General features: G+C 61.1%; 97 protein-coding genes. 86 read left to right on the plus strand and 11 right to left on the minus strand.

The annotated features are described in order from the left end of the window. The 17 genes from CAG46_RS24815 to CAG46_RS24890 form a co-directional block, all read left to right on the plus strand. Nucleotides 1-1714 (plus strand): hypothetical protein (locus CAG46_RS24815; protein WP_218192013.1); only part of this gene is annotated, 1714 nt, incomplete at its 5' end. A gap of 12 nt (nucleotides 1715-1726) precedes the next feature. Then, nucleotides 1727-2278: a hypothetical protein gene (locus CAG46_RS24820; RefSeq protein ID WP_085618738.1), complete on the plus strand. Its 552-nt coding sequence runs from the start codon at nucleotides 1727-1729 to the stop codon at nucleotides 2276-2278. Continuing rightward, nucleotides 2262-2813, plus strand: a complete 552-nt coding sequence (locus CAG46_RS24825; RefSeq protein WP_085618740.1) for a hypothetical protein — start codon at nucleotides 2262-2264, stop codon at nucleotides 2811-2813. The genes CAG46_RS24820 and CAG46_RS24825 overlap by 17 nt, the downstream gene beginning before the upstream one ends. Before the next feature lie 9 nt (nucleotides 2814-2822). Next, nucleotides 2823-4463 carry a hypothetical protein gene (locus CAG46_RS24830; protein ID WP_085618742.1) on the plus strand — a complete coding sequence of 547 codons (1641 nt, stop codon included), beginning with the start codon at nucleotides 2823-2825 and terminating at the stop codon, nucleotides 4461-4463. Between the two features lie 12 nt (nucleotides 4464-4475). Next, on the plus strand, nucleotides 4476-5183 hold the full coding sequence (locus CAG46_RS24835) for a hypothetical protein (RefSeq protein ID WP_085618744.1): 708 nt from the start codon (nucleotides 4476-4478) through the stop codon (nucleotides 5181-5183). Nucleotides 5184-5186: 3 nt separating this feature from the next. Continuing rightward, nucleotides 5187-6344 carry a hypothetical protein gene (locus CAG46_RS24840; RefSeq protein ID WP_143493510.1) on the plus strand — a complete coding sequence of 386 codons (1158 nt, stop codon included), beginning with the start codon at nucleotides 5187-5189 and terminating at the stop codon, nucleotides 6342-6344. 86 nt (nucleotides 6345-6430) lie between these two features. Continuing rightward, nucleotides 6431-6901 carry a hypothetical protein gene (locus CAG46_RS24845; protein ID WP_085618748.1) on the plus strand — a complete coding sequence of 157 codons (471 nt, stop codon included), beginning with the start codon at nucleotides 6431-6433 and terminating at the stop codon, nucleotides 6899-6901. Nucleotides 6902-6910: 9 nt separating this feature from the next. Beyond that, nucleotides 6911-7297, plus strand: a complete 387-nt coding sequence (locus tag CAG46_RS24850) for a hypothetical protein (protein WP_085618750.1) — start codon at nucleotides 6911-6913, stop codon at nucleotides 7295-7297. Then, nucleotides 7297-8007: a hypothetical protein gene (locus CAG46_RS24855; RefSeq protein WP_085618752.1), complete on the plus strand. Its 711-nt coding sequence runs from the start codon at nucleotides 7297-7299 to the stop codon at nucleotides 8005-8007. Before CAG46_RS24850 ends, CAG46_RS24855 begins: the two co-directional genes overlap by 1 nt. Beyond that, the gene (locus CAG46_RS24860) at nucleotides 8004-8792 is read left to right on the plus strand and encodes a hypothetical protein (RefSeq protein WP_085618754.1); all 789 of its coding nucleotides are present in this window, start codon (nucleotides 8004-8006) and stop codon (nucleotides 8790-8792) included. Before CAG46_RS24855 ends, CAG46_RS24860 begins: the two co-directional genes overlap by 4 nt. Then, nucleotides 8755-9003 (plus strand): hypothetical protein, encoded by a 249-nt coding sequence (locus CAG46_RS24865; RefSeq protein ID WP_085618756.1) that lies wholly within the window; start codon nucleotides 8755-8757, stop codon nucleotides 9001-9003. The genes CAG46_RS24860 and CAG46_RS24865 overlap by 38 nt, the downstream gene beginning before the upstream one ends. Nucleotides 9004-9082: 79 nt before the next feature. Then, complete coding sequence (locus tag CAG46_RS24870; protein ID WP_085618758.1) at nucleotides 9083-9406, plus strand: hypothetical protein; 324 nt, start codon at nucleotides 9083-9085, stop codon at nucleotides 9404-9406. Continuing rightward, nucleotides 9396-10064: a glycoside hydrolase family 19 protein gene (locus CAG46_RS24875; RefSeq protein WP_085618760.1), complete on the plus strand. Its 669-nt coding sequence runs from the start codon at nucleotides 9396-9398 to the stop codon at nucleotides 10062-10064. Before CAG46_RS24870 ends, CAG46_RS24875 begins: the two co-directional genes overlap by 11 nt. After that, nucleotides 10061-10384, plus strand: coding sequence for a hypothetical protein (locus tag CAG46_RS24880; RefSeq protein WP_085618762.1), 324 nt, complete (start codon nucleotides 10061-10063; stop codon nucleotides 10382-10384). The genes CAG46_RS24875 and CAG46_RS24880 overlap by 4 nt, the downstream gene beginning before the upstream one ends. Beyond that, nucleotides 10381-10872 (plus strand): hypothetical protein, encoded by a 492-nt coding sequence (locus CAG46_RS29210; protein ID WP_085618764.1) that lies wholly within the window; start codon nucleotides 10381-10383, stop codon nucleotides 10870-10872. Before CAG46_RS24880 ends, CAG46_RS29210 begins: the two co-directional genes overlap by 4 nt. Further along, complete coding sequence (locus CAG46_RS29410) at nucleotides 10757-11038, plus strand: hypothetical protein (RefSeq protein ID WP_371917563.1); 282 nt, start codon at nucleotides 10757-10759, stop codon at nucleotides 11036-11038. The genes CAG46_RS29210 and CAG46_RS29410 overlap by 116 nt, the downstream gene beginning before the upstream one ends. Before the next feature lie 86 nt (nucleotides 11039-11124). Further along, a complete protein-coding gene (locus tag CAG46_RS24890; RefSeq protein WP_085618766.1) occupies nucleotides 11125-11478 on the plus strand; it encodes a hypothetical protein in 354 nt (117 codons plus the stop codon). Nucleotides 11479-11577: 99 nt separating this feature from the next. Here the strand turns inward: CAG46_RS24890 and CAG46_RS24895 are convergent, their stop codons facing one another. The 5 genes from CAG46_RS24895 to rdgC form a co-directional block, all read right to left on the minus strand. Further along, nucleotides 11578-12783, minus strand: a complete 1206-nt coding sequence (locus tag CAG46_RS24895; RefSeq protein ID WP_085618769.1) for a site-specific integrase — start codon at nucleotides 12781-12783, stop codon at nucleotides 11578-11580. A 345-nt stretch (nucleotides 12784-13128) separates the two neighbouring features. Continuing rightward, nucleotides 13129-13356: a hypothetical protein gene (locus CAG46_RS24900; protein WP_085618771.1), complete on the minus strand. Its 228-nt coding sequence runs from the start codon at nucleotides 13354-13356 to the stop codon at nucleotides 13129-13131. Nucleotides 13357-13358: 2 nt separating this feature from the next. Next, a complete protein-coding gene (locus CAG46_RS24905; protein ID WP_143493511.1) occupies nucleotides 13359-13787 on the minus strand; it encodes a hypothetical protein in 429 nt (142 codons plus the stop codon). A gap of 32 nt (nucleotides 13788-13819) precedes the next feature. Further along, entirely contained in the window at nucleotides 13820-14083 is a 264-nt protein-coding gene (locus CAG46_RS24910; RefSeq protein ID WP_085618775.1) for a hypothetical protein, read from the minus strand. Between the two features lie 50 nt (nucleotides 14084-14133). Next, a complete protein-coding gene (rdgC, locus tag CAG46_RS24915) occupies nucleotides 14134-15054 on the minus strand; it encodes a recombination-associated protein RdgC (protein ID WP_085618777.1) in 921 nt (306 codons plus the stop codon). Nucleotides 15055-15239: 185 nt separating this feature from the next. Here rdgC and CAG46_RS24920 point away from each other — a divergent pair, with 185 nt between their 5' ends. The 16 genes from CAG46_RS24920 to CAG46_RS24995 all read left to right on the plus strand — a co-directional run bounded on the left by CAG46_RS24920 (nucleotide 15240) and on the right by CAG46_RS24995 (nucleotide 26917). Further along, nucleotides 15240-15725, plus strand: coding sequence for a hypothetical protein (locus tag CAG46_RS24920; RefSeq protein WP_085618779.1), 486 nt, complete (start codon nucleotides 15240-15242; stop codon nucleotides 15723-15725). 247 nt (nucleotides 15726-15972) lie between these two features. Further along, entirely contained in the window at nucleotides 15973-16431 is a 459-nt protein-coding gene (locus CAG46_RS28625; protein ID WP_143493512.1) for a hypothetical protein, read from the plus strand. 186 nt (nucleotides 16432-16617) lie between these two features. Further along, nucleotides 16618-17943 (plus strand): replication initiation protein, encoded by a 1326-nt coding sequence (locus CAG46_RS24930; RefSeq protein ID WP_085618911.1) that lies wholly within the window; start codon nucleotides 16618-16620, stop codon nucleotides 17941-17943. Between the two features lies 1 nt (nucleotide 17944). Continuing rightward, the gene (locus CAG46_RS24935; protein ID WP_256575140.1) at nucleotides 17945-18328 is read left to right on the plus strand and encodes a Ref family recombination enhancement nuclease; all 384 of its coding nucleotides are present in this window, start codon (nucleotides 17945-17947) and stop codon (nucleotides 18326-18328) included. A gap of 113 nt (nucleotides 18329-18441) precedes the next feature. Next, nucleotides 18442-19206 carry a hypothetical protein gene (locus CAG46_RS24940; protein WP_085618786.1) on the plus strand — a complete coding sequence of 255 codons (765 nt, stop codon included), beginning with the start codon at nucleotides 18442-18444 and terminating at the stop codon, nucleotides 19204-19206. Between the two features lie 51 nt (nucleotides 19207-19257). After that, complete coding sequence (gene yejK / locus CAG46_RS24945; RefSeq protein ID WP_085618788.1) at nucleotides 19258-20265, plus strand: nucleoid-associated protein YejK; 1008 nt, start codon at nucleotides 19258-19260, stop codon at nucleotides 20263-20265. An 11-nt stretch (nucleotides 20266-20276) separates the two neighbouring features. Further along, a complete protein-coding gene (locus CAG46_RS24950; protein WP_085618790.1) occupies nucleotides 20277-20873 on the plus strand; it encodes a hypothetical protein in 597 nt (198 codons plus the stop codon). A gap of 71 nt (nucleotides 20874-20944) precedes the next feature. Beyond that, nucleotides 20945-22690, plus strand: coding sequence for a DNA cytosine methyltransferase (locus CAG46_RS24955; RefSeq protein ID WP_085618792.1), 1746 nt, complete (start codon nucleotides 20945-20947; stop codon nucleotides 22688-22690). Beyond that, entirely contained in the window at nucleotides 22687-23085 is a 399-nt protein-coding gene (locus tag CAG46_RS24960; protein WP_085618794.1) for a hypothetical protein, read from the plus strand. The genes CAG46_RS24955 and CAG46_RS24960 overlap by 4 nt, the downstream gene beginning before the upstream one ends. After that, nucleotides 23082-23978, plus strand: coding sequence for a DUF349 domain-containing protein (locus CAG46_RS24965; protein WP_085618797.1), 897 nt, complete (start codon nucleotides 23082-23084; stop codon nucleotides 23976-23978). The genes CAG46_RS24960 and CAG46_RS24965 overlap by 4 nt, the downstream gene beginning before the upstream one ends. Before the next feature lie 2 nt (nucleotides 23979-23980). After that, the gene (locus CAG46_RS24970; RefSeq protein ID WP_143493513.1) at nucleotides 23981-24403 is read left to right on the plus strand and encodes a hypothetical protein; all 423 of its coding nucleotides are present in this window, start codon (nucleotides 23981-23983) and stop codon (nucleotides 24401-24403) included. Beyond that, on the plus strand, nucleotides 24403-25158 hold the full coding sequence (locus CAG46_RS28980; protein WP_178080729.1) for a hypothetical protein: 756 nt from the start codon (nucleotides 24403-24405) through the stop codon (nucleotides 25156-25158). Before CAG46_RS24970 ends, CAG46_RS28980 begins: the two co-directional genes overlap by 1 nt. A 98-nt stretch (nucleotides 25159-25256) precedes the next feature. After that, nucleotides 25257-25571, plus strand: a complete 315-nt coding sequence (locus tag CAG46_RS24980; protein ID WP_143493514.1) for a hypothetical protein — start codon at nucleotides 25257-25259, stop codon at nucleotides 25569-25571. Next, nucleotides 25561-25719 carry a hypothetical protein gene (locus CAG46_RS28805; RefSeq protein WP_158090810.1) on the plus strand — a complete coding sequence of 53 codons (159 nt, stop codon included), beginning with the start codon at nucleotides 25561-25563 and terminating at the stop codon, nucleotides 25717-25719. Before CAG46_RS24980 ends, CAG46_RS28805 begins: the two co-directional genes overlap by 11 nt. Nucleotides 25720-26358: 639 nt before the next feature. Beyond that, nucleotides 26359-26643, plus strand: coding sequence for a type II toxin-antitoxin system Phd/YefM family antitoxin (locus tag CAG46_RS24990; protein WP_085618803.1), 285 nt, complete (start codon nucleotides 26359-26361; stop codon nucleotides 26641-26643). Then, complete coding sequence (locus tag CAG46_RS24995) at nucleotides 26609-26917, plus strand: Txe/YoeB family addiction module toxin (protein WP_085618805.1); 309 nt, start codon at nucleotides 26609-26611, stop codon at nucleotides 26915-26917. Before CAG46_RS24990 ends, CAG46_RS24995 begins: the two co-directional genes overlap by 35 nt. 379 nt (nucleotides 26918-27296) lie before the next feature. Here CAG46_RS24995 and CAG46_RS28810 read toward each other — a convergent pair whose 3' ends face one another. Continuing rightward, nucleotides 27297-27464: a hypothetical protein gene (locus CAG46_RS28810; RefSeq protein WP_158090811.1), complete on the minus strand. Its 168-nt coding sequence runs from the start codon at nucleotides 27462-27464 to the stop codon at nucleotides 27297-27299. Between the two features lie 82 nt (nucleotides 27465-27546). Between CAG46_RS28810 and CAG46_RS25000 the strand changes: the two genes are divergently transcribed. The 41 genes from CAG46_RS25000 to CAG46_RS25210 all read left to right on the plus strand — a co-directional run bounded on the left by CAG46_RS25000 (nucleotide 27547) and on the right by CAG46_RS25210 (nucleotide 64544). Beyond that, nucleotides 27547-27789 (plus strand): hypothetical protein, encoded by a 243-nt coding sequence (locus tag CAG46_RS25000; RefSeq protein ID WP_085618807.1) that lies wholly within the window; start codon nucleotides 27547-27549, stop codon nucleotides 27787-27789. Then, nucleotides 27776-28033: a hypothetical protein gene (locus CAG46_RS25005; RefSeq protein ID WP_085618809.1), complete on the plus strand. Its 258-nt coding sequence runs from the start codon at nucleotides 27776-27778 to the stop codon at nucleotides 28031-28033. The genes CAG46_RS25000 and CAG46_RS25005 overlap by 14 nt, the downstream gene beginning before the upstream one ends. Beyond that, nucleotides 28030-28245, plus strand: coding sequence for a hypothetical protein (locus CAG46_RS25010; RefSeq protein WP_085618811.1), 216 nt, complete (start codon nucleotides 28030-28032; stop codon nucleotides 28243-28245). Before CAG46_RS25005 ends, CAG46_RS25010 begins: the two co-directional genes overlap by 4 nt. A 683-nt stretch (nucleotides 28246-28928) precedes the next feature. Further along, on the plus strand, nucleotides 28929-29723 hold the full coding sequence (locus CAG46_RS25015; RefSeq protein WP_085618813.1) for a hypothetical protein: 795 nt from the start codon (nucleotides 28929-28931) through the stop codon (nucleotides 29721-29723). Nucleotides 29724-29806: 83 nt separating this feature from the next. Further along, nucleotides 29807-30007, plus strand: coding sequence for a hypothetical protein (locus tag CAG46_RS25020; protein WP_085618815.1), 201 nt, complete (start codon nucleotides 29807-29809; stop codon nucleotides 30005-30007). Continuing rightward, entirely contained in the window at nucleotides 30004-30528 is a 525-nt protein-coding gene (locus CAG46_RS25025; RefSeq protein ID WP_256575141.1) for a DUF1064 domain-containing protein, read from the plus strand. Before CAG46_RS25020 ends, CAG46_RS25025 begins: the two co-directional genes overlap by 4 nt. Further along, nucleotides 30528-30797 (plus strand): hypothetical protein, encoded by a 270-nt coding sequence (locus CAG46_RS25030; protein ID WP_085618817.1) that lies wholly within the window; start codon nucleotides 30528-30530, stop codon nucleotides 30795-30797. Before CAG46_RS25025 ends, CAG46_RS25030 begins: the two co-directional genes overlap by 1 nt. Before the next feature lie 79 nt (nucleotides 30798-30876). Then, the gene (locus CAG46_RS25035) at nucleotides 30877-31677 is read left to right on the plus strand and encodes a helix-turn-helix domain-containing protein (RefSeq protein ID WP_085618819.1); all 801 of its coding nucleotides are present in this window, start codon (nucleotides 30877-30879) and stop codon (nucleotides 31675-31677) included. A 343-nt stretch (nucleotides 31678-32020) separates the two neighbouring features. After that, complete coding sequence (locus CAG46_RS25040) at nucleotides 32021-33145, plus strand: terminase small subunit (protein ID WP_158090812.1); 1125 nt, start codon at nucleotides 32021-32023, stop codon at nucleotides 33143-33145. Next, nucleotides 33142-33435 carry a hypothetical protein gene (locus CAG46_RS25045; protein ID WP_085618823.1) on the plus strand — a complete coding sequence of 98 codons (294 nt, stop codon included), beginning with the start codon at nucleotides 33142-33144 and terminating at the stop codon, nucleotides 33433-33435. The genes CAG46_RS25040 and CAG46_RS25045 overlap by 4 nt, the downstream gene beginning before the upstream one ends. After that, complete coding sequence (locus CAG46_RS25050) at nucleotides 33435-34643, plus strand: hypothetical protein (protein WP_085618825.1); 1209 nt, start codon at nucleotides 33435-33437, stop codon at nucleotides 34641-34643. The genes CAG46_RS25045 and CAG46_RS25050 overlap by 1 nt, the downstream gene beginning before the upstream one ends. Before the next feature lie 207 nt (nucleotides 34644-34850). Then, nucleotides 34851-35321, plus strand: a complete 471-nt coding sequence (locus CAG46_RS25055) for a hypothetical protein (RefSeq protein WP_085618827.1) — start codon at nucleotides 34851-34853, stop codon at nucleotides 35319-35321. Next, complete coding sequence (locus CAG46_RS25060; protein WP_085618829.1) at nucleotides 35318-35548, plus strand: hypothetical protein; 231 nt, start codon at nucleotides 35318-35320, stop codon at nucleotides 35546-35548. Before CAG46_RS25055 ends, CAG46_RS25060 begins: the two co-directional genes overlap by 4 nt. Further along, nucleotides 35545-36144: a hypothetical protein gene (locus tag CAG46_RS25065; RefSeq protein WP_085618831.1), complete on the plus strand. Its 600-nt coding sequence runs from the start codon at nucleotides 35545-35547 to the stop codon at nucleotides 36142-36144. Before CAG46_RS25060 ends, CAG46_RS25065 begins: the two co-directional genes overlap by 4 nt. After that, a complete protein-coding gene (locus CAG46_RS25070) occupies nucleotides 36141-36824 on the plus strand; it encodes a hypothetical protein (protein ID WP_085618833.1) in 684 nt (227 codons plus the stop codon). The genes CAG46_RS25065 and CAG46_RS25070 overlap by 4 nt, the downstream gene beginning before the upstream one ends. 54 nt (nucleotides 36825-36878) lie before the next feature. Then, nucleotides 36879-38429, plus strand: a complete 1551-nt coding sequence (locus CAG46_RS25075; RefSeq protein ID WP_085618835.1) for a hypothetical protein — start codon at nucleotides 36879-36881, stop codon at nucleotides 38427-38429. Nucleotides 38430-38560: 131 nt separating this feature from the next. Beyond that, nucleotides 38561-38944: a hypothetical protein gene (locus CAG46_RS25080; RefSeq protein ID WP_085618837.1), complete on the plus strand. Its 384-nt coding sequence runs from the start codon at nucleotides 38561-38563 to the stop codon at nucleotides 38942-38944. Beyond that, entirely contained in the window at nucleotides 38941-39741 is an 801-nt protein-coding gene (locus CAG46_RS25085; protein WP_085618839.1) for a hypothetical protein, read from the plus strand. Before CAG46_RS25080 ends, CAG46_RS25085 begins: the two co-directional genes overlap by 4 nt. Nucleotides 39742-40153: 412 nt before the next feature. Then, the gene (locus CAG46_RS25090) at nucleotides 40154-40453 is read left to right on the plus strand and encodes a hypothetical protein (RefSeq protein WP_085618841.1); all 300 of its coding nucleotides are present in this window, start codon (nucleotides 40154-40156) and stop codon (nucleotides 40451-40453) included. Further along, a complete protein-coding gene (locus tag CAG46_RS25095) occupies nucleotides 40453-41583 on the plus strand; it encodes a hypothetical protein (protein WP_085618843.1) in 1131 nt (376 codons plus the stop codon). Before CAG46_RS25090 ends, CAG46_RS25095 begins: the two co-directional genes overlap by 1 nt. 3 nt (nucleotides 41584-41586) lie before the next feature. Further along, entirely contained in the window at nucleotides 41587-42096 is a 510-nt protein-coding gene (locus CAG46_RS25100; RefSeq protein ID WP_085618845.1) for a hypothetical protein, read from the plus strand. 181 nt (nucleotides 42097-42277) lie between these two features. Continuing rightward, complete coding sequence (locus CAG46_RS25105; protein WP_085618847.1) at nucleotides 42278-43822, plus strand: hypothetical protein; 1545 nt, start codon at nucleotides 42278-42280, stop codon at nucleotides 43820-43822. Then, nucleotides 43822-44742: a hypothetical protein gene (locus tag CAG46_RS25110; protein WP_085618848.1), complete on the plus strand. Its 921-nt coding sequence runs from the start codon at nucleotides 43822-43824 to the stop codon at nucleotides 44740-44742. The genes CAG46_RS25105 and CAG46_RS25110 overlap by 1 nt, the downstream gene beginning before the upstream one ends. A 3-nt stretch (nucleotides 44743-44745) precedes the next feature. Further along, nucleotides 44746-47634 carry a glycoside hydrolase family 19 protein gene (locus CAG46_RS25115; RefSeq protein ID WP_085618850.1) on the plus strand — a complete coding sequence of 963 codons (2889 nt, stop codon included), beginning with the start codon at nucleotides 44746-44748 and terminating at the stop codon, nucleotides 47632-47634. Between the two features lie 72 nt (nucleotides 47635-47706). Then, the gene (locus CAG46_RS25120; protein ID WP_085618852.1) at nucleotides 47707-48024 is read left to right on the plus strand and encodes a hypothetical protein; all 318 of its coding nucleotides are present in this window, start codon (nucleotides 47707-47709) and stop codon (nucleotides 48022-48024) included. Then, a complete protein-coding gene (locus CAG46_RS25125) occupies nucleotides 48011-49393 on the plus strand; it encodes a hypothetical protein (RefSeq protein WP_085618854.1) in 1383 nt (460 codons plus the stop codon). Before CAG46_RS25120 ends, CAG46_RS25125 begins: the two co-directional genes overlap by 14 nt. After that, complete coding sequence (locus tag CAG46_RS25130; RefSeq protein ID WP_143493516.1) at nucleotides 49390-50013, plus strand: hypothetical protein; 624 nt, start codon at nucleotides 49390-49392, stop codon at nucleotides 50011-50013. The genes CAG46_RS25125 and CAG46_RS25130 overlap by 4 nt, the downstream gene beginning before the upstream one ends. Nucleotides 50014-50071: 58 nt before the next feature. Beyond that, nucleotides 50072-53377: a hypothetical protein gene (locus CAG46_RS25135; protein ID WP_143493517.1), complete on the plus strand. Its 3306-nt coding sequence runs from the start codon at nucleotides 50072-50074 to the stop codon at nucleotides 53375-53377. Next, nucleotides 53378-53824: a hypothetical protein gene (locus CAG46_RS25140; protein ID WP_085618860.1), complete on the plus strand. Its 447-nt coding sequence runs from the start codon at nucleotides 53378-53380 to the stop codon at nucleotides 53822-53824. Nucleotides 53825-53835: 11 nt separating this feature from the next. Next, nucleotides 53836-54387: a hypothetical protein gene (locus tag CAG46_RS25145; protein WP_085618862.1), complete on the plus strand. Its 552-nt coding sequence runs from the start codon at nucleotides 53836-53838 to the stop codon at nucleotides 54385-54387. An 85-nt stretch (nucleotides 54388-54472) separates the two neighbouring features. Beyond that, on the plus strand, nucleotides 54473-55234 hold the full coding sequence (locus CAG46_RS25150) for a hypothetical protein (RefSeq protein ID WP_085618864.1): 762 nt from the start codon (nucleotides 54473-54475) through the stop codon (nucleotides 55232-55234). Further along, nucleotides 55215-56114, plus strand: coding sequence for a hypothetical protein (locus tag CAG46_RS25155; protein WP_085618866.1), 900 nt, complete (start codon nucleotides 55215-55217; stop codon nucleotides 56112-56114). Before CAG46_RS25150 ends, CAG46_RS25155 begins: the two co-directional genes overlap by 20 nt. Beyond that, nucleotides 56104-56646, plus strand: coding sequence for a hypothetical protein (locus tag CAG46_RS25160; RefSeq protein ID WP_143493518.1), 543 nt, complete (start codon nucleotides 56104-56106; stop codon nucleotides 56644-56646). The genes CAG46_RS25155 and CAG46_RS25160 overlap by 11 nt, the downstream gene beginning before the upstream one ends. Nucleotides 56647-56724: 78 nt before the next feature. Continuing rightward, complete coding sequence (locus CAG46_RS25165; RefSeq protein WP_085618870.1) at nucleotides 56725-57957, plus strand: hypothetical protein; 1233 nt, start codon at nucleotides 56725-56727, stop codon at nucleotides 57955-57957. 329 nt (nucleotides 57958-58286) lie between these two features. Then, nucleotides 58287-58652 (plus strand): hypothetical protein, encoded by a 366-nt coding sequence (locus CAG46_RS25175; RefSeq protein WP_085618874.1) that lies wholly within the window; start codon nucleotides 58287-58289, stop codon nucleotides 58650-58652. Next, a complete protein-coding gene (locus CAG46_RS25180; protein WP_085618876.1) occupies nucleotides 58645-58890 on the plus strand; it encodes a hypothetical protein in 246 nt (81 codons plus the stop codon). Before CAG46_RS25175 ends, CAG46_RS25180 begins: the two co-directional genes overlap by 8 nt. Beyond that, entirely contained in the window at nucleotides 58887-59420 is a 534-nt protein-coding gene (locus CAG46_RS25185; RefSeq protein WP_085618878.1) for a hypothetical protein, read from the plus strand. The genes CAG46_RS25180 and CAG46_RS25185 overlap by 4 nt, the downstream gene beginning before the upstream one ends. A gap of 821 nt (nucleotides 59421-60241) precedes the next feature. Then, a complete protein-coding gene (locus CAG46_RS25195; protein WP_085618883.1) occupies nucleotides 60242-60619 on the plus strand; it encodes a hypothetical protein in 378 nt (125 codons plus the stop codon). After that, nucleotides 60616-62364, plus strand: coding sequence for a DEAD/DEAH box helicase (locus CAG46_RS25200; protein WP_085618885.1), 1749 nt, complete (start codon nucleotides 60616-60618; stop codon nucleotides 62362-62364). The genes CAG46_RS25195 and CAG46_RS25200 overlap by 4 nt, the downstream gene beginning before the upstream one ends. Then, a complete protein-coding gene (locus CAG46_RS25205; RefSeq protein ID WP_085618887.1) occupies nucleotides 62361-62804 on the plus strand; it encodes a hypothetical protein in 444 nt (147 codons plus the stop codon). Before CAG46_RS25200 ends, CAG46_RS25205 begins: the two co-directional genes overlap by 4 nt. Before the next feature lie 558 nt (nucleotides 62805-63362). Beyond that, nucleotides 63363-64544, plus strand: a complete 1182-nt coding sequence (locus CAG46_RS25210; protein ID WP_256575142.1) for a replication initiator protein A — start codon at nucleotides 63363-63365, stop codon at nucleotides 64542-64544. On the opposite strand, the gene CAG46_RS25215 is transcribed toward CAG46_RS25210, so the two are convergent. Then, entirely contained in the window at nucleotides 64534-64980 is a 447-nt protein-coding gene (locus CAG46_RS25215; RefSeq protein ID WP_085618889.1) for a hypothetical protein, read from the minus strand. The two genes, CAG46_RS25210 and CAG46_RS25215, sit on opposite strands and share 11 nt — an antisense overlap. Before the next feature lie 109 nt (nucleotides 64981-65089). Here CAG46_RS25215 and CAG46_RS25220 point away from each other — a divergent pair, with 109 nt between their 5' ends. From CAG46_RS25220 to CAG46_RS25230, 3 genes are all read left to right on the plus strand, one after another. Beyond that, on the plus strand, nucleotides 65090-65314 hold the full coding sequence (locus CAG46_RS25220) for a hypothetical protein (RefSeq protein ID WP_085618892.1): 225 nt from the start codon (nucleotides 65090-65092) through the stop codon (nucleotides 65312-65314). Between the two features lie 151 nt (nucleotides 65315-65465). Continuing rightward, on the plus strand, nucleotides 65466-65645 hold the full coding sequence (locus CAG46_RS25225; protein WP_085618894.1) for a hypothetical protein: 180 nt from the start codon (nucleotides 65466-65468) through the stop codon (nucleotides 65643-65645). Between the two features lie 128 nt (nucleotides 65646-65773). After that, nucleotides 65774-69688: a hypothetical protein gene (locus CAG46_RS25230; RefSeq protein ID WP_085618896.1), complete on the plus strand. Its 3915-nt coding sequence runs from the start codon at nucleotides 65774-65776 to the stop codon at nucleotides 69686-69688. A gap of 166 nt (nucleotides 69689-69854) precedes the next feature. Here the strand turns inward: CAG46_RS25230 and CAG46_RS25235 are convergent, their stop codons facing one another. Beyond that, complete coding sequence (locus CAG46_RS25235) at nucleotides 69855-70226, minus strand: hypothetical protein (protein WP_085618898.1); 372 nt, start codon at nucleotides 70224-70226, stop codon at nucleotides 69855-69857. Beyond that, nucleotides 70214-70879 (minus strand): AAA family ATPase, encoded by a 666-nt coding sequence (locus CAG46_RS25240; protein ID WP_085618900.1) that lies wholly within the window; start codon nucleotides 70877-70879, stop codon nucleotides 70214-70216. The genes CAG46_RS25235 and CAG46_RS25240 overlap by 13 nt, the downstream gene beginning before the upstream one ends. A 269-nt stretch (nucleotides 70880-71148) precedes the next feature. Between CAG46_RS25240 and CAG46_RS29215 the strand changes: the two genes are divergently transcribed. The 7 genes from CAG46_RS29215 to CAG46_RS25275 all read left to right on the plus strand — a co-directional run bounded on the left by CAG46_RS29215 (nucleotide 71149) and on the right by CAG46_RS25275 (nucleotide 73602). Next, entirely contained in the window at nucleotides 71149-71694 is a 546-nt protein-coding gene (locus CAG46_RS29215) for a hypothetical protein (RefSeq protein ID WP_256575143.1), read from the plus strand. Between the two features lie 46 nt (nucleotides 71695-71740). Further along, on the plus strand, nucleotides 71741-72022 hold the full coding sequence (locus CAG46_RS25250) for a hypothetical protein (RefSeq protein ID WP_085618902.1): 282 nt from the start codon (nucleotides 71741-71743) through the stop codon (nucleotides 72020-72022). Between the two features lie 55 nt (nucleotides 72023-72077). Beyond that, nucleotides 72078-72317 (plus strand): hypothetical protein, encoded by a 240-nt coding sequence (locus CAG46_RS25255; protein WP_085618904.1) that lies wholly within the window; start codon nucleotides 72078-72080, stop codon nucleotides 72315-72317. A 177-nt stretch (nucleotides 72318-72494) separates the two neighbouring features. After that, on the plus strand, nucleotides 72495-72788 hold the full coding sequence (locus CAG46_RS25260; RefSeq protein WP_085618906.1) for a hypothetical protein: 294 nt from the start codon (nucleotides 72495-72497) through the stop codon (nucleotides 72786-72788). Then, nucleotides 72781-73098, plus strand: coding sequence for a hypothetical protein (locus CAG46_RS25265; RefSeq protein ID WP_143493519.1), 318 nt, complete (start codon nucleotides 72781-72783; stop codon nucleotides 73096-73098). Before CAG46_RS25260 ends, CAG46_RS25265 begins: the two co-directional genes overlap by 8 nt. Then, complete coding sequence (locus CAG46_RS25270) at nucleotides 73091-73348, plus strand: hypothetical protein (RefSeq protein WP_085618724.1); 258 nt, start codon at nucleotides 73091-73093, stop codon at nucleotides 73346-73348. The genes CAG46_RS25265 and CAG46_RS25270 overlap by 8 nt, the downstream gene beginning before the upstream one ends. Then, nucleotides 73345-73602, plus strand: coding sequence for a hypothetical protein (locus tag CAG46_RS25275; protein WP_085618726.1), 258 nt, complete (start codon nucleotides 73345-73347; stop codon nucleotides 73600-73602). Before CAG46_RS25270 ends, CAG46_RS25275 begins: the two co-directional genes overlap by 4 nt. A 1062-nt stretch (nucleotides 73603-74664) precedes the next feature. Here CAG46_RS25275 and CAG46_RS25280 read toward each other — a convergent pair. Both CAG46_RS25280 and ligD read right to left on the minus strand, forming a co-directional pair. Further along, complete coding sequence (locus CAG46_RS25280; RefSeq protein ID WP_085618728.1) at nucleotides 74665-74943, minus strand: hypothetical protein; 279 nt, start codon at nucleotides 74941-74943, stop codon at nucleotides 74665-74667. Nucleotides 74944-74959: 16 nt separating this feature from the next. Then, the gene (gene ligD / locus CAG46_RS25285) at nucleotides 74960-75919 is read right to left on the minus strand and encodes a non-homologous end-joining DNA ligase (RefSeq protein WP_158090809.1); all 960 of its coding nucleotides are present in this window, start codon (nucleotides 75917-75919) and stop codon (nucleotides 74960-74962) included. Between the two features lie 163 nt (nucleotides 75920-76082). On the opposite strand from ligD, the gene CAG46_RS25290 reads away from it, so the two are divergent. Together CAG46_RS25290 and CAG46_RS25295 are read left to right on the plus strand one after the other, a co-directional pair. Further along, nucleotides 76083-78407: an LPD1 domain-containing protein gene (locus CAG46_RS25290; protein ID WP_143493509.1), complete on the plus strand. Its 2325-nt coding sequence runs from the start codon at nucleotides 76083-76085 to the stop codon at nucleotides 78405-78407. Beyond that, entirely contained in the window at nucleotides 78400-81078 is a 2679-nt protein-coding gene (locus CAG46_RS25295) for a hypothetical protein (RefSeq protein ID WP_085618734.1), read from the plus strand. The genes CAG46_RS25290 and CAG46_RS25295 overlap by 8 nt, the downstream gene beginning before the upstream one ends. The last annotated feature ends 182 nt before the right edge of the window (nucleotides 81079-81260 follow it).

An 81260-nucleotide genomic window follows, 5' to 3' on the forward strand; every position in this document is an offset into this window, starting at 1 on the left:
GCTGCCCACCATCAGGAACGAGGTAACAACGATGCCCTATATTTATGCGCCCAACACCACTTTGGCGGAAGACGAACAGAAGGTTGGCCAGCTGGCCAAGATGGTCCGCAACGACGGTGGCATGCTCGATAGCGTGTCCTCGAGCGGTGTAGGCGCCATCGGTGAAGCGATCAAGAACCCTGGCGACCTGCTGCCGACTCGTATGGTGTCGGTGCTGGAAATGATGGACAAAGACGACAAGCCGAAGGTAGTTGCGGCCATGCTCGACGGCATCCGCCGCTTCGAGTACGAGCACGGTTACACCCCTTCCGCCGATATCATCGACGCAGCTCTGTACCAGGCCGGGATTGCCGCTGATGGCTCGCTTCCGATCCTGCCGAACGGCGCCACCCTCGACAGCGTTAGCAGCTCGCTCCAGTCTTCGCCGTTGTCCCACCAGCCAAACCGTACCTCGGTGGCTCTGTGCGGTTCGATTGCCGAAGCGTTCCCCGCTGGCGCCTACCTGCCATCCGACATCGGCTCGAACGAATCCCGCCTGTCCATCGTCAACAGCCAGGCCGGCAACGATTTCGGTGCGTACAAGGATGGTTCGATCCTGGACGGTGTGGGCGGCGGTCTCCGCTATATCAGCCCCGAGCGCACCGTTATCGCGGCCCTGGCTGCCGACCGTGCTTCGGCCACTTTCGCGTTCAAGACCCTGCTGGCAGGTGGCGGCGCCGCTGTTCCTCTGCTGCCGACTCGCACCTATGTGAAACTCGGTGGCTTCAAAGTGGCCGGTGAACTCGACGCGAACGATAACGCGGCTCAGCGCCAGATCGCCGGCCAAGCTGATATCAGCGGTTCCAAGTACGCTATCAGCGGCTCGGTAGACTTCGCCGCCGGTACTGGCGCCCTGGCGTTCAACCCACCGCTGCCAGAAGGTACCGAGGTCAAGGTGGTCGGCTTCATCGACTACGAGGCGAAGCCAGCCCTGACTCCGTCGATCAAGACCGAAGCCAAAACCTTCTCGCTGTACTGCGCTGAATACCGTGTGCTGATGCAGACCACTCCGGGCGCCCGCAGCCAGGGCCAGGCCGAACTGGGTACTGACTTCCTGAGCGTGGCGGTGAACTCAGCGCGCGCCCAGCTGGCCAACGAGCGCTACTACACCGCGCTGGAAAAACTGATCGAAGTTGCGTACCTGACCCATCGCGTATTCGACTACGACGCAGCCAACCAGCTGCTGGAAAAGTCCCGTGCTCAACGCTGGCGCGACTTCGCGGCCTTCTTCGGTGAAGTCGACCAGGAAGTAGCGAACAACACCGGTGAATTCGGTCTCGGCATCATGTGGGTAGGCCAGAAAGGTGCTGCCAACTACCGCTCCATGGGTAGCGACGACTTCGTGCCGTCCGGCGTAACGGCTCGCCCGGGCATCTATCGCGTGGGCCGCTACAAGAACCAGTACGACGTTTACTACACCCCACGCGGCCTGAAAGAGACCGAAACCGACATCCAGATGCTGGCGGTTGGTCGCGCGGCACAGGTGGCTCGTAACCCGATCGTGTTCTCCGATGCAGTGGCGCCGACCATGGTACCGCTTGCCCTGGTTAGCGACCTGAAGTCGGGCGCCGCGCTGTATGGCCGCAACCTGACCGAGGTGAACCCGCACAAGGCATCGGCCATGGGCTGCGCGCTGATCACCGTCAAGAACGTCGACACCCTGGTTCAGCCCTAATAGGAGAAGAGCATGGCAAAGGCTCCAGCTTCGACTGCCGCGGACAAGGCGTCAAAAACGCCGCGTAAACCGCGCCAGTCGACTGGCAGCGCCGCCGCCGACCAGGACAAGGAAACGGGCGCTCAAGCGCCCGTTTCCACGCCTGGTGGCCAGGCAGGCGCTGCAACCAACACCGCTCCCGTGGCGGAACAAACCACCCCGCAAGTCTCGGCAGAAGGAGAGTTCCGATCGGGGACGTCCTTCGGTATGGGTCGTTTTCCTGACGACTGGAAACCCGTGCAAACCCCCGAAAAGTCGGGCGCTGAACAGGCCGTACAGTCTCTGGCGTGGGCGCTGCCTGACATTGCCGAGTTTCCTGCCGAGCTGACACTGACCAACAACACCCGCAACACCCTGGTTGTCCGGGCGCTGGGCGTGCGGTTGAGGCGTTTCGGTGAGGTCACCGTGCAGTGCCAGGAAGCGGCGCAGTACCAGGAGATTGCGCGCGAGCTGGCTACACGGGCAATGCGCGAGCGCTGGGATTCAGACATCGGGTTACAGGTGAAATATGGCGAAGAACGATAGTAAGGCCGTCGACAAGGTCGACAGCATCACCAAGGCAGGCGAGGACGCTGCCGATAAGGGCGCTGAGGTTGTCCAGGTCGGCGCCAATGCTGCCGTGGTTACCGCAGGGCCAGCTGGTGATACTGCCGCGGTCGTGCTGGCAGCCGCAGAAGCCATCAAGACCGTCGATGCCGGTGGCGTGGTGGTTATCAACCTGGGGGCAAGCTCTGGCGAGCAGGTTGCCAAGCTGGCGCAGGCCATCGTGGAAGGGCGCAAATACCCGTTCGAGGTGCACCTGGCCCACAAGTGCTACAAGCCGCTCGTGGTGCCATCGACTCGCCATGACGAGCTGATCCACGCCGGTGAAACCGTGCCGTTCAAGGTGAAAAGCTTCGAACAAGCCTGGGTCGTGGTGACCGATGTGGCCGCCTTGGCCAAGCGCTACGGCAGCGAAGACGCAAACTTCGTAACCCTCACCATTCCGCCGGCGGCTGAAGCTCCAGCGGACCAGCCAGACAATGCCACTGCCGGTACTGCCGGCGGCGCCGCCGAATAAGGGGGTCACATGACCGTTCAACTGTCCCGTAGCGTCAACAAGCGTTCTGGCTACCAGCAGAACTTCATTCAAGACAAATCGGCCATCGGCTCTGTGGCGGGGGACTACAGTGCCGCAACCATCGGGCGCTTCACTCGTGGCCGTATCGACCAGGTCTTTGCCGTTACCCGCGAAAAGCATGAGCGTTTGCTGGGTGCCCCGCTCAGCTTGAGCGTATCGGCAACTGGCGAAGCCCAGGTCCAGGCCTATGAGGCGCTGCGCTATGGCGCCCAACAGATGATCGTGTCGCGCCTGATCGCTGACGACGCGGTGAACAAGATTCTGATTGCCAAATCCAGCGCGCTGGATGTCAGCGGTACCGGCCCCGCGGTCTGGTCCACTGGCCTGGAGAGCGCCGGCCTGCCGGCGGGCTCGCTGATCGCCTTCAAGCACCTGGAATGCTTCAACGACGGGCTGATCTGCGAAATCAACGCCGAAGCGGCTGAATCCGCGGGTGTGCCGGCAGAGTCGAAGATCATCACCGTTCAGTTCCTGGACCCGGTTTCCAACGCCATCATCATCGGGCCGTTCACCGGTTCGCTCGATCCGCTGGCCAAGGACGAATACAACAACAGTTCGTTTATCGCTGATGTCATCGAGCAGGCGACCGACCTGATCAAAGTCGTCGAGGTGGCCGATAACGCCACAGTGGCGGTCGACAGCCAGTTCTATGGCAAGGCGAACAACAAGCCGAAGTTCGCCAGCGCCAAACTGTTCTACTTCAGCGAAGGCCGTACCGTGTACACCAACGCTGAAATGTCGGCGGCCATCGATCGCCTGCGCCGCTCGCGTCCGAACTTCACCTACCTGGGTGGCGGCGGCACTGAAAACGTGGCACTGCTGGGCCTGCTTGCGGACCTGGGCAAGGAAATCAACAAGCAGTTCATTTTCGACGTCCCGGGGCGCCTGGCTCCAGCGGCAGCGGTGTCGTTCGTTCAGTCGATCGGCGCCAGCGTCAAGAGCATGTACAGCCAGGCCTACTGGGCGCCGTTGAAGCGTATCAACCCGATCGCCGGCGGGAAGGCGTTTTTCGGTACCTCTGGCCAGCAAATTGGCTTGCGCTGCGCGCGGAACGCACAGGTCAACGGGCAAGGCATCGCGCCACGTAACTACCCGATCGCGGGCGTCGACTACGGGCTGAGCGGTACCAGCATCAGCCAGACGTACACCCCTGATGATCCTGAGTTGGAGCTGCTGGCGGAAAACCAGATCAATCCGGTGATCTTCAAGGACTACGCCAGCGGCGCCAAATTCGCCTGGGTCGACTCCCTGACCGGCGCACAGACCACTGGCGGTACCAAGCTGATCGCTGTGACCGAAATGGCCACCTTCCTGGACGACAAAGTGGCTGCGCTCGGCCAGGAGTCGCTGCAACGCCCAATGGCTGACGCCATCGACATGATGACCCGCAATCTGGGCACGCTGCTGAAGGCGATGTCGTCCGCTAAATGGATGACCCCATCGGCAGAGCTGGACGGCGGCTACTACCAGGCTGAAGTCAACCGCAACGCATCGGCACCGAACGACGAAATGAACGTGCTTTATGACGTCAGCTGGGACGGTACCAACCGCATTACCCGCGGTACTCAAACCATCGTCCGCGTGAGCTAAGGAGATTCAACCATGAACCTTGTAAGTGACATCCTGACCCGGACCAATGCCGTAGCGGCTGCGGTCCAGAAGACTATCGACACCCCGCAACAGCCGCACAAGCAACCTGGCGGCATGCTGGACGGTGCCAATTCGGATGTGCCGGACATCGTGTATTCCGACGACATGCGCCAAGACGCTGTGCGCGTGGTGCGCGAATGGCTCGAAAGCGACGATATGGGCCCCGATGAAGGCTACGGCGACCGCTTGCTGGCGCTGATCGTGGGTACCGCGGCTCACAGTGATACCGACCTCACCGATGATGAGATCGAGTACGGCGGCATGGTCGCGGAGCTGGTAGGCGATTACCTGGTGGAGAAGGGTATCCCTGAAGACGACGTCGACGCGCTGCTGGGTAACGGCGAGTTCAACAACGATGTAGCCGAGCGCGTGCATGAAGCGCTGCTGGACAAAATGCCGAACGGCGAAGAAGCCATGCTGGATGATGCTGGCCGCTTCGTGGACGGTGATGACGAGCAAATGCTCGACGCCACCTACCGCAAGGTGTTCGCTATCCGTGGCGGCAAGAAAGTGCGCATGAACAAGCGAATCGCCGGCACTGTGCGCCTGACGGCGGCTCAGAAGTCCGCGGTGCGGAAGATGCAGCGCAAGGCCTTCAGCGGCGCCGCGAAGATCCGCCGGGCGAAGTCCATGCGCCTGCGCCAGAAGATGGGCCTGTAAACCGTGGCTATCGACCTCAGCTTTGACGCGGCTGGGAAACTGCTCTCCAGCACGATCAAGGGCGTAGCCAGCACCCCCGCGGGTAGCACGCCAAACAAGATTCTGGGGTCGGCAGCCACTGCCGCAGGGCGCGTGTCTGATGGATTGATCAAAAGCGGTCGAGATATCGCTGGATCGTACGTGGGCGGTGCTGAAAACCTCAAAATGCTGGAGTCTGGCGCCTCCAGCATAGCCAGTACCGTCTCGGACCTCTGGAATGGCGAAACGACTTTCACTGAAGTCGGGGAGAAGATCAAAAGCTCGGTTGGCAGTCTGTTCGATGCCGACTCGGCCAGTTCGATCTTGAGTGAAAACGTTGATTCCCTGCTGGGGCTGCGGATCGCCAATACCGATCTGGGCAGCAATTGGGGCAACCTGTCGCCTTACCTGCTGGCCCGCATTTTCGTCTGCAATTCCAAGGGCGTTCCTGACATTCAGGAGCTTCAGGGGGTTTATGGCGCGATGGAAGAGGGCTCATTTGAAGCCACTTTCAACTGGCAGAGTCCATTCGAGAACATGGGGCCTGAGACCAAGGCGCCTGCGCTGACGGCACTGTTGCAAAGTGGCTCCCTGGTACCAGTGCTCAATGCCCTTCAGGCGGTGAACCCCAATCCCAACGGCACGGTCGGCGGCGTGCTTGACGCTGGCGCCGACAAGCTGAAAGCCGCGGTTCGTGAGCTTGAAGGGCGCACCGGTATGACCAAGCTGAATTCGCGGCAGGTCTTCACCGGCATGCCGCCGGTGCGCATGAATTTCAGCCTGGTGCTGCGGGCCATTTCAGACGCGGCCAAGGAAGTTGAGGCACCGTTGCAGCGCCTGATGGAGTGGGTGTTTCCCCAGGAGCTGGCAGAAGAGGGGATTCTGTCCGAGGTGCTGCAAACCACGCGCGATGTGGACAGCTTCATCAAGGCCCTATTCCCGTCCTACGCGCCCAAGCTGTTGGGGATGACTTACGCCGGGCGAACAGCGGCCCCCATGGTGGTCGAGTCGATCAGTTACCCGCTGTCGGCGCCCAAGGATTCGCGGGGCAACTACACCGAGCTGACGGTGCAGGTCTCCATGGCTACCTTGACCGCCCTGGACAGGCCGGACATCAAGCGATTTTTTGCCCGACTTGGGTAGGCAAAACCGCGCAAACCCCGCCCATGAGCGGGGTTTTCTATCCCTGATCATTTTCCCCTGACTACACACTCACGCAGGGGCGTCACATGACGGTAAACAACCATTCGGTGCTATCCACCACCTTCCAGAACGTCAACGACCTCGGGCGCAAAGCTTCGACCGCTGACGCGATTATGGTCATTCATGGCCATGAAAACCTCCAGCTGCTCACCAAGCAATTCCCATGGCCGGTCGCTACCGTCAAGGACATGATCGAGTTCTACGCGCCTAACGGGCAGTTGATGGTCCAGCCCCAGAACAACAAAACCAAGTTCGAGGGGCCAATCTCGTTCTACGAGGTGTACCCGGGCACCGTCGCAGACGCGCTCATTGCCCTCATTTCGAGCGGCGCGCAGTTCGACGCGACCGTCTACGCTGGGCGCCCTGAAGATCACTCTCGCAAGGAAGAGCTGCTGCGCTGCACCCTGGTGATGGATGTACCAGACCGTGATTGGGAGAACGATACCGCCCTGATGTTCGCCGGCACTATCCACTTCCACTGGTTCGCCAACCAGTAAGGCTGAACGATGAAGCTAAGCGTATTGGCGGCGCAGCACATGGCGGTCCTCCCCATCGGCTGCGTGCTGACCGATGACCAGGTACTGCGCAGCCTGCGCGACGCCACACGGTTTTACTGCGGCCATGCCGACCTTACCTCGGGTGGCATCGTGGGTGCTTCGGCATTGGGCGATACTGACGCCGACGATGTAGAGGTGAGCGAGAGCGAACTGTCGATCATCAAGCCGTTGTGGCTGCTTTACCTGGAGCGCGAAAACAGCACGGCGCTCGAAGCCTCAAAGACGCAGGGCGCTGAAGTCTTCGGGCGAGCCGTGTCCGAGGTTCAAGCCAGCATCATCGACTACGAGACCAGGTTGCCGGCGCTGGCGTTCAGCGAAGACTGGGTGACGATCTGATGGCCAGTATCTTCGAGCGCATCGGTTACCAGGCCGCGGAGCGCGTGGTCAATGCTGCCCGTCCTTCAGCCAAGGTCGTGAAGTATGCCGGTGCGTTTGGCAAGCTGCTGAATGGCGACCTTGCTGGCGCTGCCGGCGGACTGCTTGATATCGGCCTGGGCGCGTACAGCTCCTATGGGCGCACTGCCCAGACCGTAGCGCTGGCCGGCTCCAGCTGGTCAACCCTGCTGACGATGTTCGAGGAGTCGCAAAACGTACTGCGGGAGCGCACGAATCTGTGGCATGTCCTGGTCGAGCCCATTGGCCGGGTGGTGGCGCCGCGGGTGAACCTGCTGGCCACCGAAGTCAGTTACAACGGTGTCCAGCTGGGGTACGACGTCAAAAAGATCGGTTCGGGCTTCACCCATGCCCCATCCGGCACTGATCCGATCGAATTGACCCTGACCTGCTACGACGTCGACGGTGAAATCAAGACCTGGTTTGAAAATCTCAAGCGGCTGCATGCCCACCCAGATGGGACGTTCGGCTTGCCCAGCGAGTACGCCAACACGTTCACCATCACACACGGCGCCTTTGAAGAGGGGCGCGGCTACCAGAAATCCATGGTGCTGGTGCCGGCGAGCATGCAGGTTGCGCAAAGCCGAAAGGTGGATGACTTCGCTGAGCTGAACCTGACGTTTATCGAATACGAATCCTTAGGGGCCCTATGAAATCCATTCAGCCGGTGCATACCGCGCGTATCTCTGTGCAGCCCCGGGAGCTGCAAATCGGCCAGATGCAGGAGCTGTGCACCATTCCCTATCAGTTCGAGCAGCGCACCATCACAGCGTTTATTCGGGCTTGCTGTGAGCATATCCCCCGGCCTGCCGGCAAGCTCCAGGTAACTGACCCTCTGCTCTGGTCGGTGAATGAGCGTATGAACGTGGTCATTTACTACCTGGCGGCCATGCTCGATGACGGCCCGAACTTCCCCTTGGGCGATGGTCGCCTGAGTGACTATCTGCTGGGCGACACCGACTATGTCGAGCAAGTCGAGTTCGTGCACGGTGAAGAACCGATGATCTGTACGCCGCTGCTGGGCTACCAGGCCGAGGCCATCGAACAAATGGTGCTGACCGGGAAGTTGCCTAAATCGTACTTTGGCTGGCTACTGGGCGCGCTGGCGGCCTGTACCCGGGGCATCAACGAAAAGCCCCTTGAGTACTCAAGCCCGGACGCCTACGGCAAAGCGCTGCTGGAAAGGGTGGAAATCCTGAAGCAGGCGCCGGAAACCGAGTTTGTGAGCCTCTACGAGGCCTATTCCGAGGCGACCCTCAGGCTTCAGCACTTCGTGCATGCGGTCTTCAACAAAGACGGAATTCTCGCCGCTCAGGTGAGCGAGCCGAACGCAGAAACGGGGGTGCCTCAGTTGGGGTTGGCCCGATTTCATCCCCGTGCCGGATTCAGCCGCGGGGCGTGTGAACTGCTGGAAGCAGCTGACCAACACCAAGGCTGACCTGGCGCTGTACTACGGCCAGGACCTGACAACCGCTGGCCGGCTCACGCAAACCGAGGTCACGGCACTGTTTGAATGCCAGTCGTTCCAGAACTGGAAGAAGGCGCAGGAGAACAAGAGCAAAGGCTTATCCGCGATCATCGGTGCCATCAACAACGTGATCAAAGGCCTGAACATGATTGGCAATGTCCTGAGCCGTGGGCGCCGGTAGCGCGCAAACCTGCCCTCGGGTGTGTCTGGTGGGCCCTTGAGAATGGTGGCCATGTGCTTACCGGGTAAGGGTTCAGGATATGGCTACAGACACTTCAAAGGCCTTGGAAAGGCCAGGGGCAAAGTGGGTAATGGGCGTGGCCCAGGCCTTATGCATCGCTTTCATCATGTGGGCCAGTCAAAGCATCACGACGTCGGTGACCAACTTCAGCGCCAAGCTGGACGGCGTGGTGAAGTCCATCGCTGACATCGCAGCTGTCCAGGTGCAGCAACAGCGCGACACCGCAGCGCTGGAGCAGCGGGTTAGCAAAATCGAGGGTAAGACCGAAACGCTCGAGCAGCGCGTTACCCGTATGAGCTTCCAGGTTGAGCAGCTGGAAAAGGAGGGGAGCCATGGCCGATAAGCCATTGATTACCCTGGCCCAGCTGCAAGCGGTCTGCACCACGGCTGCCGGGCGCAACGCCTGTGCGGCCTATGTGCCGGCGCTGAACGAGCTGATGGCGCGGTACCAGATCAATTCGCGCCTTCGGGTGGGGCATTTCATCGCCCAGGTGGCGCATGAATCAGGCGAGTTCACGGCCAAAGCAGAAAGCCTCTACTACACAGATCCCGAGCGCGTGGCACGGATCTTCAAGTCTGGTTTCGACCTGAACAAGAACTTGAAGGTGGACCCCGCTGAAGTCGAGTTCGCCAAGGGGTATACCCGCAACTCGAAGAAGCTGGCCAACCGCGCTTACGCCAACCGTAATGGCAACGGCCCGGAGGCGAGCGGCGACGGGTTCAAGTTCCGTGGGCGCGGGCTGATCCAACTGACCGGGCGGTCCAACTACAGCCAGTGCGGCAAAGGGATCGGTGAGAACCTGATCGACTATCCCGAGCTGCTGGATATCCCAGTGCACGGGGTGCATGCCGCCTGCTGGTACTGGACCGATCGCAACCTCAATGCGGCAGCGGACAGCAACGACGTCCGTGCGGTGACCGAGGGTATCAACGGCAAAGCCTTGCTGGGCCTCGAGGACCGCAAGGCGTACTTGGCGCGGGCATTGAAGGTGCTGGCATGAGGGCGCTGGGGCTGCTGGCCACCTGGCTCATGCGGGTATGCGAAGAGGGGCGCAGTGGTCATCCCTCGGCCAAGCGCTTCGGCCTGCTGCTGTCGGTAACGGTACTGTCCTTTGTCATGGCGCTGTTTGGCGGGGTGCTGGCCGGTGTGACCTGGTCAGCTGGCCCGGGCCAGGCGCTGGAGCTGGCCCGGATCATCGCCAGCTCACTTGAGGTAATCGCCGGCATGGTGCTGACCGCGGTGACCGCCGGCTATGTCGGGGGCAAAGCCGTCGAGCGCAGGCCGCCGGCAGGGCAGAGCACCAGCGAGGGGCAGCAATGAGCATTGTGACCGTGTTGGCCAGCCCCATTGCCCGCCGCGCGCTGGGTTATGGCGTGCTGGCGGTGGGCCTGATCGGCGCCGGCGCCGGTCTGGTTTGGTGGGGGCTTGCCCCACGCATAGATCTGGCCGAACAGAGCGCCGCACGCAGCGCTCAGGACCTGGCCAGCGCCAAGGCAACGATCGAGGACAAGAATGCCCAGTTGCTGGCCAACCAGGCCCAGGCCGAGCGCCTGAACCAGGTTGAATTGGCCGTCAGCAGGCTGGGTGTCGAAATCCGCAAGTACAACAGCGACCAGGCGCGCGCCTTCGAGGACCTGAAGCGAAATGATCAAGAGACCATGCAGTATCTTGCTGGCGCTGTCCCTGAGCGCCTTGGCCGGCTGTACGAGCGCCCCGAAACAACTGACCCCCGGGCCTACGGAAGCCCTGCGATCGTGCAACCTGGTGCCGTGCCGTCTGCCGGGGCGTCCGGCGCCCGGGCGGAATGAAGCCTGGCCGAAAGCGATAGACGAGGTGGAAGCCGAGTTGAAGGCCTGCGCTGTGCAAGTCTTGGGGTGCATTGCCAAACAGAACGGTGAGGAAGCGCTACCAGGCCCACTGCTGCTCCAGCCTCAGGCATCTGACAGGGCCGAGGGCTCTACGGCAAGCAACTGAGCCATAATCACTGGACACTCATACAGCATCGTTTCATAGTGAACGCACCCCGATCGCAGCGGGGGCACACATTGAAGGAGTTACCGATGCAGTTTCTTTTCCTGAACGCTGAGATCACCGCCGCCGCCTTGGTCGCAGCTGAGTCGTCGCTTGCCCAGCAGTTTGCTGACCAGGCAGAGTTGGTCCAGGAGCTGAAGGTCCGGGCGGTGAAGGAATTCGACAAGGCCTACCAGGCTGCGCAAGGCCCGAATGACATCGTTGATAACGTGCTGCATATCCTCTGGAAGAAGCTCGGCGTTACTTTCGCCGTGGCTTCGCAAGTGACCAAGCAGCCCGAGGAATGGCCGGTGAAAGTTAAGCTCGCCGCTGAGACGATCGTGCTGGCGCATTTCTGGGTTGCACCAGCTGTGCAAGCTACACAAGTGAATGAAGTTGAGTAAATGATGTAACTTGCGCCACATGAACAAGTGATTTAAGTGGTGCAACTTGCGCAAGTTGAGTATGGATAAGCCCGGCGGCCACCCGCCGGGCTTGTTCTATCACATATACGTTCTGGTTTCGGGCATCGAGCGCTTCGCCATGACGGGGTGGTGCGGCGTCACCTTCTCCATCGCGAACTTCGCCCACTTGGCCATCAACGGGCGGCGCTTTTCGAGCTGGTTACCACGTATATATCTACGAGACGTTGCGTTACCGACTACGTGAGCGATGGAGATTTCGCATACCTCGTGGGAGAAAGCGGTCTTCTCCGCGGCCCAGGTGCGGAACGTCGACCGGAAGCCATGAGGCGTGGCTTGTTCGCCCAGCTTCTTCATCAGCCGACGCAGCGCGTTGTCGGCCAGCATGTTGGTTGAGCGTGCGGCAGGGAATATCAGCTCGGACCGATTGCGCGTGCCGGTGTCCTTCAGCACCTGAATGGCTTCCTCGCTGAGTGGCACCTGGTGCTCTTCACCGCCCTTCATGCGCGCAGCGGGAATGGTCCAAACCCTGTTGATCCAATCGATTTCATCCCAGCGTGCCCCCATCGCTTCGGTGGTCCGGCAGGCGGTCAAAATCAGGAACTGCATGCAGCGAGCTGCCCGGGAGTCTTCACCGTCCAGGACGCGCATGAAGTAGGGGAGGCGGCTGTACTCCATCGCTTCCAATGGCTCTGGTACGGCCTGCACGATCGGCATCAGGTTTTGCAGGTGTCCCTTCCACCGAGCAGGGTTTTCTCCCGATCGGTGTTTCAGCGCAGTTTCCTGGTCAATGACGCGCTCGAGGCGGTTGCGCACGCGGCTGGCTGTCTCGTGCTTATCTCGCCATATCGGGTCCAGCACCTTCATGATGTGCGGCGTTTCGAGGTCACGCACAGGCACGCTGCCAATTAATGGGAAAACATGCTCCTGCATTGAGTTCTGCCACTGACTAGTGTGCTTGGCCGACCAGCCCGCTGCGTGGCGTTCAATAAACGCCATAACCGCGTCTTGGAGGGTGATCGCCGCAAGGGCATCCTCTTTGCGCTGCTCAAGTGGATCCACGCCCTGGTTGATGAGGGCGCGTTGTTCGATGGCCTTTTTTCGGGCTTCAGCCAGGCTCAGGCCGGGGAAGCTACCCAAGCCCATGTCATGACGTTCGCCATTGACCTGGTAGCGCAAAATCCATGATTTGGAACCGCTGGGCCTGACTTTGAGGATCAGCCCGTTCCTATCCTGGTAATTGCCGGGAGTAGTTATCTTCTCGATAACTTTCTGGGAGAGCGACATAGTTTTCGACCTTTTTGCAGGGTGTAACGGCTTGGGTTCGCATTGCTTGCAGCTTCCATTCTCGGACCAGTGACAGGGGTAGATTTGGAGCTTGGTCCGTATACTTCTGTAGGTGAAAAGGGCGCAGATTTTAACGAAAGCTCCGGGGATACACTATCCCCGGAATACCACCCTTCTAGCCCTTGTAAGGTAGGGGGTTCCCCGATATTGGAGATTCCCAGCCCCACACTTGGTCCCACACATAGGGTGTGGTGTCAATTTATGGAATAAGTTCACGGTTGGTAAGCTGAGCCGACGAACGGTAGTTGCCACACAAGCATGACGTCAAGTAATTGCAGACGAGTGTCACGGTCCAACGGTATCAACCGCGACAGATCCTGACGGAGCGGCGTACAGCGTCAAAAATGCCGCGATTTCGCGCTGAATCAGAATGAACAGGGCAATCGTCAGCACCAGTGATGCAAAAGCGGCTACCGTGCGCACCTTGCGCGCGCTTTCGGGATTGGTGTGCGTGTAGCTGTTTACGAGCCATACGACATGAATCAGAAGCGCTGTAATGATGGCGATGGCCATGGTCACCCCTTGAAGACAAATTCGATCACCCAGCACCACGGATTGGGCGACTCTACTTCGTCGCCTACAACCTGGTGCCAGAACGTCCTTAGTTCTTGTGATGTCATGTAGCCAGCACGCGCTAAGTCCGAATCGGTTATATATTGAAGCCCAGTTATGCCTATTTTTCCAACTATCCCCGTACCGATTTTTTGGTACTTTCCATGTACGGCGACCGACCGTATTTCAAACGCGTATCCAATCGGAATGGGTGGGGGTATGCGCCCCTGACCAAAGGCCAGGCGCGCATCCGCCAGCAGTGTGCCGGCGGAAATCCCAGCCAGCTCGGCAGCGCCGAAATCGGGCTGCGGCTGGAGCGGGAATATCAAGCTGTTTACCGTCCGATCCTGGATCTTGCCGCATACCTGCGGCGGTACCAGGACCAGGGGCAAGCGGAAGTCCGCTGCGCTTAAATCGCGATACCTCATCGTGAGGTTAGGGTGTAGGTCGCTTTGCGGATCGGGCGCAGGTGTTTCTCGAAGAGCCTTGCGGTGAGGCGATCGAGCACTTGCGTGGCGCTGTTGCGGGCACCCTGGTAGTTCATCCGGGGTACCCCGTTCGACTCCCAGGTGTGTTCCAGCTTGTTGCCGTCTGCGTCTGCGACCAGGAACTGGCCTGTCCACCGAACCAGGTTGCTCGGCTTGTCGCCGGTGCTGCTTTCCCGGCGTCCATCAAAACTCACGATCATCGCTAATCCTTGGCATTAGTGCGTGCGGGCGGTCCCGCTTTGCGAAGCAGTTACACGGAAGTCGGCAGTTCCTCGCCGCCGAGGGCTTCCAGGAGGGCAGGGAGGAATTCCTTCAGCGTCAGCATCATCAGGTTGAAGCTGGCGTCGAACTGACCGCGCGCGTCGTCGCCGCCGTCCTGTTCGGCCTGCTCGGTTAGGAGGTCCTCGAACTTGAGCCGGTTGATGCCCAGCTTGTCGTCCAGGACGAACGACAGCTTGTCCTGCCAGGCCACGGCCAGTCGGGTCACTACTTTCCCTGTACCCAAGTGCAGTTGGATTTCATCGCCGGTCAGATCCTGGCGCTTGCAGCGCACAATGCCGCCATCTTCGGCGGTGTCGCGCAGCTCGCATTCGTCTAGCGCATAGAAGCCTTCGGCGGCCTTCTGGGACTTGACCCAGTCAGTCATGGTGGCGGTTGGCGCAATCTTCACAGTGACCGGGCGCACCGGCAGCGAGCCCAACACTTCGCGCAAGGTGGACAGCAGGTCCTCAGCGCGGCTGGCGCTGGAGGTGTTCACCACGATCAGGCCGAGGCGGGGAGCAATGGCAGCAAACATCATGGCGTGCCGCACGAAAGCCCGGGGCAGGAAGGCTTGGATGATGTCGTCTTTGAGCTGGTCGCGCTCCTTCTTGTAGACCTTGCGCATCTGCTCGGCCTCGATTTCTTCGACCTTTTCGCGCAGGGCCTCGGTCACCACGCTGCCCGGCAGAATGCGCTCTTCGCGCCGGGTGGCGATCAACAGGAATTCGCCACTGGCGTGCACCAGCGGTGCGTCCTCTCCTTTGCCAAAGGGGGCGATGAAGCCGTAGGTGCTCAGTTCCTGGCTGGCGCAGGGGCGCGCTGGTTTGCTGGCCAGGGCCGCTTCCAGGGCTTCGACCTTGAGGGGGATATCTTGTGTGAGACGGAAGACCTTCAGGTGCTTGAAAAACATGGGGTTCTCCTTGCGGTGGGTGGGAAAATGGTGCGATCTGTGTCCGGTCCAGAACAATCCCCGGACCTTGGTGTCTGCGCCGTTACTTCCCAATCCGTGCAGAGTAAACAGGTTTAACAAAGTTTAATAGCGTTTCTATGGTGTATTGCGTAAATTACCCATGGTTTACCAATGGAAGCGAGAGCATGAACCTAGAAGTGTTTGAGGGTGCCGAGACCGCCAGGGAGGCGGTAGACGCCAGCAAGCGAGCGCGATACCAGCGATTCAACCTGTACAAGGACCTGCATAGCCCCAAAGGCATGCGCGCTTTGTTGGCGCACCTGCCGCAGGCTGAAGGCGAAGCGCTGTCGAATCAAATCATCCAGGCGTCACAGGCCAAGGGAGGTTTCCCGGAATACCTGGCGCGCAGGGTAGAAGAGGCGTCTGGCTTGCCGTATGGCTATCTCGAGCAACCCTATCCGTACCCAGAATTACGGGCTTCCCTGGTACGTGCGCGGCGCTTGATGCGCTATGCGAAGCCGCGCGGGGATGCGGCTGTGGTAGCGATCGGCAAACGCAAGTTCGAGCAGCTGGAGCTGGCGTGCGAAGGGCAGCGTGGCGTGTCTGCCGCGTTCTACGAGAAGGCCATGAAGAGCCTGAGGAAGCTACCGCGGGAGGAAAAAAATCAGTGACCCTGTTCATGTGAACAGTATTACAATGTCCGGGGATACATGATTAACTGGATGGCAGATGGCCGGTATGATATACAGGCGGCCTGCTTATCACCGAACACAAATTCGAGGCGAAAAAAAAGAACCTGGTCCGCCGGCAAGCAGTAGGTTCTTTTTTGACACAAACGATGCTTAAACCCTTCGCACCACCAAGCCTTCCATGCTCTGGGCTGGCCTTATTCAAGGCGCTACGCCGTGGAGATCGTGTGTGCTCACCAAAAATGGAGAGCGCAGCATCGTGACCGGACTTTACCATAATTGGTCAAATCGCAAAGCCTCTGAGGGCTCTTCGCTCTCGTTTCCGGCAAAAAAATGTGATATGGGCCGCCAATCGGCTCAATCAGCGCACCAGAATCCACCCAAACGGGGTGGTCGCAGTGTCCGCGTAGCAATCATTCCCGCGAATTTCCGCTTGCCTCAGGGCCTTCTTCCAATCGCTCAAGAGCCGGAGGATGGTGCCTTGGGTCAAATGATGCCTCTCACCCACAACGCCGCCGGCACTGTGCCGCACGTTGACGAATCCAGCTTCAATGCACTGTCCGAAGCGCTTTCTGACTTGCGCGATTACTGCGCGCTGGAGAGCGATCCGGGCCGCGCTTCCTGGTTGTCCGAAATCATCGAAGACATCGGGGCGACCGTCGCCCGACTGGAGCCGAACCCTATGTAGGTCCGAATAGCAGAAAGCAAGAAGCCCCGCTTCGCAGGCGGGGCTTCTTGGAAAACTGAACAGATCGAACTTTGACGAGGACAGATCTGCTCAACCACTACAGGTGGGCCAATTATGGCTGTCACATCGGCTTCCTGCAAGCCGGTGAAACGCCGTAGTTTGCTCGCCGCCGGAATGGCGATGACAATGGAATTCACCCTTACACCCCCGCCAGTCTCCTACCAGGTAGAGAGCGTTACGTTCACTACTGCCATGGAGCGTTTCATGCACGAGGCCCCCTACCTGGCCCGTTGCAGCGACAACAAGACTGCCGCGCTTGTCCGCCCCCGCGAACACGCTGCCGCCCACTTCCCCTATATGCAGATCAACCGCCGCGACATGGTGTCATGGCTGATCTTCGACCTCGACCACGCCAATGCGTTGTCCTGGGACGATGCCGGCCTGCCGGCGCCGAATCTGATCGTTCGCAACCGCAAGAACGGGCACGCGCACCTCTACTACGCCATCAGCCCCATCTGTACCTCGGAGAAGGGGCGCGAGCGGCCTATCCGGTACATGAAGGCGGTGTATGCCGCCTTCGCTGCGCGCCTTCAGGCCGACGAGGACTATCACAGCGGCCCAGTGGCCAAGACCCCCGGGCACCCCTGGTGGCAAACCACGGACCTGCACGCCCATGTCTATGACCTGGGCGAGCTGGCCGAGTACGTCGAGCTGCAACTGCCAACCTGGCGAAAGGGACCGGACCTTGACCAGGTGTCGCATTCGCGCCACTGCATCATGTTCGAGAAGCTGCGCCACTTCGCCTACAGCATCACCAACCGTGAGCGCGATCGGGGCACCTTCCAGTCCTTCACCCGCCAGCTGGAGCAGTACGCGCACAGCGAAAACCGTTTTGCACGCGCCGGCTTCACCGCACGCGACCTCCCACTGTCCTCGATCCGCGCCACTGTCCGCTCCGTGGCCAGGTGGTGCTGGTACCGCTATACCGGCAGCGGTCGTGTACGTGGATCGATGGAGCTGGACCCCTCTCTACCGCTGGCCGAACGCCAGAAGCAAGCCGCAGCGCGCACCCATGAGCTACGCCGCAAGGCGACCGAGGCCAAGATCCGCGCCGCTTGCGTCGGCCTGCTCGAGCGTGGCGAGTCCATTACACAGGCCGCCGTCGCGCGCCTGGCGCAGGTCTCTCGCCAGACCGTGGGCAAGTACCAGCATGTCCTGGTCGACGTCCAGCAGCCCAAGAAAATCACCGTCCTGGCCGAGGTTCGCCAGGCCAAAGCGGAGGGCGCTCAGGGCCACGCCGCGAGCGTTAAGCATGGTGCACATCAGATAACAGGGCCGTCAGGCGCCGCTGTTGGTCCTGCCGTGCCCGCCTTGAACAGCCAAAGCCCTGCGGTACCACGGGGAGTGGAGAGCGGTGATGACCAGGTGCTGCCACCAGATCCAGACCAGGTGGAACGAAACGAACGGAATAGGGGGGTGAGTGATGGAAGGTCGGAGCAGGACGGTAGGTGAAATGCGCTGGCATGACACCGTGGCGGACATATGCGGGTGCATCTGCTGCATCCTCGATGGGCGACCCCGCAATTACGAAGAACAGGCCTATGTGTCGATCCATCACTGCGATGGCCGGACCAAACGCCATGCGCACTGGTACGTGCTGCCGCTGTGCGCAGGGCACCACCAGCCCGGGACTGGCCCGCTGAAGTCGATGAAGGCGGTGCACGGCAACAAGGCCGAGTTCATTGCCGAGTACGACCGGGAGATTGTCCTGGTGGAGTTCTGCGTTCGGATGGTCGAAGCCGCGGGGCGTGAGGTGCCGGGGGAAGTCCGGGCACTGCTCGCAAAGTGGCACGAAAGCCAGCAGTACCGCGACCACGACAATAGGCAGGCGGGCTAGCGTGGAAAACACCAATAAAACGCTATTGTGATATTGTGACTTTATGCCATTATGTCACTGCGGTTGATCAGTCAACGGCACCCATCCATCAGTGTGAAGTAGGGAGTAGCACTATGAACGCAGCCCGCAAGATGACTTTGGAGGCGATCCTGGTAAGCCAGGTGCAGGCCTTCTCAGAGAGCGACCGGCCCGCCGAAATCATTGGCGTGCATGTCGAAAAGCTGTTCACCGAGGTTTGCCGCGAGGCCTTCAGCCCCCACGGCGCTTTTGCTGCCAACTTGAAAGAAGAGCTGGCCAATGCTCTACCAGCGAACCTGTCCAAAATCGCAGACCTTCCTCGTTACAACGACCTTATCGCTACCGCGCTGCGCGATCGCTGGGTCGAGGCCGGCGCCACTGGCGACCTGATGCGCCGGGCTGAGGCTGCAATCAACGACATCCTGAACGCTGACTTCATTCCCGAAGTGATCAGCCTACGGTCGGTGCTTGAAGCGTTCGTAGAAGTTCACCAAGCCAAGGCAGCTGATCGTGGTTGGCATTTGCCCCATGTGTCCATCCGTGAGGGCGACGGCCTGAAGGCGCGTTATATCCACGTTTTCTTCGACGCCGAGCCCGAAAGTGCTTTTCGTGAGCGCAACGCGCTGCGTGAACGCCCGCGCAGTGACATGGAATACGCCAATCGCCTGGTGATCCGTGTGACCGGCCAATCCGATCGAGGCCTGGAAGTGGGCGAGGTCATCAGCGCCCAGATCGAGGGCGAGCCGATCGGGCGCAATTTCTCCATCAAGTCCAAGTGGCAAAAGCTGGTGGCGTGCATGTATTTCGGCGCCTCGAAGCTGATCCTGGACTGCCAAGAAGACGACGTTACCTACGACTGATCAACTGCTGGCGCGCGGGGGATCGTGCGCCATTCACCCAAGGAGCAACACATGCCCATTCGCCACGCCGTCGTGCACTACATCGACAAGAAGCCCGACGGCAGCCCCGCGGTGCTGCATGCCCGCGACACCGAGCTGCCTCCCAGCGATGCCCTGGAGAACCTGCTGGCCGACCTCAATGACGCCTACAACGCCAAAGCCGGCAAGAGCTGGGGCTTCTTCCATGGCGAGTCAGGTGCCTACCCACTGAGCGGGTGGCTGAAAAAGTACCTGGACGGCCAAAGCTCCTACGTCGACTTCTGCCGGGACTCCGTCGAGCACCTGCAAAAGCTGATGGAAGAGTCGAATCTGTCCACCGGTGGCCATGTCCTGTTTGTGCACTACCAGCAAGGCCTCACCGAATACCTGATGATCGCCTTGCTGCGGCACAGCGAGAGCGTGGCGGTAAGCGCAGAGCTGGACGTAACTCCGTTGCGTCACCTGGATCTGGGCCAGTTGCACCTGGCCGCGCGCATCTGCCTGTCCGAGTGGCGCACCAACCCAGCCTCCCGACAGTACATTTCGTACCTGAAGGCGAAGAGCGGGCGCCGGGTCAGTGAATACTTCCGTGACTTCGTGGGCTGCCAAGAGGGCATCGACGGCGCCGGCGAGACCCGCACTTTGCTCAAGGCCTTCAGCGATTTCATCGAAAGCGAAGACCTGCCTGAAGAGTCGGCCCGGGAGAAAAAACAAACCCTGGTCGAGTACGCCACGACCCAGACCAAGCTGGGCGAGCGGCTGGCGCTGGAAGAGTTGTCCAGCCTGTTGGATGAAGATCGCCCCAAAGCCTTCTACGACCATATCCGCAACAAGGACTACGGCCTTTCGCCGGAAATCCCCGCAGACAAGCGCACCCTCAACCAATTCCGCCGCTTCACCGGGCGCGTGAACGGCTTGTCGATCAGTTTTGAGGCGCATTTGCTGGGCGACCAGGTCGAGTACGACCAGGAGGCCGGCACGCTGCTGATTCGCAGCCTGCCAACGGTGCTGGTCGACCAGCTCAAGCGCAACGCAGGCTGAAGGGGACTCACATGGACAAGGACACCAAAATTTTAATCACCGAGATTCCAGGGGCCTGGACCGAGCGCTCCCGCTCTGGGCATACAAACATCTGGAACAGCATGAGCCATGACCGCCCACACCGTAATGGGTTGCCCGAGGTGAGGCTGGAGCCGCCAGAGAAGGGCCTGTACGCAGAGCGCATCGACAATGCCTGGTACTGGGTTTCTGGCTGCCGGAAATGTGGTGGTGACCACGATAACTCGGGCTACATCGTGTGCGAGAAGCACAACGTGTGCGAGGGCTGCGGCACCCACCGCTCGAAGCTCACCGAGACGCCGTGGGGCGCGCGCAATGGTTTCATATGCGTGCCTTGCCATGACGCACAACGTGCAGCCGAGAGGATCGCGGCACTGGCAAAGGTAGCGGAGTCTCCCTACGACGAGTGGGATTACCGGGCCCAAGACAAGTGCAAGTGTCCGCATTGCGCGTCGGTAATACACATCGAAAGCGAGGACCACCAGGACCAGAACATGACCTGCGATGTCTGTGACGGCCAGTTCGAGCTGAGCCTGGAGTACTCCGTGTCTTACACCACAAAGGTTATCGGGCAGCGCATCACCGCCTGACCCTACAGGCGCTGCTGGCCAGCGCCTTCCCCCAAATTTCGAGCAATTGCCAAGAGCGGTAAGGATTCCCCATGTCCGTACTTCAGAAACCACGCCAGCTAGACTTCAACACGCAGTACACCCTGGCCCTGGACGATAACGACCGGGCCGTCATCATCGACCTGTTCGCCGGTGGCGGTGGAGCCAGCACCGGCCTGGAGATTGGCCTGGGGCGCAAGGTGGCCGTGGCCATCAACCACAACCCCAAAGCCATCAGCATGCACACGGTCAATCATCCGCATGCCAAGCACTACCAGACTGACGTATGGGGCGTGTGCCCCCTGGTGGCAGCCATGGGCCGTGTTGTTGGCTGGTTGCACGCCTCACCGGACTGCCGGCACTTCAGCCAGGCGCTGGGTGGCCAGGCGCGTAAGGAAGAAATCCGCGACCTGAGCTGGGTGGTGATCAAGTACGCCGGGAAGCTGCGCAAGCGCAACCAGGGGCCTTGGGTCATCAGCCTGGAGAACGTCAAACAGATCCAGCAATGGGGGCCGATGATCGCCAAGCGCGACAAGGACACGGGCCGGGTGGTCAAGCTGGACGGCTCTGTGGCTGCCGTGGGCGAGCGCGTACCGCGGCATGAGCAATTCCTGGTGCCCGACCCGAAGCGCAAGGGCCACACCTGGCGCCACTTCATCAACGAGCTGAAGCGCCTGGGCTACAACGTCAATTACTGGGTAGAGCGCAACTGCGACTACGGCGACCCAACCACCCGCGAACGTCTTTACCTGGTGGCCACCGCCGACGAACAGAAGCCCGTGGCGCCGCCCAAGACCCACGCCGCCAAGCCGGCCAAGGGTCAGAAGCCATACCGCACCGCTGCCGAGTGCATTGACTTCGACGACCTGGGCCAATCGATCTTCAAGCGCAAGAATCCACTGGCTGAGAAGACCCTGACGCGGCTGGCCAAGGGTGTGGTGCGCGAGGTCATCGAGAAGGAGGTGCCATTCTTCGTACCATCCAAGTTCGTGGCCGATGGCGATTTCCCGAATATTACCCCAGCGCAGCGTGCCGGCCTGACGTCTGCCGCCCCTATGCTGGCTCCATTCCTCACTGAGCACGCGAATGCTTCACGGCAGCGCGTCATGCCGGCAGATATGTCGATCCCGACCATCTGCGCAGCGGTAAAAGGTGGGCATTTCTCGCTGGTTGCGCCCGTCCTGGTCCAATGCAATGGCGGCAAGAACACCACCGCGGCCCACAGCGTGCTGAAGGGCATGAGCACCATTACCACCTCGGGCAGCCAGCAGCAGCTTGCTACGGCCCACCTGGTGACCTTGCGCAACGGTAGTTACGGGCGATCGGTAGACGACCCCATCAGCACGCTGACTGGCGGCGAGCACCATGCGCTGGCCAGCACCAGCCTCGAGCAGCTGCCGCTGTCGCCAGAGCACATGGAAGGTGCGCTGCGCGTAGCAGCATTCCTCATTCGCTACCACCACACCGGCGGTCAATGGGCGGCCATGAGTGATCCGGTAACCACCATCACCACCAAGGACCGCCTGGCGCTGGTCACCGTGTGGATTGCCGGCGAGCAGTGGGCGATTGTCGACCTCCGCATGCGCATGCTGCGCCCACGGGAGCTGTACCTGGCCCAAGGCTTCCCGGCTACCTACATCATCAGCCATGGCCACGACGGGGTGCCGTTCAAAGTCAGCGAGCAAACCCATATGTGCGGCAACAGTGTCAGCCCTGGGACCATGGCCGCATTCGCCAGGGCAAACGATCCATGGAAGTTCCGCCGGCAGGCCAACGAACGCAACCTGGAGGCCGCATGAAGCGCGGCCAACCCCAACCAGATGTACTGGACCAGATGACCAAGGAAGAACTGGTTACCTGGATTCGGGAGCGGGTTGTCTTCCAACGGCCAAAGATGAGCGAAGTGCTCTTCATACGCTGGCAGAAGCAGGCCGAAGCGCTACAGGCAGAGCGAGAACAGGAAACCCGGAAATTTCAGGCAATCGATTTCAAAGAACGTGATCGGTTGGCCACCAGGTTCAACGAATCGAAGGACCCGGCAGAGCGGCTACGAATCCTTGAGCTGATTCAGCCATTCGAAAAGGCGTTGCAAGAGCACCGCAAGCGCTACCTGGCGCTGGACCGCAAGGAAAAAAGGGTGGACGCCCTTTACGAACAAATCGACGTAGAACGGCAAAAGGAAAACAGCGTATGACCAACCACACAACGGAACACGGTAGTGACCCAGCAAAGCAGCATCAGGACGAGCCAATCATGCTCACAGCTGTTGCCGAGCTGGTTGACGACGGTGATGGCGGTCTTGAAGCGAGCTGGATCCTTGAGGGAGGCACCGCCGAGCTAATGGCGGGGATGTTGCTGTTGGTGGCCGACAACGCACCAGGCCTGTGCGAGGAAGACGGCAGCGCCGAGGTGTTTCAACACGCTGATTCTGGCGAGGTTGAGCGGTTACGCGCTCAGAACCTGCAACTACGCGAAGTCATTGAGCATTCTGACTCGAATATGCAACGGCAAAGCCTGCGGATTTCAAATCAGCGCGCCCAGCTGGCCGAGGTGGATGCGCTGCTATGCGATATCCAGGCGAGTCATGGCGTTCTGCTGATGACCGATCCGCCGCAGGACCCGTGGAAAGTCCGCAGGATCAGCGAACGAATCAGTGCAGTCCTATCCGCCCGGGCAGCTGCAAGTGAGTCGGTCGCGCCCAGCCCGGCGGGAAATGTTCACCGCTACAAGGCTGTACAGCTGATTTCCGAGGCTGGTAACCGTATCGGATACGACCCTCACGGGCCCGACGTCGTGATGGCAGAGGCATACGACCTGCTGCGTGCTGATCGGTCTGAATGCTGGGAAGAATTTAAAGCGCTGCGCCGAACAGCAGTAGCGCGTGAGGCCGAACTGCAAGAGCGCCTGGAAAAGCGGAATGCCTTGCTGGCCAAGATGAAAGCCCTGTTCCGCGTCGATGATCCGTTCGATCTGTACGGCCAAGTATGCGAGGCGCTTTCTGATGGCGTGGAGGATGAAATGCCCTGTCAGGGGATTCCAGGCACTTCTTTCCAACGCTTGAACCTGCTGGCCAATCAGGGCGAATGACCATGGCACACACTCAACAAGCTCCAAGCGTGAGCGTGGGCACCACCTGGCAGCCATTGACCGGCCCCGGGCAGATCCAGCAGGGAACTTGGCTCAGTTTCACCGTAGGCGGCAAGTTCTTCTGCGCTCGCGCGAAGCTGGTGATAGACCCGGGCACCGACAATGAAGAGGTCGTCTACAACCGCAAGAAGAATCACTACTTCGTAACTTCGATGGCCGTGGACGGCACTAGCAACCACAAGGGCGTTCTGGTCGCCCTACCCGTAGAGACACTGTTTCAAAAAGGCTATCGCCTGGCGGGGGAGGGCTTTGGCATTTCGAGCCTGTGGGGCGAGTGCAAGTCAGATGACGAACTGCCTGAGGTAGAACGCGGCTGGAAGGCTGGGATGGATGCGAAGTATCACCAAGAACAGGAGAACAAGTGATGGGTTCGGAAGTCATGAATAACGTGGGCGTACAGGCCCAGCTCGTACCTTGCGCCGCAACCCAATGGGCCATCGAGCAGTGCCGGCGCGGTACTGAGTGGATGTCGCACCTGATCAGTACCCTTCAATCGGCGCAGCACCAGGTGTTCGGCTTGGTGTCGGCCTCGTCCTGGTTGGATATGTCCACCGCCCCCAAGACCAACACGCTGGTGCTGCTGCTCGTGCGCTTCCGTGACCATCCGATCGATGACCAGGAAGTGTGTGTGACGATCGGCGCCAACGCCCTGAGCGATACCGGCCTCGACAGTTGGCAGTTTGCTGGGTGGGATTGGGAGCAGGATCGCTTCCGCGAGGGTGAGGGCGAGCCGATTGGCTGGCTGCCGCTGCCTGCTGCTGTACCAGGCCATGCCGATGATGCCGCAGTTGACGCCTTTGGCCTGGCCATGAAAGCCAAGCTCCAACGCTCCAGAGAGAAGAGCCGCGGCGGGTGGGATAAGCCCGAAGAGTGCTCGGCGGACCTGCTGGCCGACCTGTTCGTGAGCCACATTCCGAAAGGCAACGCCGGCAACCTCGAGGACCTGGCCAATTTCTGCATGATGCTGCATCAGCGTGGCGACGACCCGAAGGTGCTGGCGGATGCCCTTGAGCGGCTGGTGCAGCGCCGGATCGATGATGCTCACGCTCAAGTGCTCGAGGCTCACGGTTCGCTGATTGAGCGGCTTCAAGCCCACAAAGAGCAGGTGGCCAGCCTGTGAGCGCAATACCATTACGGCTGAATCAGCCATACCTGAACACCCTTGAGCAAGGGCTGAAGGAGGGGGGCGCAGGCTCCCCGGCTGCATGCCCTGAGGTCGTGCTGGCGCTGATCAATGAGATTCGGCGCCTGCGTTTCAAGACGGCTGAAGCCATCGCTTCCCGCGGCCACGCAGTCCACCAGAAGAATCTGGCCTATGAGGCCTGCAAAGAGCTGCGAGTGGACGCAGAGCGGTACCGCTTTGTCAGCAAGCTGGCCTGGTACGTCGACCGCGGCGCCCAGGTCTACGACTTGTGCAACGTCAACTCCAATTGGCACAGCGAACGCGGCTCACCGGACTCCGATGATGTCGAGGCAGCCATCGACGCGGTGAGGCTCGCAGCAGCACGGAAGGAGCTGGGTCTTGAAGATTGAAACAGCCCTGATGGTGGTCTTCGTCGCATCCACCCTGTGCCTGGCGGCTGGGTTTTGCCTTGGGGGCTTTATGGGCGAAGCCACGGCGCAAATCCAGTGCCAGGTGAACCCATTGCCAACCCAGTGGATACCGAGGGATAGCAAGTGATAGCAGATGATACCCAGCCAGATCTGTTCGGCACTCCCGCACCCCAGCCGGCCCCAGTGCCGGCAGTGGACCCCAAGGCCCAACTGTCTAAGGACCTGATCAAGCTGGGCGACATGATCGGTGACGGCCTGGCTGACGAGCCTGGTGGCGCCTGGATACGCCGGGACTACAAGCGTGTGGCCAAGGCATTGGGCCACGGAATGCCCAGGCGCAACAACAGTGCGGCTATCAACGCAGCGGTGGCCAGGTTCTTGGAAGCCAACAAGTGCCCATGTGGAGGGCCGCTCAAGCAAACGCGATCGGGATCAATGCGGGTTGTATGCGGAAGTTGCTGCAAGACGACGCAGCTGAAGGCCGTTCGACAAGCCAGATCATAGTCCGACAGCCGGTTTACTACTTTGTACAACGTTAGGTACAATGGCTGTGGTTGCCAGCGACGGCTGGATTTCCATTCGGACGCCTATGGCCTGTGGCCATTTGAATGACGATTCTGCTTCTGATCCGAATGAGGGAACATATGGTGATTCACGACGGCGCCGCTGTGCGGGCCTACTGTAATCACCTTCTTTCACTTTGGGTGTCGCCTGTGGCGGCCCAAAGTAGCAACCCTTGCCCGGGCGATCCCCGGAGGATAGACAAATGCACGTACTGACTTTTAGCCAGGCTCGCGCCGAACTGAAGCAGACAATGGATGATGTTTGCCGGGACCATGAGCCCGCCGTGATCACACGCCAGCGTGGCGAACCCGTCGTCATGATGTCCCTGGAGGACTACAACGGGATGAACGAGACCATTCACCTATTGGGATCGTCCAAGAACGCCTCGCGCTTGCGCTCATCCATCGCTCAGCTTCGGGACGGCCAGACCGCGACGAAGGAACTGGACATCAATGAGCAAGAATCAGAAGCAGCGCAACAAGGATGAAGCCCGCGACAAGGTAAGCGTCAAATTTACCAAAGAGGGCTGGGAGGACTACTGCCATTGGCAAGCTGCCGACCTCACCATTCTGAGCAGCGTCAACCGCCTGATAGAAGTATGCCTTCGCACCCCCTTCACTGGCATTGGCAAACCTGAGCCGCTGAAAGGCGATTTATCTGGCTTGTGGTCTCGCCGCATCACCCGGGAGCACCGCCTGGTCTACTTCTTCGAGGCCGGTATGCTCACCGTTCTGCAATGCCGTTACCACTACGACGACTGAAGCTGCGGAAACTACCGCCGTCCAGGTTCACGGGCGGCTGGTAGGACGAAATCGTAAGAGCAGCCCTTTGTGATGTTGTGACTTTATGCCATGATCAGCACAGCCAGGCCGCGACTAGGTGCTGGTGCTGATTGACGTAGGAGGTCGTGTGTCGCAATACACACTCACAGACGCGCAAATTCAGGCTGGCGCTCGTCCTGGTGAAAGCTGGGAGGACGCCCGTAGGCGCCTGGAAGCGAAACAGCGTGTTCGCGCTGCTGACTGTACCGAATGCGGTGCGCAACGGTGGCACCAGGTTGGCTTTCCGCCGGCAGGCCCGCTTTGCGATCGGTGTGCAACGCCTGTCCTGGAAGAGCTGGATTGCTTCAAGCAGGAACCGTCAGCCGTATATGGGCCCGTGCTGATCGAGCCAACCACTGACATCCAGGTGTATACCGCACTGCTCGAGGCGTGCGTCCAGGCTGAAGCCAGCGAGCACCGCCGGCTGGCCCACATGCTGCGCGCCTGGGTAGATGCCTCGCCCTTCGCCGGCTGCCCAGCCTGCCATGGGCACACCCCGCTGTATAACCACGAGCCTTGCACCGTGTGCGAGGGGCGCGGCTTCGTGCCAGACAACCAGGGAGGGACACATGGGCAAGCGCTTACCGCTCGCGGAAAGGGTGTATGACCCCCACCGCGACGTAACCCACTACGCCGGCAGCCCAGCGAGCGGTTACACAACGCTGTGCCGCTTCACCGATTGGGCCAACCCGAAAGAGAAGGGGCTGCCTACTGACGCCCTGGTCGACTGCCCGGGTTGCATTGAAATCGTCCGTTACGTGCTGAAGCACAAGCTAGACCCGCTCCCGGAGGATACCAGTGGCCAAGGTTGATACGATCGCCCTGCGGCGCTTTCTGGATCCGGTAAACGAGGCCGGCGAGGCGAGGCGCAAGGCAACAGCAGACATGGATGATGTACTGAGCATGTCGAACAGCAAGCGGGCGAAGCTGCTCCGCGCCATGGGTAAGGCTGACGCCGCATACACCGACGCAGTAGGGGAGCTGATAGGGGGCCTCAACCAGTTGGTGGCAGATGCAGAATCAGAACCAGGTAATGAACTAGGGGAAGTGAAGTGATCAAGGCGAACAAAGGGGTGGCCTTCCTGATTGAACAGGCCAAAAAAACGAATTCTGATGACCTGCAACAACGCCTTTTGGAGGCGCTGGGGGAGGCGGGCGGGGATGCCGCTATGGAATACCTGGTAAGCGAAGCCAAGAAGACCAACCCAGACTGGAAGAGGAATGTCCTGATCAAGGCGATTGGGCGTGCCAGCCGGCACAACGGCTGATTCCAGGCTTGAAACAGAAAGGCCACCCGGACCGAAGCCCGGGTGGCCTTTTTACTACCCACTGCAACTAGTCTTAAAAGATGTCGTCGTAGTGGTCACGCAGAAACTCCCAGAAAGAATTGAGCGCGCCCAAAGCTTTCAAGATGTCCCATACGTGGCTCAGAATATTCCGCTTGCGCTTCATAATCTTTGACTCCTGTACAAGCGAGCCAATCTTCCAGCGTCTAACCGGCACTTCGACGCCTTCAGAGTGCTGTGACCGCACCCAGTGAAGTGGCCCAGTTGGTTGGCCCTCCAAGGTGCAGCTCGCCGGCACGGGTCTCAAACCGTGTCGGAGGGATGTTCTCTCCTTTGAATACTCAAATACCCGGGCCCCCTTCATGGAGTCGGTCACAAGCAAGCGGGCGCATCATACCCGGCTCAAGGATTCGTTGGAATGCCCAGGCGCAGCGACCGGTGGATTTGACCTAGAAATCCCCGTTCCCTACTATTGGAGCTGTGACCGCACTCAGTGAAAGCGCGGGCCAAGGCCTCTCACCCCTGGACCGCAAAGAAGACCGCCCCCTAAAGGCGGTTTTTTTTTGCCTTGCGTTTAGCAAAGGTGGCGCCGCCACAATGCAGCCTTGTGATATTGTGACTTTATGTCATTATGTCGCTATCGCAGTTTGTAGGAGGCACCCGCAATGCAGCACGCCCAATCCCAGGAGCGGCACGAAGTTCTATTCACCATGTCCGCCCAGAGCATGCAGCGCACCACGGCCCTGCTGAAGCGCTGCGGCCACCAGAACCTCAATCTGCTGCTGGCGCGCGGGCTGGCGCTTGTCGAGTTCGTCCTGGACCAGGTGGAGCAGGGGCGATCTGTAGGAAGCGTGATCCTCGGTGAGGATGGTTTTCTACCGCTGCGGGAGCGGCCCGAGCTGGTAACCCCTCGGGAAGGGGGTAAGCCCAAGGCAGTGCCGGCGCCAACCCGGGGCGGTACAACGCACACCGACAACCCGAAGCTGATGCCCCGCGCCAAAGTGTCTGTAGAGGCGCCTGTGCAGGAGCAGGCCCCACGGGTACGCAAGCTATTCCGCCATGCCGCCTTTAACGTGAACGACCTTACCGGCCCCGTCCGATCGGTGGAGTTCCACACCAAGCGGTGCGCAGCTGAAGGCATTGAGGCGCCGATCGACTACACCGGCCAAGCGCTTCCTGGCGAGCTGGGTCCGCACCACCTGGAAGAGCTGGAGCGCGTAATGGCTGAAGAGTCGATGGCTACCCATTTCCAGCTGTGCCCGTCGACCAATGTGCTCACGTTCTTCGCCTTCTTCCCCAAGGGTGGCTGGCACCGCATGCAAGGCACCCCGCGGGAATGGCTTCACGATCTTGCCGTCGACACCGGCGAAGCATCTGTTTTCTCAGCAGACCTGGCGGCGGCCTACCTGCGCTGGCAGGGGAGTGGAGCACAGGCACGCCGGCAGGCGCTCCAGGCGTAAGGCTGTACCCGGCAAACCACCAGGGCAGCGCCGGGATGGGCCCCAGTAGATTGGGGCGATCGATTCTATGAGGGGAGAGTGCTGTGGGTCCGTTTGATCAAGTCGATGAAGCGCGCAGTGATTTCGAGGCCGACCACGAAGGGCCGTTCGAGCGCGTGAAGGGCGTTATGGGGCGCCCGACCGAGGAATACCTGGATGAAGGTGTGCAGCGCGACTACCTGCGCTGGCTGCGTGCCCGGGCCACTGTACGCGCCTGCAACTGCTGTGGCGGGGCCGTGGCATGAGGATGACCGAGGAAGAGTTTGCCGGCCTGCCCGACTACATGACCAAGACCGCCCGCAAATCACGGTCTCGGACGGCCAAGGAAGAGCCGGAGCACCTGCGCATGCCAGGGGCAACAGCTGGCGCCACCGGTGGCAGTAAGGGTAAGCCAAAGGCCGGTGGCATGCAGGCTATGCAGGCGCTGGGGCGCCTCGAGGCCGGTGAGCTGAACAAAACCGAGGAAGCCTACCGTGCCCACCTGGAGCAGCTGCGCATGGCCGGTGACATCGTCTGGTACCAGTTCGAGCCATTCAAGCTGCTGCTGGCGCCCAAGACCACCTATACGCCGGATTTCCTGGTGCAGCTGGCGAGCGGGCACCTTGAAGTGCATGAGGTGAAGGGCTACTGGATGGATGACGCCAGGGTCAAGATCAAGGTCGCGGCCAGCATGTTCCCGGTGTTCAAGTTCGTCGCTATCAAGAAAGCCGAGAAACCCAAGCGTGGCGCAGCGCCTGGTCCTGACTGGGTTCGGGAAGAGTTCTGATGGACCTGGAGCAGGCCGAGCGCGTGGCGCATGAGCAGTACATCAACCACATCATGGCGTGCAAAGGATGCTATGCACCAACAAAACGCTATTGTTTTTACGGTCTCCGCTTCCTTGTCGACTACCTGGCCCACTACCTGATGGGGCGCGATCTACACACCAGGCGCGTGCACCTTGCGCAGATCGAAGCCGCTGATCCCGTGACATGCGACGACCTGAAGGCCCGCCTGATCGAAATTCACGAGCAAATGAAGGGTGACGAACCCTAGAAAGTTGGCTACTTCCGCTCGGGAGCATGGGAACTTTTTGGGCATTTTGGGGTTGTGAAATGTCCGGGGATACAATTTAATGGCGCCAATCCACAGTGCTGGAAGGTGCATTGAAGTGTCAGCGACAGATCACAACCAGGAAACGCAGGCCGCGATCGAGGGCGAATTGCTGCCACGCGAGCCCGAATCGCTCTTCAACGATGACGAGTGCGGCGCGGGCATGAGCCCAAGCAGCCTGGCGCGCGAGGAAGAGCAGGCAATGCGCGAGGCCGTGGCCAAGCGCCTGGTCCGCGCCCGCCGGGCCGCCGGCCTGCGTGAAATCGACGTCGCTCAGCGTCTGGGCCACGCGAACCTGACCATGATCAGCCTGTTTGAGAACGGCAAGCGCTCCCCCAGCCTCAAGAACCTCCAGATGATGGCCGACCTGTACTCGGTCACCACCGACTATCTGCTGCTGCGCACCGACGAACTGGGCTTGTCCCCCGAAGAGGGTAACCAGGCGATGATCGCTGGCGTGGTGAAGGGGGCGATGGCTGCCTATCACGAGAGATACCTGACCGGCCTGGCCAAGGTCACTGCGGTGGCCATCGAAGGCGCCGCCACAGATCGGGCGCTGCTGGACCAGGTCGCAACCACCTCAATCGAACTGAGCGCCAGCCTGGCGCTGATCCGCCGGCATCATGGCGGCGTGTTCGAGCAGCTGCGCGGCGGCGCCAAGCTTGAGCGCCTGATTGCCGAGCTGGCGGTTTCCGTCAAAGCGCGAATCGCTAGCAAACAAGCCGAAAAAGCCCTCATTGAATTCGAGCATCCTGTCTGCACGGTGCAGCAGGTTGAAAAGGCTGTTCAGCAAGCGCTGTTTGCTGATTTCACCGGTCAGTAGCCAGCCACTCGGTTAGGGGTGGCCATGCCGGGCTGTCGTGCGCATGGTGCTGGGCAAAGGGTTGTTTCACACGGCCTGGAGCTTTTGGGGAAGTACCTGACAGGGGCTCTCCCATGAGGTACCCGCTGTTGGATAACGGTCAAAACTGGGGAAGTGGCATCGACGGCCATTGCAGCGCCCACCGTGGCGTCCCCTATACGGTGCTGGGGAGCCCGCTTCGGCGGGCTAATCCTTCCAAGGATAGAGGCCCGCGATTGCGGGTTTTTTTGCGCCAGGCGCCCCCGGATGTTGCACATTTTCCGTGGCTGATAGCCAAGACTCTTTGCATTGAAGGTTGTTGACTGTGGCAGGGAAGAAGAAGGTAGGAGACAAAGCGCAGACAGAGCTGTCCGGGGATAAATCTACACCGGACAATCCCGCGCGCAGCCGCAAAAATCCCCCCAAAGCGCCGGTTGTTAAGGTCGCCGGTGGCCGAGTGGTCAAAAAGGCCCCTTCAAAGGCTGCTCAAAAGGCCCCCAAAAAACCCAACAAGCCCGCCCCGGCAGTAGCCGAAGCGCTGGCCAAGGCCGCCGAGGTTGCAGAGAAAAAGCCCCGGCGCCGCACCGGTACTACCAGGGTGAAGCCGACCGTCACCCTCACCCAGACCGAGCTGGAAGCCTTGCAGGCCGGGAATCTGCACGGTTTGGACGAGCGCCAGGCCAAATTCATTGACCTGTGGCTGGTCACCCAGAACGCCACCCAGGCCTACCTGGACGCCGGCTTCGAGTGCAGCAATCCCAACTCTGCTGCGGCGGCAGCCAGCAGGCTGTTAAGAAAGGTTAAGGAACATCCGTACACACGAGCGAAGCGCGTTGAACTCTTCGCCAAGACCGAGGAAATCCAGAATCGGGTCATTGAGCGCGTCTACGGCGCGGCCCTGGCTGACCCTCGGGAACTGGCCGAGGTGATCTACACCTGCTGCCGGTACTGCTGGGGTGAGGGATTCCGGTACCAGATGACCCCACGGCAGATGGAGCAGCGCATCGAGCGCCACAAAGGCGAGGTGGCGCTGGCCAAGGCAGAGAAGCGTATGCCCCCGGTGTTCGACCCCCTCGGCGGCATCGGCTTCGACCAGACCCGCGACCCACACCCGGAATGCCCGGAGTGCAACGGCGTGGGCGAGCGCACCATGAAGATCAACGACACCCGCTACCTCTCACCAGGTGCGCTTGGCCTGTTCAGCGGGGTGAAGATCAACAAGGACGGCAGCATTGAGGTGAAGGTGGGCGACCAGCTGCCGTACCTGACCCTGCTGGGGCGGATCTTCAACATGAATATTGAGCCGGTTGTGCCGGTGGCTGCTGTCGTTTCCCAGGAAGAGCTGGATGAACGCTATGCACGCGCCCTACAGAAGACCCAAGCACAGCGCGAGGCCATGGCCGATCGCGCTGCCCAGATCGCGGCATTGGACAACGGCGGTGAGGTATGAAGATCAGGCCCGAGCTGCAACCCACTCCCGACAACATTCGGCGCACCCGGCTGAGCCTGCGCATGAGCGAGACCGCTGCCGGCGCGCTGGTCTACGTCAGCCGCGAGTCCTGGCGCCTGTACGAGAAGGGCGAAACCAACATCAAGATGGGCTTATGGGAGCTGTTCCTGATCAAGACGGGGCAGCTTTGGATACAGCCCACCACTGCAACACCTGCGCGCGCGTCCAAGCACCGCGGGCGAGTCGAAAACCTAAGGCCGTTCGCGGCCACCTCGAAAGGAAATCAATGATGCAAGCAGGCACCGCGGTATCGAGTCACAAGCACGACCAGGACTTGTTGCTGGCCAGCAACGTTTCGGTATTCAAGGAATGGCTGAAGGCGCAGGGCATCGAGGTACGTGAGCCTGAGCCGGCCCACAGCGCCCAAGGCGTGCATTACTGGGTTGTGCCTGTACCAGGTAAGGCCAAGCCCAAGGCCGTGTCTGTTCAGGAGGGCTCAGGGCGCCACAAGCGCTATGCCCAGACCCATCACCGTCTGCGATCGCTGATCAACCGCTTCCTGACGTCTCCGCTCACCACCGCAGTTCGCGCCGCCCAGGCCAGCGACATCGGCAAATGCCCCTCGGCGCCGGCATCGACGCATTACCTGCTCACCCAGGCCGATATCAAGCGCGCGCTTTCCTGTCCGCCAGTGAAGGAACCAGTATGGGGCGACCATGGCGCTGTGCTGGAGGGCCATGACGTATTTGCCGTGCGACTCTCGGGCACCGATCGTGACGGCGCGTCTGTGGCCATCCATGCGCGGGTCTATGGCCAGGGCGCCCGCCAAGTCGTTCAGGTGCTGGGCTACCCGTTCGATACCAACCTCCAGGACCTGGCCCCGCTGGCAAAAGAGCTGCACCAACGTGCGAGCGCACTGCCGTCTGCCACTATCCTGGTCGACACAGCCGGTATCGGCCTCCAGTTCTTCCACGAGCTGGAACAACTGGGGCGTACTGACTCCCTGCGTCGTTACGGGCTGATGATGGGTGCACCGCTGCCCAAGGACGCCGGCTACTTCAACCGTCGCTCGAAGTGTTCCGTACTGGCAGCCCAGGCAATCAAGGCCGGGCGCGTGAAGCTGAAATGGCCTGATGGTGAGGACTCCGACGCCGTGCTGGCGCGCTTCGGCTGCCACATTCCCTACACCGTAAACGAGCATCGCCAGCACCAGGTGGCCAGCCCTAAAGAGCGCGCGACGAAGGACCTGCCGTGTCCCGACCTGTTTGAGACCTTGGCAATGTGCTTCCACGACCTGGATCTGCCTACTCCGGCAGAAAAGCCCGCAGCACCAGCAGCTGAAGCCACGCCGAAGAAACTGAGCCAGGATCTGATCGACCTGCGCGACGACTTCGCCATCACCTGCCCGCTGACCCAGGACGAGGGCGAGGACCTGGCCGCTTTTGCTGTTCGCCGCTGGGCATACGCCCAGGCCATGCTCGACGCACGCCCGCGCTAGTCCGGGGACCCTTGGGGATCGGACGCCATGAAGTGCCGACATTGCCAAGGCGAGCGAGTGAAATGGCGGAGGCCGCGCAACGGCCCCGCCTACACCTACTGCCAAGACTGCCGGCGGCGCAACAGCGAGGCTCAGGCCCACAAGCTGCCCCACGGCGAAAACGAATGTGACCGGGCCCAGCTGCGGCTCAAAATCTAGGAGACGTACATGCACGCAGTTTCTGTAGCGCCAGCTGCAACCGTGCTCAATGAGCGCCAGCTGCACCGCCTGGAGACCGCCAACCAGGTAATCAAGGCGCTGGCCGGCTGCCAACTGCCGGTGTTCGGTACCGAGGGCGTTGAAGCGCGCCTGGAGCCGATCCCCACCGGCGGTTTCAGCTTCGTCCAGGGCATCGCTGGCGCCAGGCCGGTGAACATGAATACCGCCGTTCGCGGGCAGGAACGGCTGTGGCCTGGTTTCCGGGGCAGTTACGCCCATCAACGCCTCTTGCGCTGCCTGGCCACCTACATCGAAGACGGGCGCAGCATGCCGGCGGGCACTCTGGTTGGCGCGCTGCTGGGCAATGGCGACCGCCACTTCAAGCAGGCAATCCCCGATTTCCAACGGATCATCGCTGAATTCCGGTTCTCCCGTGTGTTCCTCAAGCCGGTCATGAAGGAAGACGGGAAGATCGAATGAGCAGGCAGGTTATCAATCGCCTTACGGGCGAAGAGCTGAAAGTCGAGCTGGAGCTGGGCGAGCACCTATGGCTGCGCAATGAGCACGGCGAAATCGAGCACGCGCTGCGCACCCACCTCCCACTGGAGCGCTGGCGCTTCGTTGGCACCCTGCCGACCGTAGACGACGTTCCACTGCTGGCCGTGGCGCCAGCATTCCACCAGGCCGCTTACGGAGCACTCCAATGACTCTTTTCCACGATCGCGCAGAGTTTGAGCGCCAATGCCGCCGAGCTGGCATCCTGGACCTGGCCTTCGACCTCGAGGCTGGCGCTTACGCCAACCCTCACACCCAGAAAACTTTTCTGGTCTGGGACTCGCTGGCGCAAACCAGCCTTGTTCGCCGCGGCCCCGTTGCGTGGCTCACCCGGCGGCGCGGGAAGGATCAGGGTATTTCGGTACCACGCCCCTACCAGCGCAAGACCCGTGAAGAGTGGGAGGCGATGGAAACCATCGGTTGGGAGCCGCCCCTGGCCCTGTGGCCATCACCGCCAGCCGTTTCCCCCAGCGCCGAGGCATTCCTGCGTGAGCGCCAGCGCCAGATCAACGTCGAGGGCTTCGACCCAGTACGCGACCAGCGCTTTCGCGATCACCAGCTGCTGCGCGCAGCGGCGGCCTACATCATCGATCTGCTGATGCCCGACTATGCCAAGAACCTGTGGCCCTGGCCGAGCGAGCCCATGCGCCAGGCCACCCGCCTGCGCACGCTCGAAAAGGCTGGCGCATTGCTCATTGCCGAGCACGAGCGCATCACCGCTACAGAACCTCAGGAAGCGCCAGAATGACCCCACGCTACGAAAAACACCCAGCCTATACGGCGCTGGCTGCGCGCTACGCCAACGACATCGTCGCTTTCGCCCGGGAAGTACTTCAGCTGGAGGTGTCACCCAAGATGGCCATGCTGCTGCGCAGCGCTACGAAGCCAGGCGCACGCATGACAGTGACGTCTGACCTGGACACCCTTGGCCACTGCCCGGTGACGCCCTTCGCACCTGTAGGGGTATGGCGCCTGTTCTTCAAGCCCGATTCATATACCGCTGTGGCTTGCCCGCGGCACCTGATCAACGTTGCCGATGGCTACCGCCTGCTGGTGATGCGCGCCCTGGAAAGCCAGGAATGGGTAGCCCCTTACGTCAGGATCGGTACCGACTATGTGCTGCTGGGCAGACCGGGCGAGGGGGCATGTATTCAGTTCGCCCCAGCACGCGCCAATCCCCCTGAGCGAATAGACACCGCATGGAGCCAGGACACCGGCTGGATCATCGAAGACGCCCACCTGGCTCACGCCGTGTGCTTCTCCGCTGCTGGCGCGACGTTCAAGGACAGCACCGGCCCATGGCTGATATCGGCGCAGACCGGCTGGAGCATCGACCGCGGTGACGTTCCCGGGGCGACCTGGCACAACTGGGACGAGTTCGCTGTAGATGGGCCGGCACTGAAGCAAACCGCGCCCCTGGGTGAGTAGCTGGCGCCCGTAGAGTGATGGGGCCGGGCTTCGGCCCCTAAGTGCAAGGAATCCATGGCCAAGCCAAAGCCGAAGGTTTTACGCCTGAAGGCAGACCCGCGGTGGCCTGATTTCATCGAACGATACGCCTTCGACCTGTACAAGTTCGCGGTCGAGGTGTGTCAGATGGACGTCACCCCGCAGCAGCAAGAGCTTTTCGACGAAGCATCAGTCTTCGGTTGCCGTGTCTCTGTGTCCTCCGGACACGGTACCGGCAAGACCCGCTCCTTTGGCGTCACCTGCCTGTGGCACCTGCTGTGCTACCAACACTCCCTGACCTATGTGACCGCGCCCAAGCTGAAGACGGTGCGAGAGGGCGTGTGGAAAGAAATCGCCACCATGCTCGAAGAGATCCGCAAGGGCCCGCATGCGTGGATTGCCGACTACGTGGTCATCCAGGCCGAGAAGGTCTATGTCACCGGTCACAGCGCCAACTGGTACGTCACCACCCGAACCGCGCCACGCGGCAACCCGGAAAACTTGGCCGGTACCCACGCCGACTATCTGCTTTGGCTGGCGGACGAGGCGTCTGGCATCCCTGACGAGAACTTCGGCGTAATTGGTGGCGCACTGACCGACGAGCGCAACCGCTTTGTCATGGCCAGCCAGCCGACCAGGTCAACGGGCTTCTTCTGGGAAACCCACCACGGGCTATCGAAGTCCCGGGGCGGCGCCTGGACGTCGCTGGTGTTCAACTCCGAAGAAAGCCCGATCGTTTCCCTGAAGTTCATCAAGGAAAAGCGCCAGCAGTACGGCGGCGCGGACGAGGCCGAGTACCAGATCAAGGTCAAGGGCATGTTCCCGACCAACCTGAGCAAGTTCCTGCTCAGCACGACCATGCTGGAGCGGGCAATCGAGGCCGCCAGTCCCATCCTGCCTGGGGAAGAGTGGGGGCATGTCATTGTGGTCGACGTTGCCGCCGGCATGGGGCGAGACAAGACCGTTGCCACCCACATGCGGGTCAGCGGCAAGGGCGATCGGATGGCCAACGAGCGGCGCCGAAAGATCGAGGTTGTCGACATCCCGATCTACACCGCTACCGAGGACTGGACGCCGCTCGCGGTCAAGCTGCGCGACTACGCCATGCGCTTTCCGAACGTGACCATTGTCATCGACGTCAGCGCCATGGGCGTGCAGTTCATGCGCCGGCTCCAGGAGCTGCAAGAGGGCAACATGATCGTCCAGGGCGTGCTGTGGGGGGCGCGCAACCACTCCAACGCTTACCGCCAGCGCTTCATCAACCAGCGCGCCCAGTGCACCGTGCACGCCACCGAGGCCATCAAGGACGGCGTGGTCAAGCTGTCACCCAAGCACAAGCGCGATCTTATCGACCAGGGCTCGCGTCTGCCCTACGCCTTTGACGATATGGGGCGCTTCAAGATCGCCAGCAAAGAGAGCATGGCGGCGGACGGCCTTCCGTCCCCGGACCTTTTCGACACCATCTGCATGGCCTTCCTCGAGGACGTCAACTACGTCGCTTGCGCTGAAGAAACTGTGGTTTCCAAGTCTTCCCGCGCCAAGTCGGCAATGGAGCGCGCCAAGGCTGCGCTGGCAGACGTCGCATAAATAACTATAGTTTCGTATAGTTTTTTGTGTATATTTCGCTGGCGCTTGTGTGTTTACCCCCGCAATACAGGCGCAAGTGCTGGCGTAAAACCGCCTTAGGATGTCCGGGGATATTTTTCGGAGATACAGACATGGATCTACGTCGCCACAGTGAAGGCGGGCGCAAGACCGAAGCCGTGCATTCAAGCGAATTCGTCGCGTTCTGGTCGGATGCAAAGGCCATCATTGCCTTGGACCGGCAGGGCGTTGAGTGGAAGCTGGCAGGGCGCGTTACCCTCAGGGACATCGAAGGCCAGGTGGTTGGTTTTGCCCGGGCACACCGTCGCGCGCTGGTGCTGGTCTCAGCTGTCGATCGGCTGATGTCCCGCGTCGGCCAGGCGCCTGAGCATTTCTGCGTGGTGCTGGGGCGTGAGTTCCCGGTCTCCCATGCGCACAAGTCGTCGCTCCAGTACCAGTACCGTGCACGGGCAGCCCAACACGGCTTCAGCAGCCTCGGCCTGGCGGTGGCAGCATGATCAGCGCGAAGAAGCACAGCCGCCATGAAGAGAATCGTGACTACCTGTTCCGCACGGGGCAGCTCGACAACGAGAAGAAATCTCGGCCCCAAGGCATTTGGGCGGTACCGGACAGTGAAAAGCGTCGAGTAGCCCGACCTGCCGGCACTTCGCTTGTGCCTTCGGAGGTGGCCGGCCTGGTTGAGTTGGCGCTGGCTGATGGTGGCCCTATCCAACAAGGTGACGCCTACGAGCACTTTCTGGCGGTCACCTGTGACGCGATGCGGTTCTACACATACCACTTCCTCATAGCACCAGGTGCAGGTGGTCAGCGCCGCGCCGTGCTGCTGACTGAGCGCACACTGCACGGTAACGCACTTGAGGACCAGAAATATGCCGCGAAGCTGGTGGCGTACGCTTCAGCTCTTGGTCGCCCGCGGGTTGTGATCGATCGGCTGTCTTACTGCTGCTCGCTGGCGCGCACGCTGCTGCTGGAAATGCCTGGCACGCTCTGCTGGCGAGACGCCAATTTCGGGTTCATGCCTCACAGCGAGGATCAACGCCGGCACCACCGCGATAACTTTTCGTTGGCCTTCGAGCGATATGCCCAGGCGGCAGAAGCTGGCGCCATCAAACACCCGCTCAAGCGCACCTTGGAAAAACAGAAGATGGACGCCGGCCCCAAGCGTGACGAAAGCGGGATAGGCTACCTGGCTGGCATTGGCGACGGCATGGACCGCGACATGAGCGCTCTGTGCATGGTCTATGTGGACGAAGAGCACGAGCGTAACGACGGGCCTATCATTGGTTCCTGGTAGACATTCCGCTCCTACAGGTGCGGGCCAATGTAGGCGGGGGTTTCGTCTTGATAATCGCCCGCAAAATGGCTATCCCGCTCCCACAGCAAATACCCCCGCCTCGCGCGGGGTTTGTTTTGCCTGCTGGCCGGGCGAGGAAAGCGTAATTCACCCACCAAAATCAGTAATTTACCCACCAAAAAGCGTAAATTACCCACCAAAATCAGTAATTTAGCCACCCGCCCACAGGGTTGTGCACACCGGCCAGGCTAGGTGCTACGGTGCGGCCAGCCACTTATGCACATTGCCCAAAACCATATTTAAAACGTATCTAAAACTCTTAAAGCGTTTTGTGGCCCCGAAACAGCGCAAAGCACCAGCTGGGCGCCCCTAGCAAGGCCGGGATAATCCACCTGAGTTCAGAGAGGGGTGGATGATGATTCCCGAAGCCAGGTTCTACCACGAGGTGCGCAAGTTCGCGCTCAATGAGCCGTCCTATTCGAGTAGGCGCCAGGTCGTGCGCAGTCTCCCCAGTGAGCGCTTCCATATCCCGATGCTGGCGCTGCGTGTGTATGGTGACGCTACCGAGGTCCTGGTGATTCGAGCCGCTGCCGGGCTGTCTACCGTCGACTCCGAGCTGGTCGAGCAAGATATTGTGCTTCCCACCCGTGAGCACCTGGTCTACCTGAAGCAACGCGCCGGTATCGTGACTCCTGAAAGGTCGGTGCGCTGATGGCTGCCAAGAAACCCACCCGTGATGCCCAAGTGGCTCCGGCCACCAGGGTAAGCGCTGACGCCCGCAAGCACTTCGAGGCTGACCGACTCAGCCGACTCGGTAACCAGGCGCAGATCCTGTCCGCCGACGACATGGCAGGACTGTACGACCGCAAGCGCGGGCTATTCACCACGCTCGGCGGCGACTTCAGGCCAATCACCGTAGATGACCTGGTGGCGTTCAAGGCCGCGGTGCATGACATCCAGCGCCGCCACGGCCTGCGCAAGGGCAACGTGCCCACACCAGGTGCTGGCGGCGGGATCTTGGCCAAGCAGGTGATCAACCTGTCATCACCCGATGACCGCTCGCGCGCCTCCCAGGAAATCCGCACGGTCATTCCCGTGAGCAACCGGGGCGGCGTGGTGCAACTCACGACCAACGCCAGTGCTAAGTCGGACGTCACCCGGCACGCCATCACCGTGCAGTTCCTGGACTATGACGAGGTCGTGGCGGACGGCAGCAACTCGCTCGAGGCGGCCAAGCGAATGCTGGCGGGCAAGCTGAAGTTTGAATGCGACTGCAAGCGCCACCGCTACTGGTACCGGTACATCGCCACGATCGGCAACTTCAACTACGGGCGGCCCGAGGACGGTTTCCCGAAAATCCGAAACCCCAAGCTGATGGGGATTGCATGCAAGCACATCATCAGGGTGATGGCCACCATCAACGCTGGCGGTACCTTCAACCTGTACGCCAAACGCATCATCGAGCAGGGCCGGCGCACGCTCAGCAACAAAATGACGCCCGTTACCGTGGCCGAGCAACAGAAGTTCGTGGAACAGATCGCCAAGGCGCAGAAGAGCGCCAAGCGCGGTGCCGTCATTCGCACCGACGAGGAAAAGCGGGAGATTCGGCAGGCCCAACCGTCGTACCAGCGCCAGCAGGCGGCCCGCCAGGCCACATCGGCGGACAAGGCCGCGGTGCGAAAGGCAAACCAGAAGCTGCGAGAGGGCGCAAAGGCCGCGAAGGTCAACAGGCCGGCCTCCAACGCGCAGCACCAGGCGCTCATGGCGGCCATGAAGGCGCAAGGGTTCAGTGAGAAGCAAATCGCCGCGGCGCTGAAGGCCGTGGGCAAGGTGAAGGGGTAAGACATGCTCAATAACGTGGCCGTCCAGATCAACCGGGCCAAGCGCCAGCGCACCCTGCGCGACCCAAACTCGATTCCCTGCGTGTTGTTCGACAAGGTCGTGACCAGGGCGAGCGATGGCGCCAGCTTCGATGGCTACCCGACCATCGGGCCGCTGGGGGTGATGAGCGACGAGGACGAAACGGAATACGAATGGAAGGAAGTGGGCGAGGCCATGATCCACTTCTCCCAAGGCTACGCAGCGCCGCTGGGCAACACCTCCGACGACTCGACCCGCCTGGACTACGCAGACGGCATCCTGCAAGCCGCCATCGAACCCCTGATCGGTCCCGACCAGGAAGGCTATGTGCAGCCCAGCAAGCGCATGCTGGTTGCGGTGCTGATGGGTGATGGCGTGATCGTCAACTTCGAGATTGTCGACGTCACCGGCTCTGTAAACATCCCGCCGTACACCCGCGACTACCTGCTCAACCCAGCCCCGGATGAAGAGGCCAGCGAGGAACTGGCCGGATAGCTAAACCAAGCAAACACGGGCCCGGGATGGCTCTGTGGCGCCGTTACGCTGGGGGCTAAATCAAGCCTCTGTGTGTACGTGAATGGCTAACTCAACCGAACAGAAAGCAGGGTGGCGTGATCGCCTCTCCAGGGGCGCCCGTAAAGCAGGTGATCTGCTCCTGGGTGGCTCGCTTGCGGAAATGACGCCCACCCAGGCCCATCAGCAGGCCGCCAGCCGCCTGGACGCCATCGGCCAATTCGATGCGGACTATGTCGGCATTGAAATGCTCACCGGCAGCTCCAGCAAGCCGATCCGCAACCGCTCGCAGCTGTACATGAAGTACCAGTTCATGATGCAGGAGGGCCTGATTTCCACCGCGCTGCGCAACAACGTGCAGATGGCGCTGGGCGGGCACGAGACGACCGGCGAAACGATCTTCATTGAGCCCAAGCCGGGTATCAGCAGCGCTGACAAGAAGATGCTTGAAGAGCTGGCGGGCGTGGTCCACATGCTCAACGAGAGCGCCCACGCCATGTGCTACAACGCAGCCGGCTTTGGCGACTCCTACGCCAGGACATACACCGTCCCGAAAGTAGGGATTGTGGCCTTTGAGTACGAATCGATCCTGCCGCCCCTGGTGCAGCCCTATGAAGAGCTGGGGCGCACAGTCGGCTATGTGGTGAGCCTGGGCGATAAGATCCAGAGCCGACTCAGCCATATGGACATGGTGCGGCTCAAGATGCCTCGCATGGGTTTTGTGCCGCAGATGAAGGCCATCGAGAACGCCCAGAAGACCAACCTGGACGCGAAGGACCTGCGCGACATCGTTCCTCTGCCCAGCCTGGTCGGCGGCTCGCTCCTACAGAACGCTGAAGAGGACTTCGACAACCTCTATGCCGCGCTACGCGGGCTCGTGGGCCAGCGGATCAATGCCTCGATCGAAGAGGTGCTGCTGGCGCTGAACCTGTCCGACACGACCAAGGAACAGCGCAAGAAGATTGTCGAGAACACCTCGAAGATGATCCTTGCGATGAAGGAGCGCGCCGAAAAGCAGGTCAGCGAAGGCATTTACTCGACCTCGCGCAACTTCAACATCATGCCCACCTGGGGCGAGAAACAGCTTACCCAGGTCAGCAGCATCCAGTCAGGCGCAACAGGCCAGGCCTTGGGCGTCGAAGATGTGTTGTTCCATGCCAAGAAGCTGGCGGGCACGCTCGGTACCGACATTTCCATGCTCGGCTTTGCCGATCAACTGAGCGGGGGCCTTGGGGAGGGCGGATTCAACCGCACCAGCAGCCAGGGCGCCGAGCGGGCCCGGATGCTGCGCACCAGCTACACGAAGATGGCTAACGACACCATCGACCGCCACATGATGGCCAAGTACGGCAAGTGCTGGTCCGAGCAGGACCGCCCCTACACGGTCAACTTCTACGGCTCCATCGCTGCCCTCGAGGCTGAAAAACAAATCAGTTCCGAACGTGCCATGAACAAGGCCGCAGTCCTGGTCCAGGTGCTGGCGCAGTTGCGTGAAGTGGGCATGAACCAGGAGACCAACAGCTACTTGCTGGCCAAGACAGCAGAGCTTGACCAGGAGCAGGCGGACACGCTGGCCAAGGGCCTTGCCAACGCCAAGCCACCAGCACCGCCAGGCATGGGCGGTGGCTTTGGGGGGGATGAAGGTATCGATCTGATACCGCCAGGCGGCGACAGCGGCAACAACGAAAACGAAGGGGATCAGGACTAATGGGTACGCGCACGGGCGTTATTCGCTACAACATGAACGAGACCGGGCGGACCTTCACCGGCACCCCGCGCAAGGTCGATATCGACGCCGCTATGCGCGTGGTCAACGGCGCAGCAGTGCAGGAGGCGGTCAAGAATGGCGATATCGTCGGCTACATCGGCCACCAGAACCGGGAAAAGTTCGGCCTGGACACTCCCGAATCGGTGATCGTGAACGGCACGCAGGTAATCCTCGAGCCAGCGGTGCGCACCATCTACATCAAATGCTTCCCAGACGGCACGCTCGAGCACGAGCAGGAATTTCTCGATACCGCAGCGGGGCGCATTGGCCAACGGCTATGGGAGAGCGGCGCCTATGGCTTCAGCTCCGTCTTCTACGCCCCCGACGAAGGCGGTATGCGCACCCCCAAAAACTACTTCGGCATGGACCTGGTACGCGGCCCGAACTTCGTTGCCAACCGCAGCCCAGCAATGTTGGACAGCGTGAGTGCGGGCGGTGCTGGCGCCGAGTACGACTATGCCAGCGAGAGCGCAGCGCTTATGGACTCGATCGACCGCCATGTACAGCAGGTGGAAAGCATGGCCGCTTCGATAAGCAAGGATTATGTAGAGCAGTGCCGGCAGAACGACGAACTGGTTGAACAGAACGCGCGCCTGCTGGAGCGCCTGCGCCAGCTGGACAAGGGCGGCGCCATGCTCGACAACGCCGGCAGTGCCTCCCCTAGCAAAATGGAGCGCGGGATCCCAATGGACAGGGGCCAGGGCATGCTCGACAGTGCCGCCCGTTTCATGGCCTTTACGGAATTGCCCGGCTACCAGCCTGACCCCACGGAAGCGGAGAAGGATAAAGGGGTAGCAGCAACCATCGCAGGGGGCGTCAAGAGCGCCATGAGCGTCATTAGCTCGGTTATCAGGGGCTGACCCATGGCACTCCAACACGACGCCGCCACGGGCTTCCTGCGCGGCGAGAGCATTGCCGATGATGTCGAAAAGTACGCCCAGGAGCTGAAGCTGCTGCGCGCCATCGAGGCCAACACCCGGGATATTTCCAAGCGGCTGATGCAACTGGGTACCGCCGGCGTCACCGTCACGCCTGAGCCAACAGGTACTGCCGTCGGCCTGCCCGCGGCTGCCGCCGCCTCACCGGAGAGCAATGCACCGCAGCTGATAGCCGACAATGTCCCGGCGGTCCCGCGCCAGCCCGGCACCCGACTAGAAACCAAGCCCGACAGTCAGGCCCGCGACACAGCCAGCCGGGCAGCGGTTGCGCCGACTCCGACTGCGCTGATGCAGCCCCGGGGCGATATCGTCTCCCCGCGCCAGCCAACCATGGCCGTAGGCGAAAAACAGGGGGGGCGCGACACTCCCGAAGCCCCAGACGCCCCGCGCGCGCACGCCGCGCCACCACAGCCCACGGTTTCCGCGCAGGCTGAGCACCAGGCCCCCACAGCCGCGGCGACACAACGCGGCCAAGCTGGTAACCGAGACGCCGCCGGGCGTTTCGTTTCCAGCGGATCGCTTGACTATGCACGTTCAACCGGCGCCGGCGAGGGTGGCGGGTCCTCGAGCGAGTCGAAAGCTGTCCTCGGGGTGAAGGCGGTCGGTGGCGCCATTGTTGAGGCAGTGCGTGACTTACGGGGCAACGTCGGCGCCGGTGCCGACAGCGTTGACCCGTCGATCCAGGCGAGCAAGGAAGTGGGCGCGATCTTCACGCCCATGTTCACCATGCTCAAGCCTTTCGGGCGCATCTTTGGGCGCAACAGCGAAGCCAAGCAGGCCAAACAGCACCGGGAAAGCGTGAACTGGTGGCGCAAGATCTGGCGTGCCCAGGATGATGCGAACAAACAGAATCGAGGTCGGGGGCTGCTGGGCGTCCTTGCGATGTTCCTGCCCTTGCTGGCGGCCTTGCTGGCGCCGTTGAAGGTGCTCGGGCGCCTGCTGGGATTAGGCGCACTGGGCAAGGCCTTGGGCGGTCGCCTTCCTGGCCGTTTCGGTCGCTCCGCCCGGGGCACACCAGGTGCTGGCCGTGATCGCCGTGGGCGCAGAGCCTCCAGCGTCGGTGCCGGCAGGCAGGGAGGATCCCCTGAGGCTGATCGGACAAAAACGGGCAGAACACAATCCCAGCGCTCTGCTGGTGGCGCAGCTGCCCGCATGGGTAAAGGCCTCCTGCGCAAGCTGCCGATCATTGGCGCACTAATCGGCGGGGGGATGCTCGCTGCCGATGCCATGGCCGGTGATGACCCTGCGCTGTCCAAGGAAGAGAACAAGCGGCAGAAGTGGGGCAACGTTGGTGGCGGTGTTGGCGGGCTCATTGGCGGCGCTGTAGGCATGCTGGGCGGACCAGCTGGCGCAATCATCGGCGCCGCTATTGGTGAGAACCTTGGTTCTGTAGCCGGCGAGTGGTTGGCCAAGGTCGATTTTGATACCGCGGTAACGTCGATCAAGTCGGCCTTCGACTCGCTGGCCAGCAACACCAGCGCCATGGCCGAATCCGCCTTCAAGTCCGTAAAAGACGCCTGGGCTGGGCTGGTAAGCGCCGGCGCCAGCGCGCTGAGCGGAATGGTGTCTTGGGCTAAAGACACCTGGGACAAGGCCTCCGAGCAGGTGCTTCAGGCCCGCGACACGGTCGCTGACAAAGTCTCCACAGCCAAGTCCTACGTCAGCGAAAAGGCCACTTCCGTGGCTGATGCTGGCCGTAACGTGCTCTACAAGGCTACTGGTGGCAGGCTCGGTGCATCGGGCTCAGCAGCAGCGAAAGAGCAGATGATCCAGGCCATGGATGCGGGCGGCATCACCGACCCGAAGTCGAAAGCCATGCTGATGGCCAACGTGGACCACGAAAGCGGTGGTTTTACCAAGACCGAGGAAAACCTGAACTACAGCGCTAAGCGCCTTCAGCAAGTCTTCCCCAAGTATTACAAGAACGTCGAGGACGCCCGGGCAGACGCTGGCAACCCAGAGGCCATTGCCAACCGGGTGTATGGCGGGCGCATGGGCAACACCGAGGCCGGCGACGGCTTCAAGTACCGGGGCCGCGGTGCTTTGCAACTGACCGGCAAGGCGCAATACGAGGCAATGGGCAAGAAGCTGGGCATTGACCTGGTCAACAACCCCGACCTTGCTGCCGATCCGAAGTATTCGGCGCAGATCGCGGTGGCGCACTGGAAGGCGTCTGGCGCGGACAAGGCAGCCCAAGCCGGTGACCTGGTCGGAGCACGCAAGCGCACCAACGGCGGGACCAACGGCCTGGCTGACGTTGAGTCCAAGTATGACGCCTACCTGGCCCAGGCCAAGGCGGGCGACCTGACGCCTACCCGGCGCGCCGATGAAATGAAGGTTGCTGCCCCGGAGCCGGTGAAAACGGCTGTAGCCAACACCATGGCCACCATCAGGCCGGGCCAGCCACGAGTGGGCGCGCAATCTGGTACCGGTCCAGTTGGTGTGCTGGCGCCAGCGCAGCCAGTCGCGGCCAAGCCAGCCAGCCCAGCTGGCCCGGCAGCTGCGGCCAAGGCTCCAACCGTGACCCCGATCGGCGTGATGGCGATGACACAACCCCGGACGCAGACTGTGGCCCCGACCGCGCCGACGACGCCTGCCGCTATCGCAGCGCCGACAATGCGCAGTTATGCGCCCGCCGCAGCGGATGCCAGCCAAGCCAAGATCCCCGCTGTGTCCGAAGTGAAGACGCCACTGCCAAGCGGTGGCAAGGGCAACGCCCCGGCCCAGGTCAACCTCGAGGTGCCGCTGACGCAAAACGTGGGCGACAGGTCCATTGCCCACGCCGCAGCCGGCGGCATCGGAATGCACTACTAAGGTTGCAAACCGCCAGCAGGGAGCCCCGGCAACCTGGGCCATGATGGGTGCAAAGCATTGTGAGCACCCACCATGGCCGAGCCCCTAAACACCGAGCTGCTGTTTCGCATGATCGCGCACTGGTGGCGGACCAAGCCGAACACCTATTACGGCAGCACCTACGGCAACCCTGCCGACGACCTGCTGCAAAAGCCCCTGAGTACGTCCCTCGGGGACTGGTACCTGGCCAAGATGATTGAGGACATCCCCGTGCTGGGAGCACTGCCGGCAGGGATGCTCAATCTGTACGTGACCCAAGAGGGCGTCGACATCAAGGACGTTCACATCGAAGTAGCAGGCCAATCGATCCAGCTTTCCGATCTATCCGAGGTATCCCGTGGCAATTACTAAGGACCAGTTCATTCAGGATGCCGTCAACGAAATCGCCAATTACCCAGACCTGGCGCGGCGATTCCAGATTGGCGACCCCCTTATCAAGATGCACCTGGCGGCGATGGGCGCCATGCTCAGTGACCTTTCATCGCAAGTAGAACTGACCACGGGTGAGGTGTATTTGAAGGCCCGCGACGTCACTGTATTGGCGGACGCTGCGGTTAAGGGCGTGCTTCCCTATGGTGTCCCATGCGTTGCGAGCATCACCGTCACCAATACCGGTACCGCAAAGCTCAACATCATTGCCGGGCGGGTGCTCCGCGACCAGAACGGGCGCTTATGGCAGGTGACAACCGGCGCTTCGATCGCGGTGAATGCCACGGGCACGATCGTCGCACGCCAGGTGGCGCAGCGGACGATCACTCACACCGTCATGCAAAACCAGCCGTTCTATGTGGTGACGGTGCCAGAGCCTGATATCGGCCACATTGCTGAAGTGCTGGTCGAAGGCTGGGAGTACACCCCTGAATTCTGCAACGTCCAGGACGGTGACCAGATCTACCATATCCAGTCGAACGAGTTCCTAGAGCTGGGCCTTGTGTTCGGGGTAGACGGACTCGCCGGCAAGCAGCCCGACATGGGGCTTCAGCTGAAAATCTCAATTTACGACACAGAGGGCGACATCGATCCGAGCGCGGGGATGGCCTTCTACTTTGAATATGGCGCTGCCACCGAAAAGGCGACCATGGAGCTGACCGAAATCAGCCAGGTCGGCGAGGCGCCCATGAGCCTCACGACCATGCGGGAAGTGTGTACTTACCCTGGCATCTACAGCGAGAACGCTGTTTTCCGCTCCAACTTCGACTTCCTGGTGCGTAAACACCTGGGCGCCGTAGTCTTCCTGAACGTCTGGAACGAACTGAAGGAAGAGGAAGTTCGGGGGGCCAACATTGCGAACATGAACCGCCTGTTTGTCTCCGTACTCAAGAACGGCGTAACCAAGGCCGTGCTCGAAGCGAAGGTGCGGGCCATCATCAAGGCCGCAGACGACAGCTACCGGGTCAACTTCGTGGATGTGGTCGAGAAGCCGATTTCGCTGAAACTCACGCTCTATGTGCCGTCGACCTACGACGTAGCAGCAGTTATCCAATCGGTGCGCGAGGTGCTGCTGGCCAACTATGGGCGTGATTCTTCGTGGGCCAAGCGCGGGGAGGCGAAGATCCTGCGCAAGGATATTTACGACCTGCTGCGCAAGAGTATTCCAGCACTGACGCAGCGGATCGCTGACATTACTGTGGACTCGGTTGGCAGTACCGAAAACGACCTGCCCGAATACTTCCGATATGTGACTGAGGCAAGCCTTACCGTATTGGCCGAGGGCGCATGATGGAACTGAAACCGTTACAGCAGAGCGCAGAATTCGACAACCTCGAAGCCCAGTTCAAGGCCTTGTTCCTGAGCCTGTACAGAAAGCGCCTGGGCGGGCAGGTTGATGAAGCGGCATCGCTGGGCATGCCTCACCTGGGCCCAGACTCGCTGATCAGCCGAGAGCTGAACAACGACGGTCTGGCGCTGATGAGCAACACGACGGATGCCAGGACCAGAATGCTGTTCAAGGCCTGGCGCTACCTCAACCCACAGCGCGGCACCGCATTCCTGCAAATCTACCTGACCGCGCTTTTTGGCAGCGTCTTCTCTGTGGACCAGCTGTGGTGCCCGAAGAACGGCATCTATCCGGTGGACGCGATCAGCGAAACGGAGGTGCAGACGCTGGGTCACTCCCTGGACAACTACTTCCTGACCAGCCGATTGCGCGTTGATATCGACACCTTGATCGTACCCACGCGGGTATTGATGGCCGCCCGGACGGCGGTACCAGCCCGGATTGTCCTGGAGATTCGCGTGGCCAAGCGCGTGCGCTTCAACCTGGGCGTGGGTATTGCCGCATCTTCTGCCAAAGTCGGGCGCACGCCTTTCCGTCGAAGCATGCAAACCCACCTCCTGTAGCCCTTTTTGCGGCTCGTACCATTCAGCCAAACGCACGTATGCACGCATTGAGGGCTGTATGGCTACTATCGGAACGATCTCGCCCGTATTGACACTGGCCGGCAAACAGGCAATGGCCGCCTCCGGGTCCGGGGTCGCTCTCAAAATTGATGGGGTGACCTTCGGCAAGGGCTTATACAAGCCCACCGGCAACGAGGTTGGCATGAAGTCGCAAGTCGGCGCCAAAGTCACGGTGCGTGCTGGCGCTCGACCAACCCCATATCAGCTGCGCATCATCAGCGTATGGAACGAGAACGTTGGCCAGGTCCCGATCACCGAAATCATTTGGTGGCAAGGCGCTGTTCCAGTCTTCGTGTGGGCGGTTGATAACGTCAATAACGCGCTGACGGTCAAGACTGACGGGGCGCCGTTCGTTCTCTTCAGCGATCTTGGTTTTGCCGACCAGGCGCCGAACAGCATCAGCTTTGTCATCGATCCGACCGAATCTGTGGCCCTGGCGGCGCTGCTGTCGCACGAAGTCGAATCGGAAGATCCGCACACCCAGTACCTGCCGTGGTCGCGCTTCCCTGACGCAATGTCGTATATGTGGGCCAAAACAGTCGCTGGCAGCGCCAACGCCATCGTGCTGACCATGGGAACGGGTGTCGACGTCCAAGAGTACCTGGTCGGCCAGACATTCCGCTTCCAGGCGGCCTTCAACAACACCGGGGCTGTGAGCGTGAACGTCAACGGCCTGGGAGCCAAGGCCTTCGTCAAGAATGCGGGCACGCCGCTGACTGCTGGTGACATCATCGAAGGGGCGGTCTACGACGCGATCTTCGACGGTACCCGTTTCAAGCTGGCGAGCCAGGCCGGCGCCATCACGCTCAACAACACGTTGACTTCGGCCAGTACCACCGAAGCCCTCACCGCGGCTATGGGCAAGAAGCTCAATGACGAAAAGCTGGCCCTGGATGCCGCTAGCGTGGCCCTGAAGCTCGGTGGAGTAACGTACCTGACCGTCACCGCAGCGCTGATGAACCTTGGTGCCGGGATTGAGGCAGTCAGGATCAAAGGTTTTGACGTCTGGCACGCCGGCAACCAGCTGGCGCTGGGCACCACCGGGGCCACCGGGCGTACTGCGCTGGGGCTCGGTACCCTGTCCACCCAGAACGCGGACAATGTGAACATTCAGGCCGGTGTGGTTAAAGCCGCATTGACGCACTCCCACGGCTATTTCGTCATGGCGCCCTTCAGCGATGTTTATGACGATGGCTCTCTGTTACGCATGTACTGGAATGGCCTCACCGAGTCGCTGGAACTCCGCAACACCGATGGCGGTTATGTCACGATCAGCGCCAACTACTTCGCCGGCGACGGCAGCAAGCTACGCAACCTCAATGGTTCCTATATCACCGCCGGCCTGATTGCCGCCGAGCGGCTGAACCTGCTGAACATCGGTACCACCGCAGCCACCGCGCGTGCCGCCCTAATGCTGGGTGCTGCGGCCATGCTGGGCGTGCAACTGAGCACTGCGGACGAAACAGCCGGGGTACTGATGCTCAACGGCGCGCATGGCCTGGGATCAACTTCGCCGCGCTCTATTACTCTTGCCGACACCACCACGCCAATTGGGCACTACCGTGTGCTTCAGGCCGACCCCGACAACCCGTTCGGCACCAACTGCACGGTGGAGATTGAGCGCTTCCACGCGAATGGCGGGATCAAACAGACCGTCACCAACGTGTATGTCCCCAGCAGCAACCGGCAGGCCTATCGCACCTGGAATGGCGTGTCCTGGACGGGCTGGATCGAAATCTTCACCAGCCTCAACTCGCTGGCGCTGGGCACCACTCCATCGTCTGCCCGTGCTGCGTTGGAACTGGGCACCATGGCCACCCAGAACGCAGATGCGGTGAACGTAACCGGCGGCACGGTCACAGCCGTCCTCAACCACAAGTCCGGCTACATGACGTTCGCGCCTTTCGACGCGGCGCGCGACGACGGCTCGGTTATGCGCGCCTACTTCGACGGCAATACCGGGCGGCTGATCTTCTTCAAGTCGGCAGGAGGCAGCGGGCCGACGGCTGCAACCATTGCGGCAACAGCATTTGCAGGCGACGGTAGCTTGCTGACCGGGTTGAATGGCTCACAGATCCTCACGGGCATCATTGCCGCGGCGCGCCTGGGCATTTTGAACATCGGTACCACTCCAGCAACCGCGCGCCAGGCGCTAGAGCTGGGGTTGGCGGCGCTGGCAGACCTCACCACCAGTGCAACAGACGGCACTGCTGGTCGCGTTACCCGGGTTGGCGATTTCGGCCTGGGCGCCGCTACTTCGCCGGTTATCAGTGACGTAGAACAGGCGGACCTGCGCACTGGCTTTTACGAAACCGGGAACGCTTATGCCAACCCGCCAGCGCCTGACTTGACCAGCTATGGTGATGGAATCCTGAACATTGCCCGCTCCGGCGGGGCGTTCTATCGCCTGTTCTTCAGCCGCACGGCTCATAGGCTGTTTTTAATTCGCCTCGGCGCCACTGGCGGCTCGCCAACGCGCAGCGAACTGTGGCACTCCCTGAACCAGCTGGCGCTCGGCACCACGCCGAGCACGGCCCGGGCTGCCCTGGATCTAGGTTCGATGGCCACTCAGAACGCTGACGCAGTAAACGTCAGCGGCGGTCAGGTGAAGGCGCAGCTAAGCCACTCTGGCGGCTACCTCACCATGCTGCCCTTCAGTTCTGTCTTTGACGACGGATCGACGCTGCAAATGTACTGGAACGGTACCGCAGCCACCTTGTCGTTGCGTAACAGTGCTGGCGGTTACGTCACCATCGGAGCCAACTACTTCGCCGGCGACGGCAGCAAGCTGAGCAACTTGAACGGCTCCCAGGTCACCACCGGCACCATTGCCGCTGCCCGCCTGGGCCTATTGAACATCGGCACTACCCCAGCCACTGCGCGCACGGCCCTGGAACTGGGTACCCTGGCCACCCAGAACTATGGGGCGGTCACCATCACCGGGGGCACGATCACCGGTACCTTCGCGCTCCACACCACGGGGAACGCCGGCAGCGCTACCAAGTTGGCCACCCCTCGCAATATCAACGGCGTTGCCTTCGACGGCACCGCAAACATCACCGTCACCATCACCTCTGCGCAGGCCGGCGTGGCGATTTCCGGGCAAGGCGCCGGCACCCTCGGAACCTACTCATTCATGCGCAACCAGACTGGCGCACTCATCAACATTGGAGACGAAATACCGGGCTCGAGCCTGCGCTACAGCGGTAGTAATACCCCGTCGGCCACTGTACCGCCTGGCACCTGGCGCTGCATGTCCTACGCCTACCCGAACGAGTCCGGCCTTTTCATGAGGATCGCGTAATTGGAAACCCAGATTGAAGTCCGTGCACCAGCGTTCAACGAAGTGGGCACCATCGATTGCGAGCTGAATCACCCAGACTTGGGCTGGATCAAGTTCACCGCGTCCCCTGATGACTGTGAGCCGATGGGCCGTGAGGTGCATGCCGCGCTGCTGGCTGGCGCCGCTGGCGCTATCAAGGCCTACGACCCTACCATCGCGCCGCGCTTCGTCCCGTCGACTATCACTCGGCGCCAGGCCCTGCTGGCGCTCCTGGACATCGGGATGCTGGACGACCTCGAGGCCGCCATTGCCAGCATCGAAAGCGCGATCGACAAGCGCAAGGCCCAGATCGAATACGACACCGCGGAATGGTCGCGACAGAACACCTGGTTGAAGGCCATCACCAGCGAAATCGGCATGACCCCCAGTGGCCTGGATGACCTCTTTATCAACGCCTCAACCCTGTAGGAACGATCCCCATGAGCAACCTGAATACCTGCATCGCCTTCGTCAACGGCCAGTGGGCCCGTTTCAAGACTGTAGAAGAACTGCTCGAAGCCATCCGAAATGCTGGCGATACCGTCGTACCTGGTGGCGATGCCGGTCTGAGCGATAAGGAATGCGCCGTGCTCCAGCGCGCAATCCTCACCCAAGGTGAGAGCGTAACCCTCGATATCCAGCGCATCGGCGCCGAAGCCTCGGGCTTCACCAACCTGAAGATCTACGACCACGAAGGCCTGATCGTGGATGCCGACACCCTGCGCGAGCGCGGCGTCGACCTGTCCACCTGTGCGGAAGTGATCATGGTGGAAAACCAGTGGATTCCGGTGGCCTTCATCCAGGAGAACATGGACCAGAACGTGCTGGCGCAGCTGGACGGCCTCTATTGGCCTGGCCCGCTCATGCACACCCAGCTGTACAAGCTGCTGCACCGGGCCATGAAAGGCGAAGCCATCAGCTTCCTGGAACTCAAGCAAGCCGCCGACCAGGCAAAGCTGGCTCAGGATGCTGGAGAGCCTGAGCCGGTATAAGTGCCGCAAGAGCCGGCGGATAACACATACGCTCTTCCAGGGGCGGGGGCAGCTCGGTTACGGGCTGTCCTTTTTTGGGGGTGTAATGACTCAACTCAACGGAAGTTTCATCCAGCAGAAAGAGGCCTTCGGCTGGTACATGCTCAAGTGGTTCCAGGGTTTGTACGCCGATACTCCGGCGCTGAAAGAATTCAAAGCCCGCCCACCAGCCCAGGCCATGCAATGGGCACCGTCTCGCATGATCGACCAGGCCGAGGCGATGCTGGCGCAGTACCGGAAGAACGAGAACGGGCCCAAGGCTGCAACGTCCAAGCTGCCGATCGTCATTCTGGCCACGGACGATGATTTCTTGGGTACCGGCCCGGACTGGGGCGGTCAGCACACCGGCTTCAAGCGTATCCAGATCCTGGACGGCGGTTCCTGGTACGACCATCGCCAAGACATGCACGACCGCCGGATTCAGGTCGTCATCTTCGCCAGTGACCCGGATACGGCAAAATCCATGGCCGCCCAGCTGAGCGCCTACATGCAGGAGCCCCAGCACCGATACTTCGATGCCATGTACCAGTTCGGGCAATACAAGGTGCCATCGCCAATGCAGCTGGAAACCAAGCGCATTGACTGGATGCGGGTAAACCACGACCTCAAAAACATCAAAATCCTGGCTGGCGATGTCGCGCTCAAGTGCATTGTCCCAGTATTCCGCGCCCCGGGCGAAGGTGAGCAGAACGACGGTTCGGACAACATTCCGCCGGGTTACCCGGTAGTCAGGAAGGTCCATGCACAGCAAAGCTCCGGTCCCGACCCTGAGCACATGGTGAAGCACGTTGAACGTATTTCTGAGTGAGCGGGGCGACCAGATACCCACGGATGTGGTTATCCGATGGGTTAACCGCTCGGACCTGACGCCGATCCCACGAAACCTGGAGTTCACTGTAAAGCTAATCAATGGCGTTGAAGAGCGCCTGAAGAAGGGCGTCACGGTGTGGTCTGGCCGGGAAAACCTGGCGTACAAGATCGTCAAGACAATGCGCGATCCTCCCACTGGACAGGTCCAGGGGCGTGATCAGCAGCAGTCCATGAGCGTAACCGCCCTCCTGGAAAGCTGTGCCCCGCTGGCCGAACCTTTGGCCAAGGCAGTGGTGCTGCGTGATGCGGCACTATCGAACGTGCTGCGCAGTTGTGGCGCCTACATGCGCATCGGGAGCGACTTTAACGTGCCGCGGTTCACCTGTTTCCGCGGCAAGCAGCCAAGCTACAGCCTGGCGACCGTGCTACAGGAAGAAGGCGCGGTTCTGGTGATGAGCGGCGGGCAGCTACAGGCCATGCGTCTCACTGACCTGGCACGCCAGACCCCAGTCGATACCATTGGCCAGGTCGACAGCAGCGCGAAGATAGACAGCGAATTTTTAGAGCGCCAGCACGTTCCCAGCTGGTACACAGTCGACGACTCCGGCGCGATCGTCGCCGGGCCGATGGGTGATTCGCGGGTTGTGCAGTTCATGCCGCGGGGAGACAGGCACCAGCTGCGTAACTCGTCGTGCGTCCTGGTGCGCACCAAAATTGTCGACTCGCAACAGTGCCAGCAGATCCAGGCCGGCCAGGTGGTGAATGTGGCTGGGGAGAACCTGGTGGTGATGACTGCCGCCCACGCCGCGGTGCAGAAGACTGGAGCCATGGAGAGCAGCAGCCGTTTGTGGCTGGGGAGTTTGGTCAATGCTACCTAGCCTTGTACCGGCCTTTGTCCGGGCGGTAGATCGTGGCCGGCGCGAGATCCGCGTAGAGATTCCACCCTTTACCGATGGCGCCAACGATTGGCCCGTTGCCGAAATGTGCTACCCGATCGGGGATGATTCATCCAACACAGAAATCCGGGTGGTAGTCGGCATGCCCGTGTGGGTGGCGTTCCGCGGTGGTGATGAACGCTATCCCATTATCATGGGCCATCGCCCCGTAAATATGGGCAACGAGGTTGGCACCAGACGCTGGAACCACGACAACATCGAACACAACTCCGACACGAAGCATGCCATCAACGCCGGCCAGGAAGTGGTCATTGAAGCGGGAGCGGCAATCACTCTGGTGGTAGGTGGCACCTCGCTCAAACTGACCGAAGCCAGCATTGCAGCCATTGCGCAAGCTCACACCATCGAGGGCCCGGTCACCCAAACCGGGGGCGACATGACCAGCGATGATATTAGCGTGCAGCACCACAAACACCCAACCGCTGCGCTTGGCACGCCAAGCGAGCCAATGTGATCCAGGGAGGCAAACCTCGCCCAGGAAGGGCTCGCCCCGCACGCACAATGGACCCCAAACCAATCTCAGGGGTCCACCGTGCCGCAAACCAACGCTCTCGACTTTTCCACCCAGGCTGGCGCCGACACCGCGCTCAAGCAGGTCAGCCAGTTGCTGGGCCGAGCCGGCCAGACCGTCGTTTCCACCGAATTCAGCCCCAAGCCACGCCGGTCCTCGGATACCACCTACCGCGAGGCGCTGCTGGTCTTGGCCAGCGGCCAGACTATCGCCCTGCGCGTGAATAGCACCGGCGACATCTACCAGGTGTTGCTGAATGGCTCGGTGAAGCCGCTCAAGGAACACACCGACACGGCCAAGGCCGTGGCCGAGATTGCAGCCATGGCAGAGAAGAACCAGGCCGCCTTCCAGAAGGCCCAGGCCCGCAAAGCCGTGGCGCTTCCCAAGGGTATGAGCACACCGAAACCCAAGCAGGTCGATGTGCTCACCCAGCAGATTGCCGACCTGGATGCGCAGATCGGTACCAAGCAGGCCACCATTGCCGAATTGAAGGCCAAGCTGGAGGGAGGCGCGATGACCGATTCCATCCCGCGAGAGCTGGCTGACCCGAACTGCGCAGCGCGGGAAGTGCTGATGCAGCTGGCGAAGGCCGACGGTAACGCCCTCGAGGATGGCCAGGTAGCAAGCAAGGCTGGCCGCAACGTCCTGATTGAGCTTGGGATGGTCGACCGCTACACCGAACAGGGTGAGAACGTCCTGAGCGACAAGGGCCGTGCCTGTGCCGCCATGCTTGATGCCGTTGTCCGCGAAGAACCTCCGGCAGCCGCGGAGCCTAACGCGCATGAGGCCCCGGGGGTTCTTCCTTTCGCCAGTGCCTATGTTGCTGCTACCGAACTGGCTGCGGCCACGGGGACCATGCTGGACAGCGCCACGGCCTCTACCGAAGGCGCAAAGGCATACCTGCAAATCGGGCTTCAGATCGTGGAGCACAACGCTCCAATTAGCCTGGAGAGCGGCGATATCGCCCAAATGCGCCACCAGGTGCGCATGGCCGAATCGTTCCGGGCTGCTCTGGCCATGCTGGACAAAGCCGGCACCCGGCAGATGGATGATCAGGCGCTGGAGCAACTGGTGGCCATCGCCAAGGCGGATGCCGCGACCGAGGACGAAATTCAGGACCAAGACGCACTGGCGACCCTGCTGGCGCTGTCCATGGTGGATGTGGCCGAGGGTATCTACTTTCTCACCGAGGAAGGACGGCAGCACCTGAATGCGAACGGGATGGACGCCTACGGTGAGCCCTTCAACGAGTGAGGGGGCCGACAAGCAAAAAAGACTATCGAAAACATTATAAAATTGTTGTTTAATTGCCGGGTAAATGTCCGGGGATATTTTTATGCAATCGCGTCAAATGGAATGTGACCGTTTCAACTTGCTGGGATCGATCGGGGGTGCCCGATGATCCTGGCCGGCGTTCAAGTCGATGAGCGCGCCATGCTCGCATCTGCAATGCGCAATATGCGCCCCATCCGAACCCCCACCATGCGCTGGGCCTTGGTCCGCGATTACTTCTCCATCGGCTCAACTCAGGCCTACGCCCTGTGCCGCGAGTTTCGCCTTGACCCTGAGGAAAGGCTGAAGCCATGAGCCAAGAAACCCTGTCCTACGTTCGCGCCTTAGTGCATCGGGCCCAGAACGAAGGCGCTCGCCGTATTGAGTTAAGTCTCAAGGACCTTGAGGAGCTGCTACCGCATGCCGAGGCAGGCCTGCGGCGAGAGCGCGTGGCGACGCCGATGAAGACCGCCGGCTGGGTAAGCCCCGGGGCGCTGCGCCGGCTGAACGGTAAGCGCAAAGGGGATCGAGCTATCAAGCTGCTCCGATTCAAAACCGACGAGTTCAACACCGAAGTTTTCTTCTGCGACAACCTGCGCGAGAAGGAACAGGAAGGCATCGCAGCTGGCCAGGCCAGGGAGGCAGCGAAAGCCGCCCAGGAGCGGGAAAGTGTTTGAATGGGACGGTTTTCTTTGGATCGTGCTGCTGGGGCTGCTGTGCGGCTACCTGAGCGGCGGAGCACTCGCCGGCACCCTGTGGTACAGACGCTGTGCGGACCTGGAAAAGAAGGCGCTTGCTGCATACCGGGAACTCCATGAAGCCGACTGCGCGTTGCAGGCAGCGCTTGACGAACTGGACAAGCTCGAGGGCCAGGTAGAGCAAATGGCGCAGCTGCTAGATGGGGAGAGGGCATGAGCGCTTGCGATCGTGATGCGTTCGAGGCCGCGTACCTGGCAGAGCAGCTGCGGCGCTGCGGTGAGGGCTTCCGCTCTACCGTGTTGCACCAACTGAGCGAGCGAAAGCCTGATGGCGATTACCTGCACTACCTCGACTCCATGGCTTGGACGATGTGGCAGGCCGCACGCCAGGCGCCGCTTGCTGACGATCAGCTGGCCGATGTCCTTCAGGGAATGCAGAAACTGAGTAGTGACCTGGGCGGTGCCCGCGGGCACTCCCACCTTGGGAAATGGGCCAGGGCAGCACGACTGAGCCTTGATGCAGGCTTTGAAGCAATCACTGCATTGTTCTTCGACCGCGCGAGCGTGCTGGCGCAGAACGAAGCCTTACACCCTGACGCTAAGGCCTACCGGTTTCTGCGTGACCAGGCGGTTAGCGCGCGTGCCAGCTGCGGTGACGTACCGATGGTGCGGCGCGGGCTGGGTGAAGTACTCCACGGCAAGGCGCTGGACCAGGCAGTGGCAAGCGCGCTGGAGAAGCACGGTTGAGCCTGGACCATTACACCGACCAGGCCTTGATAGACGAGCTGCTGAATCGGCGGCTCGAAAAGGAACGGGGTTGGGACAACGTCGAGTACTGCCACAACTGCGCCCGGTTTAAGCCCTGGACTCGCCGGGGCGAGCCTCCAGCTGATTACAACCCCTGTGGGCTTGGCCACAAGCTGCATTTCCGTATGCCTGAGGATTGGGAAGACCCGCATTGCGAACACGGCTTCTACAGGCGGATTTGCAGCGACAGAGCCGTGATTGAGCCGCCGGCACCTGGTCGGCGCCCACCGCCCGCGGTGCCCCCGCGAGGCCGACCAGGATGGGCGCAATCAGCCAAACCTAGCGACAAATCTTGATCCCCTCCCCCACGGCGCCCCTCGGCGCCGTTTCTGTATCTGTCTCACCCCTAAAAAACATTAGCGAAATACCTGTAAAAATCGCGCATAATGTCCGGGGATACTTTTTAGCGGCCTGACAGGCCATTTGGGGGGACTGTATGCACGGAAAGCGGGGCCTTGATCGCGCCAGCTATGACACTGATATCGAATTCGAGCGCGCAGTTGATGCTGCTGCCAGCCAGCTCGATGCGGGCGGGCAATTGCGGCTCATGCTTTCGCTCATGCGCGATTGCCGCGGCTGCGGTGCAGAGGTAGTGCCTGGCGGCGTTGAGATTCGGACCGCAGCCCAGCACCAGGTCAGCTGGCTGATCTGCAAAGCCTGTGAGCACAGAGTGCCGCTACTCCCGAGCTGCCAGGCGTCCTTGGGCAGAGTTGTGACTGTGTGGAATGAGACCCCGCTAACTATCGAAGCCGAGGTCGCCCATGTCTGAAGCCCGTCTGGCGCTGCGTGCGATCGCCAACCATTTGACCCGTTTTGCCTACCGCTACAGCAGCGAAGTCGCCTTGCACGAGTCGATGGCCAAGGTGCTGGAAGACAACGGCTTTGCCTTCACCCGTGAGTACGCCCTGGATGCTCGCAATCGCGTGGACTTCTGGGTGGATGGCATCGTGATCGAAGTGAAGGTCGACGGCTCCATGTCCGACGCCCTGCGCCAAGTAGACCGCTATATCAACCTGCCGCAAGTGACCGGTGTGATCCTCGCCGGCACGCCGCGGTGGGCGTCTCAGCCGCTGGTGGAAAAACCGGACTGGCAGAACAAACCCTTCGAAATGATCCGCCTGGTGAGGCAATACCTATGACTTTTGGTGCCGTCGACTTCAACGGGCGCAGCTGGTTCATCAGTTGTGAGCCGCAAGTGCGCTCCCGGCTCAAGCGTGTATTCCCCCGGATGGCGCAGCATGCGGCGGACACTCAGCAGTTGCTGGCCAGCGCCGAGAACAGCCGTGAGCTGTTGTGGTTCCTCCAGCGCTATCCCATGGATATGGCGGCGGAGGTACGCGCAAAACTCGAGGCCCTTGCAACTGAGCATGTGCAGATGGAAACGAGCCTGGCCGACCTGGTTGCCGGGCGCAGGGCCATCCCGCCATTTGAATTGGCAAAGCCTGCTCGTGAATATCAACGTGTTGCTGCGGCCCAACTGGAGATTCGGGGCGGTCTGTTGCTGGCGGATGATCTGGGCTTGGGCAAGACCGTCACCGGCATGTGCCCAATGGCGCTGCCGGCCAACCTACCAGCTGTGGTCGTGTATCCGGCGGCGCTGCCGAATCACTGGCCCGAGAAAATGGCTGAGTTCGCGCCTAACCTGCGGGTACACCATATCCGCTCAGGAAAGCCCTATCCGCTGACCAAGCAGCCCCGTCAACGCATCAAAGACCTGTGGGACACACTGCCTGACGTCATCTTGGTCAGTTACCACAAGTTGCGCGGCTGGGCCGAAGTTCTGGGCGAGATAGCACAGTACGTGGTATTCGAGGAATGCCAGCAGCTGCGCAACCCTGGCAGCGAAATCTACAGCGCCTGCCAGTATCTGGCCGCTCGTACACGCTTGCGCATGGGGCTCACTGCCACACCGATCTACAACTACGGCGGGGAGTTCTATCACGTTGTCAACGTGCTCCTACCTGATGCCCTGGGCGGTTACGACGAGTTCATACGGGAATGGTGCGTCAGCGGGTTTGGAGACAAGCCCAAGCTCGAGGACGCTGAGCTGTTTGGCAGCTACCTACGCCGCGAAGGAATCATGCTTCGCCGCACGCGGAAGGAAGTCGGGCGTGAGCTGCCGGCGCTGTCGAAGATTCCGCACGAAATCGAGGCCGATGCAAAGGTGCTGGAGAGCATCACCGGGAACGCGGTGGCGCTGGCCAAGACCATCATGGCCAAGAACGAAAGCTATCGCGGCGAGAAGATGAAGGCCGCAGGCGAATTGGACTTGCTGGTACGTCATGCAACCGGTGTGGCGAAAGCGCCGTATGTGGCGGAGTTCGTCAAGCTGCTGATCGAAAGCGGTGAGCAGGTAATGCTGTTTGGTTGGCACCGTGATGTGTACCAGATCTGGGCCGAGAAACTGGCCGAATATAACCCGTGTATGTACACCGGCAGCGAGTCCCCGGCGCAGAAGCAAGCAGCCAAAGAGGCCTTCATCCGCGGTGACAGCCGGGTAATGCTGATCAGCTTGCGCGCTGGCGCTGGCATCGACGGACTCCAGCATGTCTGTAGCACGGTGGTATTCGGTGAGCTGGATTGGTCGCCGGGCGTGCATGAGCAGTGCACGGGCCGTGTGCACCGTGACGGTCAACAGAACCCAGTGATGGCGTATTTCCTGATCTCCGACGAGGGTAGCGACCCGATCGTCTCGGATGTCCTGGGCGTAAAGCGCGAGCAGATCGAAGGGGTGCGCAATCCTCAAGACAACCTGCTTGAGCGGCTGGATACCGGCGGCAACAAGCTGCGCGACCTGGCAGCCAAGTTCCTCAAAGACAACAACGTCGTTGTGGCTGAGTCACCAGCCCCTACTCCCCTACGCGAACAGATGGAGCTTGCATGAAAGCCCTGAGCATACGTCAACCGTGGGCCTGGCTGATCACCAGGCCGGACCTGGTGAGCGCTGAAGAGCGTGCCGCCGCTGTGGCCGCTGGCCTGGTCAAAGACATCGAGAACCGTACCAGGCGTACCAACTTCCGTGGGCGCTTCCTGGTGGTGGCATCCAAGGGCATGACCTGGGACGAATACACAGACTGTGTGGCTTTCGCGCGATCGCGGGGTGTCGACCTGCCGCCCTTTGACGATCTTGCCCGGGGCGGCATTGTGGGCGCGGTTGAGCTTGTCGACTGTCTGCCTTTCAGCCCATCGCCTTGGTACATGGGCTATGTCGCCCTGGTGCTGCGCGATGCAGTGCCGTTGCCTTTCACCCCGCTGAAGGGGCAACTGGGCTTCTACGACGTCCCCTTCACCGAATCTGAACTGCTGGAAGCTGCCGCACCATGAGCACCCCAATCTACTGCCGTACCACCGGCCAGCAAGTCCTGGTCTGCCGTTGCTCTCGCTGCCATCCATACGGGCCGCCAGGGTGCCGCACACAAAAATCGGTGGGTAAATGACGTTTTATTAGTTTTAGAAACGTTTTAAATATAGTTTTGGGCAATGTGCATAAGTGGCTCAACGCCATGATTCCCGCGCTTTTCGGGATGTGCACAACCCTGTGGGCGGGTGGGTAAATTACTGATTGGGGTGGGTAAATTACGCTTTTCGGTGGGTGAATTACTGGTTTGGGTGGGTGAATTACGTTTTCCCGTGCAGGGTGGGTAAATTACGGAAACCGCGTGGTTCCTGGCCTCCAGAAAGCCCTCGGGTGGGTGAATTACGGTGTGCGGCACCCCTCAAGAGCCCGGTTTATACGGGTTCGCCCGAAAAATTCCGTAATTTACCCACCGCACGACCCTCCGATTTTCGATGGCGGTTTCTCACACCTGGTGAAAGCCTTATCATCCAGCCTCGGCTTCCTTGCCGGGTGTACATACGGATCGAATCAGGACGGAACTGCCGATGGCCTCTCAAAACTCCACTGCTGGCCCAGACGACAGGCTGAATCGCAGCCTCAAGGCGCTCCAGGCGAAGCGGGCTGAGAAGAACGCCAGGAAGGCGACCAAGCCGGCTGAAGTGCAGCAAGAGCTGTTGCCGCCGGAGGAATCCCCGCCCGAGCCCTCAAAGACGAAGCAAGCCGAAGCGCAGGTCTCCAGCGAAGCTGAAGCCAAGCCCACGCGCAAAACCAAGGCCAAGGCCGAAAAGCCGGGCCGGCGTAAGGCGGATATGCCCGGTACCCAAGGCGACTTCTTCACCCCCGTTCTGTACGACGTAGGTGCCAAGGACAGCCGCGGGGTGATGGATGTGGCCGTGTTCCGGTTGTCGAAGAAGGACAAGCGCGAAAACGCGATGATTCGCTACGAGCTACCCGATGGCCATGTGGTGGTCACTTCTGGACCGCACGGTATGGCGTCGGTCTGGGATTACGACATCGTCCTGATGGCCGTGTCGCACCTCACCGAAGCCATGAACCGGTACCAGAAGGGCAAAGGCGAAAAGCCGTCGCAGATCTTCAAACCGCATATTGGTGATGTGCTCAAGTTCTGCCGCAAGGACAACGGTGGCAACCAGAAAGACGCCGTTGTGGGCGCCCTGGAGCGCCTGAGCACTACCTTTGTCGGCATCGAGCGAACTGTCCAGGTGCGGGGTAAGACGGTGACGGTGAACGAGGGTGAGAACCTGATCGGCCCATTCAAGACCGTCAGTAATGCCAAAAAGAAGGTCGAGTACATCGAAATCAAGATTGCCGACTGGATGTACAACGAGATTACCCAAGGCAGCCGCCCGGATGTCCTGACGGTGCACCCTGACTACTTCCTGCGCGAGTCGGGCATTGCCCGGTTCATTTACCGTCTGGCGCGCAAGGCGGCTGGCCGGGGCACTGCTGCTTGGGGATTCAAGACCCTATTCGACCGCAGCGGCAGCACCGGCACGTTCAAGGAATTCACACGGGCGGTGCGGGAGCTGGTGAAGGTAAACGACCTGCCGGAATATGCCCTGGTCGAAGAGCCTGGCAAGGACGGCCCAGTGCTGCACATGGTCCATCGCGCGATCGCAGATCAGTGGAAAGAAGGCGCGCCGCCGGCTGAAGCCGAAGAACCTGAAATCGAGGAAACCACGGAAGACGCCGCCGCTAAATCCTGACCAGGTCAAACCACTCATCCATGGCTTCTTCAGTGGTCAGGATCCCCCGCTGGCGCTGCTGGAAGTGAACCAGCCCCAGGACTGCTACCTCTCCATTCTGTAGATCGGGGTGCAAGCGGTACTGCTGCCCCTTCTCGTCAATTCCGTCTACCTCAATACGTGGCGTGTATCGCGCCACACCATCGTCAAACGCCACCATTTCGTTGCCATCGGCCTGCTTGTAGCTCCTGATGGCATCGTCCCAATGCTCTTCCTGGAATAGGCAGTCATAGGCCTCGCACCGCACGTTGGTGACGAAGGCAAAGCCTGGCTCGGGTTCCTCTCGAAACTCTTCAGAGCGCTTCACGATGGCCAGCACACCGGTGACCGGATCAAGCATTGCAATGAGCGTGATGGGTTCGCCTGAGTAGCCGGTAGCGGATGACATGATCTTCATTTATGGAAATACCAATAAAAAGGTAATGTTTTTCTTGTAAGAAAACCAAGAAAATTATAATGTTTTCCTCGTCGCGGAGTGCGACTACCAGCGAGAGAAGGAAAACGTCATGCGAAAGATTGTAGGGATCGTCCCCAAGCAGGTTTTGTGGGGTTTGCTAGGCGGAATGCTGATGGCCGGGTACGGATGGGTTGGCCAAAGCGATTACGAGAATGAAGTCACGAATGCAGAGTGGTATTGCCAAATGGTGCAGGACCGCCTGTGGCCACCAAAGCCCGGCATGAGCTGCCCCGCGCCAGACCTGACCCCATCGGAACGGCTGGTTTCGCTGTAATAGAAGGCCCTGCCAGCGCGCAGGGCCTTTCTCATTCTATCCCCGGACAAATTGCTATAGAGCCCGTGGCTTTCTTCATCGTCGGCATGGCGTACCGATTAGAATGTGACATATCATAACGGCACAATTTCTCAACGACTTAGGACCCCCCATGGCAAAGACCGACGCGAAGGCCGAAACCAAGGAAGAGAAGGGCCGGAAAGCCTTCTACCTGACCGCTTCCCAGATTGAGAAGGTTCGCGGGCTGGCGTTCGAGCGCAACGTGCCTGAGTCAACGATTGTCGGTGAGCTGATCGACGCGGCCCCAGAGCCGAATATCAAGCGCGGCTGATCGCTACGCTTCGCAGTGACAAAGGGCGCTTCGGCGCCCTTTTTCGTGCCTGACAGGGGTGTAAACCCGTCCCGGGGGAGTCCTCGAGGCGCGGCTATCGTGGGACTTTCCCGCGGAGCCCGTGAAGCATGAGCGATACCTATACCCAGCTGGCCAGCGCTGCCCACAGTGGCGCCTTCGGCCTTGGCGCCAAGCGCACCCCCACAGCGGACCAGGTCCGTGCCGGCAACTACGCCAAGGGCAGCCTACGGCTGCATGGCCTGCCCATCACCATCGAAACCCCCATGTTCACCCCACGCACCGGCAAGGAAGACGGCAAGCCCTGGTCAATCGTGTGCATGGCCAATTACGGCTACATCAACGGCACTAAAGGCGCCGACGGCGATGCCTTCGATGTTTATGTGGGGCCGGTACCGGAAAGCACGCTGGTGGTCGTGGTCAACCAGGTGAAGAAGGACGGCAGCTTTGATGAGCACAAGGCTGTGCTGGGCTTCCACGACGTCGATACCGCGCTGACTGCTTACCGCAACAGCTACCAGAAAGACTGGCGCGGCATGGGCAGCTATGTCGTATGCACCGTCCGCCAGTTCAAGGCCTGGCTCAAGGCTGGTGAGTTCAGCAAGCCATTGACCGCTGGCGACCTGGTGCCGGACCTGCTGAAGGCCTCCGGCGCCGCGTTCGTTACCTGGGGCGAGAACGACCTGCCGGTAGGCGTCACGGTTGGGGACGTTATCTATGACCTACGCCGGCTCGACCAGGACAAGCTGATGCTCGACAGCGCCACCATGGCAGATATCACCGAGTTTCTGAGCGACGGCAGCATGCTCGACGCCATGGTGATCGAGTTCGCCCAGTTCGACCGCAAGGCTAACCAGCTGCTGCGCGTGATGCAGGCCGTGGCGGGCGAAGTGAAAGCCGAGTCGGTCGAGGTCAGTAAGCCTTTCAAGAACCGCGGCACTACCCAGGTGGCCATGCTCTTCAGCATGAGCGACGGGCAGAGCGTTTCGGTCTTCTTCCACAACCCGGACAGCACGCCAAACAAGCTGGCGCAGACCGACGAGTTGATCAGCTGGAAGTGGGTGCTGAACAAAAAGGACATCACAGTGGTGGTGGCACCAGAGCGTGGCCAGGACATCAGCCCCCGCCAGGTCGCACGCCGAATCATGGCCCTGGTGCAGAAGAACAGCGCCAAATTCATCAAGGCCGCTGGCGCCAGTGCAGAGAAAACAGCCCAGCTGGAAGGCCTGAAGGCTCAGGCGCAAGAGAAACTGGCCGAGGTCGACCGGCTGGACGCCGAGATTGCTGAGTTGCAGGCCAAGGTCGACGCGCTGCCCAAGGCGTCGGCTGCGCCGGCGGAAGACGGCAGCTCCCCTCCCCCGGCCAAGGATGTCAGCTACGCCCAGCGGGCGCTGGCCAAGGCGGATGCAGCCGCCGAACGGCTGAAGGCCCTGGGCGTCACCCCGATGACCCGGGAAGAGTTCATGGCGCAGGTGAACAGCGGCGAGAGTTCCGGTTTCAGCATGGACTTCCTGACCGCACGCTTGAAGGAATACCAGGACACCCTGGCGGGCGTTCGTGCCGGCACTGTGAAGCCGCGCAGCGTGGTCGGAAAGGGTGGGACCAAGAAGGCGGCAATTGCTTGGCTCGAAACGGCCATTGCTGAGGTTCAGGAAGCGCTTGAAAACGGCGGCATCACTTACCCGGTGAATGCCAACAACTACGAGTACCACCTGTCCAAGCAGTTGCGTGAGTTGGAAGCCCAGCAGACCGGCGGTACCGAGAACCAGGACCATGGGAACGGCGCCGACGACGCTGAAGCGCAGAAGATCGCGCGCTTGTTGGAAATGCTTGCCGCTGCACGGGCCAAACTGGCCGGTATGGCCCCTGGTGATGCGTTCTACGGAAACCTGGCCACCGACATCGCCAGCATGGCCAAGCAGCTGTGGGACGCGGGTTATCGCGGTCCTGAGGCCATCCAGGCTGCGCCCGAGCCGCTGGATCGTACCGCCTGGGAAGAGGCTGTGACCCAAGCACTGGCCGATACCCTGCGCTCCAGCTACGGGGATGCAGCTGGTGTCATGGAGGCGAACGAAGCTGTGGTCGATGGCCAGTTCGCGGCTGGCGCCACACCTGAGGCGGCGGCCCAGTTCATCGAGAAGGCTGCTCGGCTAGAGCAACCTGACATGCTTGGCGATGATCCATCGTTACGAGACAACCGCAGCGACCTGGAGAAGCTGACCGATGCCCTCAAGGCCGGCGATAGCTTGGGGGCGCTGAGCCTGCTCCAGCGCTTTGAGGATCCAGCGGAGTTGCGAAAGCTGGTAACCGACGCGGGCTTCAGCCTTGGGGCATCCAGCACTGTCGATGAAATTTTGTCGGGAGTAGGCCGCGACCTGGTGCGCGCGGGCCGAAACAAGGTGGATGGCTTTGGGTTGGCCGCGATGGACAAGGCAGCGCATGAAGCTGCTCAGACAGCCGCTGTGCAAGCCGCAGAGCCGTCCCCTACCCCATCGGCTACCGATACCGACGATACCGGCGATATCGCGCCGGAGGGCCGCGAAAACACCGTCAAAACTGCCAAGGGCACCAAGGTAGTAACGGGCTTCCGGGTAATCGAGGCCAAAAACCTGATCATCAGCCACGAGGCTGACGGTACCGCCAACCCTGACTATCCGGGTGAGTTGCAGCCGCGGGACCGTGCCCGTGCGACCTCGCAGGCCTGGGTGCAGAAGACGGCCCGATCGCTTGATCCCGATAGTTTGGGCCGCACCAACCGTGCCGACAGCGGCGCGCCCATCGTGGGGCCTGATCGTGTGGTTGAGTCCGGTAACGGTCGCGCCATGGCTATCCGTGAGGCCTACCGGATCGGCCAGGCTGACGAGTACCGTGAATGGCTGCTCGAGCACGCGGATTACTTCAAGGTCAGCGCTGCGAAGATCGAGGCGATGAAAGCGCCCGTGCTGGTTCGTGTGCGCGTCAGCGATGTGAACCGGGCTGAATTCGCCGTGGAGGCCAACCAGGACGACAAGCTGGCGATGACCGCCACCGAGAAGGCGCGCAGCGATGCCAAGCGCCTGGACAGCGCCATGATGGCCAAGTTGGCAGACGGTGACCTTTCCAGCGGCGCCAACCGCGCGTTCGTGAATGCCTTCCTGCAAAGCCTGGGCGATGCGGAGGCGGCGCAGTACCTGACCAGCGATGGTAACCCCACTGCGAGCCTGATCAGCCGTGTGCAAGCCGCCCTCTTCGCTGGCGCTTACGCCGACGATCGGCTGCTTGAACTGACCGCCGACGTCAGCAAGCCCGAAATCGCCAACATTGTCAGCGCCTTGAACATGGCGGCTCCCGACTTCATGCGGGCCAAGGACCTGGACCAGGTCGGCGCCGAGACTGCGGGCGAGCAGGTAGCCGACTCCCTGGAGCTTTCCCTGGACCAGGAAGCGGTCAATGCGATCCTGGATGCCACCAACATGCTGCGCAAGGCGAAGGAAAGCGGCATGGGGCTGGAAGAGTTCCTGCGCCAGGGCGATATGTTTGGCGGCGTGGATCCCGCTGTAGCGGCCATGGCCATGTTCATCAGCAAGAACAACCGCAGCGCGAAGCGCCTGGGCACTGCGTTCAAGGCCATGGCCCAGTTCGTGGAAACCGAGGCCAAGCGCAAGCAGACTGCCGGCCTGTTTGGTGATGAGCCTGCCCGGTTCGTGGACATCGTCAAAGCGGCCAATGAAAGGCTGGAGAAGGAATTCGGTGAAGGCGTGTTTGCGATCGAGCAGAATGACCTCTTCAACCAAGCACCACCAGCACAGCCGGCCACACCTGCTGTGGTCGAGAACGAAGGCGAGGACAATGCGGTGAAGGAAGCCAAGGCATATCTGGATAGCGTGATTGAAGGTACCGCCGACATGAGCGTGCCGGACAAGGTGATGAAGCGCCTTGAGGAAATCTATGCGGCCTATGGTGAAGGTGAGCTGAGTGGACTGTTTGCGGATGCTGCTGAGGCATTCGCCCAGCAGGCACTGAAGGCAACAGCCGGCGATTTCTAACCCACTGGAAACGAGAAAGCCCGCGGCATGCGGGCTTTTTCTTGTGCAACAGGAACAAGATGCGCACCTGGTATAAATTGCGCAATCAAATGTCACGCGCAGGCTACTCAAGTTAAATCAGTTGCGTCACCTGAATAAGTTACGCCACTTGCATCAGTTGCGTAAGTTATTCGCCTTGCTCGCTTTCCTGGCTGGCGTCAGCGTCTACCACGGTGGCCAGCAGCGCGATCAGCTCGGCTCGAGGCATTGCCTTGAGGGCTTTTACACCGGCTCGGATTACGTCGCTTCGGGAAGCTTTGAACGTGCGCGGGGCCAGCGAGAGCTGGTCGATTTGCTTGTTCGTCTTGTCATCCAACGAGAAGTTGGTGCGTTTGAAGGTCGGCCCTTTCGGCTTCTTGGCCGATCTTTGAGGTTCGGGTACTGGCTCCGCCTGTGCTTGAACAGGCGCCCCACCGATGAATCTCTTCAGGTCTTCTTCATTCGCTGTGCTCTGGCGAGCGGCGACACTCGCTGCGTCGAGCCCTTTCAATCCTGCCATGATCTGTTACCCCACAGTTCCAGTGCGATGGCGCGAATCTCTTCTTCGGCCTTCGGGTCAATGTTGTTCTCGAGGACGCTCAGGCCATCTTCCTCGGCGTCATCGTACGAATTTCGGTTCATGGTAATGGCGTTGAGGGTTGGTAGGCCGAAGGACTCGCACGCCTGCTTCGCGTCCAGGATGCGATACACCTGGCTCGGAAGGGCCGGGCATTGCGACACGAGTGCGCGCACCTGCAAGTCAGGGTTCAACGACAGCGCCATACGCATGAGGCTGGCGATGTTCGGCAGAGTTTTCAGGTCTCGGCGCTTGGGGCGGAATGGAATGATCATGTAATCAGCAATGGTCATTGCCGCACGCAGGGCGTTGGAGTCAGCACCGCCTGCGTCGATGACGATGTGTTTGTAGCGGGTGGCCTTTTCCTTCAGCCATTCGCGGATTTCTCCGCTGGCTTTCGCGTAATGCACCAGGGCGGCCTTGGGGTATTTCTCGCGCATGCTTTCGCGCTCGGCAGCCCATTCATAGCTTGTTTCCTGCGGGTCAGCATCCACCAGCAGGACGTCGCCGCCCGACTGGGCGATGAGTACAGAAAGGTTCTGTGCCAGGTTGCTTTTGCCTACGCCGCCTTTCTCGGAGCCCAAAAGAATGATCATTGCCAGTCCTCGACTTGTTCTACTTGGAGAAGTTACCTAATTGGCGCAACTTGCGCAATTAGGTGGTGTTGCGCAGCTTCTGTCAGTTGCGCATGGCGTGCAAGATACGCAACGTGCATAACTTGCGCAAGTCGTGCAATGCGAGCAACTTGCGCAAGTTGCACAAAAAACATATTGCATTGGGGCGGAAACCCGCCCATCATGGCGCCATGCCATCCCGGCACCTGAGCCCATCCTTGAAGGAAGAACCCATGCCAGCACGGAAACAAATGAGCCTGAAGCAAATGGAAACCATCGCTAAAGCCAAGGTGTACGACTGGAACGAGAAGCATCCGAACGGCGCTTTCGTCAGCTATGAATCGGTAATCGGTCAGGGCGAAACGCACCGCGGCTGGGCTCGCGGTGGGGCCATGGTCCAGTCCTGTGAGGCGGTGATTTTCATTGAAGGGTATTCCGGCTTTGTGTCCCTGGAGCACTGCACGGTCCTCGACGCTGATGTGCTGCCGGTGCTTAAGGTCACTTTCGTGGACAGCGGCCAGGACTTCACCGAGTGGTATGTGCGTGACGGCGTGGTTATCGATTGCCAACCCGCACAGGGTCGCCACTGGGTCGGCAGTCGTGTCTTGAACGCTGATTCGCTGGAGTCCGGTTCGACTGTAGAGCTGGTTTCGCCAACCACGGGGGAGGCGACACTGTTGAACCACCAGGTGGAGCACGCCGAAGTGCTGACTGGTGAGCTGGCCAGTGACGTCGAGGCCTTTGGCCGTAAGTGGGCGGTGATCAAGGGTATCCCCGCATCACAGTTGGGTCTGTAATAACGGCTTGAAGACGACACCCCACACTAGGAAAGGAATCACGATCATGCCGTCGAAGATCGAATGCCCCAAGTGCCAAGGGCCGCTGACTGTCTGGCTGGACATTGATGCTGCGGTGCTGTTCAGCGTGTCGCGCTCCGGTAAGCTGAGCAAGCGTGCCATTGAGGACAATACGCAGAGCGATGGCCGTAGCGGCTTAAAGTGCCAGGCGTGCAGCTGGAAGGTGCTGGGTAGCAAGGTTGAAGATGATGCGCTGTTGCAGGTCATCCGTGACGCGGATGACGTTTTGAGTACGCTTGAGCTGAAAGTCGTTCCGCGCAAGAACTGAACCCCCACCCGCCGATAGCGGATTATCCAGACCAAGAGAGCAAGGAGCAGCACCGATGGCGATAGAAGATGTGAAGCGACTGCAAACCGTGAACGGCCACACTCAGGCCCAGCGCTTGCTTGATGAGGGCTGGCGAATCCTGGCAGTGTGCGTCAGGCAGGACGGCTCCGACCAATATGCCGAGTACCACCTGGGGCACACTCGGCCGGCGAGCATCTTTGATGGGTACAGCGATGAGGAGGTGCGCGCGGCGTTGGATGCGTTGCAGGCGAGCCCGCACGAACCAAAGGGCTGATGGCCCGTAGTGGCGCACCTGTCCATAACGGATTTTCCGTTAAATCGAGGCCCCCAGTTCGCAAGAGCCGGGGGCCTTTGTTTTGCCCGCGTCACCCAAAATGACGGAAATGGGCGACCAAAACCGCTAAAGTGATTTCGACGCACCCCACCCCTCTATGCAAAAGGAGTTGTACCGATGACCGATGAAGCCTTGAGCGCCCAGCACGCCCGCCGTGAGGCCCTGTATGCCAGCCAGCTGGACGGCCTGCCGACCGAGCTGCACCCGCTGCTGGAGTTGCTACCCGGGGTGCCGCGCATGGCCCTGGTCAGCCTGCTGCATGACCTGGCGCATGGCACGCTCGCTTCGCGGGAGCAGGAGACCGGCATTGCCCTGGGCTATATCTTCGCCGCCCAGCTGCGCGGCGAGATTGGCCAGGCCGAGACCGAGGCCTTGCGCGCCTTCGTCAATGGACTGCGCCGCCGTGTCTGAGCCCCTGTCCTATCGCGGCCTGGCCGACCTGACCCTGACCTACGGCGCCGCGCCCGGGCTCAGCCGCAGCGCCGAACGCCCGGGCGTGAGTGTGGTGGTCAGCCGCCACGCCGCCGGCGCGCCGGTGTCGGTGCTGGTCGATCGCACCTTGGGCGTGGCCCTGCTGTTGGGGCCGGCCATCACCCGGGCCACCCTGGCGCTGCCCGATGGTACCGTGCTGGCCGGGCCGGTGCAGGCGATTGCGGAAAGCGCCGACTACTTCGAGATTGCCGCCGGCGCGCCGGCGAGCCAGGGGGAGCGTTATGCGTAACGGCAACGAGCTGGTGCCCGGCCTGGTGCTGCCGCCGGCCTACCACGGGGTATTCCGCAAGCGCCTGGCGGAAGTCGAGGCCGCCGGCAGCGCGGTCAATTGCCTGATCGCCCAGGCCCGCGCCGAAGGCCTGGTGGAAGCGCTGGAGACCGTCACCCAGGGCATTGCTGCCCAGCACATCGAGCGCCTGTACCTGCTGATCGAGGCCGCCGCCACGGCGCGCCTGCTGGAGCTGGAGCGCGACCAATGATCGGCCAGGCGGTGGATGTGAACACCCTGCGTGTGCTGGCCAGCACCCGCCAGGTGCGCGAGGCCGTGGCCGGGCGCTGGGAGGAAGACCGCAGCCAATGGACGCTGAGCATTCGCGTCGGTGGTCCCACGGCGCGGCTGATCCCGGTGCGCTCCAAGCGCGAGGCGGTGAAGACCTGGGCCAAGCTGGATACCCTGGTCAAGTTTGCCGAGGAGGCCGGCCTGGAGGGGCTGCGCGTCGAGCTTGAGCGGTAACCGTGTGCTTCTGGCAGTGGACTAGCGGTTTGCGCGGACTGGTGATCGGCACCGTGGTATTCTTTAGTCCGTTCCTCATCTACGGCGAATGCCGCGCTATGCTGGCGGCGCGCTGTAAAGCGGCTTGACGAATCAGCGCCGGGAGCAACGTGCCGAACAAGTACGCCGGCGTGAACGCCGTCTAGCTGTCGGACTGGTAAAATGTTGGCCGGCGGCTGGCTGACCAGGGGACAGATTCTGTGCATGCCGATGATGGTGGCTGGTACACCCCGCCCGGGCGCGTGGTAATCTCGGGACCGAATCGCAGGCACAAAAAAACCGCCTTGGGGGCGGTTTTTCGGCCAGCGTGGTTGGAGCCACGCTAGCGGTGCTACTGAAGCGCTTGGCGAATACGACTCTACACAGTGCGCAATAGGTGCGCAATACGCAGCGCCCGGGCGGCGCGGTTATTCATATTTGAATAACGGCGGAATTGCATAATAGAAGTTCCAGGCAAGCAAACCGACCGTAAAACAGCGTCAAACCGGACGTTTTATGCGAAAAGCGGCGAACCGCTTGATTTACGGGGGATTCGCCCGGCCAGGGTGCCCGGGCAGTGCAACTAAGTGGCCGGGCGATAGTTGTAAAGCAAAGATGTTTACTTTAGTAAATACCGTTCGTCGGGAACTAAAAAAAGTTTGAGGAATTTACCGCAGCGACTAGTGCGCGCGTGATAAAAAGAGCAGGCGCAGGCATTCGTGCTTGCCTTGGGCCCTTGCAGCCACGTCCGGAAGACGTGCCGGCAATGCAAGGTGGGTCCACCCGAACATTGGTGCACTGAAGCGCTTGGCGGCTTTTCAGTAGCCGCTTGCCCTGGCCGGTAGGGGCAAGCTGCGCCAAGGTTCCCTATACAGGAAACCTTTCCCATGGAATGGTTTAAATCGCTTGTCAGATTCGTCTGGAGCTGCGCCTGTGGGATCGTGAAGGCGATGATAGTCAGGGAAGCTCTCCGACTACTCGATCGCTGGAAAGACCCCGATATGCAATAACAACGACCCCGCCACTCGGCGGGGTTTTTTGCAATTAGGTGCTGGCTGCCTCCGCATCAATCTGCTCCCACAGCTGTTGCTCAATGTACTCGGCGTACCGATCGGCTACTTCCGCGCAGCCATTGCGTCCGAGGTCGTGCTCGCTGCCATCGGCATCAAACCATTTGCCGGAAACTGCTCGAAACTCCAGCTCCCTGTAACCCTGTGCGTCCCAATCGCTGGTCCAGAGGCCTGGGCGTGGTTCTTCAACGACCAGGTCAATAATCTCGCACTGAATCACGCACGCCTCATTTTCGATGGTCACCTCGTACATGGGACCTCCACCACAGCTACATCGGCTCGCTGTCGCTTTCTAAGCTAAGGCCGGCGGCGGGTTTGTCTTTTCGCAGCGCAACGAATACGGCATGTCGCACCTTGCCGCTTGGAGTTATCTCAGCGAATTTGACCTCGCACACCAGGTGCGGAGCCAGCCAGACTACCGAAGCGCTTGATCCGAGGTTGGGAGGGTTGCGTAATGCGGGCATGTCCTGGACCAAAGTCCCAAGGCTCTGCCTGACTTCGTTCAGTGTGCGGCTGTTGAAACCGCTGCGAACCCGCCCGGCATACACCAACTGTCCCGCATCGTCATGGACGCCAAGCAGAAGAGAGCCGATGCCAGCGCTTGCTCGGGTGTAGCCAACGATGATGAAGAGCTGCTGGTTGCCACATTTGAGCTTCACCCAACTCCCATCACGCTCCCCGCTGTATTTACTCCCGTCGCGTTTCCCGACGATGCCTTCGAGCTTCAGGCGGCAAGCATTGGCGAGCAACTGAAGGGGATCTTCTTCCAGGGTGTCAGAAAACCGTACCCCTTCGATTGGGCAATGGTCCAGGAGGGCATCCAGAACCTGGCGCCGGAGTTCGACGGGCTCGCCCCGCAGGTCGGCGCCGTTGAGGTATAGAAGGTCAAAGGCAACGTAGACCAGATGATCGGTCTGGCGCCTGGCGAACGCCGATTGAAGCGCCTGGAAAGCGGGCCTGCCGTCATCCTCTTGGACAACCACTTCCCCATCCAACCAAGCTGTATGGACGGCCAGGCGCGCGAGCGATTCGGCCAGGCGTGGCATTCGCTCGGTCCAATCGAAGCCATTCTTGGTCAAGAGGCGTACCTTCACACCCTCAATCCTGGCCAGCATGCGGTAACCGTCATACTTGATTTCATACCGCCACGAACCAGGTGGCGGATGGCTTACCAGCTTGACCAGTTGAGGCTTAATGCGAGCAGGACAGAGCGCTTGGGGAGGCTTCATAGCCGTTTCCGCACAATGTGGGCTTGAGTGGTTGAGTCTGTAGACTCGGAAAAGATCAGCATGGACGCCCAGCGGTACAGCCGTTTGGAGCAAAGCCCCCTCATAGAGCCCACCCCCACGGCTGGAAAATACGCGCCTGGAACCGTACAGGCACGTCACCACCATGTCCTTATCCCCCATTGAGAAAACGCGGCTGAGCGGCCAGCTGTTGCGGCTGCGTGCGCAGCTGATGACCGGCACGCTCAAGCCGCTGGAGAAAGCCCGCGTCAGTGCTGAGGCGCTGAGTATCCGCAAGCAACTGGGCGCACTGGACCTGAAACCTCCCGTAGTCGATACCGAGACCGCCGCCGAGCTGGAGACTGACGACGGCCTCAGTGATGACCCCAATAGCCCCAACTACCGTTATGCGGACGTCGGGTACATCCCGGGCAGCCGCAAGGAAGAAGCCGCTGGCACGATCCGTAAGGCTCGCTCAGAAGGTCGCATGCTGCGTAGCACCGACATCGACTTTGCCGCGATCGAGGAAACTCCGCGACAGGCACGGGCCCTGGTCATCAAATCCAACCTGTTTGGCGTGGTCGACTGGGACGGGCTGAAAGAGCAGGGCACAGAGCCCGCGGCGGCCTTCCTCATGGATCGGGTTTATGCGTCGATCGCCAAGGAACCGACCGAAGACAGCGCCGAAGCGCGGAAAGCCTATGTGCTGGGGCTGGAAACCCTGCGCACGCGCCTCGAGCAATGTCGGACCTCGAAAGAGGTGGTGGCCACCTTGACCGATATTCGGGAAGAGTTGCTTGGCTCGCAGCTGGACGCCGACGAGGCCGAACAGTACCAGGCCATTGCCGAGCGGCAGCGCGCCGTCGCCAAGCAAATAGCTGCGATCCAGAACGACGAAAATCGCGCTCAAAGTGCCATGTACGCCGCAAGCAGTCGGAACAACAAGGCCCAGCGCGACCTGGAAAATCGCACCTCCCGAGGCTGGTCAATCACGGCTGAGCACGAGCAGGCGGCCAAGGCTGCCGAAACTGAGTATCAGCAGGCTATGCAGGCCTGGTCGGACCTTCTGGACCAAAACAAACCCTTGCTGGAGCAACTGCGCGCCGCCTCCAGCGCCCTGAGCCAGGAACGCGCCGAAATCATGGGCGTGGCCAAGGCGCGCAACCTGGGCTCCCCGATCAACCGTGCATGGATGTCGCTGGGCGACCGCTTCGTCAAATCCCTGATGTTCCGCAGCGCTTCTGGCTCTGAGGCCTTCGCGCGGCATGTATCCAATGCGCTTTCGGGCGACCCCAAGGATTGGGAGTGGGCCGACAAGAAGGGCGGCGAGGTGATGCTGGGCGCTCCCAAGGCCCCGACCAAGAAGCGGCAGACCTTCGCACTGCGAGTAGTGGACAAGTTCGACCGCAAAGGCGGGCGCGCGGTGGACGTCAATTCGACCAGGGCGCTACAGCAGCTCTGTGGCTTCCGGGCGGTGCAGTCCGGCAACTGGGTGCTGGATGACCCGGACAGCGCGAAGTGGCATGTGGAGCAGTTCGCCGGCGCCATGATGGACATGGCCGATGTCCTGGGTATCAGTGAAGAGCACCTGGGCTTCGGCGGGCGCTTGGGTATCGCGTTCGGCGCCCGGGGCAAAGGCGGGAAGGGCGCTGCAACCGCTCAGTACGAGCCGGTGCTGCGCGCCATCAACATCACCAAGATGAACGGCGGTGGTGGCGCTGGGCACGAGCAGATGCACGCCCTGGACAACATCCTGCCCGGGCTGTTGCGGGGTGAGCCTGGCGCGGCCACTGAGTTCGCCACGGATAATCCGAACCTGGTACCGGAAGGGCCAGTGCGGGATGCCTTCGCAGCCCTGAAGGCTGCCATGACCGAAGGTAGCCGGCGCCTACCGGAAACCATCAAGTTCACCCCCCGCACCTACGGTAACGCCAAGCTGAACCTGGAAAACCCGCGCGGGCAGCTGGCGCAGCGTATCAAGGCCGCCGGCAACGCCGAAGCCGCGGTGCTGGTGGTGGATGATTTCTACGCTGGGCGCAACTACCGCGGTGCGCAAAAGGACCAGAAGACCTGGCGCACGCTCGCTGCGGCGTATTTCTCCCCAGAGGGCACCACAGAGGTGCAGCTGAACACCGGCAAGGCCGTATCCAGCTTCATGGCAGAAGCCGCGTTCCTGGATGGCTCGAAGGAAGGCAAATACTGGTCGTCGGCACCGGAAATGGCCGCCCGGGCTTTTCAGTCCTACCTCGAGGACAAGCTGGCCAGCATGGACCGCCAGAACGACTACCTGAGCTGCCTGGCCGACAACAAGCACCACTACTTCCCCGCCCAAGGCGAGCCATTCAAGCCGTACCCGGAGGGGGAAGAGCGCCAGCGTATCAGCGCGGCGTTTGATCAGCTGTTCGCGGCCCTGCGTGAAGGCAAGACCTTCGAGACGGCGCTGGCCAACACCGCACTACTTGATTCGATTTTCCGAGGTTTCCATGACTGACCTGAGCCAGGCCGGCGTTCTGCCGGCCATTGAGCGCGCGCGGCTGAGCGCCGAGCTATTGCAGATCCGCGGCCAGTTGGTCGGTAACTCGCTTTCCCCGATCGAGCGGGCCCGGGCAAGCGCCAGGGCCTTGGTAATCCGTGATTTGCTGGGGGCGCCCAAGGCTGCGCCAGATGAAGGCCAAGTGGCCTTCGAGGCTGCGCGCAACTACTACCAGGAGCACCTGAAGGGGCGGGTAATCCAGTCGGTAATAGGCCCGGTACAGATCAATGGCACCGGCTGGAAGAAGGCGAAACTGGGCATGAAGTCGGACGCCCTGAAGGCCAAGTTGATCGAGTACGTGAAGGAAATCCTGGAAACAGGTACCGCCGGCCAGCGCCAGGCACCGCACAAAGTGCGCACTGACGACTTTGTGGCGTTCCACTTCATCCAGAAACAGGTACAGGTCAATGAGCTGCTGGTGACGGCGGGAGTGACGGTTGCGGAGGACAGCAAGGGCAACCTGTTCTACAACGTGTCCCACGAGGGGCGTGATGCCTGGAAGGCAAAAGAAAACGGCGCCACGGATTATGCGGGGGTAGGGCCCCGCTCCGATGACGCCGACAACGGCACGCTGGATTCCACCCAGCGAGAGCAGGATTGGCGCACCGTTGGTGACACTGTAGCAGACGACGACCTCAATATCACCATCCTAGAGGTGGTAGTTGTTGACCGACAGGAGCCGGCTGCCAATGAGGTGCGCGAGCAGCGTGCCAAGGCAGATGACACCGGGCGAGCCCCTGCCGGCGGCGTCATTGGCATGAATGGGGAGTTCTACAAGGGCGGCACCATCCTCCCGACAACCACGTTGCCCAAGGGGGCGAGCGGCAGCACAGCTGGTGGTACCGGGCGCAGCCTGGTGGAGCCAGGCGTATACGAAGAGCCGCCAGTGCCAGGCGCCACATCCCTTTACGCCCAAATCAAGGAATTTGTGAAACCAGGAGCCGACGGGCTGGAGCCGGATGCAACCCGGGCCGTGGCAATCGTCCATTACCTGGGCGAGAACGGTGCTGACCAGTTGTTGGCCTATTGCAAGGCTTACAACGCCGGCAAACGTTGGATCTTGCCGGGAGAGACGATCGCGCCAGTCAGTAGCGAACCAGCTCCTGCGGTGAAAGCGCCAGAAATCATTGAATACAAGACCAAGCGCGACAAGATTCTGCGCGGCATCATCCGCACCGACCTGACGTTGGCCGAGGCCAAGGCCATCGACCCGTACACCTGGCGCATGAACGGTGGTTACTTCATCCGCGAGAAGCATTTGCAGGGTGATACCAGCGCCATCCAGGCCGCCCCGGCCCCAGTGGTGCTGACGCCTGAACAGGAGGCGGAAAAGCAGGAACGCGATCGGCGCGAAGCCCTGGAGCGCCAGCAGAAGGCTGTCGCCGCACAAGCGGAGAAGTTGCGCCAGGCTGGTGCCAAGGCGATTGCCAGCGGTAGCGAGGGGATGACTGCCGATCGCAAAACCAACACCGCGCGCCGTGCCGGCATGGCCGCCAGCGCCTTCGCCCGGGCAGCCAATGACGAGGCTGAAGGGCAAACCCTAACCCGTATTGCTGACGCCATTGAAGCTGGCGCCGCTGGTGCTCTGTCTGGGTTGACCAGCCGCACCCAGTTGCAAGAGCTGAAGCGCGCCCTGAGCAGGGCCAAGAGCGATTCGGAAGCCGGCCTATCCTACAGCGACAAGCTGGCACGCCAGGGCCAACCAGTGGGCGAGGAAGTGATTCACCTGGTGCGCATGCCGCCGCGGATGGTGTGGGCAACACGGTACCGGGACGCGGCCCGGGAGCTGGCTAAGAAAGCTCCCACCGGCAATTCCAAGCTGATTGCGGCCCTGAGCAAAATGGGGGATCGGGTGGAGCGCTGGAGCCTGGAGAAAGAGGCCGATATCGCCATCACTCGCAAGGCCTACCAGGTGCTGAAGACCGTCAAGGAAAATTGGTACCTGGAAGACCCGATGGAAGTGCTGGCCAGGGCCGAGCGCCTGAGGCGTATGGGCATCAGCACTGACGCCCAGCTTCAGGACGCATGCCGGGCGCTGCTGACGCACTTGGCCGCCAAGCAGGAGGAAAGCGCAGTGACCAAGGCCGAGCGCGCGATCATCGGGCAAAAGGTCGGTATCGACTTCTTCCCGACCCCGGCAGCTGTCGCGCACCGTATGGCCAAGCTGGCGCGGATCAGCAAGGGTGACCGGGTGCTTGAGCCAAGCGCGGGCAATGGCAACCTGGCTGACGCCGCGGCGGCTGCCGGCGGCGAAGTGGATGTCATCGAAATCAGCAGCCAGCTGCGGGACATCCTGACTGCCAAGGGCTATGCCGTGGTCGACCACGACTTCATGGGCTTCACCCCGGAGCAACCTTACCAGGCCATCCTGATGAACCCGCCTTTCAGCAAGCGCCAGGACGCCGAGCACATCATGCGCGCCTTCGGGATGCTGGCCGCTGGCGGCACCCTGGTAGCCATCGCTGGTGAAGGCGTGTTCTTTGGTTCGGACAAGGCCGCTCAGCACTTCCGGGATTGGCTGGACCAGCACGGCGCCGAGGTCGAGAAACTGGAGGGCGGCACGTTCCAGGACAACGCACTTTTGGCGCAAACCTCTGCAAATGCCCGTCTGATCGTGCTGCGCAAGTAATCGCTTCGAGCGTGCAAACCATGCAAACCCCCGCGAAATCGGGGGTTTTGCCGCTCTTACCATTGTTCCTGAACTGCACGGGCGCTGCCCACCATCAGGAACGAGGTAACAACGATGCCCTATATTTATGCGCCCAACACCACTTTGGCGGAAGACGAACAGAAGGTTGGCCAGCTGGCCAA

Source organism: Pseudomonas sp. B23(2017) (assembly GCF_002113725.1).
Lineage (GTDB): Bacteria > Pseudomonadota > Gammaproteobacteria > Pseudomonadales > Pseudomonadaceae > Aquipseudomonas > Aquipseudomonas putida_Z.

Coding starts and splice junctions, on each gene's coding strand:
- CAG46_RS24820 (WP_085618738.1), top strand. CDS start 1,727: ATGGCAAAGGCTCCAGCTTCGACTGCCGCGGACAAGGCGTCAAAAACG.
- CAG46_RS24825 (WP_085618740.1), top strand. CDS start 2,262: ATGGCGAAGAACGATAGTAAGGCCGTCGACAAGGTCGACAGCATCACC.
- CAG46_RS24830 (WP_085618742.1), top strand. CDS start 2,823: ATGACCGTTCAACTGTCCCGTAGCGTCAACAAGCGTTCTGGCTACCAG.
- CAG46_RS24835 (WP_085618744.1), top strand. CDS start 4,476: ATGAACCTTGTAAGTGACATCCTGACCCGGACCAATGCCGTAGCGGCT.
- CAG46_RS24845 (WP_085618748.1), top strand. CDS start 6,431: ATGACGGTAAACAACCATTCGGTGCTATCCACCACCTTCCAGAACGTC.
- CAG46_RS24850 (WP_085618750.1), top strand. CDS start 6,911: ATGAAGCTAAGCGTATTGGCGGCGCAGCACATGGCGGTCCTCCCCATC.
- CAG46_RS24855 (WP_085618752.1), top strand. CDS start 7,297: ATGGCCAGTATCTTCGAGCGCATCGGTTACCAGGCCGCGGAGCGCGTG.
- CAG46_RS24860 (WP_085618754.1), top strand. CDS start 8,004: ATGAAATCCATTCAGCCGGTGCATACCGCGCGTATCTCTGTGCAGCCC.
- CAG46_RS24870 (WP_085618758.1), top strand. CDS start 9,083: ATGGCTACAGACACTTCAAAGGCCTTGGAAAGGCCAGGGGCAAAGTGG.
- CAG46_RS24875 (WP_085618760.1), top strand. CDS start 9,396: ATGGCCGATAAGCCATTGATTACCCTGGCCCAGCTGCAAGCGGTCTGC.
- CAG46_RS24880 (WP_085618762.1), top strand. CDS start 10,061: ATGAGGGCGCTGGGGCTGCTGGCCACCTGGCTCATGCGGGTATGCGAA.
- CAG46_RS29210 (WP_085618764.1), top strand. CDS start 10,381: ATGAGCATTGTGACCGTGTTGGCCAGCCCCATTGCCCGCCGCGCGCTG.
- CAG46_RS24890 (WP_085618766.1), top strand. CDS start 11,125: ATGCAGTTTCTTTTCCTGAACGCTGAGATCACCGCCGCCGCCTTGGTC.
- CAG46_RS24895 (WP_085618769.1), bottom strand. CDS start 12,783: ATGTCGCTCTCCCAGAAAGTTATCGAGAAGATAACTACTCCCGGCAAT.
- CAG46_RS24900 (WP_085618771.1), bottom strand. CDS start 13,356: ATGGCCATCGCCATCATTACAGCGCTTCTGATTCATGTCGTATGGCTC.
- CAG46_RS24910 (WP_085618775.1), bottom strand. CDS start 14,083: ATGATCGTGAGTTTTGATGGACGCCGGGAAAGCAGCACCGGCGACAAG.
- rdgC (WP_085618777.1), bottom strand. CDS start 15,054: ATGTTTTTCAAGCACCTGAAGGTCTTCCGTCTCACACAAGATATCCCC.
- CAG46_RS24920 (WP_085618779.1), top strand. CDS start 15,240: ATGAACCTAGAAGTGTTTGAGGGTGCCGAGACCGCCAGGGAGGCGGTA.
- CAG46_RS24930 (WP_085618911.1), top strand. CDS start 16,618: ATGGAATTCACCCTTACACCCCCGCCAGTCTCCTACCAGGTAGAGAGC.
- CAG46_RS24935 (WP_256575140.1), top strand. CDS start 17,945: ATGCGCTGGCATGACACCGTGGCGGACATATGCGGGTGCATCTGCTGC.
- CAG46_RS24940 (WP_085618786.1), top strand. CDS start 18,442: ATGAACGCAGCCCGCAAGATGACTTTGGAGGCGATCCTGGTAAGCCAG.
- yejK (WP_085618788.1), top strand. CDS start 19,258: ATGCCCATTCGCCACGCCGTCGTGCACTACATCGACAAGAAGCCCGAC.
- CAG46_RS24950 (WP_085618790.1), top strand. CDS start 20,277: ATGGACAAGGACACCAAAATTTTAATCACCGAGATTCCAGGGGCCTGG.
- CAG46_RS24955 (WP_085618792.1), top strand. CDS start 20,945: ATGTCCGTACTTCAGAAACCACGCCAGCTAGACTTCAACACGCAGTAC.
- CAG46_RS24960 (WP_085618794.1), top strand. CDS start 22,687: ATGAAGCGCGGCCAACCCCAACCAGATGTACTGGACCAGATGACCAAG.
- CAG46_RS24965 (WP_085618797.1), top strand. CDS start 23,082: ATGACCAACCACACAACGGAACACGGTAGTGACCCAGCAAAGCAGCAT.
- CAG46_RS24970 (WP_143493513.1), top strand. CDS start 23,981: ATGGCACACACTCAACAAGCTCCAAGCGTGAGCGTGGGCACCACCTGG.
- CAG46_RS28980 (WP_178080729.1), top strand. CDS start 24,403: ATGGGTTCGGAAGTCATGAATAACGTGGGCGTACAGGCCCAGCTCGTA.
- CAG46_RS24990 (WP_085618803.1), top strand. CDS start 26,359: ATGCACGTACTGACTTTTAGCCAGGCTCGCGCCGAACTGAAGCAGACA.
- CAG46_RS24995 (WP_085618805.1), top strand. CDS start 26,609: ATGAGCAAGAATCAGAAGCAGCGCAACAAGGATGAAGCCCGCGACAAG.
- CAG46_RS28810 (WP_158090811.1), bottom strand. CDS start 27,464: ATGGCAGGCTGGGCAGCCGGCGAAGGGCGAGGCATCTACCCAGGCGCG.
- CAG46_RS25000 (WP_085618807.1), top strand. CDS start 27,547: ATGGGCAAGCGCTTACCGCTCGCGGAAAGGGTGTATGACCCCCACCGC.
- CAG46_RS25015 (WP_085618813.1), top strand. CDS start 28,929: ATGCAGCACGCCCAATCCCAGGAGCGGCACGAAGTTCTATTCACCATG.
- CAG46_RS25025 (WP_256575141.1), top strand. CDS start 30,004: ATGAGGATGACCGAGGAAGAGTTTGCCGGCCTGCCCGACTACATGACC.
- CAG46_RS25030 (WP_085618817.1), top strand. CDS start 30,528: ATGGACCTGGAGCAGGCCGAGCGCGTGGCGCATGAGCAGTACATCAAC.
- CAG46_RS25035 (WP_085618819.1), top strand. CDS start 30,877: ATGGCGCCAATCCACAGTGCTGGAAGGTGCATTGAAGTGTCAGCGACA.
- CAG46_RS25045 (WP_085618823.1), top strand. CDS start 33,142: ATGAAGATCAGGCCCGAGCTGCAACCCACTCCCGACAACATTCGGCGC.
- CAG46_RS25050 (WP_085618825.1), top strand. CDS start 33,435: ATGCAAGCAGGCACCGCGGTATCGAGTCACAAGCACGACCAGGACTTG.
- CAG46_RS25055 (WP_085618827.1), top strand. CDS start 34,851: ATGCACGCAGTTTCTGTAGCGCCAGCTGCAACCGTGCTCAATGAGCGC.
- CAG46_RS25060 (WP_085618829.1), top strand. CDS start 35,318: ATGAGCAGGCAGGTTATCAATCGCCTTACGGGCGAAGAGCTGAAAGTC.
- CAG46_RS25065 (WP_085618831.1), top strand. CDS start 35,545: ATGACTCTTTTCCACGATCGCGCAGAGTTTGAGCGCCAATGCCGCCGA.
- CAG46_RS25070 (WP_085618833.1), top strand. CDS start 36,141: ATGACCCCACGCTACGAAAAACACCCAGCCTATACGGCGCTGGCTGCG.
- CAG46_RS25075 (WP_085618835.1), top strand. CDS start 36,879: ATGGCCAAGCCAAAGCCGAAGGTTTTACGCCTGAAGGCAGACCCGCGG.
- CAG46_RS25080 (WP_085618837.1), top strand. CDS start 38,561: ATGGATCTACGTCGCCACAGTGAAGGCGGGCGCAAGACCGAAGCCGTG.
- CAG46_RS25085 (WP_085618839.1), top strand. CDS start 38,941: ATGATCAGCGCGAAGAAGCACAGCCGCCATGAAGAGAATCGTGACTAC.
- CAG46_RS25090 (WP_085618841.1), top strand. CDS start 40,154: ATGATGATTCCCGAAGCCAGGTTCTACCACGAGGTGCGCAAGTTCGCG.
- CAG46_RS25095 (WP_085618843.1), top strand. CDS start 40,453: ATGGCTGCCAAGAAACCCACCCGTGATGCCCAAGTGGCTCCGGCCACC.
- CAG46_RS25100 (WP_085618845.1), top strand. CDS start 41,587: ATGCTCAATAACGTGGCCGTCCAGATCAACCGGGCCAAGCGCCAGCGC.
- CAG46_RS25105 (WP_085618847.1), top strand. CDS start 42,278: ATGACGCCCACCCAGGCCCATCAGCAGGCCGCCAGCCGCCTGGACGCC.
- CAG46_RS25110 (WP_085618848.1), top strand. CDS start 43,822: ATGGGTACGCGCACGGGCGTTATTCGCTACAACATGAACGAGACCGGG.
- CAG46_RS25115 (WP_085618850.1), top strand. CDS start 44,746: ATGGCACTCCAACACGACGCCGCCACGGGCTTCCTGCGCGGCGAGAGC.
- CAG46_RS25120 (WP_085618852.1), top strand. CDS start 47,707: ATGGCCGAGCCCCTAAACACCGAGCTGCTGTTTCGCATGATCGCGCAC.
- CAG46_RS25130 (WP_143493516.1), top strand. CDS start 49,390: ATGATGGAACTGAAACCGTTACAGCAGAGCGCAGAATTCGACAACCTC.
- CAG46_RS25135 (WP_143493517.1), top strand. CDS start 50,072: ATGGCTACTATCGGAACGATCTCGCCCGTATTGACACTGGCCGGCAAA.
- CAG46_RS25145 (WP_085618862.1), top strand. CDS start 53,836: ATGAGCAACCTGAATACCTGCATCGCCTTCGTCAACGGCCAGTGGGCC.
- CAG46_RS25150 (WP_085618864.1), top strand. CDS start 54,473: ATGACTCAACTCAACGGAAGTTTCATCCAGCAGAAAGAGGCCTTCGGC.
- CAG46_RS25160 (WP_143493518.1), top strand. CDS start 56,104: ATGCTACCTAGCCTTGTACCGGCCTTTGTCCGGGCGGTAGATCGTGGC.
- CAG46_RS25175 (WP_085618874.1), top strand. CDS start 58,287: ATGAGCCAAGAAACCCTGTCCTACGTTCGCGCCTTAGTGCATCGGGCC.
- CAG46_RS25185 (WP_085618878.1), top strand. CDS start 58,887: ATGAGCGCTTGCGATCGTGATGCGTTCGAGGCCGCGTACCTGGCAGAG.
- CAG46_RS25195 (WP_085618883.1), top strand. CDS start 60,242: ATGTCTGAAGCCCGTCTGGCGCTGCGTGCGATCGCCAACCATTTGACC.
- CAG46_RS25200 (WP_085618885.1), top strand. CDS start 60,616: ATGACTTTTGGTGCCGTCGACTTCAACGGGCGCAGCTGGTTCATCAGT.
- CAG46_RS25205 (WP_085618887.1), top strand. CDS start 62,361: ATGAAAGCCCTGAGCATACGTCAACCGTGGGCCTGGCTGATCACCAGG.
- CAG46_RS25210 (WP_256575142.1), top strand. CDS start 63,363: ATGGCCTCTCAAAACTCCACTGCTGGCCCAGACGACAGGCTGAATCGC.
- CAG46_RS25215 (WP_085618889.1), bottom strand. CDS start 64,980: ATGAAGATCATGTCATCCGCTACCGGCTACTCAGGCGAACCCATCACG.
- CAG46_RS25220 (WP_085618892.1), top strand. CDS start 65,090: ATGCGAAAGATTGTAGGGATCGTCCCCAAGCAGGTTTTGTGGGGTTTG.
- CAG46_RS25225 (WP_085618894.1), top strand. CDS start 65,466: ATGGCAAAGACCGACGCGAAGGCCGAAACCAAGGAAGAGAAGGGCCGG.
- CAG46_RS25230 (WP_085618896.1), top strand. CDS start 65,774: ATGAGCGATACCTATACCCAGCTGGCCAGCGCTGCCCACAGTGGCGCC.
- CAG46_RS25235 (WP_085618898.1), bottom strand. CDS start 70,226: ATGGCAGGATTGAAAGGGCTCGACGCAGCGAGTGTCGCCGCTCGCCAG.
- CAG46_RS25240 (WP_085618900.1), bottom strand. CDS start 70,879: ATGATCATTCTTTTGGGCTCCGAGAAAGGCGGCGTAGGCAAAAGCAAC.
- CAG46_RS29215 (WP_256575143.1), top strand. CDS start 71,149: ATGAGCCTGAAGCAAATGGAAACCATCGCTAAAGCCAAGGTGTACGAC.
- CAG46_RS25250 (WP_085618902.1), top strand. CDS start 71,741: ATGCCGTCGAAGATCGAATGCCCCAAGTGCCAAGGGCCGCTGACTGTC.
- CAG46_RS25255 (WP_085618904.1), top strand. CDS start 72,078: ATGGCGATAGAAGATGTGAAGCGACTGCAAACCGTGAACGGCCACACT.
- CAG46_RS25260 (WP_085618906.1), top strand. CDS start 72,495: ATGACCGATGAAGCCTTGAGCGCCCAGCACGCCCGCCGTGAGGCCCTG.
- CAG46_RS25270 (WP_085618724.1), top strand. CDS start 73,091: ATGCGTAACGGCAACGAGCTGGTGCCCGGCCTGGTGCTGCCGCCGGCC.
- CAG46_RS25275 (WP_085618726.1), top strand. CDS start 73,345: ATGATCGGCCAGGCGGTGGATGTGAACACCCTGCGTGTGCTGGCCAGC.
- CAG46_RS25280 (WP_085618728.1), bottom strand. CDS start 74,943: ATGTACGAGGTGACCATCGAAAATGAGGCGTGCGTGATTCAGTGCGAG.
- ligD (WP_158090809.1), bottom strand. CDS start 75,919: ATGAAGCCTCCCCAAGCGCTCTGTCCTGCTCGCATTAAGCCTCAACTG.
- CAG46_RS25290 (WP_143493509.1), top strand. CDS start 76,083: ATGTCCTTATCCCCCATTGAGAAAACGCGGCTGAGCGGCCAGCTGTTG.
- CAG46_RS25295 (WP_085618734.1), top strand. CDS start 78,400: ATGACTGACCTGAGCCAGGCCGGCGTTCTGCCGGCCATTGAGCGCGCG.